At 61.9% G+C, this 113,721-nt stretch carries 98 protein-coding genes and 1 pseudogene; 56 read left to right on the top strand and 43 right to left on the bottom strand.

Annotated elements, in window-relative coordinates:
• Window positions 1–275: 275 nt before the first annotated feature.
• Window positions 276–875 (top strand): LysE family translocator, encoded by a 600-nt coding sequence (locus ACIPQ1_RS08035; protein ID WP_411384829.1) that lies wholly within the window; start codon window positions 276–278, stop codon window positions 873–875.
• Between the two features lie 36 nt (window positions 876–911).
• Here the strand turns inward: ACIPQ1_RS08035 and ACIPQ1_RS08030 are convergent, their stop codons facing one another.
• Window positions 912–1,640, bottom strand: a complete 729-nt coding sequence (locus ACIPQ1_RS08030) for a helix-turn-helix transcriptional regulator (RefSeq protein ID WP_411384828.1) — start codon at window positions 1,638–1,640, stop codon at window positions 912–914.
• Window positions 1,641–2,029: 389 nt separating this feature from the next.
• Window positions 2,030–4,684, bottom strand: a complete 2,655-nt coding sequence (locus ACIPQ1_RS08025) for an excinuclease ABC subunit A (protein WP_446533906.1) — start codon at window positions 4,682–4,684, stop codon at window positions 2,030–2,032.
• A 194-nt stretch (window positions 4,685–4,878) separates the two neighbouring features.
• Here ACIPQ1_RS08025 and ACIPQ1_RS08020 point away from each other — a divergent pair, with 194 nt between their 5' ends.
• The 9 genes from ACIPQ1_RS08020 (at window position 4,879) to nahK (ending at window position 18,784) form a co-directional block, all read left to right on the top strand.
• Window positions 4,879–6,357, top strand: coding sequence for a hypothetical protein (locus ACIPQ1_RS08020; RefSeq protein WP_446533905.1), 1,479 nt, complete (start codon window positions 4,879–4,881; stop codon window positions 6,355–6,357).
• A 328-nt stretch (window positions 6,358–6,685) separates the two neighbouring features.
• A complete protein-coding gene (gene nosR, locus ACIPQ1_RS08015; protein ID WP_446533919.1) occupies window positions 6,686–8,836 on the top strand; it encodes a transcriptional regulator NosR in 2,151 nt (716 codons plus the stop codon).
• Between the two features lie 53 nt (window positions 8,837–8,889).
• Window positions 8,890–10,809: a TAT-dependent nitrous-oxide reductase gene (nosZ, locus tag ACIPQ1_RS08010; protein ID WP_186710342.1), complete on the top strand. Its 1,920-nt coding sequence runs from the start codon at window positions 8,890–8,892 to the stop codon at window positions 10,807–10,809.
• 25 nt (window positions 10,810–10,834) lie between these two features.
• A complete protein-coding gene (locus tag ACIPQ1_RS08005) occupies window positions 10,835–12,148 on the top strand; it encodes a nitrous oxide reductase family maturation protein NosD (protein ID WP_446533904.1) in 1,314 nt (437 codons plus the stop codon).
• Entirely contained in the window at window positions 12,145–13,062 is a 918-nt protein-coding gene (locus ACIPQ1_RS08000) for an ABC transporter ATP-binding protein (protein ID WP_186710344.1), read from the top strand. The genes ACIPQ1_RS08005 and ACIPQ1_RS08000 overlap by 4 nt, the downstream gene beginning before the upstream one ends.
• Entirely contained in the window at window positions 13,059–13,889 is an 831-nt protein-coding gene (locus ACIPQ1_RS07995; protein ID WP_446533903.1) for an ABC transporter permease, read from the top strand. The genes ACIPQ1_RS08000 and ACIPQ1_RS07995 overlap by 4 nt, the downstream gene beginning before the upstream one ends.
• A gap of 31 nt (window positions 13,890–13,920) precedes the next feature.
• Window positions 13,921–14,448, top strand: a complete 528-nt coding sequence (locus ACIPQ1_RS07990; RefSeq protein WP_446533902.1) for a nitrous oxide reductase accessory protein NosL — start codon at window positions 13,921–13,923, stop codon at window positions 14,446–14,448.
• Window positions 14,449–15,054: 606 nt separating this feature from the next.
• The gene (nosP, locus tag ACIPQ1_RS07985) at window positions 15,055–16,212 is read left to right on the top strand and encodes a nitric oxide-sensing protein NosP (protein ID WP_411384821.1); all 1,158 of its coding nucleotides are present in this window, start codon (window positions 15,055–15,057) and stop codon (window positions 16,210–16,212) included.
• Entirely contained in the window at window positions 16,142–18,784 is a 2,643-nt protein-coding gene (gene nahK / locus ACIPQ1_RS07980; RefSeq protein WP_411384820.1) for a hybrid sensor histidine kinase/response regulator NahK/ErcS', read from the top strand. Before nosP ends, nahK begins: the two co-directional genes overlap by 71 nt.
• Window positions 18,785–18,944: 160 nt before the next feature.
• On the opposite strand, the gene ACIPQ1_RS07975 is transcribed toward nahK, so the two are convergent.
• From ACIPQ1_RS07975 to ACIPQ1_RS07950, 6 genes are all read right to left on the bottom strand, one after another.
• Window positions 18,945–19,610, bottom strand: coding sequence for a response regulator transcription factor (locus tag ACIPQ1_RS07975; protein WP_186731030.1), 666 nt, complete (start codon window positions 19,608–19,610; stop codon window positions 18,945–18,947).
• Between the two features lie 59 nt (window positions 19,611–19,669).
• On the bottom strand, window positions 19,670–20,203 hold the full coding sequence (locus ACIPQ1_RS07970) for a PQQ-dependent catabolism-associated CXXCW motif protein (protein WP_250962040.1): 534 nt from the start codon (window positions 20,201–20,203) through the stop codon (window positions 19,670–19,672).
• A 264-nt stretch (window positions 20,204–20,467) separates the two neighbouring features.
• Window positions 20,468–21,259 carry an ABC transporter permease gene (locus ACIPQ1_RS07965; protein ID WP_446533901.1) on the bottom strand — a complete coding sequence of 264 codons (792 nt, stop codon included), beginning with the start codon at window positions 21,257–21,259 and terminating at the stop codon, window positions 20,468–20,470.
• Window positions 21,256–21,987: an ABC transporter ATP-binding protein gene (locus ACIPQ1_RS07960; protein WP_446533900.1), complete on the bottom strand. Its 732-nt coding sequence runs from the start codon at window positions 21,985–21,987 to the stop codon at window positions 21,256–21,258. Before ACIPQ1_RS07960 ends, ACIPQ1_RS07965 begins: the two co-directional genes overlap by 4 nt.
• Entirely contained in the window at window positions 21,984–22,988 is a 1,005-nt protein-coding gene (locus ACIPQ1_RS07955) for a YVTN family beta-propeller repeat protein (RefSeq protein WP_446533899.1), read from the bottom strand. Before ACIPQ1_RS07955 ends, ACIPQ1_RS07960 begins: the two co-directional genes overlap by 4 nt.
• Window positions 22,989–23,014: 26 nt before the next feature.
• Entirely contained in the window at window positions 23,015–24,181 is a 1,167-nt protein-coding gene (locus ACIPQ1_RS07950; protein WP_446533898.1) for an ABC transporter substrate-binding protein, read from the bottom strand.
• Window positions 24,182–24,559: 378 nt separating this feature from the next.
• Here ACIPQ1_RS07950 and ACIPQ1_RS07945 point away from each other — a divergent pair, with 378 nt between their 5' ends.
• Entirely contained in the window at window positions 24,560–25,813 is a 1,254-nt protein-coding gene (locus ACIPQ1_RS07945) for a HAMP domain-containing sensor histidine kinase (RefSeq protein ID WP_446533897.1), read from the top strand.
• On the top strand, window positions 25,813–26,451 hold the full coding sequence (locus ACIPQ1_RS07940; protein WP_411384814.1) for a response regulator: 639 nt from the start codon (window positions 25,813–25,815) through the stop codon (window positions 26,449–26,451). Before ACIPQ1_RS07945 ends, ACIPQ1_RS07940 begins: the two co-directional genes overlap by 1 nt.
• 180 nt (window positions 26,452–26,631) lie before the next feature.
• Here ACIPQ1_RS07940 and ACIPQ1_RS07935 read toward each other — a convergent pair whose 3' ends face one another.
• Window positions 26,632–27,276, bottom strand: coding sequence for a pentapeptide repeat-containing protein (locus ACIPQ1_RS07935; RefSeq protein WP_411384813.1), 645 nt, complete (start codon window positions 27,274–27,276; stop codon window positions 26,632–26,634).
• Between the two features lie 146 nt (window positions 27,277–27,422).
• Entirely contained in the window at window positions 27,423–29,288 is a 1,866-nt protein-coding gene (exaA, locus tag ACIPQ1_RS07930) for a quinoprotein ethanol dehydrogenase (RefSeq protein WP_446533896.1), read from the bottom strand.
• Between the two features lie 253 nt (window positions 29,289–29,541).
• Between exaA and pedF the strand changes: the two genes are divergently transcribed.
• The 11 genes from pedF (at window position 29,542) to mqo (ending at window position 42,729) form a co-directional block, all read left to right on the top strand.
• The gene (gene pedF / locus ACIPQ1_RS07925; RefSeq protein ID WP_186707614.1) at window positions 29,542–30,003 is read left to right on the top strand and encodes a cytochrome c-550 PedF; all 462 of its coding nucleotides are present in this window, start codon (window positions 29,542–29,544) and stop codon (window positions 30,001–30,003) included.
• Between the two features lie 5 nt (window positions 30,004–30,008).
• A complete protein-coding gene (locus ACIPQ1_RS07920) occupies window positions 30,009–30,884 on the top strand; it encodes a substrate-binding periplasmic protein (protein WP_446533895.1) in 876 nt (291 codons plus the stop codon).
• Between the two features lie 10 nt (window positions 30,885–30,894).
• Window positions 30,895–31,650: a quinoprotein dehydrogenase-associated SoxYZ-like carrier gene (locus ACIPQ1_RS07915; protein ID WP_434706046.1), complete on the top strand. Its 756-nt coding sequence runs from the start codon at window positions 30,895–30,897 to the stop codon at window positions 31,648–31,650.
• A 16-nt stretch (window positions 31,651–31,666) separates the two neighbouring features.
• Window positions 31,667–32,602, top strand: coding sequence for a quinoprotein relay system zinc metallohydrolase 1 (locus ACIPQ1_RS07910; protein ID WP_411384810.1), 936 nt, complete (start codon window positions 31,667–31,669; stop codon window positions 32,600–32,602).
• 498 nt (window positions 32,603–33,100) lie between these two features.
• Window positions 33,101–33,655, top strand: coding sequence for a hypothetical protein (locus tag ACIPQ1_RS07905; RefSeq protein WP_411384809.1), 555 nt, complete (start codon window positions 33,101–33,103; stop codon window positions 33,653–33,655).
• Window positions 33,656–34,008: 353 nt separating this feature from the next.
• Complete coding sequence (locus ACIPQ1_RS07900) at window positions 34,009–35,784, top strand: PQQ-dependent methanol/ethanol family dehydrogenase (protein WP_411384808.1); 1,776 nt, start codon at window positions 34,009–34,011, stop codon at window positions 35,782–35,784.
• 299 nt (window positions 35,785–36,083) lie between these two features.
• Window positions 36,084–37,604: an acetaldehyde dehydrogenase ExaC gene (gene exaC / locus ACIPQ1_RS07895; RefSeq protein ID WP_186707619.1), complete on the top strand. Its 1,521-nt coding sequence runs from the start codon at window positions 36,084–36,086 to the stop codon at window positions 37,602–37,604.
• A 249-nt stretch (window positions 37,605–37,853) separates the two neighbouring features.
• Window positions 37,854–37,925, top strand: a complete 72-nt coding sequence (pqqA, locus tag ACIPQ1_RS07890; RefSeq protein ID WP_003243383.1) for a pyrroloquinoline quinone precursor peptide PqqA — start codon at window positions 37,854–37,856, stop codon at window positions 37,923–37,925.
• A 132-nt stretch (window positions 37,926–38,057) separates the two neighbouring features.
• Entirely contained in the window at window positions 38,058–39,215 is a 1,158-nt protein-coding gene (gene ercA / locus ACIPQ1_RS07885; protein ID WP_446533918.1) for an alcohol dehydrogenase-like regulatory protein ErcA, read from the top strand.
• Window positions 39,199–40,569 carry a NahK/ErcS family hybrid sensor histidine kinase/response regulator gene (locus ACIPQ1_RS07880; RefSeq protein ID WP_446533894.1) on the top strand — a complete coding sequence of 457 codons (1,371 nt, stop codon included), beginning with the start codon at window positions 39,199–39,201 and terminating at the stop codon, window positions 40,567–40,569. Before ercA ends, ACIPQ1_RS07880 begins: the two co-directional genes overlap by 17 nt.
• A 516-nt stretch (window positions 40,570–41,085) precedes the next feature.
• Window positions 41,086–42,729, top strand: a complete 1,644-nt coding sequence (gene mqo / locus ACIPQ1_RS07875) for a malate dehydrogenase (quinone) (RefSeq protein WP_411384806.1) — start codon at window positions 41,086–41,088, stop codon at window positions 42,727–42,729.
• Window positions 42,730–42,981: 252 nt separating this feature from the next.
• On the opposite strand, the gene ACIPQ1_RS07870 is transcribed toward mqo, so the two are convergent.
• Window positions 42,982–43,449 (bottom strand): Rrf2 family transcriptional regulator, encoded by a 468-nt coding sequence (locus ACIPQ1_RS07870; RefSeq protein WP_186707622.1) that lies wholly within the window; start codon window positions 43,447–43,449, stop codon window positions 42,982–42,984.
• Window positions 43,450–43,595: 146 nt separating this feature from the next.
• Here ACIPQ1_RS07870 and ACIPQ1_RS07865 point away from each other — a divergent pair, with 146 nt between their 5' ends.
• Complete coding sequence (locus ACIPQ1_RS07865) at window positions 43,596–44,492, top strand: NAD(P)/FAD-dependent oxidoreductase (RefSeq protein ID WP_446533893.1); 897 nt, start codon at window positions 43,596–43,598, stop codon at window positions 44,490–44,492.
• Window positions 44,493–44,508: 16 nt separating this feature from the next.
• On the opposite strand, the gene ACIPQ1_RS07860 is transcribed toward ACIPQ1_RS07865, so the two are convergent.
• Genes ACIPQ1_RS07860 through ACIPQ1_RS07850 form a run of 3 tightly spaced genes read right to left on the bottom strand, consistent with a single transcriptional unit; the run spans window position 44,509 to window position 47,541 of the window.
• On the bottom strand, window positions 44,509–45,816 hold the full coding sequence (locus ACIPQ1_RS07860) for a CitMHS family transporter (RefSeq protein ID WP_186707624.1): 1,308 nt from the start codon (window positions 45,814–45,816) through the stop codon (window positions 44,509–44,511).
• A 52-nt stretch (window positions 45,817–45,868) separates the two neighbouring features.
• Complete coding sequence (locus ACIPQ1_RS07855) at window positions 45,869–46,192, bottom strand: AtuA-related protein (protein WP_434706053.1); 324 nt, start codon at window positions 46,190–46,192, stop codon at window positions 45,869–45,871.
• Complete coding sequence (locus ACIPQ1_RS07850; protein WP_411384803.1) at window positions 46,192–47,541, bottom strand: acyclic terpene utilization AtuA family protein; 1,350 nt, start codon at window positions 47,539–47,541, stop codon at window positions 46,192–46,194. The genes ACIPQ1_RS07855 and ACIPQ1_RS07850 overlap by 1 nt, the downstream gene beginning before the upstream one ends.
• A 101-nt stretch (window positions 47,542–47,642) precedes the next feature.
• Here ACIPQ1_RS07850 and ACIPQ1_RS07845 point away from each other — a divergent pair, with 101 nt between their 5' ends.
• Window positions 47,643–48,539, top strand: coding sequence for a LysR family transcriptional regulator (locus ACIPQ1_RS07845; protein WP_250962021.1), 897 nt, complete (start codon window positions 47,643–47,645; stop codon window positions 48,537–48,539).
• A gap of 254 nt (window positions 48,540–48,793) precedes the next feature.
• Here the strand turns inward: ACIPQ1_RS07845 and ACIPQ1_RS07840 are convergent, their stop codons facing one another.
• Window positions 48,794–49,648, bottom strand: coding sequence for a CAP domain-containing protein (locus ACIPQ1_RS07840; protein WP_411384802.1), 855 nt, complete (start codon window positions 49,646–49,648; stop codon window positions 48,794–48,796).
• Window positions 49,649–49,841: 193 nt separating this feature from the next.
• Window positions 49,842–50,615, bottom strand: coding sequence for an L-iditol 2-dehydrogenase (locus ACIPQ1_RS07835; RefSeq protein ID WP_250962019.1), 774 nt, complete (start codon window positions 50,613–50,615; stop codon window positions 49,842–49,844).
• A 408-nt stretch (window positions 50,616–51,023) separates the two neighbouring features.
• Here ACIPQ1_RS07835 and ACIPQ1_RS07830 point away from each other — a divergent pair, with 408 nt between their 5' ends.
• Window positions 51,024–51,953: an AraC family transcriptional regulator gene (locus ACIPQ1_RS07830; RefSeq protein WP_446533892.1), complete on the top strand. Its 930-nt coding sequence runs from the start codon at window positions 51,024–51,026 to the stop codon at window positions 51,951–51,953.
• Window positions 51,937–52,572, top strand: a complete 636-nt coding sequence (locus ACIPQ1_RS07825) for a hypothetical protein (RefSeq protein WP_446533891.1) — start codon at window positions 51,937–51,939, stop codon at window positions 52,570–52,572. The genes ACIPQ1_RS07830 and ACIPQ1_RS07825 overlap by 17 nt, the downstream gene beginning before the upstream one ends.
• A 126-nt stretch (window positions 52,573–52,698) precedes the next feature.
• Here ACIPQ1_RS07825 and ACIPQ1_RS07820 read toward each other — a convergent pair whose 3' ends face one another.
• Window positions 52,699–54,483 carry a sigma 54-interacting transcriptional regulator gene (locus ACIPQ1_RS07820; RefSeq protein ID WP_446533890.1) on the bottom strand — a complete coding sequence of 595 codons (1,785 nt, stop codon included), beginning with the start codon at window positions 54,481–54,483 and terminating at the stop codon, window positions 52,699–52,701.
• 72 nt (window positions 54,484–54,555) lie between these two features.
• Here ACIPQ1_RS07820 and ACIPQ1_RS07815 point away from each other — a divergent pair, with 72 nt between their 5' ends.
• The 7 genes from ACIPQ1_RS07815 (at window position 54,556) to ACIPQ1_RS07785 (ending at window position 63,841) form a co-directional block, all read left to right on the top strand.
• Window positions 54,556–54,768, top strand: a complete 213-nt coding sequence (locus ACIPQ1_RS07815) for a hypothetical protein (RefSeq protein WP_446533889.1) — start codon at window positions 54,556–54,558, stop codon at window positions 54,766–54,768.
• On the top strand, window positions 54,769–56,241 hold the full coding sequence (locus ACIPQ1_RS07810) for a benzaldehyde dehydrogenase (RefSeq protein WP_250962015.1): 1,473 nt from the start codon (window positions 54,769–54,771) through the stop codon (window positions 56,239–56,241).
• Between the two features lie 68 nt (window positions 56,242–56,309).
• Entirely contained in the window at window positions 56,310–57,077 is a 768-nt protein-coding gene (locus ACIPQ1_RS07805; protein ID WP_186729843.1) for a coniferyl-alcohol dehydrogenase, read from the top strand.
• Window positions 57,078–57,168: 91 nt separating this feature from the next.
• A complete protein-coding gene (locus ACIPQ1_RS07800; protein WP_446533888.1) occupies window positions 57,169–58,818 on the top strand; it encodes a DUF1302 domain-containing protein in 1,650 nt (549 codons plus the stop codon).
• A 15-nt stretch (window positions 58,819–58,833) separates the two neighbouring features.
• The gene (locus tag ACIPQ1_RS07795; RefSeq protein ID WP_250962013.1) at window positions 58,834–60,195 is read left to right on the top strand and encodes a DUF1329 domain-containing protein; all 1,362 of its coding nucleotides are present in this window, start codon (window positions 58,834–58,836) and stop codon (window positions 60,193–60,195) included.
• Between the two features lie 69 nt (window positions 60,196–60,264).
• Window positions 60,265–61,368, top strand: a complete 1,104-nt coding sequence (locus tag ACIPQ1_RS07790) for a WD40/YVTN/BNR-like repeat-containing protein (RefSeq protein WP_411384795.1) — start codon at window positions 60,265–60,267, stop codon at window positions 61,366–61,368.
• 52 nt (window positions 61,369–61,420) lie between these two features.
• A complete protein-coding gene (locus tag ACIPQ1_RS07785; RefSeq protein ID WP_446533887.1) occupies window positions 61,421–63,841 on the top strand; it encodes an efflux RND transporter permease subunit in 2,421 nt (806 codons plus the stop codon).
• 327 nt (window positions 63,842–64,168) lie between these two features.
• On the opposite strand, the gene mhpT is transcribed toward ACIPQ1_RS07785, so the two are convergent.
• Window positions 64,169–65,386, bottom strand: coding sequence for a 3-(3-hydroxy-phenyl)propionate transporter MhpT (mhpT, locus tag ACIPQ1_RS07780; protein WP_446533886.1), 1,218 nt, complete (start codon window positions 65,384–65,386; stop codon window positions 64,169–64,171).
• Window positions 65,387–65,699: 313 nt separating this feature from the next.
• Between mhpT and ACIPQ1_RS07775 the strand changes: the two genes are divergently transcribed.
• The gene (locus tag ACIPQ1_RS07775) at window positions 65,700–67,007 is read left to right on the top strand and encodes an OprD family porin (RefSeq protein WP_446533885.1); all 1,308 of its coding nucleotides are present in this window, start codon (window positions 65,700–65,702) and stop codon (window positions 67,005–67,007) included.
• A gap of 175 nt (window positions 67,008–67,182) precedes the next feature.
• On the opposite strand, the gene ACIPQ1_RS07770 is transcribed toward ACIPQ1_RS07775, so the two are convergent.
• A complete protein-coding gene (locus tag ACIPQ1_RS07770; RefSeq protein ID WP_411384791.1) occupies window positions 67,183–67,668 on the bottom strand; it encodes a MarR family winged helix-turn-helix transcriptional regulator in 486 nt (161 codons plus the stop codon).
• 213 nt (window positions 67,669–67,881) lie between these two features.
• On the opposite strand from ACIPQ1_RS07770, the gene ACIPQ1_RS07765 reads away from it, so the two are divergent.
• The 3 genes from ACIPQ1_RS07765 (at window position 67,882) to ACIPQ1_RS07755 (ending at window position 72,289) form a co-directional block, all read left to right on the top strand.
• Window positions 67,882–68,712, top strand: coding sequence for a p-hydroxycinnamoyl CoA hydratase/lyase (locus ACIPQ1_RS07765; RefSeq protein WP_003202420.1), 831 nt, complete (start codon window positions 67,882–67,884; stop codon window positions 68,710–68,712).
• A gap of 109 nt (window positions 68,713–68,821) precedes the next feature.
• Window positions 68,822–70,270 carry an aldehyde dehydrogenase gene (locus ACIPQ1_RS07760; protein ID WP_411384790.1) on the top strand — a complete coding sequence of 483 codons (1,449 nt, stop codon included), beginning with the start codon at window positions 68,822–68,824 and terminating at the stop codon, window positions 70,268–70,270.
• A 141-nt stretch (window positions 70,271–70,411) separates the two neighbouring features.
• Window positions 70,412–72,289: a feruloyl-CoA synthase gene (locus ACIPQ1_RS07755; protein WP_446533884.1), complete on the top strand. Its 1,878-nt coding sequence runs from the start codon at window positions 70,412–70,414 to the stop codon at window positions 72,287–72,289.
• A 146-nt stretch (window positions 72,290–72,435) separates the two neighbouring features.
• Here ACIPQ1_RS07755 and ACIPQ1_RS07750 read toward each other — a convergent pair whose 3' ends face one another.
• Window positions 72,436–72,753 carry a DUF883 family protein gene (locus tag ACIPQ1_RS07750; RefSeq protein ID WP_186707644.1) on the bottom strand — a complete coding sequence of 106 codons (318 nt, stop codon included), beginning with the start codon at window positions 72,751–72,753 and terminating at the stop codon, window positions 72,436–72,438.
• Between the two features lie 160 nt (window positions 72,754–72,913).
• Here ACIPQ1_RS07750 and ACIPQ1_RS07745 point away from each other — a divergent pair, with 160 nt between their 5' ends.
• Entirely contained in the window at window positions 72,914–73,168 is a 255-nt protein-coding gene (locus tag ACIPQ1_RS07745; protein ID WP_003181187.1) for a hypothetical protein, read from the top strand.
• A 3-nt stretch (window positions 73,169–73,171) separates the two neighbouring features.
• Here the strand turns inward: ACIPQ1_RS07745 and ACIPQ1_RS07740 are convergent, their stop codons facing one another.
• Window positions 73,172–74,071, bottom strand: coding sequence for a LysR substrate-binding domain-containing protein (locus tag ACIPQ1_RS07740; protein WP_446533883.1), 900 nt, complete (start codon window positions 74,069–74,071; stop codon window positions 73,172–73,174).
• Window positions 74,072–74,166: 95 nt separating this feature from the next.
• Between ACIPQ1_RS07740 and ACIPQ1_RS07735 the strand changes: the two genes are divergently transcribed.
• On the top strand, window positions 74,167–75,090 hold the full coding sequence (locus ACIPQ1_RS07735; protein WP_186707645.1) for a carbon-nitrogen hydrolase family protein: 924 nt from the start codon (window positions 74,167–74,169) through the stop codon (window positions 75,088–75,090).
• Between the two features lies 1 nt (window position 75,091).
• Here the strand turns inward: ACIPQ1_RS07735 and ACIPQ1_RS07730 are convergent, their stop codons facing one another.
• Window positions 75,092–75,562, bottom strand: coding sequence for an LEA type 2 family protein (locus ACIPQ1_RS07730; protein WP_250963548.1), 471 nt, complete (start codon window positions 75,560–75,562; stop codon window positions 75,092–75,094).
• A 291-nt stretch (window positions 75,563–75,853) separates the two neighbouring features.
• On the opposite strand from ACIPQ1_RS07730, the gene ACIPQ1_RS07725 reads away from it, so the two are divergent.
• The 4 genes from ACIPQ1_RS07725 to ACIPQ1_RS07710 all read left to right on the top strand — a co-directional run bounded on the left by ACIPQ1_RS07725 (window position 75,854) and on the right by ACIPQ1_RS07710 (window position 78,886).
• Entirely contained in the window at window positions 75,854–76,570 is a 717-nt protein-coding gene (locus tag ACIPQ1_RS07725) for a helix-turn-helix transcriptional regulator (RefSeq protein WP_060742566.1), read from the top strand.
• Between the two features lie 51 nt (window positions 76,571–76,621).
• A complete protein-coding gene (locus ACIPQ1_RS07720) occupies window positions 76,622–76,963 on the top strand; it encodes a nuclear transport factor 2 family protein (protein ID WP_186707647.1) in 342 nt (113 codons plus the stop codon).
• 250 nt (window positions 76,964–77,213) lie between these two features.
• The gene (zapE, locus tag ACIPQ1_RS07715; RefSeq protein ID WP_446533882.1) at window positions 77,214–78,335 is read left to right on the top strand and encodes a cell division protein ZapE; all 1,122 of its coding nucleotides are present in this window, start codon (window positions 77,214–77,216) and stop codon (window positions 78,333–78,335) included.
• A 56-nt stretch (window positions 78,336–78,391) separates the two neighbouring features.
• Window positions 78,392–78,886: a GNAT family N-acetyltransferase gene (locus ACIPQ1_RS07710; protein ID WP_186707649.1), complete on the top strand. Its 495-nt coding sequence runs from the start codon at window positions 78,392–78,394 to the stop codon at window positions 78,884–78,886.
• A 24-nt stretch (window positions 78,887–78,910) separates the two neighbouring features.
• On the opposite strand, the gene ACIPQ1_RS07705 is transcribed toward ACIPQ1_RS07710, so the two are convergent.
• Together ACIPQ1_RS07705 and ACIPQ1_RS07700 are read right to left on the bottom strand one after the other, a co-directional pair.
• Window positions 78,911–80,650 (bottom strand): phosphoethanolamine transferase CptA, encoded by a 1,740-nt coding sequence (locus tag ACIPQ1_RS07705; RefSeq protein WP_411384786.1) that lies wholly within the window; start codon window positions 80,648–80,650, stop codon window positions 78,911–78,913.
• Between the two features lie 328 nt (window positions 80,651–80,978).
• Window positions 80,979–81,152 carry a DUF6026 family protein gene (locus ACIPQ1_RS07700; protein ID WP_013693491.1) on the bottom strand — a complete coding sequence of 58 codons (174 nt, stop codon included), beginning with the start codon at window positions 81,150–81,152 and terminating at the stop codon, window positions 80,979–80,981.
• A gap of 252 nt (window positions 81,153–81,404) precedes the next feature.
• On the opposite strand from ACIPQ1_RS07700, the gene gnd reads away from it, so the two are divergent.
• From gnd to ACIPQ1_RS07685, 3 genes are read left to right on the top strand one after another with little or no spacing between them, the layout of a single operon-like run.
• Window positions 81,405–82,409, top strand: a complete 1,005-nt coding sequence (gene gnd, locus ACIPQ1_RS07695) for a phosphogluconate dehydrogenase (NAD(+)-dependent, decarboxylating) (protein ID WP_446533917.1) — start codon at window positions 81,405–81,407, stop codon at window positions 82,407–82,409.
• Window positions 82,406–83,926 (top strand): glucose-6-phosphate dehydrogenase, encoded by a 1,521-nt coding sequence (zwf, locus tag ACIPQ1_RS07690; RefSeq protein WP_411384785.1) that lies wholly within the window; start codon window positions 82,406–82,408, stop codon window positions 83,924–83,926. Before gnd ends, zwf begins: the two co-directional genes overlap by 4 nt.
• Window positions 83,923–84,741 carry an HAD family hydrolase gene (locus ACIPQ1_RS07685; RefSeq protein WP_411384784.1) on the top strand — a complete coding sequence of 273 codons (819 nt, stop codon included), beginning with the start codon at window positions 83,923–83,925 and terminating at the stop codon, window positions 84,739–84,741. Before zwf ends, ACIPQ1_RS07685 begins: the two co-directional genes overlap by 4 nt.
• A gap of 167 nt (window positions 84,742–84,908) precedes the next feature.
• Here ACIPQ1_RS07685 and nhaB read toward each other — a convergent pair whose 3' ends face one another.
• From nhaB to ACIPQ1_RS07670, 3 genes are all read right to left on the bottom strand, one after another.
• Window positions 84,909–86,411, bottom strand: coding sequence for a sodium/proton antiporter NhaB (nhaB, locus tag ACIPQ1_RS07680; protein WP_446533881.1), 1,503 nt, complete (start codon window positions 86,409–86,411; stop codon window positions 84,909–84,911).
• A 94-nt stretch (window positions 86,412–86,505) separates the two neighbouring features.
• Window positions 86,506–87,795 carry a hypothetical protein gene (locus ACIPQ1_RS07675; RefSeq protein WP_446533880.1) on the bottom strand — a complete coding sequence of 430 codons (1,290 nt, stop codon included), beginning with the start codon at window positions 87,793–87,795 and terminating at the stop codon, window positions 86,506–86,508.
• A gap of 182 nt (window positions 87,796–87,977) precedes the next feature.
• Window positions 87,978–88,244 (bottom strand): hypothetical protein, encoded by a 267-nt coding sequence (locus tag ACIPQ1_RS07670; protein WP_013693488.1) that lies wholly within the window; start codon window positions 88,242–88,244, stop codon window positions 87,978–87,980.
• A 341-nt stretch (window positions 88,245–88,585) separates the two neighbouring features.
• Between ACIPQ1_RS07670 and ACIPQ1_RS07665 the strand changes: the two genes are divergently transcribed.
• Window positions 88,586–89,911 (top strand): sigma-54 dependent transcriptional regulator, encoded by a 1,326-nt coding sequence (locus ACIPQ1_RS07665; RefSeq protein ID WP_186707656.1) that lies wholly within the window; start codon window positions 88,586–88,588, stop codon window positions 89,909–89,911.
• 151 nt (window positions 89,912–90,062) lie between these two features.
• On the opposite strand, the gene ACIPQ1_RS07660 is transcribed toward ACIPQ1_RS07665, so the two are convergent.
• From ACIPQ1_RS07660 to ACIPQ1_RS07620, 9 genes are all read right to left on the bottom strand, one after another.
• Window positions 90,063–91,343, bottom strand: coding sequence for a hypothetical protein (locus ACIPQ1_RS07660; RefSeq protein ID WP_186707657.1), 1,281 nt, complete (start codon window positions 91,341–91,343; stop codon window positions 90,063–90,065).
• A 46-nt stretch (window positions 91,344–91,389) separates the two neighbouring features.
• Window positions 91,390–92,136, bottom strand: coding sequence for a hypothetical protein (locus tag ACIPQ1_RS07655; protein WP_446533879.1), 747 nt, complete (start codon window positions 92,134–92,136; stop codon window positions 91,390–91,392).
• 58 nt (window positions 92,137–92,194) lie between these two features.
• The gene (locus ACIPQ1_RS07650) at window positions 92,195–92,875 is read right to left on the bottom strand and encodes a C39 family peptidase (RefSeq protein ID WP_186707659.1); all 681 of its coding nucleotides are present in this window, start codon (window positions 92,873–92,875) and stop codon (window positions 92,195–92,197) included.
• A 235-nt stretch (window positions 92,876–93,110) separates the two neighbouring features.
• Complete coding sequence (locus ACIPQ1_RS07645; RefSeq protein WP_411384778.1) at window positions 93,111–94,088, bottom strand: heme utilization protein; 978 nt, start codon at window positions 94,086–94,088, stop codon at window positions 93,111–93,113.
• Between the two features lie 62 nt (window positions 94,089–94,150).
• Window positions 94,151–94,744, bottom strand: a complete 594-nt coding sequence (locus tag ACIPQ1_RS07640; protein ID WP_411384777.1) for an adhesin — start codon at window positions 94,742–94,744, stop codon at window positions 94,151–94,153.
• Between the two features lies 1 nt (window position 94,745).
• Window positions 94,746–95,192, bottom strand: coding sequence for a hypothetical protein (locus ACIPQ1_RS07635; protein WP_411384776.1), 447 nt, complete (start codon window positions 95,190–95,192; stop codon window positions 94,746–94,748).
• A 310-nt stretch (window positions 95,193–95,502) separates the two neighbouring features.
• A complete protein-coding gene (locus ACIPQ1_RS07630; protein WP_250963590.1) occupies window positions 95,503–96,027 on the bottom strand; it encodes an AAA family ATPase in 525 nt (174 codons plus the stop codon).
• Window positions 96,024–96,587, bottom strand: a complete 564-nt coding sequence (gene pnuC / locus ACIPQ1_RS07625) for a nicotinamide riboside transporter PnuC (RefSeq protein ID WP_186729858.1) — start codon at window positions 96,585–96,587, stop codon at window positions 96,024–96,026. Before pnuC ends, ACIPQ1_RS07630 begins: the two co-directional genes overlap by 4 nt.
• Window positions 96,588–96,814: 227 nt before the next feature.
• The gene (locus tag ACIPQ1_RS07620) at window positions 96,815–98,449 is read right to left on the bottom strand and encodes a methyl-accepting chemotaxis protein (RefSeq protein ID WP_250963563.1); all 1,635 of its coding nucleotides are present in this window, start codon (window positions 98,447–98,449) and stop codon (window positions 96,815–96,817) included.
• Window positions 98,450–98,723: 274 nt separating this feature from the next.
• Between ACIPQ1_RS07620 and ACIPQ1_RS07615 the strand changes: the two genes are divergently transcribed.
• Together ACIPQ1_RS07615 and ACIPQ1_RS07610 are read left to right on the top strand one after the other, a co-directional pair.
• Entirely contained in the window at window positions 98,724–99,554 is an 831-nt protein-coding gene (locus tag ACIPQ1_RS07615) for an undecaprenyl-diphosphate phosphatase (protein WP_446533878.1), read from the top strand.
• Window positions 99,551–99,970 (top strand): DUF1294 domain-containing protein, encoded by a 420-nt coding sequence (locus tag ACIPQ1_RS07610; RefSeq protein WP_250963565.1) that lies wholly within the window; start codon window positions 99,551–99,553, stop codon window positions 99,968–99,970. Before ACIPQ1_RS07615 ends, ACIPQ1_RS07610 begins: the two co-directional genes overlap by 4 nt.
• On the opposite strand, the gene ACIPQ1_RS07605 is transcribed toward ACIPQ1_RS07610, so the two are convergent.
• Entirely contained in the window at window positions 99,962–100,324 is a 363-nt protein-coding gene (locus ACIPQ1_RS07605) for an MmcQ/YjbR family DNA-binding protein (RefSeq protein WP_250963591.1), read from the bottom strand. The genes ACIPQ1_RS07610 and ACIPQ1_RS07605 overlap by 9 nt on opposite strands.
• A complete protein-coding gene (locus ACIPQ1_RS07600; protein WP_446533877.1) occupies window positions 100,321–101,229 on the bottom strand; it encodes a LysR substrate-binding domain-containing protein in 909 nt (302 codons plus the stop codon). The genes ACIPQ1_RS07605 and ACIPQ1_RS07600 overlap by 4 nt, the downstream gene beginning before the upstream one ends.
• Window positions 101,230–101,358: 129 nt before the next feature.
• Between ACIPQ1_RS07600 and ACIPQ1_RS07595 the strand changes: the two genes are divergently transcribed.
• From ACIPQ1_RS07595 to ACIPQ1_RS07585, 3 genes and pseudogenes are all read left to right on the top strand, one after another.
• Complete coding sequence (locus ACIPQ1_RS07595; protein WP_250963566.1) at window positions 101,359–101,967, top strand: FMN-dependent NADH-azoreductase; 609 nt, start codon at window positions 101,359–101,361, stop codon at window positions 101,965–101,967.
• Window positions 101,968–102,150: 183 nt separating this feature from the next.
• Window positions 102,151–103,188, top strand: a complete 1,038-nt coding sequence (locus ACIPQ1_RS07590; RefSeq protein ID WP_250963567.1) for an alpha/beta hydrolase family protein — start codon at window positions 102,151–102,153, stop codon at window positions 103,186–103,188.
• A 252-nt stretch (window positions 103,189–103,440) separates the two neighbouring features.
• Window positions 103,441–103,539: pseudogene (locus ACIPQ1_RS07585) on the top strand (nucleoid-structuring protein H-NS); the annotation flags it as partial.
• A gap of 323 nt (window positions 103,540–103,862) precedes the next feature.
• Here ACIPQ1_RS07585 and ACIPQ1_RS07580 read toward each other — a convergent pair.
• From ACIPQ1_RS07580 to ACIPQ1_RS07570, 3 genes are all read right to left on the bottom strand, one after another.
• Complete coding sequence (locus ACIPQ1_RS07580; RefSeq protein ID WP_411387574.1) at window positions 103,863–103,988, bottom strand: hypothetical protein; 126 nt, start codon at window positions 103,986–103,988, stop codon at window positions 103,863–103,865.
• Window positions 103,989–104,164: 176 nt separating this feature from the next.
• A complete protein-coding gene (locus tag ACIPQ1_RS07575; RefSeq protein ID WP_411384772.1) occupies window positions 104,165–105,358 on the bottom strand; it encodes an MFS transporter in 1,194 nt (397 codons plus the stop codon).
• Between the two features lie 504 nt (window positions 105,359–105,862).
• Window positions 105,863–107,452 carry an ABC-F family ATPase gene (locus ACIPQ1_RS07570; RefSeq protein ID WP_003181279.1) on the bottom strand — a complete coding sequence of 530 codons (1,590 nt, stop codon included), beginning with the start codon at window positions 107,450–107,452 and terminating at the stop codon, window positions 105,863–105,865.
• Between the two features lie 406 nt (window positions 107,453–107,858).
• Between ACIPQ1_RS07570 and lpxO the strand changes: the two genes are divergently transcribed.
• Window positions 107,859–108,758 (top strand): lipid A hydroxylase LpxO, encoded by a 900-nt coding sequence (gene lpxO, locus ACIPQ1_RS07565; RefSeq protein WP_250963570.1) that lies wholly within the window; start codon window positions 107,859–107,861, stop codon window positions 108,756–108,758.
• Between the two features lie 140 nt (window positions 108,759–108,898).
• Here the strand turns inward: lpxO and ligD are convergent, their stop codons facing one another.
• Together ligD and ku are read right to left on the bottom strand one after the other, a co-directional pair.
• Window positions 108,899–110,875, bottom strand: coding sequence for a DNA ligase D (gene ligD, locus ACIPQ1_RS07560; protein WP_446533876.1), 1,977 nt, complete (start codon window positions 110,873–110,875; stop codon window positions 108,899–108,901).
• A 33-nt stretch (window positions 110,876–110,908) separates the two neighbouring features.
• Entirely contained in the window at window positions 110,909–111,799 is an 891-nt protein-coding gene (gene ku / locus ACIPQ1_RS07555; RefSeq protein ID WP_186709391.1) for a non-homologous end joining protein Ku, read from the bottom strand.
• Between the two features lie 262 nt (window positions 111,800–112,061).
• On the opposite strand from ku, the gene ACIPQ1_RS07550 reads away from it, so the two are divergent.
• Both ACIPQ1_RS07550 and ACIPQ1_RS07545 read left to right on the top strand, forming a co-directional pair.
• Window positions 112,062–112,403 (top strand): hypothetical protein, encoded by a 342-nt coding sequence (locus ACIPQ1_RS07550; protein ID WP_250963572.1) that lies wholly within the window; start codon window positions 112,062–112,064, stop codon window positions 112,401–112,403.
• Between the two features lie 41 nt (window positions 112,404–112,444).
• Entirely contained in the window at window positions 112,445–113,593 is a 1,149-nt protein-coding gene (locus tag ACIPQ1_RS07545; protein WP_446533875.1) for a PQQ-dependent sugar dehydrogenase, read from the top strand.
• The last annotated feature ends 128 nt before the right edge of the window (window positions 113,594–113,721 follow it).

Below are 113,721 nucleotides of genomic sequence, written 5' to 3'. Positions count from 1 at the left end.
GTAAACAAAATGTCATCTAGTCGTGGGCTCGGTGACTTTTTATCGCGGGTTGACTCACGGACAGGGAGCCCAAGGATTATGAATTGGCGAGCGGTTCGAAGAGGTATGGCACATTGATGGTGGTCTAGTGTGATTGCTCTATTTAAGTTGGTTGTCTGACCTCGTATGACTGAGTTGCTGAATTCATGTGGCTCTGCCTGAAGTCATGTGGAAGGATGACGGATCGATCTGACCCTGGAAACTGGCCGTACCGGCTCCTGATATGGATGGATACTATGAATTATATTGCGCTTTCGTTGTTGACCGTGTTGTTGGTTCCGGGACCAACGAACTCATTGTTGTTGCAAGCGGGTATAAGTAGAGGGCTCAATTCGCTTTCGATGCGCTTCGTTGCAGCAGAATGGTTGGCATACGTTATTCAGATGACGATGTGGGGAGTATTCATTGATTTACTGATAACCGATCACTCCTGGGTGGTGATCGCCACCAAGATCTTTGCTGTGTGTTTTCTCTTTTATATTTCCTTGAAACTTTGGTTTTCGGTAAAAGACCATGGGCCTGGCGCAACGACGGGGATTACCGTTCCGGATTTATTCGTGGCAACGCTGACAAATCCCAAAGGCTTGTTTTTTGTTTCCTTCGTTGCGCCAGCGGGCACATTCCTATCGCTGGATAGCTGGCTGTCGTTCATGCTGCTATTTTCAGCCATTATTTTTCCGGTGGGGTTGGTGTGGATTGCGGCTGGCGCTTTTTGTGGTCGAAAGTTCCACGCGATTGTATCCGGACGATTTTTGAATCGAGCCATTTCCCTGGTGATTGGGTTGTTCGCCTGCGGCATGCTTTTCAATATCGCATCCCAGGTGAATTTCACCTGAGTGTGCGCTGATGTTGAAGTTGAGTGGCGACGGATGTTAGATGAGGTTCAACTGCGCCGCTTTGAACATGGCTTGCTTGACGTTGGTGCACTCCATTTTTTCAGTCATTTGCTTGGCATGAAATTTCACTGTTCGTTCGGTGATATTCATGATTAAGCCAATTTCCTTATAGTTTTTTCCAAGCGCAAGCCAGCGCAAGAATTCAATTTCCCTGGGCGATAGCTTGAGCGTGCTTTCTACACCGATCTCAACCGGGCGGTACTGGTTGGCGATGATGCTGAGCGTCTGAATAATGACCATATTCTCCCGGACAATGGTTGGGAAGTCAGGATCATTCTCTTCCGAGGACAAGTGAATGGAACCGAACGATCTGCCCGGCTCATGAATCGGAATGGTGAACCCTTGCTTGATGCCATAGGACGCGGACTGATCGAATATTTCCGGGTTATTGTCCAGTTCTTGTGGAATTTCATCCCAGAAAAAAGGCGTGGCGGTAATGGCTGTGTTGGCCATCACCGGATCTGATTTATGCAATGAGTTTTTGCGGTAAGTGTCCACCCATTCAGCAGGGTAATTGCTGTGGATGGAGACTTTGGCATTATCGAAGGGTGCGGCCTCCAGATGAACATAAGCAAACTTTTCAAGCCCTAGTTTCGAGAACATCCAACCGAGTATCTCGGTGTACTCGTCGTGGCTTTTCCCTGGGATATTATTCTCCACCTCTTGAATTAAATTGAGCAGGTGGCTTGGAATAGGCTTGAGCATAATGGATGCGCTCGAAAAATATTAATGTGAATACCTTTACGCAGTCAGGTATATCACCTTGATATTCGCCAAGCGGAGTAGATGAGTTTTACAATCTCAGCACCGATCACCACACGCTGTTTTGCGGCCGCTATCGGAGCTGCGAAGGGGATTGGAATATCGGGAGGGCACATCCAGTTCATCGGGGGGCGCTTCAGAGCGCGATAATAACCCCTCATCCCGCGGTGTAAGGCTTGTTCTTTCAGCTGCGGTGATGTCATTTTGCGTCCTTGCCGGTGCAACCTCAGCCCATTGCGCCCTGAGGTTGCAGTTAATTACATCCACTGAAACGATTAACTGGGGACAGTATAGACAGCTTTTTCGCAACAGCGAGAAACATTGAAAAACCTTTATTTTTCATGCTGCAAAGCCCTTTTCAGGAACCCTGCTGTTCGACTCTCCCGGGACTTCGCCACATTCCTCGGAGCCCCACAAGCGACCACCTTTCCGCCCTGGGTTCCTGCGCCTGGGCCAATATCGATGACCCAGTCACTCTGCGCCACCACCCGCATGTCATGTTCCACCACAACCACCGTATGGCCTTCATCCACCAGGCGATTCAACTGCACCAGCAAGCGGTCCACGTCCTGGGGATGCAGCCCGTTGGTGGGTTCGTCCAATACATATAACGTCGTGCCCCGGGCCTTGCGCTGCAGTTCCGTCGCCAGCTTGATCCGCTGGGCTTCGCCGCCGGACAGCTCCGTAGCTGGTTGGCCCAGGCGCAGGTAACCCAATCCGATATCCTGCAGCACGTGTAACGAACGCCTGTCCGCCGCTTGCTCGGCAAACACCTCGAGCGCCTGGTTCACGGTCAGTTGCAAGACTTGGGAGATGTCCAGGCCCTGCCAGCGAACCTCGAGGGTCTGCGGGTTGTAGCGCGCGCCGTGGCAGGTGGGGCAGGGGGCGTACACGCTGGGCATGAACAACAATTCGACGCTGACGAAACCTTCACCTTCGCAGGTCTCGCAGCGACCCTTGGCGACGTTGAAGGAGAACCGCCCGGCATCGAATCCCAGTGCCTGCGCCTGTTCTGTCGCGGCGAACAGTTTACGCACGTGATCGAACAGCCCGGTGTAAGTGGCGAGGTTGGAGCGCGGGGTACGGCCGATGGGTTTCTGGTCTACCTGGACCAGCCGCTTGACCGCGTCGAGCCCGGCAGTAACGCGTCCGGCGCTGGTTTGCACGGGGTCGTCTTCCAGGCTTTGCTCATCGGGTTCGGCGTTGGGGCTGGCCTGGCCCAGGTGGGCACCGACCAGATCCAGCAGGGCCTGGCTGACGAGGCTGGATTTGCCTGAGCCAGAGATGCCGGTCACGGCGGTGAAGCAGCCCAACGGGAAGGCCGCGCTCAGGTTGTCGAGGTTGTTGCGGGTGATGCCTTCCAGGCGCAGCCAATCCTTGGGGGCTCGTGGGCTGCGTGTCGCGGCGTGTTCTTCGCCAAACAGGTAGGCGCGGGTGCGTGATTCAGGCACCTGAGCAAGGCCTGCTGGCGGGCCGCTGTAGAGGACTTTCCCGCCTTGTTCGCCAGCGTCCGGGCCGACGTCGATGAGCCAGTCGGCGCGGCGCATGGTATCGAGGTCATGTTCGACCACAAACACCGAATTGCCCGCTGCCTTGAGGCGTTGCAGGGCGCCAAACAGCGCTTCGCTGTCGGCCGGGTGCAGGCCGGCGGAGGGTTCGTCCAGCACGTAGATCACACCGAACAATTGGGAGTTGAGCTGGGTCGCCAGGCGCAGGCGTTGCAGTTCACCGGAGGAAAGCGTCGGCGTGCTGCGCTCCAGGGCGAGGTAGCCGAGGCCCAGGTCGATCAGGGTGGTGATCCGTTCCAGCAGCTCGGCGGCGATGCGTTGGGCGGCCAGGCGTTTTTCCAGGGAAAGGTTGGGTGTGTGGCGGGCGTCCGGTCCACCGGCGTGGGGATTTTCGCCTCGGGCGGCGCGTTGTTCCCGGGCCTTTCGGGTTTGCTGGTGACTGAGGACATCCCCTGTTTCTTCGGCCTGTTCAAGGTAGTCAGGGGCCTGGACCCGCTTGAGCACCTCGGCCAGTTCGAGCAGGGACAGGTGCGACAGCTCGGCGATGTCCAGGCCGGCAAAGGTCACGGTCAGTGCCTGGCGTTTGAGGCGTTTGCCCTCGCACACCGGGCAGGGGCTGGCGCGCATGTATTGCGCCACGCGTTTGCGCATCTGGGCGCTTTGCGAATGCATGAAGGTGTGCAGCAGGTAGCGTCGGGCGCCGCTGAAGGTGCCTTGGTAGCTGGGTTCGAGCTTGCGCTTGAGTGCTTCGCGAGTCTGGGCCGGGGTCAGTCCCGCGTAGACGGGAACGGTCGGGGTTTCTTCGGTGAAAAGAATCCAGTCCCGTTGTTTTTTCGGCAGGTCGCGCCAGGGGATGTCGACGTCATAGCCCAGGGTCACGAGGATGTCCCGCAGGTTCTGGCCTTGCCAGGCCATGGGCCAGGCGGCCACGGCGCGCTCGCGGATGGTCAGCGATGGGTCCGGCACCATGGAGGCTTCAGTCACTTCATAGACCCGGCCCAGGCCGTGGCATTCCTGGCAGGCGCCTTGGGGGGTGTTGGGCGAGAAGTCCTCGGCATAGAGCATCGGTTGGTCGGCCGGATAACTGCCGGCGCGGGAGTAGAGCATGCGGATCAGGCTCGACAGGGTGGTGACGCTGCCCACCGACGAGCGCGCGCTGGGTGTGCCGCGCTGTTGCTGCAAGGCAACGGCCGGGGGCAGGCCCTCGATGCTGTCCACGTCTGGCACGCCCACCTGGTCGATGAGGCGCCGCGCGTAGGGCGCGACGGACTCGAAATAACGACGCTGGGCCTCGGCATAGAGCGTGGAAAATGCCAGCGACGACTTGCCGGAACCCGACACTCCCGTGAACACCACCAGGGCATCGCGGGGGATGTCCACGTCGACGTTCTTGAGGTTGTGTTCTCGAGCGCCGCGTACCCGGACGAAACCGGTGGTTTGAGGCAATGAAGAGGCGGCGGGGCCGGAGCGTGGGGGCATGGAGCGTTCCTTGTGGGCATCTGCTTGTCGCACTGGGGCGTTCAGGTGAGGCGGCGTCACGGGAAGAATGTAACCTGGATCACAGCGCTGACATTTATGCGACCGGGTTTGGCCATTCTCGTGCGATAAAAATTTACTCCGGACAAAAGAGATGAGAAAAGCTTCGCAGTTTTCCCCTGGATACGGACCTCCCCATGTCTCGTTCAAAACTGCTCTCTCGATTATTTGTCGCGCTGCTGGTCGGCGCGGCGCTGTGGTACATGTGGATGCTGACCAGTGCCAAGCTGGAGTGGGGCGGTGAAGGCCCCGATCAGCAAACGGTGGGCACCGTGAAGGATACCCGCTTGCGGGCGATGACCCAGTATTGCACGGGCGTGACGGTGGCACCGCAGGGGACTTGGCTGGTGGCGCGGCTGGAGGGAGAGGCCCAAGCGTTCGAGCCGTCCGCGCACGTTGTAAACCTGGATGCGGTGGTCTATGGCAAGCCCGCCGAGACTGAAGAACCGGAGGAGCCCAGCACCTTTTCCCGTTTGTTCTCTCGTGGGGAAACGGAAACCTCCTTCATTTCCCGCCTGGATGACAAAGGGCAGTTTCAGCTTGTGGCCCATGTCAGCGGCGCCGCTTGTCTTGTGGCCAGTCCCGATGGGACCAGTGTGTTCCTGCTCACAGGCCTGCGTCGACCTGAGACGGCGAATGCCCCTGAGCCCGATCAGACCGTGGTCTTTCGCAGCGACGATCAAGGCCAGCGCTGGACTTCGTTGACCCAGGGTTGGTTTCCCGAGGCCGATTCGTTGGCCTGGAGCTTGGTTCCCTATTTCCACGGCGTGAATGAAGTCTGGGCCGTGGGCACGCCGGACGGGGTGAAGGAGGACGGCGATGAAGCAAAGCCGACTGCCGTTGCCACCGGCGTCTTTTACTCGGCTGATCGCGGTGCGCACAGCTCGCCGATCATGGCTCCCGAGTCGCTGCTCGTATCTGCCGAATACGCCCATGGCAAACGCCCGGACATCACTGAGTGGCACACCAGCGAAGGCGCAAATGGGACCGTCCAGACCAGTGTCCTGCAGTTGGACGCGCAGACGGCCTTTATCTGGGTCTCCCAACGCTTCTGGGGCAGCCACCCAGATGGCGTCGGTGACAACATCGCGGTTAACGTCACGACACGGGCGCGGCTGCAAGCCGAGGCTGGGCAGTGGCAGGTCATGGAGGTGCAGCGTGCCGACAACCTGTTCGTGAACAAGGTGCTGCAGAACGACGCCGGGCGGGTGATGGGGCTGATTGACCAGGGCGACCACGGGCAAGCTGTTGTCGCCGAATTGGACACCGCCGCGCTGACCTGGAGGCCCATGGGGGAACTGCCCAGCGTGTTTTCACCCCTGGCGTCGCAGACCCAGGTACGTGGTGACAATCTCTGGATGGGACAAGACACCCTGCTGATCAACACCACCAGCGAGCACCATCCACCGCGTTGGCTCTATTGGTGGTCGGACGCGAACGTCTCTGCCAATGGGGTGTTCTATTCCAAGGATTGGGGCCGCTCCTGGCAACGCCTCGCCATCGGCGGTTACCTGGGTATCCTCGGTTTTCAACCGGCCCAGGACCGGGTGATCTGGGCCAACGGCAACTGGTACGACAGCAATGACGGCCGCGTCTATTCCTATGGGTTGCGCTGAACCCAGACAGCCCCTGACACACAGCTGAACGGCTGTTGTGGCGAGGGAGCTTGCTCCCGCTGGGCTGCGCAGCAGCCCCAAGGCCAGGCGCCACGGAGTGTCAGGTTGATGTGGGTAGCTTCATGGGGGACGCTTCGCGCCCCAGCGGGAGCAAGCTCCCTCGCCACAAAAGCGGCCTTCATTTGCTGGACATTCGTGTCTGCTCACGGATTCGGCGTTTAGTTTTCCCGAGTTGATTTCAATCAAGGGCTCATGCCAGGGGCGGGCCCCACAATGATCGCCAAGATCCTGTCTCCAAGCCCTGGCGCTCATGACCCGTCCCTCTGTGATGTTGCACCTATCCCGCTCCTGGCTCCCCGGGCTGTTCGTTCTACTGCTGATGTTCGCTGGAATCGTCCAGGCCAAGGACTACGGTGACCTCCCGCAACAACGCATCCACCACGTCCTGGGTTCGGTCGACTCGATCTCCGAACCCGACGGTCCCTTCAAGGTTCGCAAGCTGTCCGCTGCTGGCAAGGTCGCGGGCTACGTGTTCCAGAGCCTGGATGTGGTGGACATTCCGGCGTACTCCGGCAAGCCGATCAACGTCCAGGTCGTTCTCGATCCTGCCGGGGTGATTCTCGACGCCTATGTGCTTGAACACCACGAACCGATCCTGCTGATCGGCATCGCCGAAGAAAAACTCCACGGCTTCAGCGCGCGCTACAGCGGCATCAAGGTCAACCAGCGAGTGGTGGTAGGGCATTCCAGCGACCCGAATGCGGTGACGGTCGATGCGATCGCCGGCGCCACGGTGACGGCCATGGTGGTCAACGAAGTGATCATGCGCGCCGCCCACGATGTCGCGGTATCCCTCGGCCTGGTCAAGGGCGATGCGGGATTGGCCGTGGCACCGGCGCGGGTGCGTGCGGATATCTACGAGGCTGCCAACTGGAAGACCTTGACCGGCAACGGCGCGGTCCGTCGCCTGCACCTGACCCGTGGCCAGGTCGATGCGTCCTTCAAGGGCACCGAAGCCGAACAGGTCGAGACCGCCAGCGGCGAGCAGGTGAATGACACCTTCATCGACCTCTACGCCACCCACCTCAACCCACCCACCATTGGCCGTAACCTGCTGGGCGAGGCGCAATACCGCACGCTGATGGCCGAGCTCAAGCCGGGCGAACAAGCCATTGCAGTGATGGGCAGTGGTCGTTATTCCTTCAAGGGCTCGGGTTACGTGCGCGGCGGCATTTTCGACCGGGTGCAGTTGCGTCAGTCCGGCGACACCATCAGTTTTCGCGACCTGGATTTCCAGCGCCTGAATGATGTAGCCCTCGACGACATGCCGGATTTCGATGAAATGGCGATTTTCATCATCCGCGCCGCCCACCGTTTCGACCCCGGCTCGCCCTGGAACCTGGAGCTGCTGGTGCGCCGCCAGACCGGTCCGGTCAGCGGCACCTTCAGCAGTTTCGAGCTGGCCTATCAACTGCCCGAACCCTACCTGGAACGGCCATTGCCCATCGCCGAGCAACTGGCGGCCGCCGAAGAAGCCAGCCGGCCAATGTGGCTGACACTCTGGTACCAGAAAAGCGTGGAGATTTCGGTGTTGGGTGCGGCGTTGCTGGTCCTCACCGCGATCCTGTTTTTCCAGGATTCACTGGCCCGGCGGCCCACGTTGTTGCACTGGGTACGTCGCGGTTACCTGGTGTTCACCGTGGTGTTCCTGGGCGGCTTTGCGCTGGCGCAGTTGTCAGTGGTCAACGTGCTGACCTTCGTCCACGCCCTGTTCGAAGGCTTTCGCTGGGAACTGTTCCTCACCGATCCGCTGATCTTCATTCTCTGGGTGTTCACCGCCGGCAGCATTCTGTTGTGGGGACGCGGGGTGTTCTGCGGCTGGCTGTGTCCGTTCGGCGCGTTGCAGGAGCTGATCAACGAGCTGGCGCGCAAGCTCAAGGTGCCGCAATACGAGCTGCCGTTCGCCGTGCATGAGCGCCTGTGGGCAATCAAGTACATCATTTTGCTGGTGCTGTTCGGCGTCTCGCTGGAATCGATGTCCAGCGCCGAACGGCTGGCCGAAGTGGAGCCGTTCAAGACCGCCATCACCCTCAAGTTCGACCGCCAGTGGTGGTTCGTGGCATACGCAGCGGGCCTGCTGGTGATCAATGTCTTTACCCGCAAAGTCTATTGCCGCTACGTCTGCCCGCTGGGCGCCGCCTTGGCGATGCCGACCCGCCTGCGCTTGTTCGACTGGCTCAAGCGCCGCAAGGAATGTGGCAACCCCTGCCAACTGTGCGCCAAGGAATGCGAGATCCAGGCGATCCATCCCGATGGGCGGATCAACGCCAACGAATGCCATTACTGCCTCGACTGCCAGATGACCTGGCACAACGAAAACAAATGCCCGCCGCTGATCAACAAGCGCAAGAAGCGCGGCAAGGCGACCGTGACCGATGCGCAACTGATTCCCGTGGTGCAGGTGAACCCGGCGCCTTGAGGCACCCCAATGGCCTGTCCCTTGACCGTTTCATTCTTCATGGAGCACACAGCATGAGCGACAAAAAAGACCAAGTCCCTGGCGCGGTGGAAGCGCCCCGGGGTGTCAGCCGGCGCAGTTTTCTCGGCACCGGTGCGGTAACGGGCGCGGTGCTGGCCGGCGCCACGGCGCTGGGCGCCGGGACGTTCACCCGCGAGTCCTGGGCAGCGGCGGCCAAGGAAGCCAAGTCCAAGATCCACGTCGGGCCCGGTGAGTTGGACGAATACTACGGGTTCTGGAGCGGCGGCCACCAAGGCGAGGTGCGGGTGCTGGGTGTACCGTCGATGCGCGAGCTGATGCGCATCCCGGTGTTCAACGTCGATTCGGCCACCGGTTGGGGGCTGACCAACGAGAGCAAGCGCATCCTCGGTGACAGCGCCAAATACCAGAACGGCGACTGCCACCACCCGCACATCTCCATGACCGACGGCAAGTACGACGGCAAGTACCTGTTCATCAACGACAAGGCCAACTCCCGGGTCGCGCGCATTCGCCTGGACATCATGAAGTGCGACAAGATCCTCACCGTGCCCAACGTCCAGGCCATCCACGGCCTGCGCCTGCAGAAGGTGCCGTACACCAAGTACGTGTTCGCCAACGCCGAGTTCGTGATCCCGCACCCCAACGACGGCCATACCTTCGACCTGCAGGACAAAAACAGCTTCACGATGTTCAACGCCATCGATGCCGAAAAAATGGAAATGGCCTTCCAGGTGATCGTCGACGGCAACCTGGACAACTCCGACGCCGACTACACCGGCAAATACGCCGCCAGCACCTGCTACAACTCCGAGAAGGCCTACGACCTGGGCGGCATGATGCGCAACGAGCGCGACTGGGTGGTGGTGTTCAACATCCCGCGGATCGAGGCGGCAATCAAGGCCGGCAAATTCATCACCCTGGACGGTTCCAAGGTGCCGGTGGTCGATGGCCGCAAGACCGACGGCAAGGACTCCGAGTTCACTCGCTACATTCCGGTGCCGAAGAACCCCCACGGGCTCAATACCTCGTCGGACGGCAAGTACTTCATCGCCAACGGCAAGTTGTCGCCCACGGTCTCGATGATCGCCATCGACCGTCTTGATGACTTGTTCAATGACCGTTACAAGGATCCGCGGGAAGTGATCGTCGCCGAGCCCGAATTGGGGCTGGGGCCGCTGCACACCACGTTCGACGGGCGCGGCAACGCCTACACGACCTTGTTCATCGACAGCCAGGTGGTGAAGTGGAACATGGACGAAGCCATCCGCGCCTACAAGGGCGAGAAGGTCAACTACATCAAGCAGAAACTCGACGTCCAGTACCAGCCGGGCCACAACCATGCGTCCCTCACCGAAACCAGCGAGGCGGACGGCAAGTGGCTGGTGGTGTTGTGCAAATTCTCCAAGGACCGCTTCCTGCCCACCGGCCCGTTGCACCCGGAGAACGATCAGCTGATCGACATTTCCGGTGAAGAGATGAAGCTGGTGCACGACGGCCCGGCCTTCGCCGAACCCCATGACTGCATTCTCGCGCGGCGCGACCAGATCAAGACCCAGAAAATCTGGAACCGCAACGATCCGTTCTTCGCCGACACCGTGGCCCTGGCGAAGAAGGACGGCATCAACCTCGAAACCGACAACAAGGTCATCCGCGACGGCAATAAGGTGCGGGTGTACATGACCTCGATGGCGCCGGCCTATGGCCTGACGGAGTTCACCGTCAAGCAAGGCAACGAGGTGACCGTGACCATCACCAACATCGACCAGATCGAAGACGTGTCCCACGGTTTTGTCATGACCAACCACGGCGCCAGCATGGAGATCAGCCCGCAACAGACCTCATCCATCACCTTCACCGCCGACAAGGCCGGCTTGCATTGGTACTACTGCAGTTGGTTCTGCCACGCGCTGCACATGGAAATGGTCGGACGCATGCTGGTTGAGAAAGCCTGAGTCATTCATCAAGGAGACAGGCGCAATGACCGGGAAAACGCAGCATGCAAACGTTCGTCGACCGGTCATTGCCCTGGTGTCCTGCCTGCTGTCGGGCGGTGCGTTCGGCGCGCCGCAACCGATTACGAATCTGCCTTTGCAGGCTGAGGGCGAGCAGCACTGGCGCCTGCCTGCGGGGCACTACCAAGGCTCGTTCAGTATCGATCAGCCGATGACGCTCACTTGCGCGCCAGAGGCGGTATTCGAGGCGCAAGGCGAGGGCAATGGCTTGATCATTCGCGCGCCGAGCGTGCAGGTCCAGGGCTGCACCTTCCTGGACTGGGGCCACGACCTCACGGCCATGAACGCCGCGGTGTTCATCCAGCCCGGGGCAACAGGCGCCGTGGTGCGCGGTAATCGGATGCAAGGCCAGGGCTTCGGTATCTGGGTCGATGGCACGCGGGACGTCAGCCTGATCGACAACCGCATCCAGGGCGACCCCAGCCTGCGCTCCCAGGACCGGGGCAACGGCATCCATTTGTATGCGGTGCACGGCGCCCGGGTCATCGGTAATCAGGTGCGCGAAACCCGTGACGGCATCTACATCGACACCTCCAATGGCAACCTGCTCCAGGGCAATACGCTGGAGGATCTGCGCTACGGCGTGCATTACATGTTCGCCAACGATAACCGCCTGCTGGACAACGTCACCCGGCGTACCCGCACCGGTTATGCCTTGATGCAAAGCCGCCAATTGACGGTGATCGGCAATCGCTCCGAACAGGACCAGAACTACGGGATCCTGATGAACTACATCACTTATTCCACCCTGCGCGACAACTTCGTCAGCGACGTGCGCGACGGGTCCACCGGCGACACCATGATCAGCGGCGCCGAGGGCAAGGCCCTGTTCATCTACAACTCGTTGTTCAACCGCATCGAAGGCAACCATTTCGAGCGCAGCGCCGTGGGCATCCACCTGACGGCCGGCTCGGAGGACAACCGCATCGCCGGCAATGCCTTCGTCCACAACCAGCGCCAGGTCAAATACGTGGCCACGCGGTTGCAGGAATGGTCGGCGGACGGGCGCGGCAATTATTGGAGCGATTACCTGGGTTGGGATCGCAACGGCGACGGCCTGGGGGATGTGGCCTATGAACCCAACGACAACGTCGATCGCCTGCTGTGGCTGTATCCCCAGGTGCGGTTGTTGATGAACAGTCCGGGGATCGAGCTGCTGCGCTGGGTGCAGCGGGCGTTCCCGGTAATGAAATCTCCCGGGGTAATGGATAGTCATCCGCTGATGGAAACCCCTGTCCAGCCCCCACCACGCAACAGTGCCCAGGAGAACGCGTCTTGAACGTCGTCGAGATCGAAGGGGTCAGCCAGCGTTATGGCGATGTCGCCGTGCTGCGCGGGCTGGACTTGACCCTGGCCCAAGGCGAGGTGCTCGGGTTGTTCGGGCACAACGGTGCGGGCAAGACCACCACCATGAAGTTGATCCTCGGTTTGCTGCGAGCCAGCGAGGGGGAGGTGCGTGTGTTCGGTCGCGCACCCAGCGACCCGAGTGTCCGGCAGATGCTCGGTTATCTGCCCGAGAACGTGATGTTCTACCCGCAGTTGAGCGGGCTGGAAACCTTGCGTCATTTCGCCCGGCTCAAAGGCGCGGCACCGGAGCAGGTGGAGCGTCTGCTGGAGGAAGTGGGGCTGGCGGGCGCCGCCAGGCGGCGCGTGAGGACCTATTCCAAGGGCATGCGCCAGCGCCTCGGCCTGGCCCAGGCGCTGCTCGGCCAGCCGCGCCTGTTATTGCTGGACGAACCGACCGTGGGCCTGGACCCCATCGCCACCCAGGACCTTTATCAATTGCTCGATCGCCTGCGTTGGCAGGGCACCAGCATCATTCTCTGCTCGCACGTGTTGCCGGGGGTGGAAGCGCACATCAACCGCGCCGCGATTCTGACCCGGGGTCGGCTTTTGGCCCTGGGCAGCCTGGCCCGGCTGCGGGAGGACGCGGGACTGCCGACGCTGATCCGCGCCTCGGGCCTGTCACGGGCCGACTGGCTTCGCCAGCATTGGCGCAGTGAAGGGCACGCCACCCAGGGCTGGGGCGCGGAAGGGGTGCAGGTGTCCGCGCCGGACGGCAGCAAACTGAAATTGCTGCGCCAGTTGCTGGCCCAGGACGACCCGACGGATGTCGAGATCAAGCCGCCGTCCCTGGAGGACCTGTACCGTCATTACATGGTCCGTGCCGCCGCCGAGGAGGCCAGCCTATGAACCCGGTCTGGAACATGGCCCGCAAGGAGTTCAGCGATGGCCTGCGCAATCGCTGGTTGTTGGCGATCAGCCTGTTGTTCGCGGTGTTGGCGATCGGCATCGCCTGGCTCGGCGCGGCGGCATCCGGTCAGTTGGGGTTTACCTCGGTGCCCGCCACGGTGGCGAGCCTGTCCAGCCTGGCGACGTTCCTGATGCCGCTGATTGCCTTGCTGCTGGCCTACGACGCGATTGTCGGCGAGGACGAGAACGGCACGCTGCTGCTGTTGCTGACCTACCCGTTGGGGCGCGGCCAATTGCTCTTGGGCAAGTTTGTCGGGCACGGCTTGATCCTGGCCCTGGCCACCTTCATCGGCTTTGGCTGTGCGATGCTGGCCATCGCTCTGCTAGTGGACGATGTTCAGTTGGGCTTGCTGCTCTGGGCCTTTGGCCGGTTCATGTTGTCCAGCACGCTGCTGGGCTGGGTGTTCCTCGGGCTGGCCTATGTGCTGAGCAGCGTGTCGGCAGAGAAATCCACCGCCGCCGGACTGGCGCTCGGGGTGTGGTTTTTCTTCGTGCTGGTGTTCGACCTGGCCTTGCTGGCGCTGCTGGTGCTGAGCGAGGGGAGGTTCAGCCCTGAGCTGCTGCCATGGCTGTTGCTGTTCAACCCTACGGACGTGTATCGGCTGATCAACCTGACCGGGTTCGATGCGGCGTCCAGCGGTGCCGCAGTGTTGACCCTGGGCAGCGATCTGCCGGTGTCGGCGCCTTTGCTCTGGTTGTGCCTGGGCCTGTGGATGGCAATCCCGTTGTGGCTGGCCTACCGGTTGTTCAATCGCCGGTGCCCGTGAATGTCTGACTTGATCAAGGGAGCATGCAACGATGAATAGAGTGTCTTTGAAGACGGGCCGCCTCTTGGCCGGGTTATTGATGTGCCTGGCGTTGGCGGCGTGCGACAAGGCCGAGCCACCTGCGGCCAGCGAGGCGGCGCTGGCGTTCCATTCCAGTGATGAGTGCCATGTGTGCGGCATGGTCATCACTGACTTTCCCGGGCCCAAGGGCGCGGCGGTCGGGACAGGAGGCGTGAAGAAGTTCTGCTCGCCGGCGGAAATGCTGGGTTGGTGGTTGCAGCCGGAAAACCATCGGGCCGACGTCAAGCTGTATGTCCACGACATGGGGCGCAGCCATTGGGATGCGCCGGATGATGCCCATCTGATCGACGCCCGCAGCGCGTACTTCGTCATTGGCAGCGGGCTCAAAGGCGCCATGGGCGTGGTATTGGCTTCGTTCGCCGATCCCCAGGCGGCAGAAAAACTGGCGAGCGATAGCGGCGGCCGGGTGCTGCGTCTGGAGGACATCGATCAGAAACTGCTGGGGCAGGTGAGCGCCATGGCGCCGATGAACCACTGATATTGCCCGCGTACCGAACCGCTCTATTGCCAGCACCGAACCGCTTTTTGTGGCGAGGGGATTTATCCCCGCTGGGCTGCGAAGCAGCCCCAAGGCCAGGCGCCGCGGTGTGTCAGGTTGATGTGGGCAGCTTCATGGGGGCGCTTCGCGCCCAGCGGGAGCAAGCTCCCTCGCCACAAAAGCGGCCTTCGTTTGCTGGACGTCCGCGTGTGCTCACGGATGGGGAGTTTAGTTTTTGAAGAAGTGGAACTCGGAGCGTCCCTGGCGACATTTCCACGCAGGAGCGAGGGAACGATCGACAGCCCCTGACACACAGCTGAACGGCTGTTGTGGCGAGGGAGCTTGCTCCCGCTGGGCTGCGCAGCAGCCCCAAGGCCAGGCGCCGCGGTGTGTCAGGTTGATGTGGGCAGCTTCATGGGGGCGCTTCGCACCCCAGCGGGAGCAAGCTCCCTCGCCACAAAGGTATTCCAAGCCAGGAGGAGGGGGCGCGGTGCGTACCAGCTTCTCATCCCATGGAAGTGTCCACCCACTACCCAAGTAGCATTCGTCGCCCCGGCGCGGCTTCGTACACTCAGGGCTCCTATCACGCACCCGCCGGAGGCGATGATGCAGCAGAGCGAAGGTGTGGTGAGCGCCATGTCCCAGGCGACCGACGTCCAGCAGGTGGCCCAGGCGCTGGCGCGGCAGTTGTTGCACCCGCACCTGGGGTTCGTGCTGTTTTTCTGTTCCGCCGAATACGACTTGCCGGCCCTGGGCCAGGCGCTGTCCCAGAGTTTCGGCGGGATTCGCCTGGTGGGCTGCACCAGCGCCGGGGAAATCACCGCCCAGGGCTACGGTCGCAACTGCGTGACGGCGGTGGGGTTCGATCATCGACACTTTTCCATTGCCGCCGAGCTGATCGGTGAAATGGAGCACTTCAGCCTGATCGACGCCCAGCAAATGGTCGAGCGCCTGGCCAGCGGCTGTCGCAGCAACGCCTTGGCGCCGATCAAGGGCCACAGTTTCGCCTTGACCCTGCTCGACGGCCTGTCCAGCCGCGAGGAAATGGTGCTGGCGGCCTTGAGCGCCGCGTTGGGGGATATCCCGCATTTCGGCGGCTCGGCCGGCGATGACAACTACCTGACCCACACCCACGTCTACTTCGAAGGCCAGTTCCACAGCGGCGCGGCCGTGGTGGTGCTGATCAACACCTGGCTGGAGTTCGAGGTCTTCACCACCCACCACATCCTGCCCCGGGACGAGAAACTGGTGGTGACCGGCGCCGACAGTGCTTCGCGCCGGGTCTATGAGCTCAACGCCGAACCCGCCGCCGAGGAATACGCCCGGCACATCGGCGTCCCAGTGAGCGCCCTCGACTACCGAGTCTTCGCCGCCCATCCCCTGGCGGTGCGGATCAACGACCAGTACTACGTGCGGGCGATCCAGCAGGTGCACCCGGACCTGAGCCTGAGTTTCTACTGTGCGGTGGAGAACGGCATCGTCCTCACCGCGATGACCCCCGGTCCCTTGCTGCACAACCTGCAAACACTGTTCGACGGTTTGCAGGCACGCCTCGGCGACTTGCTGCTGACCATCGGCTGCGATTGCTTCCTGCGGCGCCTGGAGCTGGAAGACCGCGGTGGCCTGGAACAGATCGGCGAGTTCCTGCGCGAACAACGGGTGATGGGGTTCAACACCTATGGAGAACAGTTCAATGGCATGCACATCAACCAGACGTTCACCGGAGTTGCCATTGCCCGACATCGCGTCCCCGGCCATCGCTGACCTGCAGGTCCAGCTCGCCAGCCTGCAACACGAAAACCGCAAGTTGCGGCGCATCAACGCGGCGCTGATCGAGCGGGTGGAGTCCGGTGTGACCCGCGGCAACGACCCCTATGCGGCGTTCCAGCACTCGGTGGTGCTGGCCGAGCAGGTGCGTGAGCGCACCGACGCGCTGAACCAGGCCATGGCCGAGCTCAAGGCCGGCAATCACTTGCTGGGCGAGGCGCGACTGCGGGCGGAAACTGCCCACCGGCACCTGATCGACGCCATCGAGAGCATCTCCGATGCGTTTGTGCTGTTCGACGAGCAGCAACGCATCGTCCTGTTCAACAGCCGCTTCAAGGCCTTCTGGGCCAACAGTCGGGTGCGCATCATCGCCGGGATGCGTCTTTCCGAGGTCAAGCGCTTGATGACCGCCAACGGCTTGTTCAGCGAAGAGCCCCGCGGCCAGGCCGACGAGCACGTGTTGTATCGCTTGCAGGACGGACGCTGGCTGCAGGTCAGCGAGCGGCCGACCCAGGAAGGCGGGCGAGTGATCCTCTTTACTGACATCACCGACGTCAAGCTCAGCGAAACCGTGCGCCGCGAGCAGGCCATCGCGCAGAAGTCCCACCTGTTGCAGCGGGCGGTGGACAACCTGTCCCAGGGTGTGGCGATGGTCAATGCCCAAGGCGTGCTGGAACTGTGGAACCGGCGCTTCCTTGAACTCAGTGGCCTGGCCCCGGTGGCGGCCCACCGGCCCTTCAACGAAGTGATCGGCGACAGTGAGCTGCAACTGCTGACCCCGGCCAGTCGCGACAGCAACGGCCGGTTGATCCATGAATGCGAGCAGCGCCTGTCCGATGGCCGCGTCTTGGAGATCCGCACGCATCCATTGCCCACCGGCGGTTACGTCAACACGTTTACTGACATCACCGAGCGTTACCAGCACGCCGAGGCACTGAGCGAAAGCGAGCGCTGGATCCGCCTGATCACCGACCATGTGCCGGCGCTGATCGCCTACCTCAACGCCGACCTGGTCTACGAATTCACCAACAAGGTCTATGAGCAGTGGTATTGCTGGCCCCGCGGCGTGATGCTCGGCCAGAGCCTGCGCGAAGCCCATAGCGAGCAGCATTACCAGCGCCTGGAAGCCTACGTGGACCGGGCATTGGCGGGTGAGAGCGTCACCTTTGAATTCGCCGAGACCAACATCAACAACCAGGAGCGCTACATGCTGCGCTCCTACGTGCCGAACCGCCTGGCCAACGGCGAAGTGGTCGGGATCTTCGTGCTGATCCGCGACATCACCGAACGCCGCCGCACCGCCGAGGCATTGCACCAGGCTTACCAGAACCTGGAACAGCGAGTCCAGGAGCGCACGGCCGAACTGACCACCCTCAACGACCAGTTGCTGCGGGAGATCGACGAGCGCAGCCGGGTGGAATTGCGCCTGCGGGAGGCCAAGCGCGAGGCCGAGCAAGCCAACCTGTCGAAGACCAAATTTCTCGCAGCGGTCAGCCATGACCTGCTGCAACCGCTCAACGCCGCACGCTTGTTCACCAGTGCCCTGCTCGAACGTCGCGAGCCGGTGGCCAACGCGCAATTGGTGCGCAACGTCAGCAATTCGCTGCAGGACGTCGAGAACCTGCTGGGCACCCTGGTGGACATTTCCAAGCTGGACGCCGGGGTGATCAAGGCCGATGTCGCGCCGTTCGGCCTTAGCGAATTGCTGGACAACCTGGCCGCCGAATACGCCCAGATCGCCCGCAGCGAAGGGCTGGAGCTGCACTATGTCGGCTGTTCGGTGCTGGTGCGCAGCGACATGCAATTGCTCGCGCGGATCCTGCGCAACCTGCTGAGCAACGCCATTCGCTACACCCCCAGCGGTCGGGTGGTGCTGGGCTGCCGGAGGCATCGCCAGCGCGTGTCGATCCAGGTCTGGGACAGCGGCATCGGCATTGCCGAGAATCGCCTGGAGGAAATATTCCAGGAATTCAAGCGCGGCGACGTCCAGCGCCCGAACCAGGACCGTGGGTTGGGCCTGGGCCTGGCGATTGTCGAGAAAATCGCCGGGATCCTCGGGCACCGGATCCAGGTGCGCTCCTGGCCGGGCAAGGGCTCGATGTTCGCCATCGACGTGCCGCTGAGCGCCACCGCACCCAAGCCGTTGCCGTGCCTGGACATGAGCGAGCCGATGCTGGAACGACTGCGGGGGGCACGGGTCTGGGTGCTGGATAACGATGCGGCGATCTGCGCCGGCATGCGCACCTTGCTGGAGGGTTGGGGTTGCCAGGTGGTGACGGCGTTGTCGGAGCAGGACCTGGCCCGCCAAGTGGACAACTACCACGCCGAGGCCGACCTGTTGATCGCCGATTACCACCTGGACCACGATCAGAACGGTGTGGACGCCGTGGCCCGGATCAACGCCCGCCGGGCCTCACCGATCCCGGCCATGATGATCACCGCCAACTACAGCAACGAACTCAAGCAGCAGATCCGCGAGCGCGGCCACACCCTGATGCACAAGCCGGTGCGGCCGATGAAGCTCAAGATTGCGATGAGCCATCTGCTAAGCCAATCCCAGGGTCATTGAACCGAACGGCTTTTGTGGCGAGGGAGCTTGCTCCCGCTGGGGCGCGAAGCGGCCCCAAAATCCAGGCACCTCGGTGTGTCAGGCTTGTTCAGAATGGGGCTGCTTCGCAGCCCAGCGGGAGCAAGCTCCCTCGCCACATGTCCCTGTAGTGTTCAACCGTTCAACGCCGCAAATAGGCCCCGAAATCAATATCCCCGGCGCTGAGAATCGCCTGCACCCGGTTGTGCACATTAAGCTTGCGCAGGATCGCCGAGACGTGGGCCTTGACCGTGGTTTCGGCGATGTCCAGGGTGTAGGCGATCTGCTTGTTCGACTCGCCCTTGGTCATGCGTTCGAGCACCAGCAGTTGCTTGCGAGTCAGGGCCTGGAGCAGTTCCGGTGGGAACGCCGGGGTTTCGTTCAGGCGGCGGCCCGTCGGGCTTTTTTGTGTGCGGATGATGTCGGGCGGCAGGTACACGTTGCCGTTGAGGATCTGTTCGATGGCGTCGGTCATTTGCGAGCGTGGGGAGGATTTGGTGATGAAACCCACCGCGCCATAGGTGATGGCCTGCAACACCACTTGCTTGTCCTGCTCGGCAGAAACGATCACCACGGGGATGGTTGGCGCCTCGTTGCGCAGGTTGATCAGGCCATTGAGCCCGTGCATGCCGGGCATGTTCAGGTCCAGCAGGATCAGGTCCAGGTCGTCGTGTTCGGCGGTCAAGGCCAGGGCACTGTCGAGGTCGGCGGTCTCCATGACCTCGCTGCCAGGAAAACCGTCGCTGATGACGTTGTGGATGGCTTCGCGAAACAGTGGGTGATCGTCGGCTATCAGGATTTTATACATGGCCATTCACCTCGTTATTGTCGTGTGGGGCAGGGCAGTTGCACGCATTTCTTGCACATTCAGGGAAAGGGTTCGGGCCGGGCCGCTTGCAGGGGCAGGTTCGCCGCCTCCCAGGCGTCCAGGCCATCGCGGTACCAATACAAATGCTTATAGCCCATGGCAGCGGCGCGTTTTACCGCGTTCCAGCTCAGCCAGCAATCCGAGCGGCAATAAAAGACCAGCGGTCGCTCCAGCCGCCCGCCGGTGGCCGTGCGCAGGTGATGGCTGAAGTAGTCCTGCCAGGTCGGGTCGAGATCGCCGTCCCCGGTATTGGCCAGCCAGAGGCTGCCGGGGAGGTTGGCATGGGGTTCGTTGTCGATGAAACGTCCCTGGACCCATGGACGACGGTAGACGTCGATCAGCAGCGGAGGCTGGGCTTGGTCGAGCAGGCGTTGCAGGGCTTGGGTGTCGAGGGTCTGGGCGCCGTCGACGGTGGCGGGTGTCGGGCTGCGGTATTGGGCGATGCGATAGCCCTGGGCTGAAAACAGCGCGGTCTCGGCCTGCGCGACATTCAGCGCCAGGCCCAGCAGGAGGATCGCCAGCAAACGGGGCATAGGATTTATCCTTTTTGTTATGCGCCCATTACATGCCAGGGTCGAGGTCTTGTGAATGCGACCATGGACAGGAAAACCGGTACTAAAGTAGTAATTTTGGCCATGGACCCTGGGCTGAGCCCTTGTGAAGAACCCTTGTGGGAGCGAGCTTGCTCGCGATAGCGGTGTGTCAGTCAACATCATCGCTGGATGATCCGCCGCCATCGCGAGCAAGCTCGCTCCCACAGGGGATTCTACCCACAGGAGGATTGGCTTGGGGCCGGTTCAGCTGGCCTTGCGCAACGCCGCATGCTGCGGATTGAACGTCCACACCGCCAACAACGCGAACACCAGGGTCAAGCCCACGCACACCGCCATCGCCAGCAGGTTGAACTGCTCATACAGCGCATAACGCACCAACTCCACGCCATGGGTGAACGGGCTGACCGCGCAGAGCCAGTACAGCCACGGGCTGGCTTCCTGCATTTTCCATAGCGGGTACAGCGCCGAGGACAGGAAGAACATCGGGAAGATCACGAAATTCATCACCCCGGCGAAGTTCTCCAATTGCCGGATGGCATTGGACAACAACAGGCCCAGGGCACTGAGCATCAGCGCTACCAACAGCAGCGCCGGCAAGGCCAGCAGCAGGCCCATGGCCGGCGGTTGGATGCCGTACAGCCAGGCGATGGCGAGAAAGGCATAGACCTGCAACAGGGAGATCAGCGACGTCGCCAGCAACTTGCTCGCCAGCAGGAACGCCCGGGGCAGGGGACTGGTGAGCAGCACGCGCATGCTGCCCATTTCCCGGTCGTAGACCATCGACAGCGAGCCCTGCATGCCGTTGAACAACAGGATCATGCAGGCCAGCCCCGGCACGATGTACACCTCGTAGGGGATGTAGGTGTCGTAGGGGGCGATGATGGCGATGCCCAGTGCCGCGCGAAAGCCGGCGGCGAACACCAGTAGCCACAGCAGTGGCCGGACCAGGGCGCTGAGCAGCCGGGTGCGTTGCAGCGCGAAGCGCAGCCATTCGCGCATGACGATGCCGCTGAAACAGTGCCAGTACACGCTCATGGTCGGGCTCCCGAAGCGGTCAAATGGGTGAAGGCCGAACCGAGGGTGCCGCCGTGTTCCTGGCTCACCGCATCGGCCTTGCCGCTGGCGACCAGGCGGCCCTGATGCACGATCAACAGGTCATCGCTGGGCTGCACTTCGTCCAGCAGGTGAGTGGTCCAGAGCACGCTGATGCCTTGCTCGCGGCACAGTTGCCGGATGTGCAGGCCGAGGGCGAGGCGGCTGGCCGGATCAAGGCCGACGCTGGGTTCGTCGAGCAGCAACAAGCGCGGTTCGTGGAGCAGGGCCCGGGCGATCTCCACCCGGCGCCGGTGGCCGCCGTTGAGGTCGCGCACCCGTTCATGGCGCCGCTCGATCAGGTGCTGGCGAGTCAGTTCGGCGTCGAGGCGGGCGCTGCCCTGGCGTCGGGAAAAACCATGCAGCGCCAGGTGGTAGCGCAGGTTCTGTTCGATGCTCAGGTCCAGGTCCAGGGTACTTTGTTGGAACACCACACCCAACTGGCGCAAGGCCGGACGCGGAGAACTTTGCAGAGAATGACCGTCGATGCGGATCTCGCCACGCTGCAGGTCGTACAGGCGGGTGAGCAGGGCGATCAGCGTCGACTTACCAGCACCGTTGGGTCCCAGCAGCGCGGCGAAACGTCCAGCGGGCAGGCGGAAACTCATCTGCTTGAGGGCTTCGCGTGCGCCATAGGCAAAGCTCAGGTCGCTGACCTCCAGGGCGTTCATGGCGTCACCACCACACCCCATGGATAGCGTCCGACTTTCACTGACTTCAGGACTTTGCGGCTCTCTACATCGATCACCGAGACATCGCCGCTGACGCCATTGGTCGCCAGCAGTTGCTTCTGGTCTGGGGTGAACGCCAGTTGCCACACTCGTCGGCCCACCAGCAGGTAGTCCAGCACTTCGAAGGTCTTGGCGTCGATCACCGCGACATGGTTGGCCGGGCCCAGGGCGACGAACGCCAGCGTGCCATCGGCACTGAGCTTGATGCCCACCGGCTGGACCTTGTCCGGGTGCACGCCCTTGATCTGGAAGGTCAAGGTCTTGAGCACCTGGCGCGTGGCGACGTCGAGGATGGTCAAGGTGCCGCCGATCTCCGCCGAGGCCCAGAGCTGCGTACCGTCGCGATTGAATTCGACGAAACGCGGGCGCTGGTCCACCAAGGTATTGTCGGCCAGGGTCTGGGTGCTGGTGTCGATCCAGTGCAGCATGTTCGTGGTTTCACTGGTGTTGACCGCCCACTTGCCGTCGGGGCTGACGGCCATGCCTTCGGGCTCGACCCCCACGCCGATCTGGCCCAGGACTTCGGAGGTCTGGGTGTCGATCACCGTGACCAGGGCATCGTCCTCGTTGGACACGTAGAGCCAGCGGTCGTTGGGGTGCAGGGCGAACTGCTCCGGGTCCTTGCCGGACGGCAGTTCCTTGATGATTTTTCGGGAGGCGACGTCCATCACCTGGACCCGGTCCGAGTCGCTGGCGCAGATGTACAGCAGGCGATTGTCATGGGACAGCAGCAGGCCCCGGGGACGCTGGCCTACCGGCAGGGTTTCGATGACTTCCAGGCGCTGCAGGTCGATCAGGCTCAGGCTGTTGTCTTTTTCGTTGGAGACCCAGGCGATGCTGGCGGCGGCGGGGCCGGCGGCGAGCAATGCAGCGCCCAGGGCGAGGGCTTTGCATAGCAGGGTCGGGCGGAGCTGGGCCGGGTAAATCAAGGCGCGGCGCATGGCGGTTTCCTTATTGTTGTTATCGATCAGGGGTAACGGCAGCTCACTTCGGGCTGGTCGTAGCCCAGGCTGTCCATTTCATTGGAAGGGTGGAGGAAGCCGTCCTGGGGCGAAGTGCTGACCAGGGCCCGGGGCTGGACCAGGGGAATCGGTTGGCGCAGTTGGCCATTCCAGGGGCGATAGCTGAGCTTGCGCCCCTTGAAACCGTCCAGCGGCAATTGGTCACTGAGGGCCAGTTGACGGATGGCGAACGGGTCGTCCTGGCGCAGTTTGCTCACGGCGGCGGCGATGCTGCGCACGGCGATCCAGGCGGCGAAGTCGCGGTCGTTCATCCAGCGCCCGGCCAGGGCTTCGAAGCGTTTTTGCAACTGCGCCGCGCCGTAGGTTTCCACGGTCTTGTGCCAGCCGGTGGGCGTCAGCCCTTGGGTGCCCGCCACCGGGCGCGGGTACCAGGTCTGGTAGGGCAGGTATTCACCGAAGTCGCCGCGTTCGTCGGCCACCAGCACCACGTCGTACTCGGCGGTCTGGGTGAACAGCGGCATGTCGGCCTGGGCGCTGCGGCGCTGGTCGTTGTCGAACTGCCAGGCCTTCTCGGCGACGGTCTTCATGCCGAAGCGCTTCATGGCCCGGCGCAAGGCAGCGGCGTAGGCCTGGTCCTCGGGCGTCTGGCCGACGACCAGCAAGGCCCGCTGCCATTTGCGCACGACGCTGAACTGCACCAGGGCATCGGCGAGCATGGCACGGTCGGGCAGGCTGTGCAGCACGTTGACCAGGCAGTCGGTGGTGCGCAGGCTGTCGTCGGGACTGCCGGCGTTGAACAGCAGGCTGTCGGGCAGGGCGGCGCTGAGCTGGCGCAGGCTGGCGGCCGGTGCGTTGACCACGAACAACCGCAGGCCGTGGTCGTGTTGGGTTCGGGCGGCCTGGAGCAGGGCTTCGGGCGTGTCGGCGCTGGCGCTTTCCAGGCGGTAGTCGTGCTTGAGGAAACGCCCGGTGCTGTTGCTGTCGACGACCGCCAGCTCAGCGCCGCGCAAGCCGGCATCGGCCGGTTCGGCGATGACATTGGAGAGCAGCGGGCCCGGGTTGGGGCGATAAGCCAGGTAGCCGATGCGCACTTGCAACGGTGCGGCATCGCCGGCGTGAGCGGTTGTCGCTGCCAGCAGAAAAACCAGGGCGTAACTGACGAGCCGGCGCATGACGTCCTCCATTGCGGGTAGCGCCAGCATAGGAAGGCCGCGGCCAAGGGGAAATATGCAGAAAGTACCGCCGGGGCAGTACCAAGGTAGTAACTCGCCTTGGCGGCCGGGGTTTTAGGATGCAAGGCAATCGTTATTGACCAGGAGTGGACAGACCATGCGGATTCTCAAGACCCTGCTGCTGCCGTTCCTGTTGATCCTGAGCTTGGTCGGTGTGGATCGTCCCAAAACCTGGAAACCCCCACGCCCCCCTGTGGGAGCGAGCTTGCTCGCGATAGCGGTGGTTCAGTCGACCACGGTATTGAATGTGCCGCCGTCATCGCGAGCAAGCTCGCTCCCACAGGGGATGGGTGTCAATTCAGGGCAGGAACGTTAGCCATGTCAGCCCTCTGGCGAATCAACCTCTGGGTTTGCGCCTTCTTCGCCCTGGTCACCCTGGCCTGTGCCGTCCTGCTGTTGCACCAGGCCATGGCCGATGTGAAACGTGAATTGCAATCGGCCGAGTCGGTGGTGCATTACCTGCGCGAAACCGCCGAGCGCGACCCGGCCAGTCTCCAGCCACGGTTGACCGGCAGCCTGCGTCATGTGCGGGTCCGTTGGTTGGTTCCCGGCGAGCTGTTCCCGGCGGATGAGGAAGGGGTGAAGGCCTTGCTCGGCCGCCGCCTGCTGGACGATGGCCCGGCGGCCCAGGTGGTGGATTTGCCTGACGGTCGACGGGCATGGATTGCCGTCGATCCGCGGGACGAGATCGACGAGATCCTCGATTCATTGGTGCAACTGTTGTACGTCTGCGCCTTGGCGTTGTTACTCAGCCTGTTGGTGATCCGCTGGGCGGTACGGCGTGGCATGCGTTTGCTCGACGAGCTACTGCAAGCGCTGCGCCAGGTGTCTGCGGGAAACCTGCAGGTGCGCCTGGGCACTGAAGGTGTGCCGGAGGCGCAGCAATTGGCGGGGCATTTCAACCGCATGACCGCTGCCTTGGCCGAGGCCCAGGCCGATAACGCCCGGCTCACCCAGGCCTTGCTGGCGGTGCAGGAGCAGGAGCGCACCCGGCTGGCCCAGACCCTGCACGACGACCTGGGCCAATATGTGGCCGGTATTCGTGCCCGTGCCTGCCTGCTGCGGCTGGTGATGGATCAACCGCCGACGCTGGAACAGACCGTCAGCCAGCTTGAAGACCATTGCGAGCATTTGCAGCAGGGGTTCCGGGCGCTGGTGCATGACTTGTACCCGGTGGTGTTGCAGCACCTGCCGTTATGTGAGGCCATCGAGGTGTTGGCCGGGCGATGGCAGGCAACCCAGGGCATCGCCTGCCAGTTGCGGATCGATACCGCCCTGCCACCCATGTCGGGGCCCGACAAGACCCATCTGTATCGTTTGTTGCAGGAAGCGTTGACCAACGTTGCCCGACATGCCGGTGCCACGCAGGTACGGATTCGCCTGCAACATCGCGCCGGACGCTTGCGCTTGCTGGTGCGCGACAACGGTCAGGGCGCGCCGCAACCACCGCGTGCGGGCGTGGGCCTGCATTCGATGGCCGAACGGGCACGGAGCCTTGGCGGTGAGTTGCGTGTCATCAGCCAGCCCGGTGCCGGTTGGGCGCTGGCCTTGAATATTGCCTGGGAGGCGTGATGAACATTTTGTTGGTGGATGACCATGCGGTGGTGCGGCAGGGCTATGCCAGTTTGTTGCGGGTACTGATGCCGGACCTGCAGGTCCGCGAAGCGGCCACGGGTGAAGAGGCGCTGAGCCAGGTGCTGGAGCAGGTGCCTCATCTGGTGATCATGGACTTCGGCTTGCCCGGGATCAGTGGCTTGGAAACCACCCGGCGGCTGCGCCAGCGACTGCCGCAACTGCGGGTGTTGTTCTTCAGCATGCACGACGAACTGCCGCTGGTGCGCCAGGCGCTGGATGCGGGTGCGGCGGGCTACCTGACCAAGAACTCGGCGCCCCAGGTGCTGGTGGAAGCGGTGCGGCGGGTGCTTGGGGGCCATGCCTACATCGAACAGTCCTTGGCCACGCAACTGGCCTGCGCCAGCTCGCGACAGGCTGTCGATCCACGCCTGCAATGCATGACCCAGCGGGAGCTGGAGATTTTCGTCATGCTCGCCAAGGGTACCCCGGCCCGGACCATCGCCGAACAGCTGTGCATCAGCGCCAAGACCGTGTCCAACCACCTGACGCTGCTCAAGAGCAAGTTGCAGGTCAGTTCCCATGCCGAGCTGGTGCATTTGGGGATCGATATGGGGGTGGTGCGGGTGGCCGGTTAATGTTTGATTTGAAATGCGATCACCTGTGGCGAGGGAGCTTGCTCCCGCTGGGGTGCGGAGCGCCCCCAAAACCCGGCACCTCGGTGTGTCAGGCTCATTGAGTTGACCCTATTGGGGGCTGCTTCGCACCCCAGCGGGAGCAAGCTCCCTCGCCACAAGGATTTGTGTGATCCAGAGCCTTCACTGATCCCAGGACGTTGGGCACCCGGTACAGCCCTGCATATTCGCATCCTGGAAATTCCCATAATGCTGGCGAGAACCGCTCAAGTTGGCCTGTTCCAGGTTGCTTTCGCCGAGCTTGGCTTCTTGCAGGTTGGCGTCGCGCAGGTTGGCGCCCTTGAGGTCGGCCTTGCTCAGCCAGGCCATTTCCAGGTCTGCGGCTTGCAGATTGGCCTCGTGCAGGCGGGCACCGGACAGGCGAGCGAATTGGAGGTAGGCCGCCGTCAGGTCGGCACGCTGGAATTGCGCGCCTTGGGCGAACAGGCCCCAACCCTGGATCGCCATGAGCGTGGCACCGCTGAAGTCCGCCAGGCGCAGGTTGCTTTGTTGCAGGCTGGCACGGGTCAGGTTGGCGCCTTGTAGCTGGGCTTTCTCAAGGTTGGCCAAGTCCAGCCGCGCGTGCCGCAGGTCGGCATCGCGCAGGTCGGCGCCGCTGAGGTTCATTTTGCGCAGGTCCTGGTTCGCCAGTTGTGCGCCGCGCAGGTTTGCGCCGGGGCATTGGCTGGATTCGGCGATGGTGCAGCCGTTGATGGTCAGTGGGGTGTCGGGGTCGTCGGCATGGGCAAAGGTGCCGATGAACAGCAGCAGCAATGGCAAAAATTTCATGACTCGAACTCGCTTTTCTGTGGGAGCGAGCTTGCTCGCGATGGCGGTGGTTCAGCCGGCATTGATGTTGACTGACACTGCGCTATCGCGAGCAAGCTCGCTCCCACAGGGGTTATGGTGTGGGTCGGGGCCCAGGTGGGTTCGGGCTATTTCTGCGCCGTCGCCTTATCCCAACTCGGGATCTTGAATACCCAGAACGACCCGCCCTGGGCCACGGGCTTGGTCAGTTCGGCCATGTCGCCGCCCCACAGCGGCACGGCGCCGCCGTAGCCGACGGTCACGCCGATAAACTGCTCGCCGTCCTGCTCCCAGGTGATGGGCGGGGAGACGATGCCGCTGCCGGTCTGGAATTTCCACAGTTCCTTGCCGGTCTTCGCGTCGAAGGCCTTGAAGAAGCCGTCGCCGGTGCCGGTGAACACCAGGTTGCCCTTGGTCGCCAGCACGCCGGCCCACAGCGGTAGCGGTTCCTTGTGTTCCCAGACCACTTTGCCGGTGGTGGGGTTCATCGCTCGCAGGCTGCCGACGTGATCGTCGTACATGCGCTTGATGCGGAAGCCCATGCCCAGGTAGGCCGAACCTTTCTTGTAGTTCACTTCCTCGGTCCAGTACTCCTCTTTCCACTGGTTGCCGGGGACGTAGAACAGGCCGGTGTCCTGGCTGTAGGCCATGGGGTTCCAGTTCTTGCCGCCGAGGAAGGGCGGCGAGACTTCAACCGGTTTGCCCTTGGTTTCACCAGGCAATGGCTTGGCCGGGCGCTGGCCGGGGTTTTCCACCGGGCGGCCGGTCTTCAGGTCGATGTGGCTGGCCCAGGTGATGTTGTCGACGAAGGGGAAAGCGTTCTGCAGCTTGCCGTTGTTGCGATCCACCACGTAGAAGAAACCGTTGCGGTCGGCGTGGGCGGTGGCCTTGACCACCTTGCCGTCCTTGTCCTTGTAGTCGAACAGCACCAGCTCGTTGTTGCCGGAGAAATCCCAGGCGTCGTTGGGCGTGTGTTGGTAGAACCACTTCACCTCGCCGGTGCTTGGGTCGACCCCGACCTGGCCGGAGGTGTAGAGGCTGTCGTAATCATGGGGGTTGCCGTCCTTGGACGTGCGCGCCCAGGTGTTCCAGGGGCCGGGGTTGCCCGCGCCGACGATGATGGTGTTGGTCTCGGGATCGAAACTGGCGCTCTGCCAAGGTGCGCCGCCGCCATGGCTCCAGGCCTCGACCTTGCCGGTCTCGGTGGTCTTGTCGTCGGGCCAGGAGGGCGCCTTGACGTCGCCGGTCGGTGTACTGTCCTTGCCGTTGAGGCGGCCCATGTGGCCTTCGACGAACGGGCGCATCCAGACTTCCTCACCCGTGTCCGGGTCGCGGGCGAACAATTGCCCGACCACACCGAACTCGTCCCCGGAACTGCCGTGGATCAGCAGGACCTTGCCGCTGGTCTTGTCCTTGATCAGCACCGGGGCGCCGGTCATGGTGTAGCCGCCGGCGTGATCGCCGAACTTCTTGTTCCACACCACCTTGCCGGTGTGCTTATCCAGGGCGACCACGCGCGCGTCCAGGGTGCCGAAGTAGATCTTGTCGCCATAGATGGCCGCACCCCGATTGACCACGTCGCAGCACGGGCGAATGTTGTCCGGCAGCCGGTGGTTGTAGGTCCACAGGCGCTTGCCGGTCTTGGCGTCGAGGGCGAACACCCGTGAGTACGAACCGGTGACGTACACCACGCCGTCGCTGACGATGGCCTGGGATTCCTGGCCGCGCTGCTTCTCGTCGCCGAATGAGTAGGACCAGGCCGGGGTCAGCTTGAACACGTTCTTGTCGTTGACCTGGGCCAGCGGGCTCCAGCGCTGGGCGTTGGTGCCCATGCCGTATTGCAACACGTCCTGGGTGGTCAGGTGGTCGTTGGCGATGTCTTCCCAACTGACCCCTGGCGCTGCGGCGCTGGCCAAGGGGCTTAGCGACAGACTGCCGGCCAGCAGGAAGGCAACCGTCAGGGAGGAGAGGGCGGGTAGCGTTTTTATTCTCATGGTGGCAGTTCCCAGTGAAAGGTTTTGGCCTGACTAGGTTGGGTTGCGCCGGGGGCCGCCGATACGGAAAAAGTCCCGCCTTTGCCGGGAAGATTTCCCAAACCGCCTGTCTTTGCGACTTGCGTCGGATGGCCTGCTACCAAGGAACTAGACCCCGGCCACCAAAGCAGCATTCGGCTGGCGGCACAGGGTTCCTAAGATGACGGCACGGCCTCTGCCAAGAGGTCTTGCGTGCAATCCAGAGGGCATAACAATGACAACAAAACGCAACGCCATCATCGCTACCGCATTATGGATGGGGCTGACCGGCGCAGGCTCCGCATGGGCCCATGGCAACGTAGTGCCCCAAGCAGTGGAAACCAAGGGACTGACCCCGATCAAGGACACCAACTTGCCGTTGGACGCCGATGGATGGGCTGCCCAGAACCCGTATCGCAATGCTCCCGAGCGTGAAAAAGCCGTGGAGATCGGCGCCTCGGCCTACAACCAGAACTGCGCGGCCTGCCATGGCCTGGAGGCCAAGTCCGGCGGGATCGCCCCGGACCTGCGCATGCTCGACGCCGCCGAAGCCGGCGATGAGTGGTTCGTCGAACGCGTGCGCCACGGTGCGGTGCGCGACGGCCGGGTCTATATGCCGAAAATGGCCGACTACCTGAGCCAGGAGGCCTTGTGGGCGGTGCGCACCTACCTCGACAGCGTACACGTCGAGGAGTGAGTGCCATGCGCCTGTTCGCGTGGGTAATGTGCAGCCTCTTGCTGTTTGGCCAGGCGGTGCAGGCGCAGGTGCGCAGCTACGACCAGATGATCGCCGCCGGGGAGTTGAAGGTGGCGGTCTACAAGGATTTCGCACCCTACAGTTTTGAAGACCAGGGCCAGCCCCGGGGGGTTGATGTTGAATTGGCGCAAGCCCTGGCCAAGGCCATGGGCGTGCGTCTGAAACTGATGTGGGCACCACCCGGCGAGAAGCTCGACGACGATCTGCGCGACTACATCTGGCGCAGCAGCCCGTTGCACGACCGGCAACTGGCCGACCTGATGATGCGGGTGCCGTACGATCACGACTACGTGCAAAGACGCAACGACATCGGGGAACTGGAAAACGCCCAGGTGGTGATGTTCGGTCCCTATCAGCAGGAATGCTGGCAGGTGGCGTATGACCGTCGCCGGCTGGAGTCGGTGGGCAGCGTCGCCGTGTTCCAGCAACACCCCATCGGGGTGGAGGTCGACAGTGTGCCGTCGTTCTACCTGACCTCGGTGTTCAACGGCATGCTCAGCGCCAAGACTCGCCATTACCCCAGCGTCGCCAAGGCTTTCGGGGCCATGCAGGCCGGAGAGGTCGACGCCGTCATGGCCATGCGCGGGGAAGTTGACTGGCAGGTGCATGAGGCGGCCGATCAGCAGCTGGCGCTGGCGGAGAATGCCTATCCAAACATGGGCAAGCAACGCTGGGAAATCGGCATGGCGGTGCACGAAAGCAACCGTCAGTTGGCCTACGCGGTGGAAGAGGCGCTGGAAGGCTTGATCCGCGACGGCAGCCTCAAGGTGATGTATGCCCGCTATGGCCTGCGCTACGACGTACCCGAAATGTACCAATAGGAGCGCAGGGATGAACTGGCGAGCGTATGGCCTGCTGTTAGGATGCCTGCCGTGGCTGGCGATGGCGGTCGAGCCGGGGAAGGATCCGGTGCCGTCGGTGATGTGGGCCTTTTATCACAAGCAGTTGCTGGGGGACGCGCCGTTCGTGTTCGACGACCGGGTGCGGCTGCTGGCACCACCGTTTGCCGAAGATGCGCGACAGGTGCCACTGGAAATCGATGCCCGGGCCTTTGCCGGCGACGTCGTACGGGTACTGGCCTGGGCCGAGCTGAACCCGCTGCCGAAAATCGTCGATTTCCAACCCGGGGAGCGGGTGCTGCCTTGGCTGTCGGTCCGTATTCGCATCGAGCAAGCCACGCCGTTGCGCGCCGCCGTGCAGACCCGCGATGGCCTGTGGCACGTCGGTTCGACCCTGATCGATGCAGCCGGTGGCGGCTGCACTGCTCCCAGCGTGGTGCGCACCCAGCCGGGCTGGGAGGAACACTTGGGCGAGGTGCTGGGCGGCCGTTATCCGCGAGGGGATTCGAGTCGCCTGCGCCTGCAAGTCAACCATCCAATGGACAACGGCCTGGTGAGCGGCATCCCGGAGTTTTTCCTCAACCACGCGCAACTGCTGGACGCCGACGGCCAGGTGTTGGCGCGCCTGGAGCTGTTCCCGGCGGTCAGCGAAAACCCCAACCTGGGCTTCGATATCCAAGGCCCGGGACAGACCCGCCTGGTGCTGCGCGACAACAGCGGCAACGCGTTCGAGGCGGCCATTCCCTGACCAGAAGGAGCGCGCCATGCGCTGGCTGTTACTGCTCTGTCTTGGCCTGTGCCTGCCGGCATGGTCCGCCACCGACTATTCACTCAAGCCCCGGCAGATCGCCGCAGGCACCTGGCTGCTGGAAGGCAGCACCGAGAACTTTGCCAAGGCCAACGGCGGCAATATCGTCAATACGGCGTTCATCGTCACCGAGGCCGGCGTGGTGGTGATCGACACCGGGCCGTCGAAACGCTACGGCGAGGCGCTGCGCCAGGCCATTGCGGCGACCACCGACAAGCCGGTCATCCAGGTCTTGCTGACCCATCATCACCCTGACCACGTATTGGGCAACCAGGCGTTCAGCGACGTGCCTATCGGTGCCTTGGCGGGCACCACCGACCTGCTGCGACAACAGGGTGATGCGCTGGCGGAGAACATGTACCGGCTGGTGGGCGACTGGATGCGCGGCACCGAGGTGGTACTGCCAACCCAAGTGCTGGTGGCCGAGACGTTGAAGGTGGGCGATCATTCGTTGCGTCTGCTGGCATTGGCCGGGCACACCGGCGCGGACCTGGCGATCCTGGATGAAACCACTGGCGTGTTGTTCGCCGGCGACCTGGTGTTCTACGAGCGGGCCCTGACCACGCCCAACAGCCCCGGTCTGGAAGTCTGGCTCAAGGACCTGGACACCTTGCAGGCCTTGCCCTGGAAGCAGATCGTGCCTGGCCACGGCCCGGTCGCGAGTGACGCCCAGCCTTTCGCGCAGATGCGTGATTACCTGGGCTGGCTCGACCAACTGATGCGCGACGGTGCTACCCGAGGCGACGACATGGCCGAGATGATCCGCGGCCCCATTCCCGAGCGCTTTGCGGGGATCAGCTTGACTCGGTATGAGTTGATTCGCAGCGTCAGTCATCTTTATCCGCGTTATGAGCGGGCGAAGATGAAGCGAGTAGATGTCAAGCATCAATAGTCCAGGCTGGTTGAAGCTTTCAAGGCGAGGGGGATTTTTCTACTTCAAGAATTACATTCACTTTTCTGAACCCTGAGTCATCAACAGGATTACCACTTGCTGGAGTCAAAATGCCTCCAAGTCATTTCGGTGAGGGCATTTTGTTACTTGCAACACGAGTCATTAAACTTGTTGATTAGATGCTTGCATATTTTTTGAGGTCCTGGATCAGATAAGTTGCAATCGATAACTAACTAATTTCTTTGCGAGCTGGTGTTTGTTTGTCGATGTCGAACGATGTCGCTGAGTTGGCCGTTCATCGGATCAGAACTTGACCTGTAGAATCTGACAGTAGACAGCCTCCAGAACCGAGGCCAGAGTGAAAAAACGCCGGTTCGCAGATGACAAGGCTGCACGAGAAGGTTTTTTCTGCGTTGGTGGATATCGCAATGGTCAATGGACTGATCCAAGGCCAATAAGCTTAGCGAATCTTAGGGTAATCCGAGGAAGGGATTTCTAATGAAACATAGTTTTGAAACAACTACAGGCGTTACGGTGTCCGCGTTCCTGATGCTCCTGATAAGTGCAATTCCTGCGAAAGCCTACGCCTATGTGGGTGATGTGCCTGATGGTGGCTTCACAGAACGGCAAATTACCTGCTCAACTGGTAATTTTAAGGGTGAAGCGGTGGTGAAAACGCATCGAAGGAACGTAACCGTCGGCGGTACTAGTCAGCAGCAGTGGACCGCGGAAATTCTTAGGTACAGGATTACTAGATTCAATGGTCAGTCCGGTGGTAATAAGGCAAATGTCAACTTGAGTTTGGATACCTGGAATGGGAAGTCTGGCAACTATCGCGATCACGGTTGGGCTAAATCCCCAGATGCCATGAGGCAAGATGGGCAGTGGCACAACTTGTCAATGTTCCTCCAAGGTGCCAATGGAGATACAACAAGTTATCCTCCCGAAATGTCACAGGCCGAAACCACCGTCCAATTTATATTTGATAAGTCGGGGTCGGATCCAAGCTGCAAGGCTAAGACTGGACGGTATCATGGCCAGCCGCGAGGATGAAGTGGCGATTTCACCAGCCGTTTTTCCATATTGGGTCCAAAGCGAATGACACTTCTTAAAAGCCTGCCCTTTTTTTAAGACGTCCATTTTTTCCTCCGCCCTGTCACATCTGAGGGTAGCACGTCGACATTTGCGTGTGGTCGTGCATCGCCGGGATTTAGTTCTGCCGTTGGCCCGTCGAACAGCGCCGGGTCACTGGGTGTCTGACGGTGGTTCTCTGCTCTGCTTACATGTACCAAGGAACTAGAAAACTCAACACAGCGGGCAATTGTTGGCGAGGGCCCCGAGCCCAAGAATCTGTGGCAGACCGGGAAAATTTCCCGGGTATAACAATAACCGCAGAGGTAGCCGTCATGACTCATCCCGCACGTCGCCAACCCTTCGCCGTGAGCCTGCTGCTCAGTGCCATGCTGCTGTCAGGTTCGGCCTTGGCCGCCGTGACCGATCAGGAAATTCTCCAGGACCCGAAAAACCCGCAGCAGATCGTGACCAACGGCCTGGGCGTCCAGGGCCAGCGCTACAGCCCGCTCGACAGCCTCAATGTCAACAACATCAAGGACTTGCGCCCGGTCTGGGCGTTCTCCTTCGGTGGCGAAAAGCAGCGCGGCCAGCAGGCCCAGCCGATGATCAAGGACGGGGTGATGTACCTCACCGGTTCCTATTCGCGGGTGTTCGCGGTGGATGCGCGCACCGGCAAGAAACTGTGGCAATACGACGCGCGCCTGCCCGATGACATCCGCCCTTGCTGCGATGTGATCAATCGCGGCGTAGCGCTGTATGGCGACCTGGTGTTCTTCGGCACCCTCGACGCCAAGCTGGTGGCCTTGAACAAGGACACCGGCAAAGTGGTGTGGAGCAAGAAGGTGGCCGACCACAAGGAAGGTTATTCCATCAGCGCCGCGCCCATGGTGGTGAATGGCAAGCTGATCACCGGTGTGGCCGGTGGCGAATTCGGCGTGGTCGGCCAGATCAGCGCCTACGATCCGAAGAATGGCGAACTGCTGTGGACCCGCCCGACGGTGGAAGGTCACATGGGTTACGTCTACAAGGACGGCAAGGCGGTCGAGAACGGTATCTCCGGTGGCGAGGCGGGCAAGACCTGGCCGGGCGATCTTTGGAAAACCGGCGGCGCGGCGCCTTGGCTGGGGGGCTACTACGACCCGGAAACCAACCTGCTGCTGTTCGGCACCGGCAACCCGGCCCCTTGGAATTCCCACCTGCGTCCTGGCGACAACCTCTATTCGTCGTCGCGCCTGGCCCTGAACCCGGACGACGGCACCATCAAGTGGCATTTCCAGAGTACGCCCCATGACGGCTGGGACTATGACGGCGTCAATGAGCTGATCTCGTTCAACTACAAGGAAGGCGGCAAAGACATCAAGGCTGCGGCAACGGCCGACCGGAACGGCTTCTTCTACGTGCTCGACCGCACCAACGGGAAGTTCATCCGCGGCTTCCCGTTTGTCGACAAGATCACCTGGGCCACTGGCTTGGACAAGGACGGGCGGCCGATCTACAACGAGGCCAGCCGTCCGGGCGCACCGGGCAGCGAAGCCAAGGGCAGTTCGGTGTTCGTCGCCCCGGCCTTCCTCGGTGCGAAAAACTGGATGCCCATGGCCTACAACCAGGACACCGGCCTGTTCTACGTGCCGTCCAACGAATGGGGCATGGACATCTGGAACGAAGGCATCGCCTACAAGAAAGGCGCGGCGTTCCTCGGGGCCGGGTTCACCATCAAGCCACTGAACGAGGATTACATCGGCGTGCTGCGGGCCATCGACCCCAAGACCGGCAAGGAAGTCTGGCGCCACAAGAACTTCGCACCGCTGTGGGGCGGGGTCCTGACCACCAAGGGCAACCTGGTGTTTACCGGCACACCTGAAGGGTTCCTGCAGGCGTTCAACGCCAAGACCGGGGAAAAGGTCTGGGAATTCCAGACCGGCTCCGGCGTGCTTGGCTCGCCCATCACTTGGGAAATGGACGGTGAGCAATACGTCTCCGTGGTTTCTGGCTGGGGCGGTGCGGTGCCGCTGTGGGGCGGTGAGGTGGCCAAGCGCGTGAAGGACTTCAACCAGGGCGGCATGCTCTGGACCTTCAAGTTGCCGAAAGAGCTTGTCGCCAAGCGCTGAGCCAACCTTGGCAAATGTAGAACCTGTGGGAGCAAACCTTGCCAAATGTAGAACCTGTGGGAGCGAGCTTGCTCGCGATGAGGCCAGAACATCTTGCATCGATGTTGACTGATCCGCCGCCATCGCGAGCAAGCTCGCTCCCACAATAAAGCCCGGGTCATCCTCGGATCGCGGCAAAACCTACGACCAAATAACGAGAGAGCCCCCTGCCAATGACGCATTCGTCCACGGCATGGGGCTCTCTACCATCGGCCTATCGCCTGTCCCGTGACAGGCATCGACCAGGCAGAGGCCCCATCATGATCTACGCACAACCCGGAACCCCAGGCGCCGTCGTTTCCTTCAAACCGCGCTACGGCAATTTCATCGGCGGCGAATTCGTCGCGCCGGTCAACGGTGAGTATTTCACCAACACGTCCCCGGTCAACGGCGAAGTCATTGCCCAATTCCCGCGCTCCAACGCCGCCGACATCGACAAGGCACTGGATGCGGCCCATGCCGCCGCCGACGCCTGGGGCAAGACCTCGGTGCAGGACCGCTCGCGGGTGCTGCTGAAAATCGCTGACCGCATCGAGCAGAACCTGGAAGTCCTCGCCGTCAGCGAGACCTGGGACAACGGCAAGGCCGTGCGCGAGACCCTCAATGCCGACGTGCCGTTGGCGGCCGACCATTTCCGTTACTTCGCTGGCTGCATTCGCGCCCAAGAGGGTGGGGCGGCCGAGATCAACGAATTGACCACCGCCTATCATTTTCACGAGCCGCTGGGCGTGGTCGGGCAGATCATCCCGTGGAACTTCCCGCTGCTGATGGCTGCCTGGAAACTCGCCCCGGCCCTGGCCGCCGGTAACTGCATCGTGCTCAAGCCAGCGGAACAGACGCCGCTGTCGATCATGGTCTTCGCGGAACTGATCGCCGACTTGCTGCCACCCGGGGTGTTGAACATCGTCCACGGTTTCGGCCGCGAAGCCGGTGAAGCCCTTGCCACCAGCAAGCGCATCGCCAAGATCGCCTTCACCGGCTCCACCCCGGTGGGCTCGCACATCATGAAGTGCGCCGCCGAGAACATCATCCCGTCTACCGTGGAGCTGGGCGGCAAGTCGCCAAACATCTTCTTCGAAGACATCATGCAAGCCGAGCCGGCCTTTATCGAAAAGGCGGCTGAAGGCCTGGTGCTGGCGTTTTTCAACCAGGGCGAAGTCTGCACCTGCCCATCTCGTGCCTTGGTACAAGAATCGATCTATGTGCCGTTCATGGCCGAGGTGATGAAAAAGATCGCCAAGATCAAGCGCGGCAACCCGCTGGACACCGAGACCATGGTCGGCGCCCAGGCGTCCGAGCAGCAATTCGATAAGATCCTGTCGTACCTTGAGATTGCCCAGCAAGAAGGCGCCGAGCTGCTCACCGGCGGCGCTGCCGAGCGACTCGAGGGTGATTTGTCGAGCGGCTATTACATCCAGCCGACCCTGCTCAAGGGCCACAACAAAATGCGTGTGTTCCAGGAGGAAATCTTCGGTCCGGTGGTGGGCGTGACCACCTTCAAGGACGAAGCCGAAGCCCTGGCCATCGCCAACGACACCGAGTTCGGCCTCGGTGCCGGCCTGTGGACCCGCGACATCAACCGCGCCTACCGCATGGGCCGGGCGATCAAGGCCGGTCGCGTGTGGACCAACTGCTACCACCTGTACCCGGCCCATGCCGCGTTCGGTGGCTACAAGAAGTCCGGCGTGGGTCGTGAAACCCACAAGATGATGCTCGACCACTACCAGCAGACCAAGAACCTGCTGGTGAGCTACGACATCAATCCGCTGGGCTTCTTCTAACCCGGTAACACAGCACTCCCCCTGTGGGAGCGAGCTTGCTCGCGATAGCGGTCGATCAGTCAACACCAATGTTGAATGTCCCGGCCTCATCGCGAGCAAGCTCGCTCCCACAAGGGTTATGCAATGGCATGTCACCCATCCAATACCAACGCACCCCACCCACCGCTTCGAAAGTAGCATTCGAGCCCCAGGCGTGGCGTGCATTAATGACCTTGCCGGAATCGCCCGGTACAAGAAGAGGAAAGACCCATGTGGACTAAACCCGCGTACACCGACCTGCGTATCGGCTTTGAAGTGACGATGTACTTCGCCAACCGATGAGTGCCGGCCCGGCCTGAGGCGTTCAGGCCGGGCTACCCCATTGGTCTGATTGCAATCACCGTGGGATGCTTTAGGCTCAAGGTATCCCAGACAATAACAACAGGCTTACCGATGAGCCACGTCACTGAAAAGATGAGCCTCAGCCCGCTGCGCAAGTTCGTTTCCCCTGAAATCATGTTCGGTGCCGGTTGTCGGCACAATGTCGGCAACTACGCCAAGACCTTCGGCGCGCGCAAAGTGCTGATCGTCACCGATCCCGGGGTCATTGCCGCCGGTTGGGTGGCGGACGTCGAAGCCAGTCTCCAGGCCCAAGGCATCGATTACTGCATCTACAGCGCGGTCTCGCCCAATCCCCGGGTCGAGGAAGTGATGCTCGGCGCTGACCTGTACCGGGAAAACCATTGCGATGTCATCGTCGCGGTGGGCGGTGGCAGCCCGATGGATTGCGGCAAAGGCATCGGCATTGTCGTCGCCCATGGCCGCAACATCCTCGAGTTCGAAGGCGTCGATACCCTGCACGTGCCCAGCCCGCCACTGATCTTGATTCCCACCACGGCGGGGACGTCGGCGGACGTGTCGCAGTTCGTGATCATCTCCAACCAGCAAGAACGCATGAAGTTTTCCATCGTCAGCAAGGCGGCGGTGCCGGACGTGTCGTTGATCGACCCGGAAACCACCCTGAGCATGGACCCGTTCCTGTCCGCCTGTACCGGCATCGACGCCCTGGTGCATGCCATCGAGGCCTTCGTGTCCACCGGCCACGGCCCGTTGACCGACCCCCATGCACTGGAAGCCATGCGCCTGATCAACAACAACCTGGTGCAGATGATCGCCAACCCGGCGGACGTCGGCCTTCGGGAAAAAATCATGCTGGGCAGCATGCAGGCCGGGCTGGCGTTCTCCAACGCGATCCTCGGGGCGGTGCATGCGATGTCCCACAGCCTGGGCGGTTTCCTCGATTTGCCCCATGGCTTGTGCAACGCGGTACTGGTGGAGCATGTGGTGGCGTTCAACTACAACTCGGCACCGGAGCGTTTCAAGGTGATTGCCGAGACCCTGGGCATCGATTGCCGGGGGCTCAATCACCGGCAGATCCGCGGCCGGCTGGTGGAGCACCTGATTGCCCTCAAGCGCACCATCGGTTTCCACGAGACCCTGGGCCTGCACGGTGTCAGCACGTCGGACATTCCGTTCCTGTCGCAACATGCGATGCACGACCCGTGCATCCTCACCAATCCTCGGGAGTCGAGCCAGCGGGATGTCGAGGTCGTCTATGGCGAAGCCCTCTGACGAGCAGCAAAAAGCCCTGGCCGGGCTGCTGGGGCTGGGCAATCACTCGACGCGCAAGAGTCACTACCCGGAACTGACGGCCCGTCTCGATGAGCTGGAACAGGCCCGCCGACACCTGCAACAACTCAATGACCAACTCGAGCAACGGGTGGCCGAGCGCACCGATGCGTTGCTGGAAGCCAACCACAACCTGCAGCAGCAGATTGCCCAACGCGAGCAGATAGAGCAGCAATTGCGCGATGCCCGGGATGTCGCCCAGGCCGCCAACCGCAGCAAGGACAAGTACCTGGCCGCCGCCAGCCATGATCTGTTGCAGCCCCTCAACGCGGCCCGCCTGCTGATCGCCACCTTGCGTGAACGCCAGTTGCCTGCCGCCGAGCACGTGCTGGTGGAACGCACTCATCAAGCGCTCGAAGGGGCCGAAGACCTGCTCACCGACCTGCTGGACATCTCCCGGCTCGACCAGGCCGCCGTCAAGCCCGACCTGGCGCCGTATCGGCTGGATGAGTTGCTGGGGCCGCTGGTGTCGGAGTTTCAATCGGTAGCCGGTGCCGCCGGGTTGGAGCTGCGGGTACGGTTTGGCGACGAAGCGGTGCTGACTGACCTGCGATTGATCAGCCGTATCCTGCGCAATCTGCTGAGCAATGCCTGCCGCTACACCAATCAAGGCGGCATTCTCCTGGCGGCCAGACGTCGGGGAGGGCGCCTGAGCCTGGAAGTCTGGGACACGGGACGGGGCATCGCCGCCGATTGCCTGGAGTCGATTTTCCTCGAGTTCAATCAACTGGACGTCGGCCGGGCGGCGGATCGCAAAGGCGTGGGCCTGGGGTTGGCGATCGTCGAACGCATCGCCCATATCCTCGGTTACCGGGTACAGGTGCGTTCGCGCCCGGGACGGGGTTCGGTGTTCAGCATCGAGGTGCCGCTGTCCAGTGAAAAACCGCAACCCGTATCCCAGGCCCCGGCCCAGGCGGTCGTCGGCAACCCACTGCCGGGGCGGCGTTTGTTGGTGATCGACAACGAACTGAGCATCTTGCAAAGCATGGCCGCGCTGTTGGGGCAATGGGGTTGCGAGGTGTTGACCTCCACCGACGAGGCGGGCGCCCTTGACGTGCTGCAAAACCGCGCGCCGGAGTTGATCCTGGCGGATTTTCACCTGGATCATGGGGTCGTCGGCTGTGAAGTGGTCAAGCACCTGCGCGAGCATTTCCACCAGGCGATCCCGGCGGTCATCATCACCGCCGACCGCAGCGACCAGTGCCGCCGCGCCCTGCGCAAGCTGGATGCTCCGCTGCTCAACAAACCGGTGAAGCCTGGCAAGTTGCGGGCGGTGTTGAGTCAGATCCTCGGGTAGGACCACAAAACCTGTTAGCCCCACCCATCCCAGTGGGAGCGAGCTTGCTCGCGATTAGCGGCCGATCAGTCAACATCGATGTTGCATGTCCCGGCCTCATCGCGAGCAAGCTCGCTCCCACAGGAGGTCTGCTCCGGGCCAAAGGGGCTTGAATCCAGGCTCACTGCGGATCAGGCCATTAAAATGCCGTCATTTGGTCGGCGTTTTTGCCAAGAATGTAAAAATGCGCTTCGGTCTGTTTATTTCCTTATGTAAACTCCCCCCGCTGCGACAATCGGGCACGGCCACGCCAGGCCCGATGAACACCGTTTGCAGCGTCCCTCACCCAGCTGAAGCCAAGACCTACAAGAAGTCAGCGCCGGAGAGACATAAACGAGAGGCCGACGAATATGCTCGGCCCTGTAGGTCCATCCTCCAGTCCGTCTCGATCCATCCCCCAGCATTGCTGGCCGTGGATGTGATCTATCCTTGATCAGGACCGGTGGACGGAATGGCGTTCATCCTAGGGATACACACATGTTGAAGAAAACACACACGGCGCTACTGGGCCTGGCGATGGCGATGGGTCTTGCGACCACGCACGCCGCCGAGCCAAAAAAAGTGGATGTCTTGCTCATTGGTGGGGGCATCATGAGCTCGACTCTCGGCGTCTGGCTCAATGAGCTGGAGCCGGGCTGGACCATGGAAATGGTCGAGCGCCTGGACGGTGTTGCCGAAGAGAGTTCCAACGGTTGGAACAATGCCGGTACGGGTCACTCTGCACTGGCCGAGCTGAACTACACGCCGGAAGACAAGAATGGCAAGGTCGAGATCGTCAAGGCCATCGAGATCAACGAAGCGTTCCAGATCTCCCGTCAGTTCTGGTCCTGGCAGGTCAAGAACGGTGTGCTGAAGAACCCGCGCTCGTTCATTAACTCCACGCCGCACATGAGCTTCGTCTGGGGTGATGACAACATCGCGTTCCTGAAGAAGCGCTACGAAGCGCTCCAGGCCAGCCCGTTGTTCGCCGGCATGCAGTATTCCGAAGACCCTGCGCAGATCAGCAAGTGGGTTCCGCTGATGATGCAAGGGCGTGACCCGAGCCAGAAAGTCGCGGCCACCTGGAGCCCGTTGGGTACTGACGTGAACTTCGGCGAAATCACCCGCCAATTCGCGACTTACCTGCAAACCAAGCCGAACTTCTCCCTCAAGCTGTCCAGCGAAGTGGAAGAAATCACCCGCAACGAAGACGGCACCTGGCGCGTTTCGTACACGAACCTGAAAGACGGTACCGAAACCGAGACCGACGCCAAGTTTGTGTTCATCGGCGCCGGCGGCGGTGCGTTGCACCTGCTGCAGAAGTCCGACATCCCGGAAGCGCGTGAATACGCCGGTTTCCCGGTAGGTGGTTCGTTCCTGGTCACCGAAAACCCGACCGTCGCCCAACTGCACCTGGCGAAGGCGTATGGCAAGGCTTCGGTGGGCGCACCGCCGATGTCGGTTCCGCACTTGGACACCCGCGTGCTCGATGGCAAGCGCGTGATCCTGTTTGGCCCGTTCGCAACGTTCTCCACCAAGTTCCTGAAGAACGGTTCGTACTTCGACCTGCTGACCAGCACCACCACCCACAACGTGTGGCCGATGACCAAGGTCGGTATCGAACAGTATCCACTGGTCGAATACCTGGCCGGCCAGCTGATGCTGTCGGACGAAGACCGCTTCAACGCGCTGAAAGAGTACTTCCCGGACGCCAAGCAGGAAGACTGGCGCCTGTGGCAGGCCGGCCAGCGCGTGCAGATCATCAAGCGTGACGAAGAGAAGGGCGGCGTGCTGAAACTCGGTACCGAAGTGGTTGCCTCCCAGGATGGCAGCATCGCCGGCCTGCTGGGTGCCTCGCCAGGCGCCTCGACTGCCGCACCGATCATGCTGAACGTGCTTGAGAAGGTCTTCAAGGACAAGGTCGCCAGCCCGGCCTGGCAGGAAAAACTGCGCCAGATCGTGCCAAGCTACGGCACCAAGCTCAACGATAGTCCTGAGCGCGTAGCCCAGGAATGGGCGTACACCAGCGAGGTCCTGCAACTGGACACACCGCCGGTAATCGGCAAGCCTGGCACTACCGCGGCACCGGCCAAGCCGGGCGTTGCCCCGCAAGCCAATCCGGCGGCTGACATGGCGCTGTAAGCCGGATGCTGTCTGAAGTAGTACAAAAAACGCCGCTCAAATGAGCGGCGTTTTTATATTGGGCGCTCGGTTAACCCCTAATGTGGGCTTGCTCGCGAAGAGGCCATCACAGGCGACATCTGTAGTGACTGTGCCTCCGTTATCGCGAGCAGGCTCGCTCCCACAGGGGGCAGACTTGACCGCAAGTCTTCCATCCGCCGCGAATCCCTTGTGGGAGCGAGCCTGCTCGCGATAGCGGTGGGCCCGCCAACATCAATGCCCGATCTGCGAAAGGTCTGCCCCATCCTCTGCGCATACCTGTCGAAACCGCGCGTCAAAATCCTCCGCTAACTGCGCCAGGGTAATTGCTCCCAAACGCTTGAGCAGCAACGCCTGGGCCTCATCGAACGCATCCGTCAGCGCGCCATTCACCGCCTGTTCCACCAGGCATTGCGGATGATCGGTGGACAGGCCAATGGCAAAGATCGACGTGCTGCCCAAGGCTTGGTGGATGTCCAGCAAGGTCATCTCCGACAGCGGCTTGCTCAAGGTCCAGCCGCCACGATGGCCTTTTTCCGACGTGACATACCCCTGTTCCTTGAGCAACGCCATGGTCCGGCGCACCACCACCGGGTTGGTGCCCAGCATCTGCGCGAGGGTGTCGGACGTGGCCGATTGTTGGTGGCGATCCATGTGGATCAATACGTGGAGCATGCGGGACAGGCGGGTGTCGGTTCTCATGAGCGTTGCAACGTACCGTGGCGAAGACCGGCCTGAGTATCGCCTGTAATCGCAAAAGTTACGAGATCGTTGACAGGCGCTTTTCAAGGAACTTACGATGTATCGAGACTTTATCAATTCCGCCAGACCACCCCAGGAGATTGATCATGCACTACGACGTCGTCATCGCAGGCGGCAGCTACGCCGGTATGTCCGCAGCCCTGCAACTGGCCCGTGCCCGCCGCAAAGTGCTGGTCATCGATGCCGGCCAGCGGCGCAACCGGTTCGCGGCCAGCGCCCAAGGTTTTCTCGGACAGGATGGCCGCGCCCCCGGAGACATTGCCGATGATGCCCGCCGCCAGCTGTTGGCCTACCCGACGGTAGAGTGGGTATCGGCTACCGCGAGCAAGGCCAGCCAGGAGGGGGGCGGCTTCCTCGTGGAGACCCATGACGGGCAACGCTACAGCACCCAGCGCCTGCTGTTGGCCACCGGGGTCATCGATGAGTTGCCCGACGTGGAAGGGCTGGCGCAGCGCTGGGGCAAAAGCGTCTTCCATTGTCCGTATTGCCACGGCTATGAACTGGAACAAGGTCCCATCGGGGTGTTGGCGACCTCGCCGATGTCGCTCCACCATGCCTTGATGCTGCCCGACTGGGGCCCGACGACGTTCTTCACCAATGGCGTGTTCGAGCCCGACCTTGAGCAACAGGACAGCCTGGCCCGACGGGGCGTAACCCTGGTGCCGGAGCGTGTCGAACGTATTGAAGGCGACCGGGCCGACGTGGTGCTGGCGGACGGACGGGTGATCGCCATTGACGGCTTGTTTGTCCTGCCGCGCATCCAGGTGGCCGGTTCACTCGCGGCGTCCTTGGGCTGTGCTTTTGAAGACGGCCCGCTCGGGGCGTTCATCCAGGCCGACCCGATGACGCGTGCAACCAGCGTCCCGGGTGTTTTTGTCTGTGGCGATGCGGCGATGCCGTTCGGCTCAGTCGCGTTGGCGGTCGGCGATGGGGTGAGGGCGGGCTCCGGGGTGCATCGTTCGCTGATCTTCGATGCGCATTGAAGCCCGCCCTTGAGCGTTATACCTGTACCGCGCCGGTTGCCACGGCAAAGGCAAGCATCACCAGGCTGACGCCCCAGGCCCAGAAGAACGTATAGGTGATGTGCTTGCGCAGCTCCACCCCGGACAACGCCAGCGCTAGATAGACGCTGGGCACCACCGGGCTGATGGAAAAGCCGGTGTTCTCCCCGATCAGCATGGCCCGGGCCACGGCTTCGAGAGGAACACCCGCGGCGGCGGCCACGTCCTTGATCACCGGAAGCAGGGCGAAATAATAGGCGTCCGGTGAAAAGATCATGCCCAGGGGCACGCCGAAGAAACCGACGATCACGTGCAGGTATTGGGCGGATCCCGCCGGCAGGATATCGATCAGTGCCAAGGCCATGCCGTCGGACATCTTCGCGCCGGAGAGCACGCCCAACAGGACGGCAGCAGCCATCATCACCAGGACCATTTGCAGCGCGTCGGCGGCATGGGCCTTGAGGCGTTCGGCCTGGGCGTCCAGGGACGGGAAGTTCAAGGGCAGGGCGATGCCCAGGCCCACCATGAAACAGGCGTACAGGGGGAAAATACCGGTGAACAGGCACACCAGGATCCCAGCGGTCAGCGCCACGTTCAGCCAGTAGCGCAGCTCCCGGGGCGAGAGGCTGAATTCCCGGTCCTGGGGTTGCAGCCCGTCGAGGTCGCACGTCGCCGCTGCCCCGAGGGACATCGGTTGGCGACGCTGGGCGCGCAGGCCCAATACGGTCGCGACCAGCAGCATGCACGCCAGGCCCACCATCTGCACCGGCAGCAAGCCTAGCCACAACTGCGTGGCATCCAGCCCCGACACCGCGGCGGCCCGTGCGGTCGTGCCGCCCCAAGGGACCATATTGATGACACCGGCCGTGGTGCCGACCAGGCACAACAGCATCGCCGGGCTCATGTTCAGGCGTTTGTACAAGGGCAACAGGGCCGGGATGGTCAGCAAGAACGTGGCGGCGCCGACGCCGTCGAGATGAACCACCGACGTCACCAATACCGTTACCAACGCCACGGCCAACGGCTTGCCGCCCGTGCTGCGGATCAGCAGATTGACCAACGGATCGAACAGGCCGCGGTCACGCATGATGCCGAAAAACAGGATGGCGAACAGAAACAGTGCGGCGGTCGGGGCCACTGTAATCAGGCCGGCCTTGATGAACTCGCCGATCTGTCCGAGATTGAAACCGGCCAGCAGGCAAACGACCACGGGAAGGGTGGTGAACGCCACAACCGGACTGATCCTGCGCAGCAATATCAAGCCGATGATGGCGAACATCATCAGGAAACCCAGGGTTGTAATCATGTTGCAGCCTCTCTTTTTATTGTTGTCGGATGGTGCGCGGGCGGTGGCTCGGTCAGCCTTGCGGGCCTGGCAAACGCAGGGCCAGCAGCAGGTAACTCAGGCTTTTGCCGTGGCGGTCAAGACCGCAACTGCGGTTCACTCCACCCTCCAGGGCGTCCTCAAGTACGAAATTCAATGCGTTCAGGTTCGGCAGCTCATAGCGATGCACCTTGGTGGGCTGGCGCGTCGCGAATTGCTCGGCCACCCGGGCGCAGGTCAGTTCCCGTAGCAGCCAGGGGTAGTGGGCAGGATCGTTGGGAAACAGGGCGATGCTGAGAATGTTGCCTTTGTCGCCAGCACGGGCATGGGCATAGTCAGCGAGGGTGACCAGGTTCATCAATACCACTCCAGGGTTGTGTGGATCTCATTGCGCGGCAGCAGGAAGCTGCGAGTGGTGACGGTCTCGGCGAGGTGCCGGCGCACGCCACCGCCGCCCGCGGGCCCGTTGGTATAGAGCGACTCAACCTCTGCCAGCAGCGCTTCCACCAGCAATCGGTCGGTGTGGGTCAAGCCGATGCGCACGCGCACATCTTCCAGGGAGGGCGCCTGGGCCAGTTGCTTTTGCAGATAACGACCGCCCTGGTCGTTGAAAAGGCTGGCAACCCCGGACAGGTCGATCCAGGGCTGTATCCCTGGTGCCAATTGGTCAAAACGTTGCAGCAGGATCTCCCGCGCCAGTGCGGCACGCGCCACTGCACCGGGGCCTGCGTAGGAGATTTCCGCCTCGCCGAACCACAGGCCGCGCACCCCCGCCAGGCCCTTGAGCGTGTAGGGACGTGGATGGCCAAGCAGGCCACTGATCTCGACACGGTCCTCGCCCAGATCCTCTACGCGAGCCTGGCCCAGGTCCAGCACGACGTCCGGCGTCAGGTAGCGTCGAGGGTCGTGTACTTCGTAGAGGAGTTGTTCCTTGACGGTCTGTTCGCTGACCCGGCCACCGCTGTTGCGAGTCTTGCCGATGATCAGGCGGCCGTCCTGGTGAACCTCTGCAATGGGGCAGCCGAGGTTGGCCGGGTCCGGAATGTCTTTCACCCCAGGATGGGCAAAGTAGCCGCCAGTGACCTGGGTGCAACATTCCAGCAGATGCCCGGCTGTGGTGGCGACGGCCATTTTCTGCCAATCGTCAGCCGCCCAACCCAGCCCATGGCGGATCGCCCCCACCGCCAGCGACGGATCCGCGACCCGACCACACAGCACGATCCCGGCGCCCTCGGCCAACGCCTGGGCAATACCGTCGGCCCCGGTGTAGACGTTCACCGAAACGGGGTGCTCCAAGGGGGCCGATGACAACCATCGTTCGTACCGGGGAGGCGTTTCTTCCAACAGGTCATCGCCCAATACACAGGCGATTTTCAGCTCAGGGAAGCGACCCGCCAACCCGTGTCGCAGCCGTCGCGCGGCCGCTCGGGGATTGGCGGCGCCGCCGTTGGTGATGATCGGGATGCCGGCCTCGATGCACAGGTCGAGCATGGGTTCGAGGAAGTCGAACAGGCGGGCGGAGTAGCCTGTCTCTGGATCAAGTCGTTTGCGTAGCTGCGCCTCGGCCAGGGTCCGCTCAGCCAGTAGCTCCAGCATGATGTAGCGCTGGCCGCTGCGTTGCGCCAGGTCCTGGGCCAGGCGCAGGGCGGCGTCGGGTCGATCATTGGCGAAACCGGCGCCACACCCGACGAGAATTGTTTTTGTCATGTCCGAGTTCCACTGAAAGGTGGCTCCATAGTGGAGGGGCTGGATTATTCTGTGAATTTTAAAGATAGAATCAATTGATTCAGTAATTTTATGAGTGGGCCATGAACGTTTCTTTTCGTCAGCTTCGTGCCTTCATCCTGATCGCCGAGACGTCGAGCTTTACCCGCACGGCAGAACAATTGCACCTGTCCCAACCGGCGTTGAGCTACAGCATTCGCAAATTGGAAGAGAGCATGGGCTTGCAACTGCTCGCGCGTAACACCCGCAGCGTCGAACTGACGCCCGCCGGAGAGCACTTCTTGCCCCAGGCCCGGCGCATGCTCCGGGACATGGACGATGCCGTACGCGATGCTCGTGACACCCTCAACCTGAGCCGGGGTACGCTCCGGCTGGCGGCCCTGCCTACCGCCGCCGCATCGTTCCTGCCGATGGCCATTGCTGCTTTCCAGCGTGAGAACCCGGGCGTGACGGTGAGCTTGCTGGATGGCCGCGCGGGGGAAATCATGGGCTGGGTGCAGCGAGGCGAGGTGGACGCCGGCATCAGTTCGCTGCCTGACGATCTTTCCGGATTGAGTTTCGAGCGACTGCTGGATGACAACCTTGTGCTATTGAGCCACAAGGATCACCTGCGCGAAGGCCTGGACGACTGGAAGCGGCAGCCCTACATCGCGCTTACGCCCGACACCAGCATCCGTCCCCTGGCTGACGCTGCATTGCGCTATCTGAACGTCGATGCGGTTCCGGCCTGGGAGGTCGCGCACATGAGCACCGCCACGGCGTTGGTGCGCGAAGGATTGGGATTCTCCCTGCTGCCGGCCAGTTGCACGGCCGTGTTCAACATTGGCGAGCAGTGCATGGTCACTGCCATCGACCAGCCGGCGAAACGCTCGATCGGCCTGTTGCAGCGCAAGCCGGTGGCTCCATCACCCTCGTTGAGCCAGTTCATGGAGCATGTGCGGCAGGTGCTGCGGCAGGATGAGGCCAGCCACGGGCGCTGAGGTTGATCAGGCACTGGCTATCGCGAGCAAGCTCGCTCCCACATTGGCGGATGGTGGAACTTGAGCGCATGACCGCCACAACGCCCACTGTGGGAGCGAGCCTGCTCGCGAAAACGGTGGTTCAGACAGCATCGATGTTGAATATGCCGCCGCCTTCGCGAGCAGGCTCGCTCCCACACTGGCTGGCGCTGGGACTTGATTGCATGGCCGCCAAAAATCCCCCTGTGGGAGCGAGCTTGCTCGCGATGGCACCGCTACTGCGGCGTGCCAAACATCGCCGTCCAATAGATCCCCGCATCGCTTTTCGGATCGGTCGCATACCCGGCTCCCAATTCGCGGAACTGCGGGTTCATCAGGTTGGCGCAGTGCCCTGGGCTCGCCAGCCAGCCATCCACCACCTTGAGCGCGGTATCTTGGCCGGCGGCAATGTTCTCGCCGATCAATTGGCCCAGGTAGCCGGCCAGTTCGGCGCGGTCGCCCGGCGTGCGATTGTCCCGGTCCTTGTGGTCGAAGAAGTTGTTGTTGGCCATGGCCCGGGTGTGCGTGACGGCGGCCAGGGCCAGGGTGGCGTTCCAGGCCAGCGGCGTGGTGGCGGCGAAGGCTTCGGTGCCGCAGCGACGCGGTTGGGCGCGGGCGCTGTTGATCAGCTTCAGCAGTTTCTGGCCCTCCGCTTGCCAATCACCCAGGCGCGCCGACAACAGCGGGCGCGCCAGCACGATGCGCCATTCGCGATCCAGGCGGCTGACGCCGATGTCGACGAACTGTGGGTCGAGCACCACCTGGCAGAAGCTTTCCTGCACGGCTTTCATGGCCGATTGCGCATCGCGCGGCCCGGACAGGCTGATGGCTTGCACGTTGACCATGGGATAGGCCGCCCGCGCCAGCGCCTGTTGCAGGTCGCCGATGCCATTGGCCGACAGGATCAGCCGGGAGTCCATCGCCAGCGGCGGCAGCTCCAACGAGGCCTGGCCGGCGCAGCTTTGGGATTGGCTGCGGTAAAGGTTGATGGACTCGACCAGTTGCGTCTCTTCGGTGGCCGTGGCGCTGGTGGTGAACGCCAGGCCCAGCGACAGCACGACAAGACCCATGACGGATGAAATGGCACGCATGTAAATCTCCCTTGAGCGGACGGCGCCTATGATGCGCAATTTTTGCCCCGCCGGGGCAACGGTATTCACGCTCTCTTGAAATCCTTGGAACGGTACCGTTGGGCACCGTTCGGGACAATCCTCAAGTAGTGGGATCAGTTTTCAAGCGAATAAGTCCATTTCCGTCGTTTCAAGGCCATAAAAACCTCGATTATCAGCTCATCCAGTTACCACCATCGACGTTATACGTCTGTGCCACCACGTATTCGCTCTCCGTCGAGGCCAGGAAAATCGCCATTCCGGTGAGGTCCTCCGCGGTGCCCATCCGGCCATAGGGTACTTGCTCCGCAACCTGGCGCTTCTTTTCCCCCAGCGGCAGGTTTTCGTGACGGGCGAACAGCGCGTCCACGCCATCCCAGTGCTCGCCATCCACCACGCCGGGGGCGATGGCGTTGACGTTGATCCGGTGCCTGATCAGGTCCAGCCCGGCGGACTGGGTCAGGCTGATCACCGCCGCCTTGGTGGCGCAATAGATCGCCACCAGGGGCTCGCCACGCCGGCCGGCCTGGCTGGCCATGTTGATGATCCGGCCGCCATGGCCCTGGCGGATCATCTGCCGCGCCGCCGCCTGCAGCGTGAACAGCGTGCCGGCGACGTTGATGGAAAACAGCCGCTCGTAGCTCTGTCGGGTGATGTCGACGATGGGCGCCAGGTCGAACAGCGCGGCGTTGTTGATCAGGATATCCAGCTTGCCCGCCCGGGCCACCACGGCCTCGATGGCCTGGTCGATCGAGGCCTGGTCGGTCACGTCCATTTTGACGGCGTAGGCGCAGTCGCCCAGCTCGGCGGCGGTGGCCTGGGCTCGGTCAAGGTCGATATCGGCGATCGCCACCGTGGCGCCTTCGTTGATATAGGCCTGGGCGAATGCCTTGCCGATACCACGGGCGGCGCCGGTCACCAAGGCACTTTTTCCTTCGAGTCGTTTCATGGGGTTTTCCTGTCAGTCTAGGGAGTAGGCGGTGCACACAGCCCTTGTGGCGAGGGAGCTTGCTCCCGCTCGGCTGCGAAGCAGTCGTAAACCGGCGGGTGCGGTGTGTCTGATACGCCGCACTTGGCAGGTTTTGGGGCCGCTTCGCGGCCCAGCGGGAGCAAGCTCCCTCGCCACGGGTTTGCCGATTGCCTTAAGTGAATAGCATTGCGGTCATGGGTAAGCCGATTACAGCAGCGCCCGTGGAGGAGGACAAACGCGGGGAGAATCGTGGGCTGATATTTTTTTAACGTCGCTGAACGTGGCAAGCGCGGGTTAAAAAAGTACCAGCGGACGGTCAGACCGAGGCTGGCTAAGCGCTGCGCACTCGGCGTAAGGTGCCCGCTATAACGCTAAAAGAGGCGCGACATGCCTGATCTCCGAACGCCCCTGTTCGAGCAGCGACCGGCCGAACTGGAAGTCATCCTGCCTGAGCCCGAACACAGTTTTCGCTGGTACGAGCACGATTACCCGTACCCGCTGGCGCGCTGGAACCATCACCCTGAATTCGAGATCCACCTGATCCGCCAGGGCAGTGGCAAACTGTTGGCGGGCGACTACATCGGCCCGTTTGGCCCCGGTCATGTGACGATGATCGGCCCGGATTTGCCCCACGACTGGATGGGCGACCTGGCGCCGGGGGAGTCCTTGGCCGGTCGTGACGTGGTGTTGCAATTCGACGGCGCCACGCTGCTGACCTTGCGCCGCACCCTGCCTGAACTGGGGGATCTGCAGGGGCTGTTCGAACGAGCCCGCCGTGGCCTTGCCTTCGCAGGTGACACCGCACTGAGGGCTGCGCACCTGCTGGAAACCATCGGCCCGGCCCAGGGGCTGCAGCGATTGGCGCTGTTCCTGGAGTTGCTCCATACCCTCAACCAGGCTCCCGGTGACGAGGCCCTGAGCCTGGCGAGCCCATGCTACGCACCGACCCTCGATGCCCGCAGTTCCGAGCGTATCCACAAAGCCTTCGAGTACCTGCAAGCCGAACTCACCGGTGACCTGAGACTGTCGGTGATCGCCCGTCAATTGGACATGAGCGAGCCAGGCTTCTCGCGATTCTTCAAGCGCATCACCGGGCACGGTTTCATCGACCTGATGCGCAAGTTGCGAGTCCAGCGCGCCTGCCGCTTGCTGTTGCAAAGCGAAATGCCGGTGACCGACATCTGTTTTGAAGTGGGCTATAACAATCTGTCCAACTTCAACCGACATTTCCGCATCGAAATGAACCAGACCCCCAGCGAGTATCGGCGGGGCGCTTTTCCCTTGTCTGACGGAGACGGTCATGTTGAACGTCGTTGAACAGCCAACCAGCGCATCGTTGCGCCAACGAATGGAGAGGGCCGGTTGCGCCTTCGAGTTCCTGGTGCTTGCGCCTGAGGCGAATGAGGCGGTTGACGAGGCGCTCCATCGCCAGGCCGTGGATCTGTTGTTCCAGCAGATCAAGGCCCTATGGCTGGAGCGTCACCGCCAACTGACCCTCGATCCGCGCGATGCCGAGGTTGCGTCGCCCATCATGAGTTGGGATCTGGGCAAGGCTGTCGCCAAGCCGCTGACCCGCGAAGAGGTGACCCGACTCATGCGCACCGACGTGGGCGAACGCAATCAGCAGCCCTACGCCTTGTACGCGGACTTCTGCGAACCTCCCTATGGCACCCGTTTCAGCGACGACACGCCGCAAGCGCTGTTCAAGGCATGGCTCGATTTGCTCGGGCTCGAAGAAGGGATCGATGTCGTGGTGTTGAGTTGGGTCGACAACTTCAACGTCAACTGGACCGCCAGCGACGAACCCGATCCGGCCCGTGAGCCCTGGAGCGATTATTTCGACGATGGCCTGGAGTGGTGGGGCGTCTGGTGCCTGAGCATCTGGAACCCCAAGCGCCGCACGCTTGCCGTGCTGGCGGCGAGCACCACCGATTGAGTCGCTAGTACACAGACCTTAAAACCACCCAGAAACCAGTGTGGGAGCGAGCCTGCTCGCGAAGGCGTCAGCACATTCGACATACATGCAAGCTGGCCCACCGCTTTCGCGAGCAAGCCCCCCACATTAGTTCGGTGTTTGGTCTGGGACACCTTTCTGATGCTTCTTCAACCGATAGGCGAATTGCGCCCGGCTCAGCCCCAGCGAGCGTGCGGCCGCCGCCAGGTTACCGCTGCTCAGTTGCAGGGCTTCGTTGATCAGCCGCGATTCCAGCCCGTCAATGGAGAAGTCCGCGTCCAGTTGGCTGAGTGACTGGAGCAGCGCCGGTTTTTCTGCCACGTCGTTGCCGACCAGGCCCATGGTCGAGAGGCCGCCGAGGTGGTCCACGGAGTACGCATCCACCGGCAATTGCTCATTGCGAAACAGGTGGACCAGATCGATCGCCTGGCCCTCTTCGCTGGCGATCAGGCCGCGTTCGATGAGGTTCTGCAATTCCCGCACGTTGCCCGGAAAGTCATAGCGCAACAGCACCTTCAAGGCACGCATGGTCAGCCCCATCGGCGTGCGGCCGTATTCCTGGCAGAAGCGCTTGAGGAAGGCATTGATCAGCAACGGTATGTCGTCGCGACGCTCGCGCAGGGGCGGCAGGGCGATGGGGTAGACGTTGAGCCGGTAGAACAGGTCTTCACGGAACGCGCCGTCCGCCACGGCCTTGCGCAGGTCGATGTTGGTGGCCGCCACGACTCGCACATCGACCTTGATGCCATGGCCGCCGCCAACCCGTTCGATCTCCCGCTCCTGCAAGGCGCGCAGCAGCTTGCTTTGCCCGGCCAGGCTCAGGCAGGTGATCTCGTCCAGGAACAACGTACCGCCGTGGGCGCGTTCGAAACGCCCGGGGCGTGAATGGGTGGCGCCGGTGTAGGCACCGCGCTCGACGCCGAACAGTTCGGCCTCGATCAGGTTGTCGGGGATGGCCGCGCAGTTGAGGGCGATGAACGGACCGTCACGGCGGCGACTCAGTTGGTGCAACTGGCGGGCGAACATCTCCTTGCCGACGCCGGATTCGCCGCTGACCAGCACGGTGGCGGGGGTCAAGGCCACCCGTTGCAAGGCCTGGGTCGCGGCGTTGAAGGCGGCGCTGGCACCGATCAGCGGCTGTTCGCTGTCCGGCAGCGGGGCGGTTCCGGCGACGTTGTCGGACTGAGTATCGGCGCGTGGAACGACCGTCGTCGGTGACGCATTGAGGTAATTCAGGTCCTGCTCGATGTCACCCCATTGCTCGGCGGTCTTGCCGACGACTCGGCAGCGTTCATGGCCCATGCCCCGGCATTCCACTTCGCGAAAGACCACCAGTTGGCCAAACAGCCCGCTGACGAAGCCGATGGCGTAGCCCAGTTCGGTCCAGCACACCGGGTCCTGCCCGGTGCCATAGGCGGCGACATGCTCATCGGCCTCGCAGGAGTGATGCCAGAGAAATTCCCCTTCATAGAATCCCGAGTCGGCGTCGAACTTGAAATGCAGCGGCTCGACCTTGGTCATGCCTTCGAGGGTATGCAGGTGCGTGCCGGCGCGAAACACCGCCGCGGCATCGGCGTGGGGCCAGCGTTCACGAATCAGCCGGGCGTCGCGGGCGCCGGAGGAATAGCCGGTGCGGGTGAGCATGCCGCGGGCCTGCTCCAGCCCCTGGCGCTCGATGATTTCCCGGCGCAACGCACCGAAGGAGGAGCTGTGCAGCAGCAACATGCGCTGGTCGTTGAGCCAGATACGGCCATCGTCGGGGGAGAAAAACAGGCACGCGGTGAGCTCTGCCGTGGTGGGCGAACTGCTGTCGCTCAGCTCTTTGCTGTCGCCCCGTGGATGGAAATGTTCGGTGGCGATCCGGTCCGGCAACTGGCAGTGGGGATTATTCATTGTTATGCCCCTGATGGCGCAGTGATCGAAATGATCACCTGGCGAGATAGTTATTAAGCATAACTTTATCAAATGAACAAGCGACAGCTGGCCAACGGCCAGGTCGGCGGCGGCTCCCGACCCGTCGTGTCCGGCGAAGAACCCCGGGCCAGAGCCCTGCGCCAGGTTTATCAAGGCCTGCGGGCAAAACCGGCACAGCGCTTGCTCAAGCACTTGCACGGCGTTTGCGTCGACACCGTCCAGGTGCGGCAAACGATGACAACAACAAAGAGCCGGGAGTGTTAAATGTCTGCATCCAAGAGCCACCTGTTGTCTCAGGTGATCGAGTCGGAATGTGTCTTCAACGGTGACTGGGTGCCTGCCTCGGGCCCGCTGCAAACGATAATCGAACCGGCCACCGGTGAGCGGTTGATGCGCTGTGCCACGGCCGACACCGCCGACATCGCCAAGGCCAGTCGCGACGCAGCCCTCGCTCAGCCGGCATGGGCGGCCCTGGGCCCGCGGCAACGGGCGGCGATCTTCCGCAAGGCCGCCGACGTGGCCGAGCAGTCCTTCGACGAACTGGCGTTGTACGTGGCCCGGGAGACCGGCGCTGCTCTGTTCAAGGGGCAGCACGAGGTACGCGAAGCCATCGTGCTGTTGCACCAGGCCGCCGGCCTGCTGTCCCAGGCCCATGGGGTGGTCTTGCCCAGCGAGGCGGGGCGCCTGTCCTATGCGCGGCGCCAGCCCCACGGCGTGGTCGGGGTAATTTCACCCTTCAACTTTCCCTTGGTGCTGTCCATGCGCTCTGTCGCGCCGGCCCTGGCGGCGGGCAACGCGGTGGTGCTCAAGCCGGATCCGCAGACGCCGGTGAGCGGCGGTTTCCTCATCGCCTGCTTGTTCGAGGCAGCAGGCCTGCCCAAGGGCTTGCTGCAAGTGTTGCCTGGCGCGGCGGATGCCGGTGAGGCGCTGTGCCGCGACCCTAACGTGCGCATGATCGCCTTCACCGGTTCCACCGGCGCCGGGCGCAAGGTGGCTGAAGTGGCCGGGCGCAACCTGAAGAAAGTCGCCCTGGAGTTGGGTGGCAAGAACCCCCTGATCGTTCTCGAAGACGCCGACCTCGACCTCGCGGCCCGGAACGCGGCCTGGGGCGCCTGGCTGCACCAAGGGCAGATTTGCATGGCCACCGGCTTGATCCTCGCCCATGAATCCATCGCCGCCGAGCTGACCCGCAAACTGGTGGAAAAGGCCCAGGCGATGACGACTGGCAACGCTGCCCGGGAAGAAGCCGCGATGGGGCCGCTGATCAATCAGCGGCAGTTGCAACGGGTCCACGACATCGTCAGCGACACCGTGCTTGCCGGGGCTCGGCTGGAAGCGGGCGGCGACCACGATCGGCTGTTCTACGAGGCCACTGTGCTCAGCGGCGTGAAGCCGGGCATGCGTGCTTTCGACGAAGAGATCTTCGGGCCCGTGGCCACGGTGGTCAGCTTCGCCACCGACGACGAAGCCATCGAGTTGGCCAATCGCACCGAGTACGGCTTGGCCGCAGCGATCATTTCACCGTCAGTGGGCCGGGCCATGGCCATCGGTGAGCGGTTGCAGTGCGGCATGTTGCACATCAATGACCAGACCGTTGCCGATGAGTGCGTCAACCCGTTCGGCGGACGTGGCGCCTCGGGCAATGGCGGCAGTGTCGGCGGCCCGGCGGACTGGGACGAATACACCCAATGGCAGTGGGTCACGATCAAGGACACGGCGCCGGTCTACCCGTTCTGACCGGCCGGTTTTACCGGGCTCGATGAGCTGGGCCCGGCGGGTACACAACAATAAGAAGAGGAGTCAACATGAAACTCGACAACAAGATTGTGCTGGTGACGGGGGTCTCGTCGGGTATCGGTGCTGCCACGGCGAGCTTGCTGCGTGCCCACGGCGCCCAGGTGATTGGCGTGGACCTCAAGGCGCCGCACATGACCCTGGACGGCTTTGTACAGGGTGATTTGAGCAGCGCCGAGAACATCGACCGTTTGCTGCCACAGCTGCCCGCACGGCTCGACAGCCTGTGCAACATTGCCGGTGTGCCGGGCACCGCCAATCCGCGACTGCTGGCGCGGGTCAACTACCTTGGGCTGCGCCACCTGAGCCGTGCGCTGCTGCCGCGTATCAGCGCTGGCGGCAGCATCGTCAATATCGCCTCGATCCTTGGCGCCGAATGGCCGCTGCGTCTGGAACAGCACAAGGCGCTGGCGCGCATCGAGGATTTTGCCGCCGCGCAAGCTTGGCTGGCCGACCACCCGGTGCCGGACCAGACCTGCTACCAGTACTTCAAGGAAGCCTTGATCGTCTGGAACTACCTGCAGGCCCAGCCCTGGTTCCTTGAGCATTCGGTGCGCATGAACAGTGTCGCCCCAGGCCCGGTGTTCACGCCCATCCTCGACGACTTCGTGAGCATGCTCGGCGAGGCGCGGACCCAGGCCGATGCCCACCGTATGAAACGTCCCGCCTACGCCGATGAGGTGGCGGCGGTGATCGCTTTCCTGTGTGCCGACGAGTCGCGCTGGATCAACGGCGTGAACCTGCCGGTCGATGGGGGATTGGCCTCCACCTACATCTGAACTGCGCACCTGTGGAAAGCGGCGCAAGCCGCGACCTGAGCGTGTTGGCTGCCAAAGCCATGCCCAAAAATAACAATAATGAGAAGCGTCCATGGATAACGTCAAAGAGAGCTTTCGTTTCAAGCATTGCGCGCTGTTCCTGGCGTTATGCAGCACCGGTGTGATGGTCGATCGGGTCGAAGCCATGCAAATGGACCTGGGTGACTCCGACTGGAAACTGCGCTGGGACAACACCATCAAGTACAGCCAGGCCTGGCGCCTGCAAGGGCAGGACAGCCGCTTGACCAACGCGCCGACCGCCAACGGCCTGTATCCCTCGATCCAGAGCCAGGGTGACAAGAACTTCAGTCGCGGCCTGGTCTCCAACCGCCTGGACCTGTTCTCCGAAATGGACCTCAGCCGGCAAAACTATGGCCTGCGGGTGAGCGGCGCGGCCTGGTACGACGATATCTACAACCAGGACACCGACAGCAGCGAGCAACCGCATTTTCTCAGCGAAACCCGCGAGCTCCACGGTCGCGACGCGGAAATTCTCGATGCCTTTGTGTTCGTGCGCGGTGATTTGGGTGAGGACTCCCAGGGCGTGGCGCGCCTGGGCCGCCACAGCCTGATCTACGGCGAAAGCCTGTTCTACGGTGGCAACGGCATCGCCAATGCCCAGGGGCCGACCGACGTCGTCAAGTTGCTCAGCGTGCCGGGTACGCAGTTCAAGGAAATCCTGCGCCCGGTCAATCAGATCTCCGGGCAGTTGCAGATCAACCCGCAATTGTCCGTGGGCGCTTACTATCAGTTCGAGTGGGAGCGTTCCAACCTGCCCGGCGCCGGCAGCTACCTGAGCGACGTCGATGCCATCGGTTACGGCAGCGGTCCGCTGCGCGAAGTCTTTGGCAATGACACGGTGAATGGCGGCGACCTGAAACCGCGTAATTCAGGGCAGGGCGGCATGCAGATCCGCTTCAAGCCGAGCGGCACCGAGCTGGAGCTGGGTTTCTACGCGGCCCAGTATCACGATAAAGCGCCGATCGGGTTGTATGCCTACCTGGACGGTCCGGCGGCAGCGGCCAGCGGGTTGCCGATCCTGGGTTCCTATCGTCAGGTCTACGCCGAAGACATCAAGACGGCCGGCGTCAGTTTCTCCACCGCCTATGGCCCGTTCAACTTTGCCGGTGAAACGTCGTTGCGCTGGAACGCGCCGTTGGTGAGCAACCTGCAAGTGGTGGCCCCCGGCGTGGAGGCCGATGGTGGCGACAATGAGTTGTTCGCCAGGGGCAAGACCGCCCACGCCAACCTGTCGGCGATTTACCTGTTATCGCCCAATGCGTTCTGGGACGGCGGCTCGGCCTTGGCCGAACTGGCTTGGAACCGCACCCTGAGCGTGACCAAGAACCCGGCCGCCCTGGATTCCAACACCACCCGCGATGCCACGGCACTGCGCGTGCTGCTGGAGCCCGCGTACTTCCAGATCATCGACGGGATCGACCTGACGGTGCCGATCGGCATGGGAATCGTGCTCGATGGGCGCTCATCGGCCGTCAACAAATCCGGCTTCGGCAACACCCATTCCGGTGACTGGAGTGTCGGGCTCAAAGCCACCTACCTGCAACGCTGGGACGTCGGCCTCAATTACGTGAACTTCTTCGGCGCCCCGAAAGCCGGGCTGCGCGAGGACGGCAATTTCAGTTACGGACAGTCGCTGGCCGACCGCGACTTCGTCTCGCTCTACGTGAAAACCTCATTCTAATAAGGTGGATTCGCCATGCAGAACACAGCTTTCCTGAACACCTGCGTCCTGACCCTGGCCCTCGCCGGCATGGGGCTGGCGCAGGCAGCGGTGTCGCCCGAACAGGCCGCCCGTTTGAAAACCGATCTGACCCCCCTGGGCGGCGAGCGTGCCGGCAACGCCGATGGCAGCATCCCGGCATGGCAGGGCGGTTACACCCAGGTCACGCCTGGCTACAAATCGGGCGACAAGCGCGCCGATCCGTTCGCCAGCGAGAAACCGCTGTATTCGATCAAGGCCGCGAACATGGAGCAGTACGCCGGCGAATTGGCCGAAGGCACCAAGTTGCTGTTAAAAAAATACCCGGACTACCGCCTGGACGTGTACCCGACCCATCGCTCGGCTGCCGCGCCGCAATGGGTCTATGACAACACCAGCAAGAACGCCACCCGCGCCACGCTGGACGTGGACAGTGAGAAGGTCTCCAGTGCGTACGGCGGCATCCCGTTCCCGATCCCGGAAAACGGTGCGCAGGTGCTGTGGAACTATCGGTTGTCCTGGCAGGGCGGTGACACCATCAGCTCGCCATTCGATACCTGGCTGATGACCGCCGGAGGCAAGAAAGTCCAGGCGACCCGGGCCCAATACACCTACCAGTTTCCCTATTACGTCGAAGGCGGCAGCCTGGAAAACTATTCGGGCAAGTACCTGCTGGGCAAGCTGTTCACCGAGTTGCCGTCGTCCAAGGCCGGCGAAGGCCTGATGACCCATTGGGACCTGGACCCGGCCAATCGGGCGGCCTGGCAGTACCTGGTCGGTCAGCGCCGGGTTCGTCGGGCGCCGAACATTGCCTATGACACGCCGGACTTCGTGACCTCCGGCGTCGGCTTGTTCGACGAAGCATTCATGCTGTTCGGGCCGACCGATCGTTATGACCTCAAGCTGGTGGGCAAGAAAGAGCTGATCGTCGCCTACAACAATAACCGCGCCGCGCTGGCCAAGAGCGACGACCTGGTCAAGGCGAACTTCCTCAACCCCGATCTGGTGCGTTGGGAGAAGCATCGGGTCTGGGTGGTCGAGGCCACGCTCAAATCCGGCAAGCGCCATGTCGTGCCACGTCGCACTTACTACGTCGATGAGGACTCCTGGCAGATCCTGATGGCCGACGGTTATGACGCCCAGGGCAAGCTCGGCCGGCAGATGTATTCGCTGACGTTGCTGGCACCGGACCTGCCGGCCCTGACCGCCCAGGTCATGTGGGGCAGCTACAACCTCGACACGGGGGCCTACTTCCTCAACTCATCAAGCAACGACCTGACGGTTCAGTACCAGAAAGTCGCGAAGCCTTCGGCGTCCTATTTCACCCCGGATGCCATGGCCAACGAAAACATGCGTTGAACCGGTGGCGGCCGTGGCGAGGAGGGGGTTCGTCGCGGTCGCTTACGATTTTCCAGGCGGAATAACGATATGAACGTTGAAAAAATCTTTGCGCGCCGCGGTCCGTTATGGGGAGCTTGCGCCTTGCTCGGATGCCTGCTGGCGAGCGTGCCCTGGGTCGCACAGGCCACGACCCTGGCGGTGCTGCAGCAACCGGCACTGCCGACGGCCAAGGCCCCGCGCGCGGTCTTGCTCGGGCTGGGCCGGGCCGGCGAACGCCTGGTGGCGGTGGGCGAGCGCGGGATCGTGCTGCTTTCCGATGACGCAGGCGTGACGTGGCGCCAGGCCAAGGTGCCGGTCAGCGTCAGCCTGACGGCAGTGCAGTTCGTCGATGCCGAGCAGGGCTGGGCGGTCGGTCATCTGGGCGTGGTGCTGCACACCCAGGACGGCGGCGAAACCTGGCAAAAGCAACTCGACGGCGAGCGTGCCATCGCCCTGGCGGTGCAAGTCGCTGAGCGCGATGCCAACCAACCTGGTGGTGCCAGCCACTTGGCGCAGGCACGGCACATGCTCGATGACGGGCCGGACAAGCCGTTTCTTGACCTGTACTTCAGCGACCGTCTGCACGGCTACGTCGTGGGTGCCTACAACCAGATCTACCGCACCGACGATGGCGGCCGAAGCTGGCAACCGTGGATGCAGCATGTGGACAATCCCCAGGGCTTGAACCTGTATGGCATCCGCGCCTTGGGCAAGGATTTGCTGCTGGTGGGGGAGCGCGGCCTGTTGTTGCGTTCGACCGATGCCGGGCAGTCATTCCAGGCCTTGAAGTCGCCTTATGAAGGCAGCTTTTTCGGCCTGCTCGGCACCCGCGATGGGGCCCTGATTGTCTATGGCTTGCGCGGCAACGCCTGGTGGTCCGATGACCGTGGCGGCAGTTGGCGACGTCTGGAAACCGGCATCGAGTCAACCTTGGCAAGCGCCCTCGAACTGCGCGACGGCGGCCTGCTGTTGGCCAGCCAGAGTGGCGAGCTTCTCTTCAGTCATGACCAGGGACGCAGCTTCGACAAACGTCAGAGTCGCAGTGGCGGGACCGTCGCTGCCGTGCAACAGGCGGTCGATGGCAGCCTGGCCAGCGTCGGCTTGAGCGGCGTGGCCGCTGACCAGGATCCGCGCGCCTCGGGTAAACCTTGAAACTTCACGGTGTAGCGCTATCGGGCCACGGCTCGTGCAACAGGAGTCAAACTTGAAAGACGACAGAACCCAAACCGTGATCGGCCGCCAGGAAGACTTCGACCGGGCGTCGGGCAACTTCGCCGAGCGGGCGATCTTCAACCATCGTCCGCTGGTGATCCTGCTGTGCCTGCTGGTGACCTTGGTGCTTGGTTGGCAAGCCACCCGCATCGGCATCAATGCCAGCTACGAGAAGACCATTCCCACCGGGCATCCCTATGTCGCCAATTTCCTCGAGAACCGCAGCGAGTTGAGCGGCCTGGGCAACTCGCTGCGCATTGCCGTGGAGGTCAAGCAGGGGAGTATTTTCACCAAGGATTACCTCGACACCCTGGCCAAGCTCAACGACGAGCTTTATCTGTTGCCGGGTGTCGACCGTCCCTACATGAAGTCGCTATGGACCCCGACCACGCGCTGGACTGCCGTGACCGAAGAAGGTCTGGACGGCGGCACGGTGATCCCCGACGACTACGACGGCTCGGCCGCCAGCATCGAGCAGGTGCGGACCAACGTGGGCCGCTCAGGGGAAGTCGGTCAATTGGTCGCGGGCAACTTCAAGTCCAGCGTGATCTTCGTGCCGTTGCTGGAAATCAATCCGCAGACGGGCAAGGCGCTGGATTACGGCGAATTCTCCCGGCAACTGGAGGCGCTGCGGGATAAGTATCAGACCGACGATCTGAGGATTCACATCACCGGCTTTACCAAAATCGTCGGCGACCTGATCGAAGGGATGACCCAAGTCCTGCTGTTCTTCGTGGTGGCGGTCCTGGTGACGGTGCTGGTGCTGTTCGGCTACACCCGTTGCGCGCGCAGCACCCTGGTGGTGGTGACGTGTTCACTGGCCGCGGTGCTTTGGCAACTGGGGCTGCTTGCCTTGCTCGGTTATGAGCTGGACCCGTACTCGGCACTGGTGCCGTTCCTGGTCTTCGCCATCGGCATGAGCCATGGCGCGCAGAAGATGAACGGCATCATGCAGGACATCGGCCGTGGCACTCACCGCGTGGTCGCCGCGCGTTATACCTTCCGCCGGTTGTTCGCTGCCGGCATCACCGCGTTGCTCTGTGATGCGGTCGGTTTTGCGGTGTTGCTGCTGATCAACATCCGAGTGATCCAGGACCTGGCGATCACCGCCAGCCTCGGCGTGGCGGTGCTGATTTTCACCAACCTGATTCTGCTGCCGATCCTGCTCAGCTACATCGGCGTCAGCCCGGCAGCGGCGCAACGCAGCCTGAGTTCGGAAACCCATGAGCAACAGGCGCAGATCAAGCATCCGCTGTGGCGCGTGCTCGATCTGTTCACCCAACGGCGCTGGGCCATTGGCGCCATGCTGGTTGGCTTGCTGTTGGCCGCGTTTGGTTTTGCCGTGAGCCTGCACCTGAAAATCGGCGACCTGGACCCCGGCGCTCCGGAGCTGCGGGCCGACTCGCGCTACAACCGCGATGCGCTGTTCATGACGCAAAACTACGCGGCCAGCTCGGACATCTTCGTGGTCATGATCAAGACGCCGGAGGATCAGTGCACCCGTTACGCCAGCCTGTCCGCGGTGGACGCGCTGGCCTGGCAACTGGAGCAATTGCCCGGTGTGGAGTCGACCACCTCGATGGCGGCACTGAGCAAGATCGCCACGGCCGGTTATAACGAAGGCAACTTCAAATGGTATGAACTGATCCCCAACGACGGCGCGCTGGGGGCCGTGCAAACCCGTGCACCGCGGGAGTTGTTCAACCAGGGGTGTTCGATGCTGTCGTTGTACGTCTACCTGGCCGATCACAAGGCTGACACCTTGAACCGGGTGGTGGAGGCCAGTGAGCAATTCATTGCCGGGCATCAGATGCCGGAGGTCAAGTTCATGCTGGCGGCCGGCAGCGCGGGGATCGAAGCGGCGACCAATATCGTGGTGAAGAAGTCCATGCGCGAGATGCTGTTCTGGGTCTACGGTGCGGTCAGCCTGCTGTGTTTGCTGACCTTCCGCAGCTGGCGGGCGACCCTGTGCGCGATGCTGCCGCTGATGCTCACCTCGATCCTGTGTGAGGCGCTGATGGTGGGGCTGGGCATGGGGGTGAAAGTCGCGACACTGCCGGTCATTGCCTTGGGCGTGGGCATTGGCGTCGATTATGCGCTCTATGTGTTGAGCGTGATCCTGGCGCGGATGCGTGCTGGCGACACCTTGGCCCAGGCGTATTACCAGGCGCTGCTGTTTACCGGCAAGGTGGTGTTGCTGACAGGCATGACATTGGCGGTGGCGGTGTCGACCTGGGCGTTTTCACCGATCAAGTTTCAGGCTGACATGGGGGTGTTGCTGGCCTTTATGTTCCTGGTGAACATGCTTGGGGCCTTGATTCTGCTGCCGGCCTTGGCTTGGTTGCTGTTGCCGCAGAGGGTGTTTGTAAAAAAGCCTGTGCTTAGTCGGCGGGAGCGGTGGGTGAGAGGCTGACGGTTTTTTTGGAAGGGTTGTGGGAGCGAGCTTGCTCGCGAAGAGGCCGGCACAGCCAACATCTTCATTGACTGAGCCACCGCTATCGCGAGCAAGCTCCCTCCCACACTGGATTTTCAGCAGGCACAAAAATTCAGGTGCACCGAGCCCCCTGTGGGAGCGAGCCTGCTCGCGAAGAGGCCGGCACAGCCAACATCTTCATTGACCGAGCCACCGCCATCGCGAGCAAGCTTTGCTTCCACAGATCTGATATCTGATGGGGGACGACCCGCCGTCACGGCGAAACCATAAGCGGCCGTTACCGCAGCAACGGATATTCACACCAAGTCAAACAACCGATTTCGCCGCACCCAACCCCGGTCCAGCCGAATAACGAACCACACTAAGAACAGCCAACGTCGCAACCACCAACCCAGGCGAAGTCGCCAGCAATACAGCCGTGGTCCCGCCCCCGGCCGCCAGGATCTGCCCAGCGGCGAGAGGCCCGGCAACCGACCCCAGGCGCCCGATGGCCACCGCGGCACCCACCCCCGTCGCACGCACCGCCGTAGGATAGGAGGGCGGTGCCAACGCATAGAGAACCAACTGCGCAGCCATGACAAACAACCCGGCGGCAAACCCGGCGATGGCCATTGGCACGATACCAACGGACAACCCGACCCCGGCCAGGGCGCTCAGCAGACCAGCATAGACAAACAGTACCACCTTGACCCCATTGCAACGGTCCAGCAACAGGCCGCCCAGCAACGAGCCAAGGGCTCCGCCAATGTTGAAGAGCATCTGCACCAGGCCGGCCTGGGGTTTGCTGAAGCCCTGTTCCAGCAACAACGAAGGCAGCCAGTTGAGCAACATGTACATCACCGTCAGGGTGAAGAAGTAGCTCAGCCACAGCGCCAAGGTAGTACGACCGCGACCTTCACCGAACAGCGCCTGGGCGGTGGAACCGCGCGAGGAGCCGCTGTCACCCTGTGCCTGGCGAAAGGCGCTGGATTCTGGAAGCCACAGGAGCATCAACGGGACCACCAGCAAGGGTGCCAAACCACCGATAAAAAACGTCATCTGCCAGTGCTCGCCAAACAGCATGGCGACCACGGCGGCCAACGCACCACCCAACGGCACCCCCGCGTACATCACGCTGATGGCCGTGCCCCGGCGCTGCTCGCCCACGGCTTCGGCACACAGGGCAATGAGGTTGGGCAGGGCGGCCCCAAGACCCAGGCCGGTCATGAAGCGCACCAGCAACAGGCTGGAGAAATGTTCGACATAAGCGGTGCTGAGGGAAAACACGCCGAACAGCAAGACTGCGGCGATGAGGATTTTCTTGCGACCGATGCGATCAGCGATCCAGCCACCGAAGAAAGCTCCCGGCAACAACCCGATGATGCCGGCGCTGAACACCCAGCCCATCATTTTCGGGTCGAGGGCAAACGTCTGTCGCAACCCTGCGGCGGCGGTGCCGGCTGACTGCAGGTCGAAACCCTCGATCAACGCAACGATGAAACACAAGGCGATGGTCAGCGTCGCACGACGCGCCGGACGGTCCATGGCAAATCCTCTTATTGTTTTTGTGAGGGAACACCGGCTCGAAGGAAAACCGGTGGGTGCATTTAAGATTAACAAAGCTAACTAAAAAATGAAGGGTGCGGACAGGACGTCAACAATCGACCAGTTCATGATGTAAATCAGAGGTTTGGCCAGAATCCTCAAACGAATTAGTAAATTAGTTAATTATATTAATGTTCGATTATCGGTCATTCTGGATTGACGAAGCGCCCGTACCGTTTCCATTCTTTGTCCGCGCGGCCCCCATCGCCAAGGTTGGGCCGATCAAAACAAAAACAATAAATGGACACCAAACATGCCAAACCTTGTCCGGGATGCGCTGAAGGCGCGCCCTGTTTCATCCCTTGTCCCTCTGCTGGCCTGTCTCGGATTGAGCCTGGGTTCTCCGGTCTCGTGGGCGGAAGGCGTCATCGACGACAGCCACGGCACCCTGACCTTGCGCAACTACTACATGGACCGCGACTACAAGGACGACGGCGCCAAGACCGCAGCCAGGGAATGGGCCCAAGGCGTGTTCATGAACGTCGAGTCGGGATTTACCCCAGGCACCGTCGGGTTCGGCCTCGACGTGAGGGGATTGCTGGGCATCAAGCTCGACTCGTCGCCGGACCGAAGCGGTACGGAACTGCTGCCTGTGTCGAGCAGCGACAAGCGCGCGGCGGATGAGTATTCGCGCCTGGGCGTGACCGGCAAGCTGCGTTTCGCGCAAACCACAGTGAAGACCGGCGACGTGTCGATTTTCCTGCCGTTTGCCTTCGCCAGCCCGTCGCGGCTGTTGCCTCAGACCTTTCGCGGTACGACCCTCAGCTCCAAGGATTTCGACGGTTTGGTGTTGAACACGGGTTACATCGACCGCATCGCCCGGCGCGATTCCACCGATTACCAGCCCATGAGCATCGCCTCGCCCAATCGTCGTTTCAACGGTGCGGCGACTTCATCCCATATGGCCTATGTGGGCGGCGACTACCAGGTCAACAAAGACCTCAGCCTGCGGGCCTACCACGCCGAAGTCGCGGATCTGTACCAACAGAATACCCTGGCATTGCTGCACAACCTGCCATTGGGCGACGGTGTGCTAACCACCGACCTGCGCAGCTTTTTCAGTGATGAAGACGGCGCGGCCAAGGCGGGCAAGGTGGATAACCGCAACGTTTCGGCGCTGGTCGGTTATCGCCTGGGAGGGCATCGCGTCAGCCTGGGCTACATGCACGCCAGTGGCGATACGGCCACGCCGTATGTGTCCGGCACCGAGCTGATGGGCTTGAGCGAAATGACCATGAGCTCGGATTTCCTCAATGCCAAGGAACGCACCTGGCAGGCCATTCATGACTACGATTTCGCTGCCGTGGGCGTGCCGGGCCTGAGGAGCCGATTGCGTTATGTGCGTGGTGACCACATCGAGCTGGCGGCCCTCAATGCCGAGGATCGCAAGGAGCGCGAGTTCCAGATGGAGCTGGGGTATGTGGTCCAGAGCGGCCCACTGAAAAACGTCGGGCTGCTGGCGCGCAAATCGATCTACCGCAACGACTTCCCGGGTACGGCGGCGTTTCGCGATGAAAACCAGACCCGGTTCCTGGTGACGTACAGCGTGCCGATCTGGTGATGCATTGGGGTGCGACGCAGTGCTCTCGTGGCGAGGGAGCTTGCTCCCGCTGGGTTGCGCAGCGACCCAAAAATCGTCGACTCGGTCAGCCTGACGCACCGCATTGGATAGCCTGGGGGCTGCTGCGCAGCCCAGCGGGAGCAAGCTCCCTCGCCACAGGGGGGAGCGGTGTTCCTTACTGATAAACCTTCTTCAACAACCGCAGCAACTCCTCACGCTCAGCCGCTGAGAGGGTCGTGGTGGAATCAAGGTCGCTCTGGGCAGCGATGTGCTTGAGTTCCTTGAGCAGGGTTTCGCCGGTCTTGCTCAGGAAAATCCCATACGAGCGCTTGTCCGGTTTGCAGCGTACACGCACGGCCAGGGCGCGGCTTTCCAGTTTGTTCAGCAGCGGCACCACCTGGGGTGGTTCGATCGCCAGGGCCTTGGCCAGGTCGGCCTGCATCAGGCCGGGATTCTGGTCGATGATCGCCAGGGCCGAGAACTGGGCGGGGCGCAGGTCGTGGACGGCGAGCCGGCCGATCAGGTTCTGGAACAGTTTCAACTGGGCGCGACGCAGGGCATAGCCGATCAGGTCGTCCAACGCGGAGTCCAGCGGTGCCTGCGCGTCGGTACCGGCGACCAGGGGCTCGGCGGGTTCGGCAAGCTTGGAAGACTTGGCCATCGAAGTGAGCTTCCTCAAAGTAAGTGATTAATAAGGCTATCCAGTTTGCCGAGGTTGCGGCGCGCTGGCTATGGGCTTGGGTACATTCAGTTTTTTAAATCTTCAACCCAGCCTCTGAAAAATACAGGTAAATCGATTAATAGTTAATTGACATAACTAATTTTCCGGTTTAGTTTTTGATCATCTTCAGCCAAGAACAAGAGAGCCCGCATCATGAGCAATTACGAAGGTCGCTGGAAAACGGTCAAGGTCGATATCGAAGAGGGCATCGCTTGGGTCACCCTCAACCGCCCGGAAAAACGCAACGCCATGAGCCCGACCCTCAATCGCGAGATGATCGACGTGCTCGAGACCCTGGAGCAGGATCCAGCCGCCGGCGTATTGGTGCTGACTGGCGCCGGTGATGCGTGGACTGCCGGCATGGACCTCAAGGAATACTTCCGCGAAGTGGATGCCGGGCCGGAAATCCTCCAGGAAAAGATCCGTCGCGAAGCGTCGCAGTGGCAGTGGAAACTGTTGCGCATGTACGCCAAGCCGACCATCGCCATGGTCAATGGCTGGTGCTTCGGTGGTGGTTTCAGCCCGTTGGTGGCGTGCGACCTGGCGATCTGCGCCGACGAAGCGACCTTCGGTCTCTCGGAAATCAACTGGGGCATCCCGCCGGGCAACCTGGTCAGCAAGGCCATGGCCGATACCGTGGGCCATCGCCAATCGCTCTACTACATCATGACCGGCAAGACCTTCGGCGGGCAGAAAGCCGCCGAGATGGGCTTGGTCAATGAAAGCGTGCCCCTGGCGCAGCTGCGCGAAGTCACCGTGGAACTGGCGCGCAACCTGCTGGAGAAAAACCCGGTGGTGCTGCGGGCCGCCAAACATGGCTTCAAGCGCTGCCGCGAACTGACCTGGGAGCAGAACGAGGATTACCTGTACGCCAAGCTCGACCAGTCGCGCCTGCTCGACACCGAGGGTGGCCGCGAGCAGGGCATGAAACAGTTCCTGGACGACAAGAGCATCAAGCCGGGCCTGCAAACCTATAAGCGCTGAATCGACCGGCGAACGGTGGGCCGCATCCCGCTGTTCGCTGCGTCGCCCTGACGCTACTGTTACATCGCTGCAATGTGTTCCCGATAAAGACAATTAAAGAGGAATCACCATGCTGGACGTGCCCCTGTTGATTGGCGGCCAGTCGTGCCCGGCCCGCGATGGCCGGACCTTTGAACGCTGCAACCCGGTGACGGGTGAGGTGGTGTCTCGCGTGGCTGCCGCCACCCTGGAAGACGCCGATGCCGCCGTGGCCGCCGCCCAAGCGGCGTTTCCCGCCTGGGCCGCGCTGGCGCCCAACGAGCGCCGTACACGTTTGTTGCGTGCGGCCGAGCAATTGCAGGCCCGCAGTGGCGAGTTTATCGCCGCCGCCGGCGAGACCGGCGCCATGGCCAACTGGTACGGCTTCAATGTGCACCTGGCGGCGAACATGCTGCGCGAAGCCGCGTCCATGACGACCCAGATCAACGGCGAAATCATTCCTTCGGACGTGCCCGGCAGTTTCGCCATGGCCCTGCGTCAGCCTTGTGGCGTGGTGCTGGGCATCGCCCCCTGGAACGCCCCGGTGATTCTTGCGACCCGCGCCATCGCCATGCCCCTGGCCTGCGGTAACACCGTGGTACTCAAGGCTTCCGAGATCAGCCCGGCGGTGCACCGCTTGATTGGCCAGGTGCTCCAAGACGCCGGGCTGGGCGACGGCGTGGTCAACGTGATCTGCAATGCACCGGCGGATGCGCCAGCCATTGTCGAACGGTTGATCGCCAACCCGGCGGTGCGCCGAGTGAACTTCACCGGCTCGACCCACGTCGGGCGCATCGTCGGCGAACTGTCGGCGCGCCATCTCAAGCCGGCGTTGCTGGAGCTCGGCGGCAAGGCGCCGCTGTTGGTGCTGGACGACGCTGACCTGGATGCAGCGGTGCAAGCGGCCGCCTTCGGGGCCTACTTCAACCAGGGCCAGATCTGCATGTCCACCGAGCGATTGATCGTCGATGCCCGCGTGGCGGATGCGTTCGTCGCCAAGTTGACCGCCAAGATCGCCACCTTGCGTGCCGGCGATCCGGCGGCTGGCGATTCGGTGCTGGGCTCGTTGGTCGATGCCAGTGCCGGCCAGCGCATCAAGGGGCTGATCGACGATGCCTTGGCCAAAGGCGCGACGCTGGTCAGCGGTGGCCAGTTGGAAGGCAGCATCCTGCAGCCGACCTTGCTCGACGGCGTCACCGCACACATGCGCCTGTACCGTGAAGAGTCCTTCGGGCCGGTGGCGGTGCTGCTGCGCGGCGACGGCGATGAAGAACTGCTGCGCCTGGCCAACGATTCCGAGTTTGGCCTGTCGGCCGCCATCTTCAGTCGCGACACCAGCCGTGCGCTGGCCTTGGCCCAGCGGGTCGAGTCGGGCATTTGCCACATCAACGGCCCGACCGTGCACGACGAGGCGCAAATGCCTTTTGGTGGGGTCAAGTCCAGCGGTTACGGCAGCTTTGGCGGCAAGGCGTCCATCGAGCATTTCACCCAATTGCGTTGGGTGACCTTGCAGAGCGGTCCGCGGCATTACCCGATCTGAAACCCGTCGCATCGTGGGCGGCCCGGCCATGAAGGCCGCCGCCCGGATGCAGGCCAGAATAATAATGACAAGGCCGCAGCCCTGTGCTGCCACGCTCCGCTCGCATCGCGACCCGAGTGTGCCTTGGTGGAGGAAATGTACGTGAGTTCCGAGTCCAGATCGTCCTCCCGACCCGAGGCCGGGCGTTATCGCCAGGTGTCGATTGGTCACCCTGCCGTCGAAGTCCGGGAAGAGCGTGGCATCTTGCACATGCGTTCCCTGGAGCCCCTGGCCCCCTTGCCGGCGCGTTTGCTCGAGCGCCTGGTGCACTGGGCCGAGGTGCGCCCACAGCAGACATTTATCGCGGCCCGTGAAGCGGGTGGCGACTGGCGTCGAGTCAGCTATGCGCAGATGCTCGACAGCGTCCGGGCCATCGCCCAAAGCCTGCTGAGTTACGGATTGTCGGCGGAAAAACCCCTGGCGTTGCTCTCCGGCAACGACATCGAGCACCTGCAAATGGCCCTCGGCGCAATGTACGCCGGCATTCCCTATTGCCCGGTTTCACCGGCCTATTCATTGCTGTCCCAGGATTTCGCCAAGCTGCGCCACGTCTGCGATCTGTTGCAGCCGGGTCTGGTGTTTGTCAGCGAAGCCGCACCGTTCGAGCGGGCGATCAATGCCGTATTGCCAGCGGACGTCCCCTTGATCACCGTGCGTGGCGAGATGGCGGGCCGGCCTGGGACCCGTTTTGCCAGCCTGCTGGCCCAACCCGGCGGCATTGAAGCCGAGCAGGCGTTCGCCGCCACCGGGCCGGACAGCATTGCCAAGTTCCTGTTTACCTCGGGCTCCACCAAGCTGCCCAAGGCGGTGATCACCACCCAACGCATGCTGTGCGCCAATCAGCAGATGCTGCTGCAGACCTTTCCAGTGTTCGGCGAGACGCCGCCGGTGCTGGTGGACTGGCTGCCGTGGAACCACACATTCGGTGGCAGCCACAACCTCGGCATTGTGCTGTACAACGGCGGCACGTTCTACCTGGACGACGGTAAACCCACCGCCCAGGGCTTTGCCGAGACCCTGCGCAACCTCAAGGAAATTTCGCCGACGGCCTACCTGACCGTGCCCAAGGGCTGGGAGGAATTGGTCAGCGCCCTGGAGCAGGACGGTGAATTGCGCGAGCGTTTCTTCAAGCGTATCAGCCTGTTCTTCTTTGCCGCGGCGGGCCTGTCGCAAACGACCTGGGACCGGCTCGACAAGGTCGCCGAGCAGCATTGCGGCGAACGTATCCGCATGATGGCCGGCCTGGGCATGACCGAGGCGTCGCCGTCCTGCACCTTCACCACCGGGCCCTTGTCCATGGCCGGCTACATTGGCCTACCGGCGCCTGGTTGCGAAGTCCGGCTGGTGCCGGTGGACGGCAAGTTCGAAGGGCGCTTTCGCGGGCCGCACATCATGCCTGGCTACTGGCGCTCGCCGCAGCAGACCGCTGACGTGTTCGACGAGGACGGTTTTTATTGTTCCGGGGATGCGATCAAGCTGGCCGATGCCAGCAATCCGCAGCTGGGGCTGATGTTCGATGGACGGATCGCCGAGGATTTCAAATTGTCCTCCGGGGTGTTCGTCAGCGTCGGCCCGTTGCGCAACCGAGCGGTGCTGGAAGGCACGCCCTATGTCCAGGACCTGGTGATCACCGCACCGGATCGCGAGTGCCTGGGCGCACTGGTGTTTCCACGCCTTGCGGAATGCCGACGCCTGTCAGGCCTGGGGGCGGTGGCTAGCGATGCCCAGGTACTTGCCAGCCCGCCGGTACGCCGATGGTTCGCCGACTGGCTGCAGCGCCTGAACCGCGAAGCCAGTGGCAACGCCAGTCGCGTGGAATGGATTGCCTTGCTTGATGAGCCGGCCTCCATCGACCGCGGTGAAATCACCGACAAGGGCTCGATCAACCAGCGGGCGGTGTTGCAGTGGTGGGCGGAGAAGGTGGAGGCGTTGTATCGCGGGGAGGATGCGTCGATCCTGCGGGCGGGGCCTGTGGCTTAACGCAAGAACTGCATACCCCCTGTGGGAGCGAGCTTGCTCGCGATAGCGGCGGCCCAGCAGCATTGATGTTGCCTGGCACACCGCCATCGCGAGCAAGCTCGCTCCCACAGTTGTTAACCCCTTACAACTCCTGCAGAGGATGTGGTTTAACGCCGCCCCAACAGCAAGCCCACCACCAGCCCGAACCCAGCGGAAATCGCCACGGTCTGCCAGGGGTGGCCGCCAATGTAGACCTCGGTGGCATCGACCATCGGACGGGTGCGCTCCCGGGCGCTGGCGACCGAATCGAGGGCCTGTTGCAGTTTCTGGGAGACCTGGCCGCGCAGGTTTTCGGCTTCTTCGCCCACCAGCGAGGCACTGCTTTTGAGCAGCTTCTCCGATTCTTCAATCAATGCCTTCAGTTCGCTGAAGGCCTGATCCTTGATTTGCTCTCCGTTCGTTTGCACGGTGCCTTTACGGGCCATGGAAATGCTCCTTGTGGATGATGGCATTGAACAATGGAGTGTTGCGCTTGCACAAAAGTTGCAGCGCGCGGCCCTGGCAGGGCATTCCATCGCAAATCGTGGTTAAGACGTTTCCCTGCAAGGTGTAAGATGGCGCCTATTTACGCAACAGGTAATTCCCATGAGCTTCAATCTGGCTGACAAGCCCCTGGCCGAGCGCGCCGCGCTGGAAGACGAAAAATCCCGACTCTTTGAACTGTGGCAAAACAATTTGGGCAAGGCCAAGGGCGATGCCGCCCGCCTGTTCGGCGAGCGCTCCAAGCGCAAGGGCAAGTGGGCCGAGTGGGTGCGTGCCGAACTGGACGGCATGTCGCCGCCGGAATACGCCAACATGGTGCGCAGTGAAGTCAATCGCCTGATGGCCGCCAACAAGTAAGCCTCAGGCGAACGTCGCGGTAATGGCCTCGCGCACCTTGACCACCGCCGGGTCCATCTGAGTGTGCGTCCGCCAGCCCAGTTCGATGGGGTAGCGGGGCAAGGCCAGGGGGCAGGGCAGCAAGGCCAGGCCGCTGAGGTCGGCGATGGCCCGGGCGGCGTGGGCCGGAATCGTTGCCACGGCCTGGCTGCCCTTGAGCAGGAACGGCAACCCGGCAAAATGCGTGGTCGAGGCACAGACGCGCCGACTCAGGCCAAGCCCGGCCAGCCCTTCGTCGGTGATGCCGATGAAGCCCCCCGAAGACACCAGCAGATGCTCACGGGCCACGAACGCCTCCAGGCTGAGGGTTTGTTGGCCTTGGGCCAGGCTCGCCGCGTCCAGGAGGCAGGCGTAGTCGCCTTCGCCCAACACCTGGCGGCTGAGCAACCGTTGGGCGAAACCGCCCGCCGTGATCGCCAGGTCAAAGTCGCGCTCCATCAAGGCCCGGCCGACGATCTGGCTGTGGGTCTGGCGGAAAATCAAGCGCAGGCCCGGCGCGCGGCGGGCCACTTCCTCGATCAGGCGGCGTCCATGGGCAATCTCGAAATCGTCCGACAGGCCGACGATGACCGACCGACCGACGTAATGACTGGCGTCCGGGTCGATCATCGCCAGGCTCTGGCGACATTTGTCCAGGGCTTCGCTGATCACCGGTTTCAATTGATTGGCCCGCAACGTCGGCGCCAACCCCCGTCCCGTACGCACGAACAATTGATCGCCATACACATCGCGAAGCCTGCGCAATGCGGCGCTGATGGCCGATTGCGTCACGCCCAGGCGCACGGCGGCGCGGCTGGCGCTGGATTCGTCATGCAGAGCTTCGAAGGTCTTGAGCAGGTTGAGGTCGATGTCGGCGATATTCATGAGGCTCATATCATTTAGCAGCATTCGGGGCTTTATTCATGATCGGTCGCTGCTTGAGAATCAGCAACACCTGATGATCAAGGAGTTGAAAAACCATGCCCAAATCCATTGTGGCTGCCCTGCAGATCGGTTCGTTGCCGGGTGGCAAGGGCGAGACCCTGGCGCAGATCCTTTCCTATGAAGACGCCATTCGCCAAGCCGGTGCACGCCTGGTGGTCATGCCTGAAGCGCTGTTGGGTGGCTATCCCAAGGGCGAGGGGTTCGGGACGCAACTGGGTTACCGATTGCCGGAGGGGCGCGAGGCGTTTGCCCGCTACTTTGCCAACGCCATTGACGTGCCCGGCGTGGAAACCGAAGCGCTGGCCGGGCTGTCGGCGCGCACCGGGGCGAGCCTGGTGCTGGGCGTCATCGAGCGTGTCGGTAGCACCCTGTACTGCACCGCGCTGTATTTCGAACCCGATGCAGGCCTTGTGGCCCGGCACCGCAAGTTGATGCCCACCGGCACCGAGCGACTGATCTGGGGCAAGGGCGATGGTTCGACCTTGCCGGTAATCGACAGCCAGGTCGGCCGGGTTGGCGCGGCGGTGTGCTGGGAGAACATGATGCCGCTGCTGCGCACCGCGATGTACGCCAAGGGCGTGGAAGTCTGGTGCGCACCGACCGTTGATGAGCGGGAGATGTGGCAGGTGACCATGCGCCATATCGCTCACGAAGGGCGCTGTTTTGTGGTCAGCGCCTGTCAGGTCCAGGCGTCGCCGCAGTCCCTGGGCATTGACGTCGCGCATTGGCCGGCCGAGCGGCCGCTGATCGCCGGTGGCAGTGTGATAGTCGGGCCCATGGGGGATGTACTCGCCGGACCGCTGAAAGACACCGCAGGGTTATTGACCGCCGAAATCGACACCGATGATCTGGTGCGGGCGCGCTATGACTATGATGTGGTCGGGCACTACGCCAGGCCGGACGTGTTCGAACTGGTGGTGGACGAACGCGCCAAGCCCGGCGTGCGCTTCACGGCGTGATTCACCACGTCGCCGCGGAGCCTGGCAGCTCGAGGGTCCCGCGGTCGACGAAGCGCATCGTGCCGAACACGCCGCCGGCGAGCTTGCCCTTGAGTACATAGGGCAGGTTGTCCAGGCTTTGGGTCTGGCTCAGGCCCAAGGTCTGGCGCAGCACGGAAAACGCCGAAATGCTCACCGGCACACTCAGGATCGCTTCGGAAAAGCGCGGGATCGAACCGGCCTGGTCACTGACCCCTGTCGCCAGCGTACGACCATTGACCTCCAGGTCCAAGGCCATGCCGTTGTAGTCGATGGCGGTTTCGTTGGGGTTCTGCACACGCAGTTTCACCGCAAAACGCACTTCCAAGCCCTGGTTGGGCAATGGCTCGATGCCCACCACGTTGATGTTCAGCGGGTCACGGTGCGGGAAGAGGGCGCAGGCGCTCAGGCTGAGCATGATCAGGAAAACGGAAAGGCCGAGGATTCTGCGCATGGATAGACTCTCAATGAATGAAAAAACTCGGAAGCGATTGAGCACGATACCCTGGCGAGAGCGCTTTTGTGGCGAGGGAGCTTGCTCCCGCTCGGTTGCGCAGCAACCGCAACAGCTTGGGCCGCTGCGCAGCCCAGCGGGAGCAAGCTCCCTCGCCACAAAAGCTCACACACCACAAAGACTCATTCCACAGATTCATACCACACTGACTCATCCGTCAAAGGGCTCCTGACAGTTTCTGACACCAGCCTCTGCTAATCTGCGTCATCTTTTCTTTGCGGACAGTCCATCGTGTCGCGTACCACTCGGCTGCTCACTTTGTTGCAAGTCCTGCGAGGCAAGCGTTGCCCAGTCACCGCCGCGACATTGGCGGGTGAACTGAACGTCTCCGAGCGCACCTTGTACCGCGACATTGCCGAACTCACGGCCCTTGGCGCGCCGATCCAGGGCGAAGCGGGCATTGGTTATGTATTGCGCAGCGGCCTGTTCCTGCCGCCACTGATGTTCACCGCCGATGAAATCGAGGCCATTGTGCTGGGCTTGCGCTACGTGGATCAGCGCGCCGACGAGGTGCTGGGCAAGGCGGCCGCCGATGCCCTGGCGAAGGTCGCCGCGGTGCTTGCCCCGGATGTGCGGGACGCGTTGCGCAACCCCACGGTGCTGCCTGGCCCGCCGGGTTATGGCTATCCGCAGAATACTGTGGAACTGAATGTCTACCGCCAGGCCATTCGCGCCCAGGCCAAGCTGCACATCGACTACGCCGACGTGAACAAGACCCCGAGCCAACGGCTGATCTGGCCGCTGGCCCTGGGCTTTTTCAATGAGGCGCGGGTGGTGGTGGCCTGGTGCGAATTGCGCGGCGCCTATCGGACTTTTCGCACCGATCGGATTGCCTCGGCCACCGAGCAGGGCGAGCGCTATCCAGGCCGGCGCAGCGATTTGCTGCGGGACTGGTTTGCGCTGATGAAGCTGGACGAAACCGGGCGTTTCACTCCTGACAAAAACTGACACAGCGCTGTTCTAGCATGGTGCCAGATCGATAAAACAAGGAGCCATGCCATGTCCAACCCCGTCTCTTCCCTGGCCCCGGCCATCGCCGGCTACATCGCGGCTGCCAATGCCCGTGACAGTTCGGCGGTGACGCGTTTCTTCGCCGAGGACGCCAATGTGTTCGATGAAGGCCAACACCGTGTCGGCACCCAGGCCATCGCCCAATGGATGGAAGACACCGCCCAGCGCTTCCAGCCGCGAGTCGAGGTTCTCGATGTGCAGCAACGCACAGGCAAGGTGCTGGTGCACAACCTGATCTCCGGCACATTCCCCGGCAGCCCATTGGAGCTGCGCTATACCTTCCGGCTCGATGAGCAGGGCAAGATCAGTCGGTTGGATATTTCAATCTAGCACTCTGCCCCAACGCTGTTACACCAGGAGTTGAACGCTGTTGTGCCAGGAGTTGAACGCCTTTGTGGCGAGGGAGCTTGCTCCCGCTGGGCTGCGCAGCGGCCCCAAGTTTTTGCGGTTGCTGCGCAACCGAGCGGGAGCAAGCTCCCTCGCCACAGGGCTCGGCGTTGAGTCCACAAGCAGGTGAATGACTCATCACCCCATGCTGCCATGGCATACTCCCCACCTTCGTTTTCCGGACCCGGGCCGTATGACTTTCGACTCCCCCCTGAGTGCTTGGCAGCACGCCATCGAACACCGCGGTTTCGTCCAGGATGAGGCCCAGGAATTGGCCATCATGGCCCTGGAGCAATGCCACCAGGCGTTGCACGAAAGGCGCAAGTCGATCAAGGGCGTTTATCTCTGGGGGCCGGTGGGGCGTGGCAAGACCTGGCTGATGGACCGCTTTTATGAAAGCCTCAAGGTGCCGGCACGCCGTCAGCACTTCCATCATTTCATGGCGTGGGTGCACCAGCGTTCATTCCAGCTCACCGGCACGCCGGACCCTTTGCAGGCCCTGGCCAGGGAGTTGAGCGCGGAAGTACGGGTGCTGTGTTTCGACGAGCTGTTCGTCAGCGACATTGGTGACGCGATCATCCTCGGGCGCTTGTTCCAAGTGATGTTCGAGCTGGGCATGGTGATGGTGAGTACCTCCAACCTGCCGCCGGAAGAGCTTTATGCCAACGGCCACAACCGCGAGCGCTTCCTGCCGACCATCACCGCGATCAAGCAGCACATGCAGATCGTGCCGGTGAACGGCTGGCAAGACCATCGCCAACACCCAGGCCAATTGCAGCAGCGTTACTGGTTGCGCGATCCAGGGCAACCCGACCCGCTGGGCGATGTCTTCGACCTGTTGACCGCCGGGCAGGTGTCGAGCCGAGCGCCGATTGAAGTGGGCCATCGTCTGCTGGAACCGGTCCAGGCCAGCGATGCCGTGCTGTGGAGCCGTTACGCCGACTTGTGCGAGCAACCGTTTTCAGCGTTGGATTTCATGGCGCTGTGCGACCGCTTCAATGTCATCCTGCTCAGTGACGTGCCCTGTCTGAGCGCTGAACAGCGCGAAGGGCGTATTGCTCGTGGCACCGAGGACGGCGTCGAACGGGTCGTGGCCGGTGATCGTGAGTTGCCGCAGTTGTCGGTCCACGACGACGGCGTGCGGCGATTCATCGCCCTGGTCGATGAATGTTATGACCGCAAGGTGCCGCTGTGTCTTTCGGCCGCGGTGCCGATGGATGAGTTGTACACCGAGGGCTATCTGCAATTCCCGTTTCGCCGTACGCTCAGTCGCCTCCAGGAAATGCAAATGCAACGTTTCGGTCAGTACGCCTGACCTGTATCCCGCCGACGGCATTGTGCCGCGGTCCTACTGAAGTGAGATGGAAGGTCATGGAAGAAGCCAAGGACATCCTTGTTCTGCAAGCCAGCTACACCAACCCGGTCCACGCCGAAGCGATCTGTCATGTGCTCAACGGTTACGCGCAGGATCCGATGGGTGGGGGGCATCCGTTGCCGGCCGAGGTACTGCTGCACCTGCCGGAGGAGCTGGCCAAGCGGCCCCATGCCTTCAGCGTGCTGGCGTTTGTCAATGGAGAACCGGCGGGGCTGGTCAATTGCTTCGAAGGTTTTTCAACCTTTGCCTGCCGGCCCCTGGTGAATATCCACGACGTGGCGGTCATGCCGGAATTTCGCGGCCTCGGGTTGAGCCAGAAGATGCTGCAGAAGGTCGAGGACATTGCCCGTCAGCGCGGTTGCTGCAAGATCACCCTGGAAGTGCTTGAAGGCAATGCCGTCGCCCAGGGCAGCTACGCCAAGTTCGGCTTTGCCGCCGGCATGTTCGACCCGGCCCACGGCATTATGCAGTTCTGGATCAAGCCCCTGTAAAAGCGGGCTTCTGGTGGGGTGCGGTTATTTTTGCACCACCTCAGCCAAGGGCGCCTTGGGCTGCATCAGGCTGAAGTCGATCAGAGCCCTGCGCGGGGCTTCATACGGATTGCCGATCAGCAGGGGACGGGCCTTGAAGTCATCGCTGACCAGGCTCTTGCTGCGGTCCAGCTCATCGAAGCTCAGGCCGGCCAGGTCTGCCCAGGTGTGAATCAGGTGCGAGCTGCTGTAGGGCCGTGACAGGTCGCCGGCAAAGTTCCAGTCATGGTTTTCGCGCCACTTGGGCGAAGCCCAGGCCATGAAGGGAATGGTATACATCGGCGCTGTCGGCTTGGCTTCGTTACGGCCCAGCGTGCCGTGACCCTGCGAATCGAACACGTCTTCACCATGGTCCGAGAGGTACAGCAGGAAACCGTTGGGGTCGGTCCTGGCGTAATCCTTGATCAGGCTGGAGACGACGAAGTCGTTGTACAACACCGCGTTATCGTAGCTGTTGTAGGTCGGGACCTGATCATCACGCAGGCCCGCCGGTACGCCCTGGCGATCAGTGAACTTGTTGAACGTCGGCGGGTACCGGTATTGATAACTCATGTGGGTGCCGAGCAGGTGCACCACGATCAGCTTGCGCGGCGCGCTGTCGGCCAGGGCCTTGTTGAACGGCTCGATCACGTCGCCATCGTACTGCGCGGAGTTCTGGTTGCGGTTGTTGTTCAGGTACACCTGTTCATCGGCCTGTTGGGAAAAGGTCGTGAGCATGGTGTTGCGCTTGGTCATTGTCTGCTGGTTGGTGATCCAGAAAGTCTTGTAGCCGGCCTGCTTCATCATGCTCACCAGCGAAGGCGTGCTCAGGTACAGGTCCGGGTTCTGTTCGTCGGCGAAGGTCAGCACCTGTTGCAGTGCTTCGATGGTATAGGGGCGCGGGGTGATGACATTGTCGAACACTGACAGCTGGTCCTTGAGCTTATCCAGCTCCGGTGTGGTTTCCCGCGGGTAACCGTAGAGGCTCATGCGCTGCCGATTGGTGGATTCGCCGATCACCAGCACCAGGGTGGCCGGCTGTTCTGCCATGCCGTCCTTGAGGTTGCTCAGGGGAGGGATCTTGCTGGCGCTGTGGAGCATGCCTTGCATGTTTTCCAACTGCTCACCATAGCGACGGTAGGCCACCAGCATCTGCCAGGGCACCGCCGGCTCGATCCGGTTTTCGAACTTCTCCAGGCCACGGGCGAAGCTGCCGGTGCGCAGGGTCTGCTTGACCAGCGGATAACCGACCACGGCGAGCACGATGACGGTTGCTACAACGACGGCCTGGCGCCGGGGCAGGTACACCGGGCGCAGGCGGGTCCAGAGCCAATAACCCACGGCGGTATGGGCCAGGAACGCCGCCACCATCCACCAGGCAAAATACTGGGTCAGGTACTCGCCGGCTTCAGACACGTTCGATTCGAACATGATGAAGATGACGCTTTGGGAAAATTCTTGCTGGTAAATGAAGAAGTAGCCCAGGCTGGCCATGGAGCAGGCCCACAGCACCACGCCGATCAATGCCGCCAGCAAGCGCGTACGGGCAGGGAAGAGCAGCAGGGGCGCCAGCCACACCGCACTCATCACGAACGCTTGGCGAAAGCCGGCGAAACCCGAGGTGTCACTGAGCAGAATGAGTAGTTGGGTGATACCCGAGAAGTACCAGAAGAACAGAAACAGCCAGCCGAATCCGGCCCAGTCGAAACCTTTCGCAGTCGTTTTGCTGCGTTTGAACAAGCTCATCAAGCGCTCCAGCCTCTGTCGACGAAGCTGCTGGCACCGGACTGGTGGCCGCAGGCATACGCCGAGCAATCTTAAAGGCGGGGAGTATTACGAGCCGGTTGTGAAAACTTTGTTAGTTTTTCGGTTACAAAACGCAGGCGGGGGTGAATCAGGCAATCAAGGCAGGCGGGAGGCGCCCCATCCTGTGGCAGGGGCTTGATCCTGTAGGAGCTATGTAGGAGCTGTCGAGTGCAACGAGGCTGCGATCTTATCCCAGACACTTGAGTCTCAAGCGAAAGATCAAGATCAAAAGATCGCAGGCTTCGCCAGCTCCTACCCTCTGGGGCGGTTACCGAGCCAGGGACTGGCTCTGGTGGGACAGCTGTGCGTGTTGCAGCTGCATGCGCAGTTGCGTCACTTCATCAAGCAGTAGATCGCGTTCTTCCTTGAGTAGGCGCAATTCATCGCGACGAATGGTCACATAAAGGGTTTGGGGGGGACGTGCGGTAACGACTGGGCCCATTGCTCACCTCGCAAATGGCGTACATCAACTAGAGAGATGTCGCCAGTTTTTTTGGTCGACACCTCTTTATCGGCGCCGATTCTGAATACTTTTGCTCGTGAATGGAACTTTTTTATTTTTCATGGTCGCCGTGTCTTCGGCCGGTTTTTGAACGTTATCCTTTGTGATCGGGCGATTTACCCGGAAACTATGCAGCAATGCTCTGGACTAACCTCCACAAGTCACCTTGAGCTAAACCTTTGACACACCTTTATTTGTAGTAGGGAGCATCAGCACATGCAACTCGGGATCATTGGACTGGGCCGCATGGGCGGCAATATTGCGCGGCGCCTGATGCTCAATGGGCACACCACCGTCGTCTATGACCGCAATACCGCTTTTGTCGAAAACCTGAGCCAGGAAGGCGCAACGGGCGTCGCGGACCTGCCGGCACTGGTCGCCGGCCTGGACAAGCCACGAGCGGTCTGGGTCATGCTGCCGGCCGGCGCACCCACCGAAGACACCATCAACGTCCTCAGCGAGCTGCTCGAGCCGGGCGACGTGATCATTGATGGTGGCAACACGTACTACAAGGACGACATCCGTCGCGCCCAGGCCCTGTCGGAAAAAGGCCTGAGCTACATCGATGTCGGTACTTCCGGCGGTGTCTGGGGCCTGGAGCGCGGCTACTGCATGATGATTGGCGGTGAGGCCGAGGTGGTGAAGCGCCTGGACCCGCTGTTCGACAGCCTGGCACCGGGCATGGGCGACATTCCGCGCACCCGTGACCGCACATCCGACGATGACCGCGCCGAACGCGGCTACATCCACGCAGGCCCGGCCGGTGCCGGGCATTTCGTGAAGATGATCCACAATGGCATCGAGTACGGCATGATGCAGGCCTTCGCCGAAGGCTTCGACATCCTCAAGACCAAATCCAGCGAAAGCCTGCCACCGGAGCAGCGTTTTGACCTGAACGTGGCCGATATCGCCGAAGTCTGGCGCCGTGGCAGCGTGGTCTCGTCCTGGCTGCTGGACTTGACCGCCGACGCCTTGGCCAGCGATCCGAAACTGGAGGGTTTTTCCGGCGAAGTCGCTGACAGCGGTGAAGGGCGCTGGACCATCGAGGCCGCCATCGAGCAAGCGGTGCCGGTGCCGGTCCTGTCCAGTTCGCTGTTCGCCCGTTTCCGCTCGCGCCAGCAAAGCACCTACGGCGACAAAATGCTCTCGGCCATGCGCTTCGGCTTTGGCGGCCACGTGGAGACGCCGAAAAAATGACCTCGATCGCCAGCAAATCCAAGGCAGAACCCGCGCCGCCGACCACGTTGTTTTTGTTCGGCGCCCATGGTGATCTGGTCAAGCGCCTGCTGATGCCGGCGCTATACCACCTCAGTCGCGACGGTCTGCTGGGCGATGGGCTGCGCATCATCGGGGTTGACCACAACGCCATCAGCGATGTGGATTTTGCCAAGAAACTCGAGGATTTCATCCGCAACGAAGCGGCGAGCAAGGGCGGTGATGCCGACCGCGCGCTCGACCCGGTGCTGTGGGCCAAGCTGGCCCAGGGCATCAGCTACGTCCAGGGTGATTTTCTCGATGACGGCACCTACCAGGCACTGGCGGCAAAAATCGCCGCCAGCGGCACCGGCAACGCGGTCTTCTACCTGGCGACCGCGCCGCGCTTTTTCAGTGAAGTGGTCAGCCGCCTCGGTGCGGCCGGGCTGCTTCAGGAGCAGGAGGGGGCTTTCCGGCGGGTGGTGATCGAAAAACCCTTCGGTTCCGACCTGCAAACCGCCGAAGCGCTGAACGCGTGCCTGCTCAAGGTCATGAGCGAGAAACAGATCTATCGCATCGACCATTACCTGGGCAAGGAGACGGTGCAGAACATTCTGGTCAGTCGGTTCTCCAACAGCCTGTTCGAGGCGTTCTGGAACAACCACTACATCGACCACGTACAAATCACCGCCGCCGAAACCGTCGGCGTGGAAACCCGTGGCAGTTTTTATGAACACACCGGCGCCCTGCGGGACATGGTGCCGAACCATCTTTTCCAATTGCTGGCGATGGTGGCCATGGAGCCGCCAGCGGCGTTTGGTGCTGACGCGGTACGTGGGGAAAAGGCCAAGGTCGTCGGGGCGATCCGGCCCTGGTCGGTGGAACAGGCCCGCGCCAACTCGATCCGCGGCCAATACACCGCCGGTGAAATCGGCGGCAAGGCCGTGACCGGTTATCGCCAGGAAGCCAACGTCGCTGCCGACAGCAGCACCGAGACCTACGTCGCCCTCAAGGTCATGATCGATAATTGGCGTTGGGTGGGCGTGCCGTTTTACCTGCGCACTGGCAAGCGCATGAGCGTGCGGGACACGGAGATCGTCATCTGCTTCAAGCCGGCGCCTTACGCGCAGTTTCGCGACACCGAAGTCGACGAACTGCAACCGACGTACTTGAGAATCCAGATTCAGCCCAATGAAGGCATGTGGTTCGACCTGCTGGCCAAGCGCCCGGGGCCGGCCCTCGACATGGCCAATATCGAATTGGGCTTTGCCTACAAGGATTTCTTCGAAATGCAGCCATCCACGGGTTACGAGACCCTGATCTACGATTGCCTGACTGGCGACCAGACCCTGTTCCAGCGCGCCGACAACATCGAAAACGGCTGGCGCGCCGTGCAGCCGTTCCTCGATGCCTGGCAACAGGACGCGACGGTCCAGCCCTACAAGGCCGGGGAAGATGGCCCGGCGGCGGCCGATGACTTGCTGACCCGCGACAGTCGCGTCTGGCATGGCCTCGGATGAGTAATCTGGTGAAGCATCCCATCCGATTTTTACTCAGCGACATGGACGGCACGCTGCTGCTGCCTGATCACAGTCTCAACCAGCGCACCATTGAAGCGGTTCGCTCGTTGCGTGAGGCCGGCGTGCTGTTCAGCCTCGCCACAGGGCGACCGCCGCGGGCCATGTTGCAGCAGATCGAGGCCCTGGGCGTCGACCTGCCTACGGCGGCGTTCAACGGTGGCACGCTGGTTCATCCCGACGGCAGCTTCCTTGCGGTCCATTACCTGCCGCCCGAGGCCGCGCTGGCCACGCTGGCGCTGTACGCCGATCAGCCTGGCATCGAGGTCTGGGTTTTCGCCAATGGCGATTGGCTGGTGCGCGACGCCAACGGCCCGATGGTGCCGGTGGAGACCCGCGGCCTGGGCTATCCGCCGGTAGAAGTCGAGAGTTTCGAGCCGTATCTGGAGCGGATCGACAAGATCGTCGCCACCAGCGCCAACACCGACCTGCTGGTGGAACTGGAGGCTCGGCTGCACCCGCTGCTCAAGGGCCAGGCCCAGGTGTCGCGTTCGCAACCGATCTACCTGGACGTGACGGCGATGAAAGCGAACAAAGGTGAGGCGTTGTCGACGCTGGCCGAGTTCCTGGGGGTGCCGCTGGAGCAGACCGCAGCGATGGGGGACGGCGGCAATGACCCGGCGATGTTTCACCGGGCGGGATTGTCGATTGCCATGGGGCAGGCGGAAGAGGCGATCAGGCGCCAGGCCGATGTCGTGACCGCCGCCGTGACCGAAGACGGCGCGGCCTTGGCGATCGAGCGCTACATCCTCCTGTAATAAGCTGTCCGGGTCTTTGTGGCGAGGGAGCTTGCTCCCGCTGGGGCGCGTAGCGCCCCCTGTCTTCGCCTGACACGCCGCGGGTGTCAGTGCTTTCTTGGGGCTGCTGCGCAGCCCAGCGGGAGCAAGCTCCCTCGCCACTGGTTTGCTTCTTCTCAGCAGTATTTCTACAACCAGTACGTCACCCCATACCACCCCAAACCACCCATCACCACGGTGTAGGGCAATGCCATCCAGACCATCCGGCCATAGGACAGGCGAATCAGCGGCGCAATCGCCGAGGTCAGCAGGAACAGGAACGCCGCCTGGCCGTTGGGTGTGGCGACGCTCGGCAGGTTGGTGCCGGTGTTGATAGCCACCGCCAGGGTCTCGAACTGTTCGCGGCTCATGTGACCGGAGACGAAGGCCTGCTTGACCTCGGTGATGTAGATGGTCGCCACGAACACGTTGTCGCTGATGGCCGAGAGCAGGCCGTTGGCGATGAACAGCATGCCAGGCTGCTGGTCGGCGGGCAGGGCCAGGACCCATTGGATCAGCGGCGTGAACAGTTGCTGGTCGTGAATGACCGCCACCACCGCAAAGAACACCACCAGCAGCGACGTGAACGGCATGGCGTCCTTGAACGCATTGCCCAGCCGATGTTCGTCAGTGATGCCGGTGAAGGCGGTAATCAACACGATGATCATCAGGCCGATCAGGCCGACTTCGGCAATGTGCAGGGCCAGGCAGACGATCAGGATCAGTGCGGCAAGGCCTTGGACGATCAGGGCCGCGCGCTGACGAGCCGTGCGTTCGCGATTGTCCTGCTCGGCATAATCGGCGAGCACGGCGCGCACATTGTCCGGCAACAGCGTGCCATAACCGAACCAGCGCAGCTTTTCCAGCGCTACGCAGGTCACCAGTCCGGCCGCCAGTACTGGCAGCGATACTGGCGCGACTTTCAGGAAGAAGTCGGCGAAATGCCAGCCCATCTCATGGCCGATCAGTAGGTTCTGGGGTTCGCCCACCAAGGTGCAGACGCCACCCAGCGCCGTACCGACGGCGCCATGCATCAGCAGACTGCGCAGGAAGGCTCGGAACTGCTCCAGGTCGCCTTGGTGCAGCGAAGGCAAATCGTGGTCTTCGTCGACGCTGCTGTCCTGGCGCGGGTCGTTACCCGACGCCACGCGGTGATACACCGAATAAAAGCCCACGGCGGCGCTGATGATCACTGCCGTGACGGTCAAGGCATCGAGGAAGGCCGACAGGAACGCCGAGAGAAAGCAGAACATCAAGGCCAGGATGGCCTTGGAGCGCACACCCAGGAGCAGGCGCGAGAACAGGAACAGCAGCAAGTCCTTCATGAAATAGATCCCCGCCACCATGAACATCAGCAGCAGGATGACCGGGAAGTTATGCAGCAATTCGTCGTAAAGTGCCTTGGGGGTGGTCATGCCCAGCGCCAGGGCTTCGACCATCAGCAGGCCGCCGGGCATCAGCGGGTAGCATTTAAGGGCCATGGCCAGGGTGAAGATGAACTCCAGCACGATCATCCAGCCTGCAACGACTGGGCCCAATGTCCACAGCACCACGGCATTGAGGACCAGGAAAGTGATGATGCACGCCTTGTACCAACGCGGGGAATTCCCCAGAAAGTTATGCGCGAAAGCCTTAGCCATTGGACCGGACATTGGCTGCTCCTTTTAATTAGAAGCGCGCAACTTGCCGTAAGAAATGAGGAATATCAAGCGTAGGATGAATACCGTTCGCCCGCGACAATCTGACTCAGGCCCAATAACGCGCAACCACCGCTCGATAATGACCCTGGAGTGAGTAGCCGCCCACCAGGATTTTGCTGTCAGCCTGCACCGCCACGGCGGTGGCGGTGTCCAGACTGTAGCCGAGTCGCGTGCGAACCCAGCCCTTGCCCTGGCCGAAATCCGGGTCGAGGCTGGCATCCGGCAAATGCCGGGCAAGCACGAAGTCGGCCTCGATACCGCCGATGGTGGCGCCGGCGGTGACCAGCTTTCCGTCCGCTTGAAGCTGGGCGGCGGTCCACTGGCTGGCGTTGCGCCCGATCGCCATGAGCCGGCACTGGCCCTGATTGCAATGACGGTCCGGCTTGCCGTCCGGACGTACTTTCAGGGACAGGCTATGCATCGGATCGCGACTGCTGCCGAACGCCTGCAGATCACCGTTCCCATCCTCGACGATCTGGCTGATCATCGCGCTGTGACCCTGGGCCAGGATGGACAGGAAGCCCTCTTCGCCGAAGCTGTCATCGAGCCTGCCGCTGCTGTCATAGCGTGCTATCAAGCCATGTTGGGGCAGGTCGATGGCGCCACCGACGACAATATGGCCGTCAGCCTGAAGCGTCAGGCAGCCGAGCCAGGTATTTTTCAACAAGCGTCGGACCATCACGAAACCGCGACCATTGAATGAGGTATCCAAGGCCCCGTCCGGCAGGAGCCGGATCAGTACGCCGACATGGTCGGACAATTGGTAATGATGGTTGGCGAGCAAAAGGATCCGGCCATCGGCCTGCACTTGCATGTCGCAGGCCTCGAGACCTGGCACGCCGGGCGGCAGCCAGGGATCGCGCAGGCCTTGGGAGAGATTGCCACAGAGCCGGATGATGTGCCGGCCGGCGTTGCCGAAGCTCTGGACAGCACGGCCTTGCGGATCGAACAGTGCTAGGGCGGGCAGGGTGTGCTCGTTGTTTTCGTAGTGCAGGCCCGACAGCAGGATATGCCCGTCGGGCAGCTCGATTACTTTGCCTGCCGTCGCTTCGAAGCCGTGGTCAAACGCGTCGATCACGCAGCCGCGGGTGCCGAAAACCGGGTCGGTCGAACCGTCAGGGTTGAGTCGTGCCAGCCCGAATCGGCTGCCGTGGGCCGTCTCGACCCTGGCTGCCACCAGGATTCGCCCGGCTCGGTCGAGGGTCAATCCGGTGATCAGGCTCGAAGTGCTGTCTTCGAAATGAACCCAGGCTTTGCCATTGGCGGCAAAACCTGGGTCAAGTTGCCCGGGATGGGCCATGGCCTTGGGGAGCACAAACGCGAACTGGTTGAGCATGCCTGCCTCTCCTTGCGTGTCGACCGGCCCGAAAGGGCGATGACTGCATGAGGGCAACATTCAATCCCTGAACGGGACAATACACAACTGTCAGGTCTACCGATGCTGCGGCGATGCGTGCCATAACAATGGCTTTACAACCCAATGCCAAGCCTGCAATCGATAACAGGCTTTATCGAGGTTTATTCCGGCATCGACCAGGATTGCAAGGTGTAGCCTTCCTGGCTCAATTCGGCACGGGCCTGTTTCAACAGATCGGCCAGTTGGACCGGGTCGGTATAGGCGCTGCTTGGAATCTGAGTGCGGCCAATATGGGTATTGGTACGGTCGATGACGGTCAGGCTAAGTTCACCGTTACCGTCTTGTGGAGCCCAGGCCACGCATTGGAATGGACGGAATGCGCGGTCGGCAATCAAAAGAGCTTCGTTGATACGGAGCGGGGCGTTCATGGCGTTTTCTCTTCAGTGTGCCCAAACAAATGATGTGCCGTCGGTTGGGCGTACCGTGCGGCTGGTTACTTGTACTGATGTCCCGAACCCGTAGGCGGGTCACACATTATTTAAATAAATTTCGATTTTCTTTCAGACCAGGCTTTTGCACTTTTGTTTGAAAGCACCCTGAAAGAAAAACACCTGTGACAACTAACGAAACGCTCGCTTATAACCGTTTTAACGTGATCTCGATAATCAATTGATACAAGGGCGCGTCAACTTCTTGCTACTGTTACATGCAGGTTTGCCAAACGACTGTTTCTAATCATATTTCCTTATTTTGGCGCCAAGGATCAGTCATGATCGAAGCCAGTACGTCACGTCGTCTGCTCGTGGTTGATCCCTGCGACGATTGTCATCGCCTGTTGCCAGGGCTGCGCAGCATTGGTTGGGATGTGGACAGTTGCGCCCTTGAACACGCCGGCGATCGGACCTGTGACGTCGGTCTGCTGCGCTTGCAACCGTTTCACTTGGAGCGCCCGGAAGCGGTCAAGGAATTGATCAGCCGCAGCGGCACGGAGTGGATCGCCGTGCTCAGCCAGGAAGTCTTGCGCCTGCAAAACGTCGGTGATTTTGTCTGCGAATGGTTTTTTGACTTCCATACCTTGCCCTTTGACGTGTCCAGGGTCCAGGTGACCCTGGGCCGGGCGTTTGGCATGGCGCGCCTGCGGGGCCAGGGCTCGATTCATATCGACCAGCCCGAACATGAACTGCTGGGCGACAGCAAGCCGATTCGCGAACTGCGCAAGTTGTTGAGCAAGTTGGCGCCGGCCGAGTCGCCCGTGTTGATTCGCGGTGAGAGCGGCACCGGCAAGGAGCTGGTGGCGCGCACCCTGCATTGCCAGTCGCATCGGCGCAACAAGCCGTTCATCGCCATCAACTGCGGCGCCATTCCGGAGCACTTGATCCAGTCCGAATTGTTCGGTCATGAAAAGGGCGCATTTACCGGCGCTCACCAACGCAAGATTGGCCGGATCGAGGCGGCCCATGGGGGCACGCTGTTTCTCGATGAGATTGGCGACCTGCCGTTGGAGTTGCAGGCCAACTTGCTGCGTTTCCTCCAGGAAAAACACATTGAGCGGGTTGGCGGCAGCCAGCCGATCGCCGTCGATGTGCGGGTCTTGGCGGCTACTCATGTGGACCTTGAGGCGGCCATCGAGCACAAGCGATTTCGCGAGGACTTGTATTACCGCTTGAATGTGTTGCAAGTGGTCATGGCACCCTTGCGCGAACGCCATGGCGACCTGGCGATGTTGGCCAGTCACTTTTCCCATTTCTACAGCCGGGAAACCGGCCGTCGTCCCCGCAGCTTCAGTGACGATGCCCTGGTGGCGATGGGCATGCACGACTGGCCCGGCAACGTGCGGGAGTTGGCCAATCGCGTCCGTCGCGGGTTGGTGCTGGCCGAAGGGCGCCAGATCGAAGCCCGGGACCTCGGCCTGGCCAGCCAACAGGGTATTGCGGCGCCGATGGGGACGCTGGAGGATTACAAGACCCGCGCCGAGCGCCAGGCCCTGAGCGATGTGCTCAACCGTCACAGTGACAACCTGAGCGTGGCGGCGCGGGTATTGGGCGTGTCCCGGCCGACGTTCTATCGTCTGCTGCATAAGCATCAGATCCGCTGACTCAAACCTGCGCAAAGAACTGTGGGAGCGAACTTGCTCGCGATAGCGGACTTTCATTCAACATTCATGCTGACTGAAAGGGCCTCATCGCGAGCAAGCTCGCTCCCACAGGGGGTTGCAGTGTCCTTCCCATTACCTATCCCAGAGGGCATCAGAAGTAGTATGGGAATTTCAGGCTAAAGGTGAAATCCGGCGCATCGTCGGTCAACCCGATGGACAGGTTCGGCACGATGGTCAGGTTGTCGGACGCGGCGACGGTCATGCCGATATTGAAGTAACCGGCGTTGGCGTCGCTGGAGGTCACCGATTCCCAGTCGCCGCCGTCCTGCTTGAGCTTGCTTTTCTTCTGGATCAGGTCGGAGACCGAGAACGACATGCTCATCTTCTCGTTCAACGCAAAGGCAACGCCCGCGCCGATCTGGAAACTGTCGCCGATCCGCACCTTGCCCGGGGTCTTCTGGTTGACCGTGGAGCTGATGTCGTCGAATGACTCTTCGAGGTTATGGGTGTAGGAAAGGCTGCCGAACAGGACGGCTGGGTCGAAGGTCTTGACCAGCGAGAGCCCGGGCGTGATCGACCAGACGCCGTTACCGGTGGGCAAGTCGTCAGGCACGAACAGGTTGGTGTTGGCCTGGGATTGGCGCAGCTTGATACCAAACGGGTCCTTGCCGGTGGGGGCCTTGACCCGCAGGGTGACCACCGCGTCCGGAGAGTTGATCGACTCATCCATGAACTTGTAGGCGATGCCGAAGTTGACGTCGCCGATGGTCGGGTCGCGGGTCACGGTTTCTTCGCTGGTGACCCCGGCCGCACCGTTGTTCGCGCCGCCTGACTGGTAGGTGGATTCGCGGTAGACCACCGGCACGTTGAGGTCGAACTGCCAGCGATTGTCGAAGTTGTAGCGACCGGTGAGGTCCAGCGTCCAGGTGTCGGCCTTGATCCGGTCGAGGTTGATATTGCCCAGGAAAATCGAATCCAGGGCCAGGAAGCCGTTGAGGATCAGTTGCCGCGTGTCATAGCGCGAATAGGTCACGCCGGTCTCGAAACTGAACTTGCCGCCGCCAAAGAAGCCGCTGGCCTCGTCATAGAGGTTGGAGACACTTTGGGCCGGCTGGGAATCGTCGGCCAGGGATTGCCCATAGCCGCTGCCGCCCGCTGTTGTCGCAGCACCGCCGGCGGTCTGGTTGCCTTTCATGTCGGCCGGGGATTTGGCCAGGCGCTTGGGTTGTGGCGCGGCGGGTTGGTCCTCTACTTGGCGAACCCGCTGCTCGAGCACCGCCAAGGCCTTTTGCTGGACCTCGTATCGTTGCTTGAGCTCTAGAAGCTGCTGTTTCAGGGCTTCTATTTCGGCATCCGGGGCCGCCTGTAACACGGCCGCCGGGAATAACGTGCTTAAACACATCACAGCGCGCAACGATACGGATCGATACATGAAATATGCCGTCCCTATTTGCCCAATGATCGGAAACCAGCGTAGTTCAATAACCGAGGTTACGGAGGCCGCGCAGTTGGGTCAGGTTGCAGTCCAATGCGCCGGCACTGGGGCCGTTGTTGTTCAGCACCACGTTGAGCTGCGTCATGTTGTTGATCAGGTTACTGTTGCCCAACAGGCGGGTGTTTTGCAGCAAGCCGCCCTGGGCCACTTGTTGCAAGGTGCCGCCCTGGTTGTGGCTGGCCTGGATCGCCATCTGCACGCCGTTGCCGGTGGCAGTGACCGCGACGCTGCCGGCGGCATTGCTGCCGCTGATGGTCTGGCCCTTGGTCAACAGTTGACCTTGGGAGGGGACAAGCGCGGGCGCCTGGTTGCTCTCCTTCACATTGATGTTGACGTTGTTGTAGGCCGTGTTGCCGTCGCCGGCGGCACGCACGCTCTGGGTCACGCCCTGGCTCGTGCCAAGGCCGGCGCCACCGGTAATGTTGCCGCTGCCCTGTTCCGGGACGTTGCCGTTACCGGTTTGCTTGATGGTGGAGACATAGAACTCGGGTTTGACGGTGGCGGCTTGGATTTGCATGGTGCTGCTGGCGCCGATCAGGTCGCCGCTGGCGTTGCGCCAAGTACTGCTCATGACGATGCCGAAGCTGATGACGCGGCCGGGCATGACATAACGACCGCGCAGCTCGGCGAGCTCCTGGTCCTTGACCTCGATGGGTTTGAAACCGGCATGGGCATAGCCCGAGGCGGTCGCGAGCAGGCAGGCCAGCGACAGCCAGTGTGAAGTTTTCATGTGCTGCTCCCGGAGCGTCCTGCTCCTTTTTGTACTTATTGTTGGCAGTGGTCGGCGATTAGAAAAAGTCGCTCTGTATGAAGCCGAAATCCATCAGTTCCGCATCCCTGACCGGGTTGAAACCGTCCAGCTTGTTACGGGCCGTCAGGGGTTGAGGAGGGCTGCGTAGGGCATTGGTCTTGTCATAGCCCGGGCCGACGATCGCGAAGACGATGCCGTTCCAGCCTTTGACGAACTCATCGTGGGAATAGCGTTTGTGCCCCAGCACCGGGTCGCCGATGTAGACCCATTGCTTGTCGGCTCGCTGCAATACCACGAAGTGCTTGTAGCCGCGTATTTCCATCAGGACCACCACCGGGATCGTCACCGCTTCGAGTTTCTCCGGCGGTATCCGGTAGCCTCGGGCACGCATGCCGATGGTTTCCACGTAGCGCTTCATGTCCAGCATGGAAAAGCCCTGGGTGCGAACCAGGTCATGGTCGGCATTGACCAGCATGCCTTTGATGACGTGCTCTTCATCGACGTCGAGCCAATAGGCTTGGCGTAGCACCGTCGCCAGCGCGGCGGCGCCGCAACTGAAGTCGGTTTTCTGTTCGACGATGTCGCTGAACTTGCGCTCGCGTACGCTTTGCACCGGTTTGTAGACCAGCATGCCGCCAGGCAGGGCAGCGACCGGCATCTGCGCCGCTTCGGCCATACAGGCCAGGCAGAGCAACAGGGAAACGGCAGTGACACGCATGATCAATACGCCTGATGGACATCCGGGAAAAAAGCCCCGTTTCCCAGCGGCACTGTTCGTCTAGAGCATTGAAATACGTCCGTGGTGAGGGAGCTTGCTCCCGCTGGGCTGCGGAGCGGCCCCAGGTTTTTGCGGTTGCTGCGCAACCGAGCGGGAGCAAGCTCCCTCGCCACAAGATTCATCCAAACCCTAGGGGAACAGCATTGCTGTTACCGGGGCTCCGTTTCACCCGCGCTTACATGCAAGCCTTGCAGCCCGCCGCGATGGACAGCGAGTTGCTTTGCTGGTTGCCCACGCCCGCCGACACGTTGGCGCCGCCGTTACCGGAGAAGCCGTTCATGGAGTTGGTCATGGTGGCGTTGTTGATCACAGGGTTTTTCCAACCGTCGCGGGTCAGCACCTGCTGGGTGTTGCTGCCGGCCAGTTCGAAAGTCCCCACGGCGGAGAACTTGAACTTGTCGTCATCGTGGCCGCCGCCGTAGCCACCTTTGTTGCCCCAGCCGCCGTCGTCTTCGACGGTACCGGTGCCTTTGGCCTTGAACGTGCCGGAGGCGCTGGAGGTGCTGGTAAGGGTATCGGTCTTGTAGGTGCGCACGCCTTTGTTGTCCACCACAAGGCCGCTGGAGGACTGATCGGCCGAAGCGGCAGCTTCTGCGACACGGCCACCCGATACGGCAATGGCCAGGTTGTTTTTCTGTTGGTTGAAGTTGCCAGCGGTCACGTTGATGCCGATATTACCGGAGCCATCGTTGCCGGCATTGGTGAGCGAGGCATTGTTTTGCGTCGAGTTGTTTTTGACATAGTTGTTGCTATTGACTTGCGTGGCGCTGGAAACAGCAACAGCCGAACCGAAGATGAAGCTTTCGTCAGCGGTGGCCAGCGCGGCGGCGTTGTCTTGCTGGTTACCGTCGCCGCCCGCGATGTTGGCGCCCATGTTGCCGTTGCTGCCATTGAGCGAATCAGTGGCTTCAGCGGTGTTGCGGGTGGCCTGGTTGGTTACGATGTTGCCATCGCTGTTCTGCACATCCAGTACGGTCGCACCAGCCCCGGCCGTGATCGAGAGCAACTGCTCAAACGAGGGACCTCTTGGGCCTTGATTGCCGTGGCCGTTGCCGTGGCCGTTACCGTTGCCACGTCCATCGGCCTGTGCAGCCATTGCCATGACAGCGGCGAGAGCGAAAACCAATGGTTTGAGTGCCATTGTAGGTTTCATGATGTTTCTCCTTGCGTGTCGTTGGTTAAGTGTTGGTACTTTCTTATGCCCACTGCGCCGGATCAGTCAGCGACCCGGATGCTCAGGGTGTTAGCCATGCGGTTCCCCACCCCGGCACTCTGGTTCACCTGAATCACCCCTCGGCTGCCGGTGAAGGCCTGGTCGCTGGTAACGACCTGGCGACTGCCGGTTGGGGCGCCAGTTGCGCCTGAGTTCGGTAGCAACGCCACGTTCTGTTGGGACAGGGCGCTGTCGTCAATGCTCTGCGGATGGGCACTGATGCTCACCCGCATGACATTGGCCATCTGGTTGTTGGCCCCGGCGGACTGGTTCACGCCCAGCACGCCGTTGCCGTTGGTAAAGGAGTGGCCACCGATACGGGCGGTGGCGTTCATGGAGGGGTTGGCCTGGGTGTCGACGCTTTGCTGTACGCGGGTGCTGGCCTGGGCGTGGCTGCCAATGGCAATGGCCCGGGTGTTGGTTTGCTGGATCTGGTCGCCAGCCGCCTGGTTGACGTTGAAGTTGCCGGTGTACTGGCTGCCGGAATCCTGCAGGTTGGCGTTGCTGACCACCGCCATGCCCGAATCGGCAAATGCGGTGAAAGAACTGAGCAGGGACAGCATGACCAGGGCGAGTAGAAACAGGACGGGTTTCATGTCACTGACCTCCCGCCAGCCGGCCCAGCGGGGCCAGGCCGGAGCTCAGCGAGCGGTTGATGGTGCCAGAGATCGCTCCGCCGCTGCCGCCACCGTGGCCGGCATTCATGCCCGGCATGCCGTTGGGGTTGGTGACCACGTTCAGGCCCTGCACGCCGGTATTGGGGGTGACGATGTTGCGGATCGACGAACCGCTGGCCACGCTGGCGAATTCGCCATCGCTCAGTTCGGTGCTATTGGTCGCCTGGTTGATGCGTTCGGAGGGGTTGGCGTTGACGGTGGTCGGGTAGGGGTCTTTGCCGCCGTTGCGACCGATTGCGATGGGTTGCACGTCACGGTTGAGTACGATGACGCCGTTGCCCTCGGCCTGCGCGGGGAGGCTGAACGTTGCGCCGACGGCGCAGCCGATGAATAGCAGGCAGGTCACACCCCTGTCGAACATCCCCATGGCATCGATTCCTTCTTCGGTACGCTGGCCCTAGTCAGCGTTGCGAAGTGGGGAAGAGCAGGTGTTGTGCCGGGTTTTGAATTGCCTGTGAATTCAACAAGTTGGGTTCAGGCGCGCGCAGCGGGGGAAGAAACCTGTTTCAGCGCTGAGACAACGCACATGATGGCTAACCGGCTGCACGCTGTTCCAGGGCTCTGGATCCAGGTTTTTGGGTGGGTGTTTCAGTGACTTGACAGTCTTGATGACAATCATCTGAAACGATGTTGGATCCGGGTTTGCCGCGAGCGTGATGTTTCAAACGTGAGACAAATCATCCTGCGGTCAGTTGGGCGACGGCCGCGAACACTTGCCGCTGGCGTTGCGCCCAGTTGCCTCGAATGATCTGGAACGGTTGCCGATGTCCACTCAGCCACGCCTCGATGGCGTCGAAAAATGCCAGTCGTTCTTCCAGCTCGGGTTGGCAACGCAAACCGTCGCCAGTCCATTCGACCTGCTCGGGGCTCAACAGCAGGTGCAAGTCGTAATGACGGGCCAGCAACGCCGGTTCGAGCCAGTCCGGGCAGTCGCCAAAGAGGGTCTGGCTCCAGAGGATGTTGCTCAACAGGTGGGTGTCGAGGATCAATAGCGAGGGTCGGCGGGCTCGTGCCTCGTCTTCCCAGGCCAACTGGCCGGAAGCGATGTCGGTGATGTCCGCCAGGCACGTATCGCGCTGGGTCTGTTCCATGAAATGGCGCACGTACTCGTCCACCCGCACGCCACCAAAATGTGCCTGTAGTTGCGCCGCCAGCCAGCTCTTGCCGCTGGATTCCGGGCCGGTCAGGACTACCACCTTCATGCGCGCAGGGCCGGGTCGGCGCGCCATTCCCGCCAGCCTTGCACGGCCAGCAGAGTGAACAGGGCGTAAAGCGCGGCGGTCAGGTGCAAGCCCTTGTAGATGAACAGGCCGACGAAGATCACGTCCAGGACGATCCACAACGGCCAGCATTGCACGCGTTTTTGCGCCATCCACCATTGAGCGACGAGGCTGAAACCGGTGAGCGCGGCATCGAGCCAGGGCTGGGCGGCGTCGGTCCAGTGGGCCATGGCGGCGCCCAACAGCAGGCTGCCCGCCGCGCCAATGGCCAGGCCGAGCAGCACCGACGGCCCACCGAGATGGCTGACCTGACGCCCATCATGATTGTGCCCGGCACGGGTCCATTGCCACCAGCCGTAGAGTTGCAACACCGCGTAGACCACCTGCAGCAGCATGTCCGAGTACAACTTCACCTCGAAAAAAATCCAGCTGTACAGCAACACCATGACCAGGCCGATCGGCCAGCACCAGGGGTTCTGCTTGACGGTCAACCAGACAGCGATCACGCCGAGGGCTGCGGCAAACAGTTCAAGCCCGGACATGGCGGTTCCTTGGGGAAAGAGGAGAGGGCGGCGATTGTAAACGCTATGGCGTGGAGAGCTCCAATACCATTGTTGGTTGAGCCCGTGGCGAGGGAGCTTGCTCCCGCTGGGCTGCGTAGCGGCCCCTTTTGTGAGTGCTGCGCACTCAAGCGGGAGCAAGCTCCCTCGCCACAGTGAATCACAACAGTTTCTAGTGTGCATCAACCCCTTTAGACGCCTGACAGTCCTTAGACCCGGAACTGCTTGAGCAACCCGTTAAGCTGTTCACTCAACGCCTTCAGGCGGCTGCTTGCCTGGCTGGACTGTTCGGCGGCCATGGCGGTGCTGTGGGACAGTCCGGCGGCCTGGGTGACGTTCTGGTTGATGTCTTCTACTACATGGGCCTGTTGCAGGGTGGCGCTGGCAATGGAGGCGTTCAGGCTGTTGAGGTTGCGCAGGGCCTGGCCGATGGCGTTGAGGCTGGCACCGGCCAGGCCCGCCTGTTCGATGGTCAGTTGCGAGGCACGGCTGCTGTCGCCGATGACTTTCACGGCGGCTTCGGAATGGGTTTGCAGGCGCTCGATCATCGACTGGATCTCAGCGGTGGACTTCTGCGTACGCTGGGCCAGCAGTCGCACTTCATCGGCGACCACCGCAAAGCCCCGGCCTTGCTCGCCAGCGCGGGCGGCTTCGATCGCAGCGTTGAGGGCCAGCAGGTTGGTCTGCTCGGCGATGGAGCGGATCACCTCCAGCACGCTGCCAATCTGGGTGCTTTCGCTGGCCAGGGTGCGAATCACTTCCACCGCCTGGTCGATGGTCTGGGACAGGCGATCGATCTGTTGCAAGCTGCCGTCGATGTTGACCTGGCCTTGCTGGGCCTGGGATTCGGCGTCGCGCATCTCGCTGGCGGCGTGCTCGGCGTTCTTGGCCACGTCCTGCACGCCATACGTCACTTCATTGATCGCGGTGGCCACCAGCTCCATTTGTTGCGACTGCTGCTGGCTGCGCTCCTGGGCTTGAGCCGCGTCGTTGCCCAGTTCGTTGGAAGATTGCCCCAGCTCACTGGCCGAAGCCTGCAACTGGCTCACCACTTGGCGCAGTTTGGCGGTAAAGGCGTTGAAATGCCGGGCCAGTTGGGTGACTTCGTCCTGGCCGTGGGTGTCGAGGGTGCGGGTCAGGTCGCTCTCGCCGCTGGCGATGTTGGCCATGGCGTTGACGGTCTCTTGGAGCGGGCGGACGATGCTGCGTACGATCAAGGTCAAGAACAGGCTCATGAGCACGGTAATTGCCAAGCCGATCAAGGAGGCCTTGATCATCTGGGATTGAAACTCAGCCTGCACGTCATCGATGTAAACCCCTGAGCCGATGATCCAGCCCCACGGTTCGAACAACTTGACGTAGGAAGTCTTGCCGACCGGTGCTTCGGCACCCGGTTTCGGCCAGAGGTAGTTGATCATGCCGGCGCCCTTGGCCTTGGCGATGGCGACCATCTCGTTGAACAACGCGTAGCCGTTCGGGTCGCGGATCGCCGAGAGGTTCTGGCCTTCAAGCTTCGGGTTGGTCGGGTGCATGACCATGACCGGCGTCAGGTCGTTGATCCAGAAGTAGTCACTCTGGTCATAGCGCAGGCCTCGCACCGCGCTGAGGGCTTGCTTCTGCGCCGCCTCGCGGGTCAGGGTGCCGGCGGTTTCCAGCCCATGGTAGTAGCTCAATACGCCGCTGGCGGTCTGCACCACATGCTGGGTCTTCTGCACCTTGGCCTGATACAGATCCGTGTGGATCTGCTTGAGCATAAAGGCGCCGAGCGTGAACAACATCACGATGGCCACCACCAGGATGAGCCACAAGCGTCGGCTGATCGACACACTGCGCAAGCTATTCATACGCTGTCACTCCGGTTTCTTATTCTTGTCATTAACGACGGGCGGCACTTTAGCGCCTGGCGGCTATTGATGATTGACCTGGGTCATAACGCGGCAGCGTTATCAGGGCTTGTCTGATAGGATTTCGGCCCCGCGGCGCAAAACCTGAGCCTGTTCTGATTTTTTCATTGGTTTTTTTTGGATGATCGCAGCTATCGTGCAGCCGCTGCGTGGACCTGTATGACACTTGAATAGCGATAAGACCCGCATGAGCAGGGTCTTTTTTGGGGGATGAATGGATTTGTGGACGGCCTTTTCGGCATTGATTCTTGGCGTAGTAGAGGGTTTGACGGAGTTTCTACCGATTTCCAGCACGGGGCACCAGATCATCGTCGCCGACTTGCTCGAGTTCGGTGGCGAACGTGCAATGGCATTCAACATCATCATCCAGCTCGGCGCGATCCTCGCGGTGGTCTGGGAGTTCCGGCGCAAGATCTTCGATGTGGTGCTGGGCCTGCCGACGCAACCCAGCGCCCGCCGGTTCACCGCCAACCTGCTGATTGCCTTCTTTCCCGCCGTGATATTGGGCGTGCTGATTGGGGACTGGATCCATCACTATCTGTTCAACCCGGTCACCGTGGCTGCCGCTCTGGTGGTGGGCGGTCTGGTGATGCTCTGGGCCGAAAAGCGCCAGCACCAGGTACATGCTGAAACGGTGGACGATATTTCCTGGAAGGATGCGTTGAAGGTCGGCCTGGCCCAGTGCATTGCGATGATCCCGGGTACTTCCCGTTCCGGTGCGACCATCATCGGGGGCTTGCTGTTCGGGCTGTCGCGCAAGACCGCTACCGAGTTCTCGTTCTTCCTGGCGATGCCGACCATGGTCGGTGCGGCCGTGTACTCGGGCTACAAGTACCGTGAGTTGTTCGTGCCGGCGGATTTCCCGGTGTTCGCCATTGGTTTCGTCACGGCGTTCATCTTCGCCATGATCGCGGTCAAGGGCCTGCTGCGGTTCATCGCCAGCCATAGCTACGCGGTGTTCGCCTGGTATCGCATCGCCTTCGGCCTGTTGATCCTGGCCACCTGGCAGTTCGGCTGGGTGGACTGGACCGCCGCCAAGCCATGAACGAGTCAGGCACCCGCAAGCGCGCTGGGGGCAATGCCGGTGGCGCGGTGCAAAACCTGCGGCTCAAATTGATGGTGTTGGCGCTGGTCTGCGCCTTGCCGCTGTTCGGCTCGCTGCTGTTCGGCCTGCGGGGCGTGTCGTGGGTGCCGATGGCGGCCTATGGTGTCGTCAGCGTGGTGGCGTTCCTGCTGTACTGGAGCGACAAGCGCAAGGCCCGCGCCGACGCCTGGCGTACCCCGGAAAACGTGCTGCATGCACTGGAGCTGGCCGGTGGTTGGCCCGGGGCCTTGCTCGCCCAGCAGTTGTTTCGCCACAAGACCCGCAAAGTCTCGTTTCAAGTGGTGTTCTGGTTCATCGTGCTGCTGCACCAGGTGTTCTGGATCGACCAGTTGTTCCTGGGCAGTTATCTATTTTGAAGGCGAGAGCAACAAGCCCACCTGCGTGCGCTTGGGCAATTTGCTCACGACCAATTGATGTGAGCGTTGCAGCAGGCCACGCAGTTCTTCGGCCCCCAGCGGATAAGGCACCTGCATGATGACCCACTGGGCCCGCGCCAAATAAGGCGCGGGGTGAATGCCCGGCCGGTCGCAGTGCCCCAGGAACAGGTCCTTGTCGACCTTGAACGCCAACGAATCGCCCCGCAGGCCCTGGAGGGCGAACATCTTGTTCCCGGCAATGGAAAACACCCGCACGCCCCCCCATTTGTAGTCTTCCCTGGCACCGGGCAAACCCAGGCAAAACCGCGCGACATCCTCTTCGCTCAACCTCATAGCGTTTTTTCTCCACAGCCCTCGAAGGCTTCCACCAAATGATCGATCCAGGCGCGCACCGCTGGCAACATGCCACGCCGATGGGGGTAGACCGCCTGGAGCCAGCCGTCGGGCAATGACCATCCAGGTAGCAGTTCCACCAGTGTGCCGTCACGCAATTCCTGCTCGCAATACATGCTTGGCAATAACGTGAAACCCAGGCCGGCGAGGGTGCAGGACCGGCGCACGATGAAGTCGTCAATGCCCAGGCGGGCTTCCAGGCTCAGTTCGGCCTGCTGCCCATCGGCCTTGACCAGGCGTAGATGCACCAGGCGATCGGCTTCCAGCGCCCCCAGCACCGACAACTGCTTGAGATCGTCCGGGGTTTCGATTCGCCGCCCTTCGACGAAGGCTGGGCTGGCCACCAGCATCAGCCGTGCCCGGCGCAGACGCCGGGTCATCAGCAGCGGGTCTTCGTCCCCCAGGTCGCGCACGCGCAACGCCACGTCGATGCCTTCGCCGATCAGGTCCACCCGCCGGTTGAGCAGGGTCATTTCCAGTTGCACCAGGGGGTATTTCGCCAGGAAGGTTTCGATCACCACCGGCAGGAACTGATGGGCCAGGCCCACCGGGCTCGACACTCGCAACCGACCGCGGGGTTCGCTGGACATGCTCGCCACCGCTTCGTCGGCCATCTCGGCCTCCAGCAACATCGCCTGGCAATGGCGCAGATAACGTTCGCCGACCGCCGTCAGTTTCAACTGCCGCGTGGTGCGCTGGAGCAGGCGGGCGCCGAGGCGTTCTTCCAGCTCGGCGATGCGCCGTGACAACCGCGATTTGGGAATGCCCAGCAAGCGCCCGGCCGCCGCGAAACCGCCGGCTTCGACGACTTTGGCGAAGTAATACAAATCATTGAGGTCTTGCATGTTGAATTCAATTGTCCTGTCAGTGGGACAAACTATCGCATTTTTGCTGACTTATCGATCATTCGCTTCATCGATAGGATTGTCGCCAATTGATCGCCTGGTTGCGGTCCTCATTTGGAGAGCACTGATATGAAACTGCTGCACATCGATTCGAGCATCCTCGGCGACCACTCCGCTTCCCGCCAATTGAGCCGCGAAGTGGTTGAAGCCTGGAAAGCTGCCGAGCCAGGCATCACCGTGACCTACCGTGACCTGGCCGCCGATGCCATCAGCCACTTCTCCGCCCAGACGTTGGTTGCCGCCGGCACCAGCGCCGAATTGCGCGACGCGGCGCTGAAGCATGAAGCCGATCTCAGCGCGTCGGCAATGGCCGAGTTCCTCGCGGCTGATGCCGTAGTCATCGCGGCGCCGATGTACAACTTCAGCATTCCGACCCAGCTCAAGGCCTGGATTGACCGCATTGCCGTGGCCGGACAGACGTTCCGCTACACCGAAGCCGGTCCCGAAGGCCTGTGCGGTGGCAAGAAACTGGTGATTGTCTCCACGGCGGGCGGTTTGCATGCCGGCCAACCGAGCGGCGTGGGTCACGAGGACTACCTCAAGTTGGTGTTCGGTTTCCTCGGCATCACTGATATCGAATTCGTCCGTGCCGAAGGCCTGGCCTACGGTGACGACATGCGCACCAAAGCCATGAGCGAAGCCACGTTGCAGATCGGCCAGCAGTTCGCCGCTGCGTAAATCCTGCGTAAAGGCAGCAAGCGCTTCGGGCAACCTTCGCAAAACCCTGTATTCTCGTCGTCATTGGATGGCCGGGATGCAGGGTTTTGCTGCGTTCGGCGCCGGAGAACTGGCGCAGGTTATGCACGGCCAAGACTGCGAGCGACGGGGCCTTCCCGTGCGCTGGTGAGGGGTGGAAATTCGATGGCACGTTTTGGTGCAGCGTTGCTGCTTTGCTTGTTTGCCAGTTCCGCTTCAGTGCAGGCCGCACCGGGGCCGCATCCGCATTGGAGCGCCGGTTTCCATGAGCTGAATTTTCTGGATCCGCTGGATCAGCAGCCGATGCACGCCATCGCCTTTTATCCGTCCACCGACCGCAAACAATCCAGCCTGCTCGGCGGCTACCAGATCGATGCCGCGCCGGAGGCTCAGATCGCCATCGGCCGTTTTCCTCTGTTAATGCTGTCCCATGGCAATACCGGCACCCCATTGGCCCTGCATGACCTCGCCACCTCGTTGGCGCGCAAGGGGTTCGTCGTGGTGGCCGTGATTCATCCCGGCGACAATGTCCAGGACCACAGCCGGCTTGGCACCCTGAGCAACCTGTACGGGCGGCCGATCCAGATTTCCGAAGCCATCACCGCGACGCTCAATGACCCGATGCTCTCGCCGTTCGTCAACGCCGGGCAGGTCGGGGTGATCGGTTATTCGGCGGGTGGCGAGACCGCTTTGATCCTGTCCGGTGCGACGCCGGACCTCAATCGCTTGCGCCGCTATTGCAAGGAGCGACCGGAGGACCGTGACGCCTGCAACACCCAGGGCGAGTTGATCGCCGACCGCGACGACCTGCAACCGGTGGCCGACCCCAGGGTCCGGGCATTGTTGCTGATGGCACCGTTGAGCCTGAAGTTCGGCCGTCATACATTGGCCGATGTCCATGTGCCGGTGCTGCTGTACAGCGGCGATGGTGACAATCTCGTGGCTTTTGACAAGAACGCCGCTGCCTTGGCCCGCAAACTGCCCACCGCACCGGATTTCAAGACCCTGGCCGGCGCGGGGCATTTTGTCTTCCTGGCGCCGTGCACCGACGAGCAGATCGCCGCGATGCCGGCGCTCTGCACGGATGCCGATGGCGTCGATCGCAAGGACATTCACCGCACCATGATTTCCGAGGCCAGCCGCTTTTTCGGCGAGGCCTTGGGTAAGGCGACCCGGGCGGGGATGAAGACGGCTGATCAATAAGGTATTGCTATCCATTTAAGCGTTCCCCCGGAAATCTGAGCTTGCGTTCCGAGGGGCATGGTTTGTACGTAAGGTTGGTGTGTATATCCGTTTCTGCGGTAACGGCTACTTATGGTTCCGCCCTTACGGCGGGTCACTTTTGAAAAGCGCAAAAGTAACCAAAACGCTCCTGCCCCACCACTCGGCACCTCGCTAAGGCTCGGTGTGCCCTCACTCCGGCATTGCTCCGTGGGCCGCCGCGAAGGGCCATCCATGGCCCAGCGCGGCTATCCCGGCATCCATGCCGGGATGCCCACTCCACAATGCCTGCGTTCGGCCATCGTGGTTAACGGGGCGCCCGAGATCAACGTCCTCCCGAGGCGGCCTTATAGCCGACCTGGCTCTTCCGGTCGTACACCATCAGATCTGTGGGAGCAAAGCTTGCTCGCGAAGACGGTGTGTCAGTTTGCGTTGATGTTGGATGTGTCGGCCTCATCGCGAGCAAGCTCGCTCCCACAGGTTTTGTGGTGCACATGAATCTTGTGTCTGCTGAAGATCCAATGTGGGAGCGAGCTTGCTCGCGATAGCGGTGTTTCAGTCACATAGTTACTGGATATACCCGGCTCTTGCTTTGCTTTGCTTTGGATCTTGATCTTGATCTTGATCTTGATCTTGATCTTGATCTGGACGCCCCGTTAAACCACGCTGGCCGAACGCAGGCATTGTGGAGTGGGCACCTCGGCATGGATGCCGAGGTAGCCGCGCTGGGCCATGGATGGCCCTTCGCGGCGGCCCACGGAGCAATGCCGGAGTGAGGGCATGCCGAGCCCTAGCGAGGCACCGAGTGGTGGGGCAAAGCGTTTTTGGTTACTTTTGGCGCTTTTCCAAAAGTGACCCGCTGTAAGAGCGGAACCATAAGCCGCCGTTACCGAAGAAACGGATATACACACCAGAGCACCGGGCTTTCTCAAAAGCCAAAAAACGACAGTGAACAGTATTACAAAGGCGCATTCATGGCCCGCCGCCGCAGCAGCAACGTCAGCCCCAGCCCGCTAACCGACAACAACGCAGCACAGAAGAAAATCGACGAATAACCCAGGTTCAACGCCACCGCCCCCATCAGCGGCCCGGCAATCGCCAGCGCCAGGTCAAAAAACACCGCATAAGCACTCAAACCCGCCCCACGGCTGGTGTTCGGCACTTGCTTGATGGCCTCCACCCCCAGCGCCGGATACACCAGCGACAACCCGAAACCGGCCAGCCCGGCACCGACTAGGGCGAACGGAGTGGACGGCGCCAGCCATAGCAGTACCAGCCCAAGGGTTTCGATGCTCATGCAAGCGATGGCCGAGTTGAAGCCACCGAAGCGGGCGATGCTGGAAATGAACAACAGCCGCGCGAGAATGAAGCAGATGCCGAAGACTGTCAGGCACCAGGCCGCGCCAGTCCAGCCGCGACTGACATAAAACAGCGTAATGAACGTGGTGAGCGTGCCGTAGCCGATCGACGCCAGGCTCAGGCCCGCGCCGTACGGGGCAATGCGCGCAAACACCGCCCAGAAAGGCAGGCGCTCGCCGCGAATGACCGGCACCGACGGCTTGTTGCGAATCATCAACAGCGCAGCCCCCGCCAGCAACGACAACGCAATGCCCAGGCTGGCAAACCCCAGCTCACCCACCATCACCACCCCCAGCGGTGCTCCAATAGCGATGGCCCCATACGAGGCGATGCCGTTCCAGGAAATCGAGCGGGCCGTGTGCTCTACCCCCACCTGGCCCATGCACCAACTGATGGTGCCCACGCCAATCAGCCCCTGGGCCACGCCGAGCAACAAGCGGCCAGCAATCAGAATCAGCAGGCTGGTCAGGGGAAAGCTTTGCAGCAAGGTCGAAATCAGCGTCAGCACGCCACTGAGCACAATCCCCGACAACCCGTAGACAATCGCCCGCTTGGTGCCGACGCTGTCCGACAACCGCCCGGCCATGGGACGGCTGAGCAGGGTCGCCAGGTACTGTGAACCGATGGTCAACCCGGCCACCACCGCGCTGAAGCCCAACTGTTCGTGGACATATCCGGGCAACACGGCAATGGGCAGGCCGATGCAGAGGAAGGCGATGAAGGTGTAGAAAACGATGGAGACGATCTGCAGGGTGATCGACAAGGAACTGGGGGCAGAGGAGGGCGTGGGCATGGGGCTCGTTCGCGGGCAGCGGTAAGAGAGCCTCATCATGGCGCGAGGTGGGGATAAAAGAAAGCAGGCTAACTAATGTATTGGGCAGACTGGGTGTTCAGGCGGGATGGATGCTGTGTGTGCCGGCGCCATCGCGAGCAGGCTCGCTCCCACAATGGATTTGGGTGTACGCAGCATTTGTGTATGCCACTAAACCCTGTGGGAGCGAGCTTGCTCGCGAAAGCGGTAGATCAGGCAATGATCAGTCGACTGGCATGCCGAATCGCGAGCAGGCTCGCTCCCACAATGGATTTGGGTGTACGCAGCATTTGTGTACGCCATTAAACCCTGTGGGAGCGAGCTTGCTCGCGAAAGCGGTAGATCAGGCAATGATCATTCGACTGGCATGCCGAGTCGCGAGCAAGTTCGCTCTCACAGGGGCGTTACCCTTGGAATGCAAAAAGCCCCATCACAGTGGACGGGGCTTTTGACTTGCCGCTTTAAGCTTGCAACTCGGGGCTGCCCTTAGAACACCACACCCTGGCTGCGCAGGTAGTCGTCATAGGTGCCGCTGAAGTCGACCACGCCGTCGGCGCTCAGCTCGATGATGCGGGTGGCCAGGGACGATACGAACTCTCGGTCATGGCTGACGAAGATCAGCGTGCCCGGGTAGTTTTCCAGCGCCAGGTTCAGCGCTTCGATGGACTCCATGTCCAAGTGGTTGGTCGGTTCGTCCATCACCAGCACGTTCGGCTTTTGCAGGATCAGCTTGCCGAACAGCATGCGGCCCTGTTCACCACCGGAAATGACCTTGACCGACTTGAGGATCTCGTCGTTGGAGAACAGCATGCGGCCCAAGGTGCCACGAACCAGTTGTTCGCCACCCTGGGTCCACTGGCCCATCCAGTCGAACAGGTTGACGTCGTCTTCGAAGTCATGGGCATGGTCCTGGGCGTAGTAGCCCAGTTCCGCGGCGTCGGTCCATTTCACGGTGCCGGCGTCCGGTTCCAGTTCATTGACCAGGGTGCGCAGCAAGGTGGTCTTGCCGATACCGTTCGGGCCAATGATCGCCACGCGCTCGCCGGCTTCGACGGTGAAGCTGAAATCCTTGAACAGCGGCTTGCCGTCAAAGCCCTTGGCCATGCGCTCGACAATGACCGCCTGGCGGTGCAGTTTCTTGGTCTGCTCGAAGCGGATGAACGGGCTGACACGGCTCGATGGCTTGACCTCGGCCAGTTGGATCTTGTCGATCTGCTTGGCGCGGGAGGTGGCCTGCTTGGCTTTCGAGGCGTTGGCCGAGAAACGGCTGACGAACGATTGCAGTTCGGAGATCTGGGCTTTCTTCTTGGCGTTGTCCGACAGCAGTTGCTCGCGGGACTGGGTCGCCACGGTCATGTACTCGTCGTAGTTGCCTGGGAACAGGCGCAGCTCGCCGTAGTCCAGGTCCGCCATGTGGGTGCAGACACTGTTCAGGAAGTGACGGTCGTGGGAGATGATGATCATCAGGCTCGAACGCTGGGTCAGCACGTTTTCCAGCCAGCGGATGGTGTTGATATCCAGGTGGTTGGTCGGTTCGTCGAGCAGCAGCACTTCCGGGTCGGAGAACAGCGCCTGGGCCAGCAGTACACGCAGTTTCCAGCCAGGCGACACTTCACTCATCGGGCCGAAATGCTGTTCGATGCCAATCCCCAGGCCCAGCAGCAATTCACCGGCGCGGGATTCGGCGGTGTAGCCGTCCATCTCGGCAAATTCGGTTTCGAGCTCGGCCACGGCCATGCCGTCTTCTTCGGTCATTTCCGGCAGCGAATAGATGCGATCGCGCTCGGCCTTGACCTTCCACAGCTCTTCGTGACCCATGATCACGGTGTCGATCACGGTGAATTCTTCGTAGGCGAACTGGTCCTGGCGAAGTTTACCCAGGCGCACGTTCGGCTCGAGCATGACCTGGCCACCGGACGGCTCGAGGTCGCCACCGAGGATTTTCATGAAGGTCGACTTGCCGCAACCGTTGGCGCCGATCAGACCGTAGCGGTTGCCCGCGCCGAATTTGACAGAGACGTTTTCGAACAGTGGCTTGGCGCCGAACTGCATCGTGATGTTAGCTGTAGAGATCAAAGGTTTATCCTGCGGAACATTCAGAGTAGCTAAGGGTGCGGCAGTACCTGTTCAGTACCTGTTTGCGCACGTCCCGACCGCGCAAAGGCGTCGCGGTCGCAAGCGCAAGGGTCCATCCGGCATAAGAGGACAGCAGCATACGGAGCGCCCGGCCCGGGTAGACGTGCGCCGAAGCCGCGGTTTGCGGCATCGGCCAAAGGGAGCGCGTGATAATTGGCGGCGATTGTACTGATCTGGCCGCATTAACGATAGGGTATTGCCCGGACAAGACAGTTTTTCACAACTTCAGGATAACTTTTGGTTACAAACTCTGGCTAAAATGCCACCTCACCCAATGCTATCTCCCTTGCCGCTTGGTTGGCCCGGAGACGCAGCCTGTTCACTCCCTGCATTGTGACGGACTTTCGTGAAGCTCATCATTGTCGCGATCTACCTCCTCTCCATCGGCTACGTTCACCTGCGTGGACGCGTGCGCCACAAGGTCGGACGCCAGTTGAGCGATCACTCGTCTTTTCTCGCACCGATCAATTGCCTGCTTTACCTGTGCTCGAAACTGCCCAACAGGCCTTTCCTGAGCCCGACGCAGTTCCCGGACCTGAGTCCGCTGCAGGCTCATTGGGAAGAAATCCGGGCCGAAGGCCAGAGCCTGCTGCGGGCGGGGGAGATCAAGCGTTCCAATCAGTACGACGACGTGGGCTTCAACTCATTCTTCAAGACCGGCTGGAAGCGCTTCTACCTGAAGTGGTACGGCAACAGCCATCCGTCGGCCATGAAATTGTGCCCACGCACCACCGAATTGGTGCAGAGCATCGGGTCGATCAAGGCGGCGATGTTTGCCGAGTTGCCGCCGGGGTCGAAGTTGGTCCGGCACCGCGACCCCTATGCCGGGTCCTATCGCTATCACTTGGGCCTGGAAACGCCCAACGATGCCGGCTGCTACATCAATGTCGATGGCGAGGCTTATCACTGGCGTGACGGCGAAGCGGTGATTTTTGACGAAACGTTCATTCATTACGCCGAGAACACCACCGACCAGAACCGCATCATCCTGTTCTGCGACGTGGAGCGGCCGATGAAGTTTCCCTGGGCCACGGCGTTCAACCGCTGGTTCAGCCGCACCGTGATGGCGGCGGCCGGCGCGCCCAACGACGCGGGCGACAGGACGGGCGGCCTGAACCGGGCATTCTCCAGACTCTACAAGATACGTTTGCAAGGCAAGGCCCTGAAAAAGCGCAACCGCAGGTTGTACTACCTGCAGAAGTGGGCATTTTTCGGTGGATTGCTGGCGATCTTCGTCTGGATCTAAATCCCGTAGGAGCTGGCGAAGCCTGCGATCTTTTGATCTTGATCTTTTCGCTTGCGACTCAATCGTTTGGGACAAGGTCGCAGCCTCGTTGCACTCGACAGCTCCTACGCGCTCCTACGCGCTCTTACGCCCCATAGGTTTCAGTCGGTGGGTTTTTGCGCGTCCAGCTGTTCCCACATCCTGGCGGTAATCCGCTGGCGGTGGTTATAACCTTCCCAAGGATCGGCGCCCAAGCCCCTGGCCCGCTCCAGCGCGGTATAGATATCCCACTGCTGGGCGTTGCGCAGGGTCGATAGTTCGGCGCGGGCAATGGGCACCGAGACCGGCAGGCCTGGCCTGGCGCGCACTGAATAAGCGGTTACCGTGCTGGCCCCGCGGGCGTTGCGCAGGTAGTCGACGAATATTTTCCCGACGCGATTCTTCGGCCCCATGGTGGCGGTGATGCGCTCCGGCGCCTGCCGGGTCAGGAATTGGGAGATGGCCTTGGCAAACGCCTTGGTGGTGTCCCAGCCCTCGTTTCTCGCCAATGGCACGATCACGTGCATGCCTTTGCCACCGCTGGTCTTGAGGAAGGCCTGCAAACCCAACTCGTCCAGCACCGCCAAGGTCATGCGGGTCGCCTCGATCATCGCGCTCCAGGGCAGTGACGGGTCCGGGTCCAGATCGAGGACAAACAGGTCAGGCGTCTCGATCCGGTCGTGGGTCGCGGTCCAGGTGTGCAGTTCCACCGCGCCCATCTGCGCCGCGCCCACCAGCGCGTGGACGTCGTCGATTTCCATCAGGGCGGCATGACCCGGGTCCAGATGCGGATCCAACTGTTTGATGTGGGGAATCTCCAGTCGATCGGCGTGTTTTTGAAAGAACAGTTCTTCACCGATACCGTCCGGTGCCCGCAGCAGCGCGACCGGACGCAGCTTGAGGTGCGGCAGGATCCAAGGGGCGATGTCCAGGTAATACTGGGCCAGCTCGGCCTTTTGCACGCCGCTGACACTGTCGATGACCCGATCAGGGTGGGTGATCGTCACACCGTCCACCTTGGCCGCGCTGGCTTTGTGACGACGCTGAGGTTTTGGCGCAGTGGGTTTTATCGGCAGGGGCTGCTCACGAACAACCTTGCTGGCGGGCGTATCAGGCGGCAAGCCCAGGAAAATAGCCTGCCGCACCTGGTTGTCGCGGGTCCACTCGGTGAATTCGATTTCGCAGGTCAGGGTCGGCTCGACCCATTGCACGCCGCGCCCCTGTGTACCGTTGAGCGGCTCAGCCAGTGGTGGAGTATCGCGCTGCTGGGTACACAGTTGCTCGTGCAATTGCTTGATTTGCGCCTGGCTGAACCCGGTGCCGACCCGGCCGGCGTATACCAGCCCCGTTGGCCCGTTGACGGCCAGCAACAACGCGCCGAAACCGCTGCGTTTGCCTTGGGGGCGGGTGAATCCGACGATGACAAAGGCTTGGCGCAGCCGACACTTGAGCTTTACCCAATCGTCGCTTCGCTTGGAAACGTAAGGACTGCCCAGGCGCTTGCCGACCACGCTGTCCAATGAGAGCGCGATGGCGCTTTCGAACATATCGTGTTGGCTGGCGGAAAATGATTCGGAGAAGCGCAGGCGCTTGCTGGCGTTGTTGCCGAGGGCTTTTTTCAGCGCCGCACGGCGTTCTTCCACCGGCGCCTGACGCAGGTCGACGCCATTGAGAAAGGGCGCATCGAACAGGAAATACACCATGTCGACGGTGCGGCTGATCTCGAAGGCCTCGCGCAGGGCAGCAAAATCGGAATGGCCGGTCTCATCGAGCAGGACCAGTTCGCCGTCGAGCCAACTGTCCCCCAGGTTCAACCCGGCCAAGGCGTCGGCATGCAACTTCAGCCGATCGGTCCAGTCCTGATGATTGCGGTTGTATAACCGGACTTCGCCGTCTTCGATGCGGGTCAGCAATCGATAACCGTGGAATTGGACTTCGTAGCGCCATTCACCGGTGGGGGGCTCCTCCACGGGCGTGGCCAACTGCGGCGCCAGGCGTTCGGGCAGGGCTGTCGTTGCGCCTTGGCCAGGGTTGCGGGGCGTCGTTGCGTCCGACTCGGCATTGGACAAACGAGCAGATTCACTCTCGGCGTTGGCCATGACAGATTCCCTTGTATTGCACACGCCAGGGGGTTAACCCCGGGAGGCCTTGGTGGCTTTTTTGGCAGGAGCGGATTTGCGGGTTTTCGCAGGTTTCGCCGGGGCCTTCCCGGCTGATTTATCGGGTGCCTTGCCCTTGCCGCCGAGGCTGCGCTTGAGCAACTCGGTAAGGTCGATGACATCGGCGGTCTTGCGTTGTTCTTCGCCAGGATCGGTTTCCACCGCTTCGAGTCGCCCCTCGTTGGCCTTCTTCTCCACCAGTTCCATGATTTTGTCCTCGAAGCTGTCGCGGTACGCCTGGGGCTCCCAGTCGCCGCTCATGTCTTCCACGAGGCGCTTGGCCATTTCCAGCTCGCCCTTGGCCAAGGTCGGGTTCGTGACCTCGTCGCCCAGCTCCAGTACATCCAGCTCGCGTACCTCGGCGGGCCAGCGCAGCATCACCAGTACCAGTGCCGTTTCAAGGGGCATGAGGGCGGCCAAGTGCTGGCGGGTATGCAGCACCACATGGGCCAGCGCTACTTTGTTGGTCTTGACCAGTGTTTCGCGCAGCAAGGCATAGACCTTGCCGCCGCGTTTGTCGGGCGCCAGGAAATAGGGCTTGTCGATGTTTTGCAGGGGGATTTTTTCGCTGTCGACAAAGGAAAAGATGTCGATGGTCTGGGTGGACTTGGGGTGGGCGGCGCGGATCTCGTCTTCGCTGATGAGCACATATTGGCCTTTCTGGTATTCCACGCCTTTGACGATATCTTCCTTGGTCACCTCCTTGCCGGTGACCTTGTTGACACGCTTGTAGCCCACCGGGTCCATGCTGCGCTTGTCCAACCAGTCGAAATCCACGCCTTGGGATGCGGTGGCCGATACCAGCGCCACGGGAATGTGGACCAGTCCGAAACTGATTGCGCCTTTCCAGATTGCCCGTGCCATGGGGGTGTTTTCCTTGCCGGTGAGTGTCTCTCTGGTGACCTTCGGGCCTTGGGAAAAGTTTCCCCTGTGGGAGCGAGCTTGCTCGCGATGACGCCGGTACAGGCGCCATTGATGCAAACTGACCCACCGCCATCGCGAGCAAGCTCGCTCCCACAATGGTTCGGAGACGCTTGGTTACATCTTCACCGAGACATTTGCTTAACAAGGTCGAACCTGCGGCGTAGCGTGCTTTCGATATGCCTGAACCCAAGAGGTGCCCCCAATGAACAGGCTGATGATTGCCATCATGACGCTACTGCTGAGCGCCACTGCCCAGGCCGCCACGCCCAGCGATGGCCCGATGGTCCTGGCCCAGAACCTGCCGGGCAACAACAATCCCTATAACAGCCCGACGCGTCGAGCCAATCCCAACAGCATGCAGGGCACCCGGCCCAACGTGCCGACGATTCATAGCAATCCGACCGTGCCGGTGCCACGGCCTCCGACCCTGGAAAACGGCGGCATCGGCAATGGCTACCCCCGGTCCGGCCAGCCGTCGGGTTCGCCGCGACCGACCATCGAGTCTCCCACGCCACCCCGGAACAGCCAGAATGGCAATCGCTAGGCGCTGGAGCTGCTCTTTCAACACCGCAGAAGGAAATGTGCATGTTGCGTAAAACACCCTTGGCCGCATTCTGCGCCACTGCTGTCCTGACCCTTGCCTCGCCGGCCATCGCCGTGCCAACCCAGTCATTCAAAAGCGAGGAGGGCACCCTGGAAGTGACCACTGTGGTCAAGGGGCTGGAGCGCCCTTGGTCCGTTGCATTCCTGCCTGGCCAACAGGGCATGCTGGTGACGGAGCGAGAGGGCAACCTGCGCGTGGTCAGTCCCGACGGTAAGTTGTCCGCGCCCCTGAGCGGCGTGCCCGAGGTGTGGGCCAAGGGCCAGGGCGGCTTGCTGGACGTGGTGCTGTCGCCGGACTTCAAGCAGGACCGCACCGTCTACCTGTCCTATGCCGAGGCGGGCGCGGACGGCAAGGCCGGCACCGCCGTGGGACGCGGGCAATTGTCCGAAGACCTCAAGAGCCTGAAGAACTTCGATGTGGTCTTCCGCCAGCAACCCAAGTTGTCCACGGGCAACCACTTTGGCTCGCGACTGGTCTTCGACCGCGACGGCTATCTGTTCATCACCCTGGGGGAGAACAACGACCGACCCACCGCCCAAGACCTGGACAAGTTGCAAGGCAAGGTCGTGCGCATCTACCCCGACGGCAAGGTTCCCGACGATAACCCCTTCGTCGGCCAGAAAGGCGTCCGTCCCGAGATCTGGTCCTACGGCGTTCGCAACCCCCAGGGTGCTGCCCTCAACCCGTGGAACGGCACCCTGTGGGAAAACGAGCATGGGCCCCGGGGCGGTGATGAATTGAACCTCATCGAGCGTGGCAAGAACTACGGCTGGCCGTTGGCGACCCACGGCATCAATTATTCCGGCGCCCCGATTCCCGAAGCCCAGGGCAAGAGCATCGAAGGCGGCGTTGACCCCTTCCATGTCTGGCAGGTGTCTCCCGGGCTCAGCGGCATGGCGTTCTACGACCATGAGCGCTTCAAGGCCTGGCAACACAGCGTGTTCATCGGGGCCCTGGTGTCCGGTGAACTGATCCGCCTGCAATTGCAGGATGACAAGGTCGTTCATGAAGAGCGCCTGCTGGGTGAACTCAAGGCGCGAATCCGCGATGTGCGCCAGGGGTCGGATGGGTACCTGTATGTGCTGACGGATGAGGACGACGGGGCGTTGTACAAAATCGGACTCAAGTAATTGGAGGACAGCGTGGGAGCGAGCTTGCTCGCGATTGCTTTGGGTCAGTCGGCATTGATGCTGACTGACGCCGAAGATGCCGATGTTGACCACCCATTCGGCATGCATGGCACCGCCCGTGGCGCCAA

The organism is Pseudomonas sp. LARHCG127 (assembly GCF_052871455.1).
This window is presented reverse-complemented; position numbering and strand designations above follow the sequence as displayed.

Bases quoted from the DNA above. Each gene is read 5' to 3' on its own strand.
- ACIPQ1_RS07740 (WP_446533883.1), bottom strand. From the start codon at position 74,071: ATGAATATCGCCGACATCGACCTCAACCTGCTCAAGACCTTCGAAGCT.
- ACIPQ1_RS08030 (WP_411384828.1), bottom strand. From the start codon at position 1,640: ATGCTCAAGCCTATTCCAAGCCACCTGCTCAATTTAATTCAAGAGGTG.
- mhpT (WP_446533886.1), bottom strand. From the start codon at position 65,386: ATGGACCGTCCGGCGCGTCGTGCGACGCTGACCATCGCCTTGTGTTTC.
- ligD (WP_446533876.1), bottom strand. From the start codon at position 110,875: ATGGCCAACGCCGAGAGTGAATCTGCTCGTTTGTCCAATGCCGAGTCG.
- ACIPQ1_RS07775 (WP_446533885.1), top strand. From the start codon at position 65,700: ATGCCAAACCTTGTCCGGGATGCGCTGAAGGCGCGCCCTGTTTCATCC.
- ACIPQ1_RS07615 (WP_446533878.1), top strand. From the start codon at position 98,724: ATGGATTTGTGGACGGCCTTTTCGGCATTGATTCTTGGCGTAGTAGAG.
- ACIPQ1_RS07750 (WP_186707644.1), bottom strand. From the start codon at position 72,753: ATGGCCCGTAAAGGCACCGTGCAAACGAACGGAGAGCAAATCAAGGAT.
- exaC (WP_186707619.1), top strand. From the start codon at position 36,084: ATGATCTACGCACAACCCGGAACCCCAGGCGCCGTCGTTTCCTTCAAA.
- ACIPQ1_RS07905 (WP_411384809.1), top strand. From the start codon at position 33,101: ATGAAACATAGTTTTGAAACAACTACAGGCGTTACGGTGTCCGCGTTC.
- ACIPQ1_RS07815 (WP_446533889.1), top strand. From the start codon at position 54,556: ATGAACAAGCGACAGCTGGCCAACGGCCAGGTCGGCGGCGGCTCCCGA.
- ACIPQ1_RS07870 (WP_186707622.1), bottom strand. From the start codon at position 43,449: ATGAGAACCGACACCCGCCTGTCCCGCATGCTCCACGTATTGATCCAC.
- ercA (WP_446533918.1), top strand. From the start codon at position 38,058: ATGAGCCTCAGCCCGCTGCGCAAGTTCGTTTCCCCTGAAATCATGTTC.
- ACIPQ1_RS07850 (WP_411384803.1), bottom strand. From the start codon at position 47,541: ATGACAAAAACAATTCTCGTCGGGTGTGGCGCCGGTTTCGCCAATGAT.
- ACIPQ1_RS07950 (WP_446533898.1), bottom strand. From the start codon at position 24,181: ATGCGCCGGCTCGTCAGTTACGCCCTGGTTTTTCTGCTGGCAGCGACA.
- ACIPQ1_RS07855 (WP_434706053.1), bottom strand. From the start codon at position 46,192: ATGAACCTGGTCACCCTCGCTGACTATGCCCATGCCCGTGCTGGCGAC.
- ACIPQ1_RS07995 (WP_446533903.1), top strand. From the start codon at position 13,059: ATGAACCCGGTCTGGAACATGGCCCGCAAGGAGTTCAGCGATGGCCTG.
- ACIPQ1_RS07655 (WP_446533879.1), bottom strand. From the start codon at position 92,136: ATGAAAACTTCACACTGGCTGTCGCTGGCCTGCCTGCTCGCGACCGCC.
- ACIPQ1_RS07640 (WP_411384777.1), bottom strand. From the start codon at position 94,744: ATGAAACCCGTCCTGTTTCTACTCGCCCTGGTCATGCTGTCCCTGCTC.
- ACIPQ1_RS07970 (WP_250962040.1), bottom strand. From the start codon at position 20,203: ATGCCCCGTTTGCTGGCGATCCTCCTGCTGGGCCTGGCGCTGAATGTC.
- ACIPQ1_RS07730 (WP_250963548.1), bottom strand. From the start codon at position 75,562: ATGCGCAGAATCCTCGGCCTTTCCGTTTTCCTGATCATGCTCAGCCTG.
- ACIPQ1_RS07880 (WP_446533894.1), top strand. From the start codon at position 39,199: ATGGCGAAGCCCTCTGACGAGCAGCAAAAAGCCCTGGCCGGGCTGCTG.
- zapE (WP_446533882.1), top strand. From the start codon at position 77,214: ATGACTTTCGACTCCCCCCTGAGTGCTTGGCAGCACGCCATCGAACAC.
- ACIPQ1_RS07765 (WP_003202420.1), top strand. From the start codon at position 67,882: ATGAGCAATTACGAAGGTCGCTGGAAAACGGTCAAGGTCGATATCGAA.
- pnuC (WP_186729858.1), bottom strand. From the start codon at position 96,587: ATGTCCGGGCTTGAACTGTTTGCCGCAGCCCTCGGCGTGATCGCTGTC.
- ACIPQ1_RS07805 (WP_186729843.1), top strand. From the start codon at position 56,310: ATGAAACTCGACAACAAGATTGTGCTGGTGACGGGGGTCTCGTCGGGT.
- ACIPQ1_RS07845 (WP_250962021.1), top strand. From the start codon at position 47,643: ATGAACGTTTCTTTTCGTCAGCTTCGTGCCTTCATCCTGATCGCCGAG.
- ACIPQ1_RS07590 (WP_250963567.1), top strand. From the start codon at position 102,151: ATGGCACGTTTTGGTGCAGCGTTGCTGCTTTGCTTGTTTGCCAGTTCC.
- ACIPQ1_RS07840 (WP_411384802.1), bottom strand. From the start codon at position 49,648: ATGCGTGCCATTTCATCCGTCATGGGTCTTGTCGTGCTGTCGCTGGGC.
- ACIPQ1_RS08035 (WP_411384829.1), top strand. From the start codon at position 276: ATGAATTATATTGCGCTTTCGTTGTTGACCGTGTTGTTGGTTCCGGGA.
- ACIPQ1_RS07795 (WP_250962013.1), top strand. From the start codon at position 58,834: ATGCAGAACACAGCTTTCCTGAACACCTGCGTCCTGACCCTGGCCCTC.
- ACIPQ1_RS07830 (WP_446533892.1), top strand. From the start codon at position 51,024: ATGCCTGATCTCCGAACGCCCCTGTTCGAGCAGCGACCGGCCGAACTG.
- exaA (WP_446533896.1), bottom strand. From the start codon at position 29,288: ATGAGAATAAAAACGCTACCCGCCCTCTCCTCCCTGACGGTTGCCTTC.
- ACIPQ1_RS07610 (WP_250963565.1), top strand. From the start codon at position 99,551: ATGAACGAGTCAGGCACCCGCAAGCGCGCTGGGGGCAATGCCGGTGGC.
- nosR (WP_446533919.1), top strand. From the start codon at position 6,686: ATGTTGCACCTATCCCGCTCCTGGCTCCCCGGGCTGTTCGTTCTACTG.
- ACIPQ1_RS07865 (WP_446533893.1), top strand. From the start codon at position 43,596: ATGCACTACGACGTCGTCATCGCAGGCGGCAGCTACGCCGGTATGTCC.
- zwf (WP_411384785.1), top strand. From the start codon at position 82,406: ATGACCTCGATCGCCAGCAAATCCAAGGCAGAACCCGCGCCGCCGACC.
- nahK (WP_411384820.1), top strand. From the start codon at position 16,142: ATGGCATGCACATCAACCAGACGTTCACCGGAGTTGCCATTGCCCGAC.
- ACIPQ1_RS07685 (WP_411384784.1), top strand. From the start codon at position 83,923: ATGAGTAATCTGGTGAAGCATCCCATCCGATTTTTACTCAGCGACATG.
- ACIPQ1_RS07635 (WP_411384776.1), bottom strand. From the start codon at position 95,192: ATGGGGATGTTCGACAGGGGTGTGACCTGCCTGCTATTCATCGGCTGC.
- ACIPQ1_RS07630 (WP_250963590.1), bottom strand. From the start codon at position 96,027: ATGAAGGTGGTAGTCCTGACCGGCCCGGAATCCAGCGGCAAGAGCTGG.
- nosZ (WP_186710342.1), top strand. From the start codon at position 8,890: ATGAGCGACAAAAAAGACCAAGTCCCTGGCGCGGTGGAAGCGCCCCGG.
- ACIPQ1_RS08005 (WP_446533904.1), top strand. From the start codon at position 10,835: ATGACCGGGAAAACGCAGCATGCAAACGTTCGTCGACCGGTCATTGCC.
- ACIPQ1_RS07600 (WP_446533877.1), bottom strand. From the start codon at position 101,229: ATGCAAGACCTCAATGATTTGTATTACTTCGCCAAAGTCGTCGAAGCC.
- ACIPQ1_RS07550 (WP_250963572.1), top strand. From the start codon at position 112,062: ATGAACAGGCTGATGATTGCCATCATGACGCTACTGCTGAGCGCCACT.
- ACIPQ1_RS07605 (WP_250963591.1), bottom strand. From the start codon at position 100,324: ATGAGGTTGAGCGAAGAGGATGTCGCGCGGTTTTGCCTGGGTTTGCCC.
- ACIPQ1_RS07670 (WP_013693488.1), bottom strand. From the start codon at position 88,244: ATGAACGCCCCGCTCCGTATCAACGAAGCTCTTTTGATTGCCGACCGC.
- nhaB (WP_446533881.1), bottom strand. From the start codon at position 86,411: ATGTCCGGTCCAATGGCTAAGGCTTTCGCGCATAACTTTCTGGGGAAT.
- ACIPQ1_RS07835 (WP_250962019.1), bottom strand. From the start codon at position 50,615: ATGAAACGACTCGAAGGAAAAAGTGCCTTGGTGACCGGCGCCGCCCGT.
- ACIPQ1_RS07705 (WP_411384786.1), bottom strand. From the start codon at position 80,650: ATGAGCTTGTTCAAACGCAGCAAAACGACTGCGAAAGGTTTCGACTGG.
- nosP (WP_411384821.1), top strand. From the start codon at position 15,055: ATGCAGCAGAGCGAAGGTGTGGTGAGCGCCATGTCCCAGGCGACCGAC.
- ACIPQ1_RS07810 (WP_250962015.1), top strand. From the start codon at position 54,769: ATGTCTGCATCCAAGAGCCACCTGTTGTCTCAGGTGATCGAGTCGGAA.
- ACIPQ1_RS07915 (WP_434706046.1), top strand. From the start codon at position 30,895: ATGAACTGGCGAGCGTATGGCCTGCTGTTAGGATGCCTGCCGTGGCTG.
- ACIPQ1_RS07960 (WP_446533900.1), bottom strand. From the start codon at position 21,987: ATGAACGCCCTGGAGGTCAGCGACCTGAGCTTTGCCTATGGCGCACGC.
- ACIPQ1_RS07660 (WP_186707657.1), bottom strand. From the start codon at position 91,343: ATGTATCGATCCGTATCGTTGCGCGCTGTGATGTGTTTAAGCACGTTA.
- ACIPQ1_RS08025 (WP_446533906.1), bottom strand. From the start codon at position 4,684: ATGCCCCCACGCTCCGGCCCCGCCGCCTCTTCATTGCCTCAAACCACC.
- ACIPQ1_RS07790 (WP_411384795.1), top strand. From the start codon at position 60,265: ATGAACGTTGAAAAAATCTTTGCGCGCCGCGGTCCGTTATGGGGAGCT.
- ACIPQ1_RS07760 (WP_411384790.1), top strand. From the start codon at position 68,822: ATGCTGGACGTGCCCCTGTTGATTGGCGGCCAGTCGTGCCCGGCCCGC.
- ACIPQ1_RS07665 (WP_186707656.1), top strand. From the start codon at position 88,586: ATGATCGAAGCCAGTACGTCACGTCGTCTGCTCGTGGTTGATCCCTGC.
- ACIPQ1_RS07770 (WP_411384791.1), bottom strand. From the start codon at position 67,668: ATGGCCAAGTCTTCCAAGCTTGCCGAACCCGCCGAGCCCCTGGTCGCC.
- ACIPQ1_RS07580 (WP_411387574.1), bottom strand. From the start codon at position 103,988: ATGCCCTCACTCCGGCATTGCTCCGTGGGCCGCCGCGAAGGGCCATCC.
- ACIPQ1_RS07645 (WP_411384778.1), bottom strand. From the start codon at position 94,088: ATGAAACCTACAATGGCACTCAAACCATTGGTTTTCGCTCTCGCCGCT.
- mqo (WP_411384806.1), top strand. From the start codon at position 41,086: ATGTTGAAGAAAACACACACGGCGCTACTGGGCCTGGCGATGGCGATG.
- ACIPQ1_RS08020 (WP_446533905.1), top strand. From the start codon at position 4,879: ATGTCTCGTTCAAAACTGCTCTCTCGATTATTTGTCGCGCTGCTGGTC.
- ACIPQ1_RS07735 (WP_186707645.1), top strand. From the start codon at position 74,167: ATGCCCAAATCCATTGTGGCTGCCCTGCAGATCGGTTCGTTGCCGGGT.
- ACIPQ1_RS07910 (WP_411384810.1), top strand. From the start codon at position 31,667: ATGCGCTGGCTGTTACTGCTCTGTCTTGGCCTGTGCCTGCCGGCATGG.
- ACIPQ1_RS07720 (WP_186707647.1), top strand. From the start codon at position 76,622: ATGTCCAACCCCGTCTCTTCCCTGGCCCCGGCCATCGCCGGCTACATC.
- ACIPQ1_RS07965 (WP_446533901.1), bottom strand. From the start codon at position 21,259: ATGAGCGTGTACTGGCACTGTTTCAGCGGCATCGTCATGCGCGAATGG.
- ACIPQ1_RS07745 (WP_003181187.1), top strand. From the start codon at position 72,914: ATGAGCTTCAATCTGGCTGACAAGCCCCTGGCCGAGCGCGCCGCGCTG.
- ACIPQ1_RS07825 (WP_446533891.1), top strand. From the start codon at position 51,937: ATGTTGAACGTCGTTGAACAGCCAACCAGCGCATCGTTGCGCCAACGA.
- ACIPQ1_RS07945 (WP_446533897.1), top strand. From the start codon at position 24,560: ATGTCAGCCCTCTGGCGAATCAACCTCTGGGTTTGCGCCTTCTTCGCC.
- ACIPQ1_RS07860 (WP_186707624.1), bottom strand. From the start codon at position 45,816: ATGATTACAACCCTGGGTTTCCTGATGATGTTCGCCATCATCGGCTTG.
- ACIPQ1_RS07710 (WP_186707649.1), top strand. From the start codon at position 78,392: ATGGAAGAAGCCAAGGACATCCTTGTTCTGCAAGCCAGCTACACCAAC.
- ACIPQ1_RS07940 (WP_411384814.1), top strand. From the start codon at position 25,813: ATGAACATTTTGTTGGTGGATGACCATGCGGTGGTGCGGCAGGGCTAT.
- ACIPQ1_RS07990 (WP_446533902.1), top strand. From the start codon at position 13,921: ATGAATAGAGTGTCTTTGAAGACGGGCCGCCTCTTGGCCGGGTTATTG.
- ku (WP_186709391.1), bottom strand. From the start codon at position 111,799: ATGGCACGGGCAATCTGGAAAGGCGCAATCAGTTTCGGACTGGTCCAC.
- ACIPQ1_RS07955 (WP_446533899.1), bottom strand. From the start codon at position 22,988: ATGCGCCGCGCCTTGATTTACCCGGCCCAGCTCCGCCCGACCCTGCTA.
- ACIPQ1_RS07620 (WP_250963563.1), bottom strand. From the start codon at position 98,449: ATGAATAGCTTGCGCAGTGTGTCGATCAGCCGACGCTTGTGGCTCATC.
- ACIPQ1_RS07545 (WP_446533875.1), top strand. From the start codon at position 112,445: ATGTTGCGTAAAACACCCTTGGCCGCATTCTGCGCCACTGCTGTCCTG.
- ACIPQ1_RS07820 (WP_446533890.1), bottom strand. From the start codon at position 54,483: ATGAATAATCCCCACTGCCAGTTGCCGGACCGGATCGCCACCGAACAT.
- ACIPQ1_RS07700 (WP_013693491.1), bottom strand. From the start codon at position 81,152: ATGGGCCCAGTCGTTACCGCACGTCCCCCCCAAACCCTTTATGTGACC.
- ACIPQ1_RS07575 (WP_411384772.1), bottom strand. From the start codon at position 105,358: ATGCCCACGCCCTCCTCTGCCCCCAGTTCCTTGTCGATCACCCTGCAG.
- ACIPQ1_RS07900 (WP_411384808.1), top strand. From the start codon at position 34,009: ATGACTCATCCCGCACGTCGCCAACCCTTCGCCGTGAGCCTGCTGCTC.
- ACIPQ1_RS07920 (WP_446533895.1), top strand. From the start codon at position 30,009: ATGCGCCTGTTCGCGTGGGTAATGTGCAGCCTCTTGCTGTTTGGCCAG.
- ACIPQ1_RS07595 (WP_250963566.1), top strand. From the start codon at position 101,359: ATGAAACTGCTGCACATCGATTCGAGCATCCTCGGCGACCACTCCGCT.
- ACIPQ1_RS07800 (WP_446533888.1), top strand. From the start codon at position 57,169: ATGGATAACGTCAAAGAGAGCTTTCGTTTCAAGCATTGCGCGCTGTTC.
- ACIPQ1_RS07935 (WP_411384813.1), bottom strand. From the start codon at position 27,276: ATGAAATTTTTGCCATTGCTGCTGCTGTTCATCGGCACCTTTGCCCAT.
- ACIPQ1_RS07675 (WP_446533880.1), bottom strand. From the start codon at position 87,795: ATGCTCAACCAGTTCGCGTTTGTGCTCCCCAAGGCCATGGCCCATCCC.
- pedF (WP_186707614.1), top strand. From the start codon at position 29,542: ATGACAACAAAACGCAACGCCATCATCGCTACCGCATTATGGATGGGG.
- ACIPQ1_RS07650 (WP_186707659.1), bottom strand. From the start codon at position 92,875: ATGCGTGTCACTGCCGTTTCCCTGTTGCTCTGCCTGGCCTGTATGGCC.
- ACIPQ1_RS07975 (WP_186731030.1), bottom strand. From the start codon at position 19,610: ATGTATAAAATCCTGATAGCCGACGATCACCCACTGTTTCGCGAAGCC.